Source organism: Rubripirellula lacrimiformis (assembly GCF_007741535.1).
Taxonomy (GTDB): Bacteria; Planctomycetota; Planctomycetia; order Pirellulales; family Pirellulaceae; genus Rubripirellula; species Rubripirellula lacrimiformis.
In genome coordinates, this window is record NZ_CP036525.1 from 346,029 (window position 1) to 461,371 (window position 115,343).

General features: G+C 57.2%; 84 protein-coding genes and 1 tRNA gene (2 of these 85 cut by a window edge). 47 read left to right on the top strand and 38 right to left on the bottom strand.

Annotated features, from left to right (window positions below):
* Both K227x_RS01220 and K227x_RS01225 read left to right on the top strand, forming a co-directional pair.
* Positions 1-432, top strand: the 3' portion of a protein-coding gene (locus K227x_RS01220; RefSeq protein WP_145177056.1) for a secretin N-terminal domain-containing protein. The gene continues 2,607 nt to the left of window position 1, outside the view; only the last 432 of its 3,039 coding nucleotides appear in the window; the start codon falls outside the window, past its left edge; its stop codon occupies positions 430-432.
* Positions 433-572: 140 nt separating this feature from the next.
* A complete protein-coding gene (locus tag K227x_RS01225) occupies positions 573-3,302 on the top strand; it encodes an MMPL family transporter (RefSeq protein WP_145167705.1) in 2,730 nt (909 codons plus the stop codon).
* Between the two features lie 92 nt (positions 3,303-3,394).
* Here K227x_RS01225 and K227x_RS01230 read toward each other — a convergent pair whose 3' ends face one another.
* Positions 3,395-3,901, bottom strand: a complete 507-nt coding sequence (locus K227x_RS01230; RefSeq protein ID WP_145167706.1) for a hemerythrin domain-containing protein — start codon at positions 3,899-3,901, stop codon at positions 3,395-3,397.
* A 219-nt stretch (positions 3,902-4,120) separates the two neighbouring features.
* A complete protein-coding gene (epmA, locus tag K227x_RS01235) occupies positions 4,121-5,092 on the bottom strand; it encodes an EF-P lysine aminoacylase EpmA (protein ID WP_145167707.1) in 972 nt (323 codons plus the stop codon).
* Between the two features lie 49 nt (positions 5,093-5,141).
* Between epmA and K227x_RS01240 the strand changes: the two genes are divergently transcribed.
* Entirely contained in the window at positions 5,142-6,263 is a 1,122-nt protein-coding gene (locus K227x_RS01240; RefSeq protein ID WP_246146425.1) for a ThiF family adenylyltransferase, read from the top strand.
* A 306-nt stretch (positions 6,264-6,569) separates the two neighbouring features.
* Here the strand turns inward: K227x_RS01240 and K227x_RS01245 are convergent, their stop codons facing one another.
* Together K227x_RS01245 and K227x_RS01250 are read right to left on the bottom strand one after the other, a co-directional pair.
* Complete coding sequence (locus K227x_RS01245) at positions 6,570-9,212, bottom strand: ATP-dependent Clp protease ATP-binding subunit (protein WP_145167708.1); 2,643 nt, start codon at positions 9,210-9,212, stop codon at positions 6,570-6,572.
* A 459-nt stretch (positions 9,213-9,671) separates the two neighbouring features.
* Positions 9,672-10,325, bottom strand: coding sequence for a tetratricopeptide repeat protein (locus K227x_RS01250; protein ID WP_145167709.1), 654 nt, complete (start codon positions 10,323-10,325; stop codon positions 9,672-9,674).
* 321 nt (positions 10,326-10,646) lie between these two features.
* Here K227x_RS01250 and K227x_RS01255 point away from each other — a divergent pair, with 321 nt between their 5' ends.
* On the top strand, positions 10,647-12,110 hold the full coding sequence (locus K227x_RS01255; RefSeq protein ID WP_145167710.1) for a hypothetical protein: 1,464 nt from the start codon (positions 10,647-10,649) through the stop codon (positions 12,108-12,110).
* Between the two features lie 97 nt (positions 12,111-12,207).
* Here K227x_RS01255 and K227x_RS01260 read toward each other — a convergent pair whose 3' ends face one another.
* Both K227x_RS01260 and K227x_RS01265 read right to left on the bottom strand, forming a co-directional pair.
* Positions 12,208-12,615: a hypothetical protein gene (locus K227x_RS01260; RefSeq protein ID WP_145167711.1), complete on the bottom strand. Its 408-nt coding sequence runs from the start codon at positions 12,613-12,615 to the stop codon at positions 12,208-12,210.
* A gap of 15 nt (positions 12,616-12,630) precedes the next feature.
* Positions 12,631-14,580, bottom strand: a complete 1,950-nt coding sequence (locus K227x_RS01265; RefSeq protein ID WP_246146426.1) for an AAA domain-containing protein — start codon at positions 14,578-14,580, stop codon at positions 12,631-12,633.
* A 47-nt stretch (positions 14,581-14,627) separates the two neighbouring features.
* On the opposite strand from K227x_RS01265, the gene K227x_RS01270 reads away from it, so the two are divergent.
* The 3 genes from K227x_RS01270 to K227x_RS01275 all read left to right on the top strand — a co-directional run bounded on the left by K227x_RS01270 (position 14,628) and on the right by K227x_RS01275 (position 16,447).
* The gene (locus tag K227x_RS01270) at positions 14,628-14,942 is read left to right on the top strand and encodes a DUF1294 domain-containing protein (protein WP_246146427.1); all 315 of its coding nucleotides are present in this window, start codon (positions 14,628-14,630) and stop codon (positions 14,940-14,942) included.
* Positions 14,943-15,052: 110 nt separating this feature from the next.
* Positions 15,053-15,223 carry a hypothetical protein gene (locus K227x_RS30140; RefSeq protein ID WP_218933677.1) on the top strand — a complete coding sequence of 57 codons (171 nt, stop codon included), beginning with the start codon at positions 15,053-15,055 and terminating at the stop codon, positions 15,221-15,223.
* 6 nt (positions 15,224-15,229) lie between these two features.
* Positions 15,230-16,447 (top strand): DUF1559 domain-containing protein, encoded by a 1,218-nt coding sequence (locus K227x_RS01275; RefSeq protein WP_145167714.1) that lies wholly within the window; start codon positions 15,230-15,232, stop codon positions 16,445-16,447.
* Positions 16,448-18,955: 2,508 nt separating this feature from the next.
* Here the strand turns inward: K227x_RS01275 and K227x_RS01285 are convergent.
* The 8 genes from K227x_RS01285 to mnmA form a co-directional block, all read right to left on the bottom strand.
* The gene (locus K227x_RS01285) at positions 18,956-20,170 is read right to left on the bottom strand and encodes a vWA domain-containing protein (protein WP_218933678.1); all 1,215 of its coding nucleotides are present in this window, start codon (positions 20,168-20,170) and stop codon (positions 18,956-18,958) included.
* 43 nt (positions 20,171-20,213) lie between these two features.
* On the bottom strand, positions 20,214-21,302 hold the full coding sequence (locus K227x_RS01290) for a hypothetical protein (RefSeq protein WP_145167717.1): 1,089 nt from the start codon (positions 21,300-21,302) through the stop codon (positions 20,214-20,216).
* 22 nt (positions 21,303-21,324) lie between these two features.
* On the bottom strand, positions 21,325-25,485 hold the full coding sequence (hrpA, locus tag K227x_RS01295; protein ID WP_145167718.1) for an ATP-dependent RNA helicase HrpA: 4,161 nt from the start codon (positions 25,483-25,485) through the stop codon (positions 21,325-21,327).
* Positions 25,486-25,558: 73 nt separating this feature from the next.
* Entirely contained in the window at positions 25,559-27,364 is a 1,806-nt protein-coding gene (locus K227x_RS01300) for an SLC13 family permease (RefSeq protein WP_145167719.1), read from the bottom strand.
* Positions 27,365-27,370: 6 nt separating this feature from the next.
* Positions 27,371-29,056: a sodium:solute symporter family protein gene (locus K227x_RS01305; RefSeq protein ID WP_246146428.1), complete on the bottom strand. Its 1,686-nt coding sequence runs from the start codon at positions 29,054-29,056 to the stop codon at positions 27,371-27,373.
* Positions 29,053-29,274, bottom strand: coding sequence for a DUF3311 domain-containing protein (locus K227x_RS01310; RefSeq protein ID WP_145167720.1), 222 nt, complete (start codon positions 29,272-29,274; stop codon positions 29,053-29,055). Before K227x_RS01310 ends, K227x_RS01305 begins: the two co-directional genes overlap by 4 nt.
* Before the next feature lie 346 nt (positions 29,275-29,620).
* A complete protein-coding gene (locus K227x_RS01315) occupies positions 29,621-30,406 on the bottom strand; it encodes a tetratricopeptide repeat protein (protein ID WP_145167721.1) in 786 nt (261 codons plus the stop codon).
* 349 nt (positions 30,407-30,755) lie between these two features.
* Positions 30,756-31,907 carry a tRNA 2-thiouridine(34) synthase MnmA gene (gene mnmA / locus K227x_RS01320; protein WP_145167722.1) on the bottom strand — a complete coding sequence of 384 codons (1,152 nt, stop codon included), beginning with the start codon at positions 31,905-31,907 and terminating at the stop codon, positions 30,756-30,758.
* A 69-nt stretch (positions 31,908-31,976) separates the two neighbouring features.
* Here mnmA and prfB point away from each other — a divergent pair.
* A protein-coding gene (gene prfB / locus K227x_RS01325; RefSeq protein ID WP_391540412.1) for a peptide chain release factor 2 occupies positions 31,977-33,090 on the top strand; the annotation gives its coding sequence in 2 pieces (ribosomal slippage) (positions 31,977-32,045 and positions 32,047-33,090; 1,113 coding nt in all).
* Positions 33,091-33,224: 134 nt separating this feature from the next.
* On the opposite strand, the gene K227x_RS01330 is transcribed toward prfB, so the two are convergent.
* Positions 33,225-35,870: a coiled-coil domain-containing protein gene (locus tag K227x_RS01330; protein WP_145167723.1), complete on the bottom strand. Its 2,646-nt coding sequence runs from the start codon at positions 35,868-35,870 to the stop codon at positions 33,225-33,227.
* 369 nt (positions 35,871-36,239) lie between these two features.
* Positions 36,240-38,537 (bottom strand): S8 family peptidase, encoded by a 2,298-nt coding sequence (locus tag K227x_RS01335; protein WP_145167724.1) that lies wholly within the window; start codon positions 38,535-38,537, stop codon positions 36,240-36,242.
* Between the two features lie 310 nt (positions 38,538-38,847).
* Here K227x_RS01335 and K227x_RS01340 point away from each other — a divergent pair, with 310 nt between their 5' ends.
* The 8 genes from K227x_RS01340 to hemL all read left to right on the top strand — a co-directional run bounded on the left by K227x_RS01340 (position 38,848) and on the right by hemL (position 50,775).
* Positions 38,848-39,747: a hypothetical protein gene (locus K227x_RS01340; RefSeq protein ID WP_145167725.1), complete on the top strand. Its 900-nt coding sequence runs from the start codon at positions 38,848-38,850 to the stop codon at positions 39,745-39,747.
* A gap of 454 nt (positions 39,748-40,201) precedes the next feature.
* Positions 40,202-43,060 (top strand): sialate O-acetylesterase, encoded by a 2,859-nt coding sequence (locus K227x_RS30145; RefSeq protein WP_218933679.1) that lies wholly within the window; start codon positions 40,202-40,204, stop codon positions 43,058-43,060.
* Between the two features lie 446 nt (positions 43,061-43,506).
* Positions 43,507-45,363: a glutamine--fructose-6-phosphate transaminase (isomerizing) gene (gene glmS / locus K227x_RS01365; RefSeq protein WP_145167726.1), complete on the top strand. Its 1,857-nt coding sequence runs from the start codon at positions 43,507-43,509 to the stop codon at positions 45,361-45,363.
* Positions 45,364-45,529: 166 nt separating this feature from the next.
* Positions 45,530-45,736 (top strand): hypothetical protein, encoded by a 207-nt coding sequence (locus tag K227x_RS01370; protein ID WP_145167727.1) that lies wholly within the window; start codon positions 45,530-45,532, stop codon positions 45,734-45,736.
* 113 nt (positions 45,737-45,849) lie between these two features.
* Entirely contained in the window at positions 45,850-46,860 is a 1,011-nt protein-coding gene (locus tag K227x_RS01375; protein WP_145167728.1) for an NAD-dependent epimerase, read from the top strand.
* Between the two features lie 172 nt (positions 46,861-47,032).
* Entirely contained in the window at positions 47,033-48,457 is a 1,425-nt protein-coding gene (gene leuC / locus K227x_RS01380; protein WP_145167729.1) for a 3-isopropylmalate dehydratase large subunit, read from the top strand.
* Between the two features lie 132 nt (positions 48,458-48,589).
* Positions 48,590-49,183: a 3-isopropylmalate dehydratase small subunit gene (leuD, locus tag K227x_RS01385; RefSeq protein ID WP_145167730.1), complete on the top strand. Its 594-nt coding sequence runs from the start codon at positions 48,590-48,592 to the stop codon at positions 49,181-49,183.
* A 284-nt stretch (positions 49,184-49,467) separates the two neighbouring features.
* Positions 49,468-50,775, top strand: coding sequence for a glutamate-1-semialdehyde 2,1-aminomutase (gene hemL, locus K227x_RS01390; RefSeq protein WP_261343419.1), 1,308 nt, complete (start codon positions 49,468-49,470; stop codon positions 50,773-50,775).
* A gap of 1,786 nt (positions 50,776-52,561) precedes the next feature.
* On the opposite strand, the gene K227x_RS01395 is transcribed toward hemL, so the two are convergent.
* The gene (locus K227x_RS01395) at positions 52,562-53,833 is read right to left on the bottom strand and encodes a DUF1552 domain-containing protein (protein WP_218934022.1); all 1,272 of its coding nucleotides are present in this window, start codon (positions 53,831-53,833) and stop codon (positions 52,562-52,564) included.
* A gap of 131 nt (positions 53,834-53,964) precedes the next feature.
* Positions 53,965-57,078, bottom strand: a complete 3,114-nt coding sequence (locus K227x_RS01400) for a DUF1592 domain-containing protein (protein ID WP_145167732.1) — start codon at positions 57,076-57,078, stop codon at positions 53,965-53,967.
* A gap of 264 nt (positions 57,079-57,342) precedes the next feature.
* Between K227x_RS01400 and K227x_RS01405 the strand changes: the two genes are divergently transcribed.
* Together K227x_RS01405 and K227x_RS01410 are read left to right on the top strand one after the other, a co-directional pair.
* Positions 57,343-57,426, top strand: a tRNA-Leu gene (locus K227x_RS01405).
* A gap of 1,843 nt (positions 57,427-59,269) precedes the next feature.
* Positions 59,270-60,703, top strand: coding sequence for an IS4 family transposase (locus tag K227x_RS01410; protein WP_145167733.1), 1,434 nt, complete (start codon positions 59,270-59,272; stop codon positions 60,701-60,703).
* A 1,333-nt stretch (positions 60,704-62,036) separates the two neighbouring features.
* Here the strand turns inward: K227x_RS01410 and K227x_RS01415 are convergent.
* The gene (locus K227x_RS01415) at positions 62,037-62,501 is read right to left on the bottom strand and encodes an ExbD/TolR family protein (RefSeq protein WP_218933680.1); all 465 of its coding nucleotides are present in this window, start codon (positions 62,499-62,501) and stop codon (positions 62,037-62,039) included.
* A gap of 441 nt (positions 62,502-62,942) precedes the next feature.
* On the opposite strand from K227x_RS01415, the gene K227x_RS01420 reads away from it, so the two are divergent.
* A complete protein-coding gene (locus K227x_RS01420; protein ID WP_145167735.1) occupies positions 62,943-63,812 on the top strand; it encodes a cysteine peptidase family C39 domain-containing protein in 870 nt (289 codons plus the stop codon).
* 353 nt (positions 63,813-64,165) lie between these two features.
* Here K227x_RS01420 and K227x_RS01425 read toward each other — a convergent pair whose 3' ends face one another.
* From K227x_RS01425 to K227x_RS01435, 3 genes are all read right to left on the bottom strand, one after another.
* Entirely contained in the window at positions 64,166-64,672 is a 507-nt protein-coding gene (locus K227x_RS01425) for a hypothetical protein (RefSeq protein WP_145167736.1), read from the bottom strand.
* 155 nt (positions 64,673-64,827) lie between these two features.
* The gene (locus tag K227x_RS01430) at positions 64,828-65,949 is read right to left on the bottom strand and encodes an amidohydrolase family protein (RefSeq protein ID WP_145167737.1); all 1,122 of its coding nucleotides are present in this window, start codon (positions 65,947-65,949) and stop codon (positions 64,828-64,830) included.
* A gap of 181 nt (positions 65,950-66,130) precedes the next feature.
* Positions 66,131-66,961 carry a glycerophosphodiester phosphodiesterase gene (locus K227x_RS01435; protein WP_246146429.1) on the bottom strand — a complete coding sequence of 277 codons (831 nt, stop codon included), beginning with the start codon at positions 66,959-66,961 and terminating at the stop codon, positions 66,131-66,133.
* An 885-nt stretch (positions 66,962-67,846) separates the two neighbouring features.
* On the opposite strand from K227x_RS01435, the gene K227x_RS01440 reads away from it, so the two are divergent.
* Both K227x_RS01440 and K227x_RS01445 read left to right on the top strand, forming a co-directional pair.
* Positions 67,847-68,950 carry a DUF1559 domain-containing protein gene (locus tag K227x_RS01440; protein ID WP_145167739.1) on the top strand — a complete coding sequence of 368 codons (1,104 nt, stop codon included), beginning with the start codon at positions 67,847-67,849 and terminating at the stop codon, positions 68,948-68,950.
* 245 nt (positions 68,951-69,195) lie between these two features.
* Positions 69,196-69,702 (top strand): carboxypeptidase regulatory-like domain-containing protein, encoded by a 507-nt coding sequence (locus tag K227x_RS01445; protein WP_145167740.1) that lies wholly within the window; start codon positions 69,196-69,198, stop codon positions 69,700-69,702.
* A gap of 104 nt (positions 69,703-69,806) precedes the next feature.
* On the opposite strand, the gene K227x_RS01450 is transcribed toward K227x_RS01445, so the two are convergent.
* From K227x_RS01450 to K227x_RS01460, 3 genes are all read right to left on the bottom strand, one after another.
* A complete protein-coding gene (locus K227x_RS01450) occupies positions 69,807-71,294 on the bottom strand; it encodes an OprO/OprP family phosphate-selective porin (protein ID WP_246146430.1) in 1,488 nt (495 codons plus the stop codon).
* Between the two features lie 282 nt (positions 71,295-71,576).
* The gene (locus K227x_RS01455) at positions 71,577-71,990 is read right to left on the bottom strand and encodes a hypothetical protein (protein WP_218933681.1); all 414 of its coding nucleotides are present in this window, start codon (positions 71,988-71,990) and stop codon (positions 71,577-71,579) included.
* A 57-nt stretch (positions 71,991-72,047) separates the two neighbouring features.
* Positions 72,048-72,278 (bottom strand): hypothetical protein, encoded by a 231-nt coding sequence (locus tag K227x_RS01460; protein ID WP_145167742.1) that lies wholly within the window; start codon positions 72,276-72,278, stop codon positions 72,048-72,050.
* A gap of 504 nt (positions 72,279-72,782) precedes the next feature.
* Between K227x_RS01460 and K227x_RS01465 the strand changes: the two genes are divergently transcribed.
* Positions 72,783-73,028 (top strand): hypothetical protein, encoded by a 246-nt coding sequence (locus K227x_RS01465; RefSeq protein ID WP_145167743.1) that lies wholly within the window; start codon positions 72,783-72,785, stop codon positions 73,026-73,028.
* Positions 73,029-73,187: 159 nt separating this feature from the next.
* Here the strand turns inward: K227x_RS01465 and K227x_RS01470 are convergent, their stop codons facing one another.
* From K227x_RS01470 to K227x_RS01480, 4 genes are all read right to left on the bottom strand, one after another.
* Positions 73,188-74,588, bottom strand: a complete 1,401-nt coding sequence (locus tag K227x_RS01470) for a hypothetical protein (RefSeq protein ID WP_145167744.1) — start codon at positions 74,586-74,588, stop codon at positions 73,188-73,190.
* 85 nt (positions 74,589-74,673) lie between these two features.
* Entirely contained in the window at positions 74,674-74,811 is a 138-nt protein-coding gene (locus K227x_RS30150) for a hypothetical protein (protein WP_218933682.1), read from the bottom strand.
* Between the two features lie 18 nt (positions 74,812-74,829).
* Positions 74,830-75,024 carry a hypothetical protein gene (locus K227x_RS01475; RefSeq protein ID WP_218933683.1) on the bottom strand — a complete coding sequence of 65 codons (195 nt, stop codon included), beginning with the start codon at positions 75,022-75,024 and terminating at the stop codon, positions 74,830-74,832.
* Between the two features lie 64 nt (positions 75,025-75,088).
* Positions 75,089-75,835 (bottom strand): ZIP family metal transporter, encoded by a 747-nt coding sequence (locus tag K227x_RS01480; RefSeq protein ID WP_218933684.1) that lies wholly within the window; start codon positions 75,833-75,835, stop codon positions 75,089-75,091.
* Positions 75,836-76,464: 629 nt separating this feature from the next.
* Here K227x_RS01480 and K227x_RS01485 point away from each other — a divergent pair.
* Positions 76,465-76,929, top strand: coding sequence for a CBS domain-containing protein (locus tag K227x_RS01485; protein ID WP_246146431.1), 465 nt, complete (start codon positions 76,465-76,467; stop codon positions 76,927-76,929).
* 701 nt (positions 76,930-77,630) lie between these two features.
* Here the strand turns inward: K227x_RS01485 and K227x_RS01490 are convergent.
* Positions 77,631-78,104, bottom strand: coding sequence for a CBS domain-containing protein (locus tag K227x_RS01490; protein ID WP_145167745.1), 474 nt, complete (start codon positions 78,102-78,104; stop codon positions 77,631-77,633).
* A gap of 721 nt (positions 78,105-78,825) precedes the next feature.
* Here K227x_RS01490 and K227x_RS01495 point away from each other — a divergent pair.
* The 4 genes from K227x_RS01495 to K227x_RS01505 all read left to right on the top strand — a co-directional run bounded on the left by K227x_RS01495 (position 78,826) and on the right by K227x_RS01505 (position 82,098).
* Positions 78,826-80,457, top strand: a complete 1,632-nt coding sequence (locus tag K227x_RS01495; RefSeq protein ID WP_145167746.1) for an AMP-binding protein — start codon at positions 78,826-78,828, stop codon at positions 80,455-80,457.
* A gap of 406 nt (positions 80,458-80,863) precedes the next feature.
* Positions 80,864-81,010, top strand: a complete 147-nt coding sequence (locus K227x_RS30155) for a hypothetical protein (RefSeq protein ID WP_218933685.1) — start codon at positions 80,864-80,866, stop codon at positions 81,008-81,010.
* A 147-nt stretch (positions 81,011-81,157) separates the two neighbouring features.
* A complete protein-coding gene (locus K227x_RS01500; RefSeq protein WP_145167747.1) occupies positions 81,158-81,481 on the top strand; it encodes an Hsp20/alpha crystallin family protein in 324 nt (107 codons plus the stop codon).
* A 194-nt stretch (positions 81,482-81,675) separates the two neighbouring features.
* Complete coding sequence (locus K227x_RS01505) at positions 81,676-82,098, top strand: Hsp20/alpha crystallin family protein (RefSeq protein ID WP_246146432.1); 423 nt, start codon at positions 81,676-81,678, stop codon at positions 82,096-82,098.
* 220 nt (positions 82,099-82,318) lie between these two features.
* Here K227x_RS01505 and K227x_RS01510 read toward each other — a convergent pair whose 3' ends face one another.
* Positions 82,319-82,945, bottom strand: a complete 627-nt coding sequence (locus K227x_RS01510) for a PAC2 family protein (RefSeq protein WP_218933686.1) — start codon at positions 82,943-82,945, stop codon at positions 82,319-82,321.
* A gap of 124 nt (positions 82,946-83,069) precedes the next feature.
* Here K227x_RS01510 and K227x_RS01515 point away from each other — a divergent pair, with 124 nt between their 5' ends.
* From K227x_RS01515 to K227x_RS01525, 3 genes are read left to right on the top strand one after another with little or no spacing between them, the layout of a single operon-like run.
* Positions 83,070-83,414 (top strand): DUF2267 domain-containing protein, encoded by a 345-nt coding sequence (locus K227x_RS01515; protein ID WP_145167750.1) that lies wholly within the window; start codon positions 83,070-83,072, stop codon positions 83,412-83,414.
* 42 nt (positions 83,415-83,456) lie between these two features.
* A complete protein-coding gene (locus K227x_RS01520) occupies positions 83,457-84,602 on the top strand; it encodes a PDZ domain-containing protein (protein WP_145167751.1) in 1,146 nt (381 codons plus the stop codon).
* A 5-nt stretch (positions 84,603-84,607) separates the two neighbouring features.
* Entirely contained in the window at positions 84,608-85,579 is a 972-nt protein-coding gene (locus K227x_RS01525) for a CNNM domain-containing protein (protein ID WP_145167752.1), read from the top strand.
* A 192-nt stretch (positions 85,580-85,771) separates the two neighbouring features.
* On the opposite strand, the gene K227x_RS01530 is transcribed toward K227x_RS01525, so the two are convergent.
* Together K227x_RS01530 and K227x_RS01535 are read right to left on the bottom strand one after the other, a co-directional pair.
* Entirely contained in the window at positions 85,772-86,641 is an 870-nt protein-coding gene (locus tag K227x_RS01530) for an oxidoreductase (protein ID WP_145167753.1), read from the bottom strand.
* Between the two features lie 441 nt (positions 86,642-87,082).
* Positions 87,083-87,757, bottom strand: coding sequence for a lipase family protein (locus K227x_RS01535; RefSeq protein ID WP_145167754.1), 675 nt, complete (start codon positions 87,755-87,757; stop codon positions 87,083-87,085).
* Between the two features lie 440 nt (positions 87,758-88,197).
* On the opposite strand from K227x_RS01535, the gene K227x_RS01540 reads away from it, so the two are divergent.
* From K227x_RS01540 to K227x_RS01575, 8 genes are all read left to right on the top strand, one after another.
* Entirely contained in the window at positions 88,198-89,679 is a 1,482-nt protein-coding gene (locus K227x_RS01540) for a vitamin K epoxide reductase family protein (protein WP_246146434.1), read from the top strand.
* Positions 89,680-89,998: 319 nt separating this feature from the next.
* Positions 89,999-90,412: a hypothetical protein gene (locus tag K227x_RS01545; RefSeq protein ID WP_145167756.1), complete on the top strand. Its 414-nt coding sequence runs from the start codon at positions 89,999-90,001 to the stop codon at positions 90,410-90,412.
* 227 nt (positions 90,413-90,639) lie between these two features.
* Entirely contained in the window at positions 90,640-91,782 is a 1,143-nt protein-coding gene (locus tag K227x_RS01550) for a fasciclin domain-containing protein (RefSeq protein ID WP_145167757.1), read from the top strand.
* 46 nt (positions 91,783-91,828) lie between these two features.
* Positions 91,829-92,440, top strand: coding sequence for an RNA polymerase sigma factor (locus K227x_RS01555; protein ID WP_145167758.1), 612 nt, complete (start codon positions 91,829-91,831; stop codon positions 92,438-92,440).
* Positions 92,437-93,258, top strand: a complete 822-nt coding sequence (locus tag K227x_RS01560) for an anti-sigma factor (RefSeq protein WP_145167759.1) — start codon at positions 92,437-92,439, stop codon at positions 93,256-93,258. The genes K227x_RS01555 and K227x_RS01560 overlap by 4 nt, the downstream gene beginning before the upstream one ends.
* Before the next feature lie 426 nt (positions 93,259-93,684).
* Positions 93,685-93,909: a ZIP family metal transporter gene (locus K227x_RS30160; protein WP_218933688.1), complete on the top strand. Its 225-nt coding sequence runs from the start codon at positions 93,685-93,687 to the stop codon at positions 93,907-93,909.
* Positions 93,910-94,061: 152 nt separating this feature from the next.
* The gene (locus tag K227x_RS01570) at positions 94,062-95,543 is read left to right on the top strand and encodes a sulfatase family protein (RefSeq protein WP_218933689.1); all 1,482 of its coding nucleotides are present in this window, start codon (positions 94,062-94,064) and stop codon (positions 95,541-95,543) included.
* Positions 95,544-95,799: 256 nt separating this feature from the next.
* Positions 95,800-97,221 (top strand): sulfatase family protein, encoded by a 1,422-nt coding sequence (locus tag K227x_RS01575; protein ID WP_145167761.1) that lies wholly within the window; start codon positions 95,800-95,802, stop codon positions 97,219-97,221.
* A 74-nt stretch (positions 97,222-97,295) separates the two neighbouring features.
* Here the strand turns inward: K227x_RS01575 and K227x_RS01580 are convergent, their stop codons facing one another.
* The 3 genes from K227x_RS01580 to K227x_RS01590 all read right to left on the bottom strand — a co-directional run bounded on the left by K227x_RS01580 (position 97,296) and on the right by K227x_RS01590 (position 100,637).
* Positions 97,296-98,825, bottom strand: a complete 1,530-nt coding sequence (locus K227x_RS01580; protein WP_145167762.1) for a sulfatase family protein — start codon at positions 98,823-98,825, stop codon at positions 97,296-97,298.
* A 318-nt stretch (positions 98,826-99,143) separates the two neighbouring features.
* Entirely contained in the window at positions 99,144-99,317 is a 174-nt protein-coding gene (locus tag K227x_RS01585) for a hypothetical protein (RefSeq protein ID WP_218933690.1), read from the bottom strand.
* Between the two features lie 111 nt (positions 99,318-99,428).
* Complete coding sequence (locus K227x_RS01590; protein ID WP_145167764.1) at positions 99,429-100,637, bottom strand: DUF1559 domain-containing protein; 1,209 nt, start codon at positions 100,635-100,637, stop codon at positions 99,429-99,431.
* Between the two features lie 359 nt (positions 100,638-100,996).
* Between K227x_RS01590 and K227x_RS01595 the strand changes: the two genes are divergently transcribed.
* The 6 genes from K227x_RS01595 to K227x_RS01620 all read left to right on the top strand — a co-directional run bounded on the left by K227x_RS01595 (position 100,997) and on the right by K227x_RS01620 (position 110,029).
* Positions 100,997-101,536: a sigma-70 family RNA polymerase sigma factor gene (locus K227x_RS01595; protein ID WP_145167765.1), complete on the top strand. Its 540-nt coding sequence runs from the start codon at positions 100,997-100,999 to the stop codon at positions 101,534-101,536.
* Positions 101,526-104,162, top strand: coding sequence for a FecR domain-containing protein (locus K227x_RS01600; RefSeq protein ID WP_145167766.1), 2,637 nt, complete (start codon positions 101,526-101,528; stop codon positions 104,160-104,162). The genes K227x_RS01595 and K227x_RS01600 overlap by 11 nt, the downstream gene beginning before the upstream one ends.
* 117 nt (positions 104,163-104,279) lie before the next feature.
* Positions 104,280-105,776, top strand: coding sequence for a sulfatase family protein (locus K227x_RS01605; RefSeq protein WP_145167767.1), 1,497 nt, complete (start codon positions 104,280-104,282; stop codon positions 105,774-105,776).
* A gap of 408 nt (positions 105,777-106,184) precedes the next feature.
* A complete protein-coding gene (locus K227x_RS01610) occupies positions 106,185-107,981 on the top strand; it encodes an arylsulfatase (protein WP_145167768.1) in 1,797 nt (598 codons plus the stop codon).
* A gap of 360 nt (positions 107,982-108,341) precedes the next feature.
* Positions 108,342-109,094: an SDR family oxidoreductase gene (locus tag K227x_RS01615; protein WP_246146435.1), complete on the top strand. Its 753-nt coding sequence runs from the start codon at positions 108,342-108,344 to the stop codon at positions 109,092-109,094.
* 194 nt (positions 109,095-109,288) lie between these two features.
* Positions 109,289-110,029, top strand: a complete 741-nt coding sequence (locus K227x_RS01620) for a peroxiredoxin-like family protein (RefSeq protein WP_145167769.1) — start codon at positions 109,289-109,291, stop codon at positions 110,027-110,029.
* A 7-nt stretch (positions 110,030-110,036) separates the two neighbouring features.
* Here K227x_RS01620 and K227x_RS01625 read toward each other — a convergent pair whose 3' ends face one another.
* Positions 110,037-111,302: a putative sensor domain DACNV-containing protein gene (locus K227x_RS01625; protein WP_246146436.1), complete on the bottom strand. Its 1,266-nt coding sequence runs from the start codon at positions 111,300-111,302 to the stop codon at positions 110,037-110,039.
* 359 nt (positions 111,303-111,661) lie between these two features.
* On the opposite strand from K227x_RS01625, the gene K227x_RS01630 reads away from it, so the two are divergent.
* Positions 111,662-111,970 carry a Dabb family protein gene (locus K227x_RS01630; RefSeq protein ID WP_218933691.1) on the top strand — a complete coding sequence of 103 codons (309 nt, stop codon included), beginning with the start codon at positions 111,662-111,664 and terminating at the stop codon, positions 111,968-111,970.
* A 49-nt stretch (positions 111,971-112,019) separates the two neighbouring features.
* On the opposite strand, the gene K227x_RS01635 is transcribed toward K227x_RS01630, so the two are convergent.
* Positions 112,020-113,510 carry a sulfatase family protein gene (locus K227x_RS01635; protein WP_315854334.1) on the bottom strand — a complete coding sequence of 497 codons (1,491 nt, stop codon included), beginning with the start codon at positions 113,508-113,510 and terminating at the stop codon, positions 112,020-112,022.
* Between the two features lie 564 nt (positions 113,511-114,074).
* On the opposite strand from K227x_RS01635, the gene K227x_RS01640 reads away from it, so the two are divergent.
* Positions 114,075-114,779 (top strand): PAS and helix-turn-helix domain-containing protein, encoded by a 705-nt coding sequence (locus K227x_RS01640; protein ID WP_246146437.1) that lies wholly within the window; start codon positions 114,075-114,077, stop codon positions 114,777-114,779.
* A gap of 262 nt (positions 114,780-115,041) precedes the next feature.
* Positions 115,042-115,343: the beginning of a glutamate decarboxylase gene (locus K227x_RS01645; RefSeq protein ID WP_145167773.1), read on the top strand. 1,096 nt of this gene lie beyond the right edge of the window; only the first 302 of its 1,398 coding nucleotides appear in the window; its start codon is at positions 115,042-115,044; its stop codon lies beyond the right edge, outside the window.

Sequence of the window (115,343 nt, forward strand, 5' to 3'; positions counted from 1 at the left end):
GGAGGCGGTGCAGCGGATAAGGCGGGTGTATCGAAGAGTCGAGGCGGGTCCGGCAGCGAGCTGCAGAACGCCGAAAGTGGTCGTGATGGCGGTGGCGCCGATTTTTCCTTCAAGGGAAAACTGTCGCTTGGCGTCGACACGGTTGGCAACACGATTTTGGTCAGCGCCGAAGGTGAACCGTTGTTGGAATTGGTCGCCGAGATGATCGACCAGCTTGACCAGGCTGCGATGCCCCAAGGTGAAGTCAAGGTGGTCGAGCTTTCGGGCGGGATCAACGGTGACCGGCTGAAGGCTGCGTTGCAGGCCCTGGGCACGACCTCTGGCGCGGATTCGGATATCAGTTCGCCAGCAACGGGCAGCCCGAACCAGGGTGGACGGAGCCCAGGCGGACGTGGACGCCCAAGCGGCGGCGGTGATGATTCATCGCAATGACCAGGATGCGAGAATAGTTTTGGTGTGAACTGTCATTCGGCGCCGCATCGGTCCTGACGGTCTGCCGCACAAGTGTGCTAAACTGCGTGCCGTATCCGACCGCTGTCTTGCTTCCCTTACTTTCATGGCGATTGCCATCGATGCATCATTCGCTTTCGCATCGTTGGGCTCGTCTGGTTACCCGGCATTGGTGGTTGATCCTGCTGGGTTGGGTCTTCGTCGCCATCACATTGCGTTTGGCTGCACCGCCGTGGAATGACGTCGCATACGATGGCGACTTCGACTATCTGCCGGCCCAGATGAGCAGTGTGGCGGGGGGCAAACTGCTTGACCAAGCCTTCCCAGGGGAACGGTCGCGAAGTCAGATTGTGTTGGTGCTGGCACGCCAATCGGAATCGATGCACAAGAACGACCAGATCGTTGGTCTGGATCTGTTGCGGCGTCTTTACCACCGACTTGGCGAAGTCAGTTGGCAGCGAGCCATCGAAAACGGCTACCAACAAGGGATGCCCGCCGAAGACGATCCCGCCGCCCCTTGGGTGACGTTGGCGCTGGAAGCGTTTGGGCATTCGATCGAAGCGGACAAACGATTTTATGAGTCGATCGCCGATTCGGTGCCGGACGATGCACCCACGTTAACACAGCCTCGCATGGCGATCGCGTACTGGGATCGTGGCAGGTTGCTGGAAACGATTGGGGATTCCGACGAAGCGGTCGAAAAGGACTTCGAAGCCGCGTTGGTGCTGATGCCGCGCCTGCCCACCGAAGCGGTGCCCATTGATCAGCGGCCGTTGGTCGGATGGAAGCCGATGTTGGACGTGCTGTCTTGGGACGACCGGGTGATCGGGTCACGTCTTCGCAAAGATGGTGCCCGGCTTGCTGTCATGCAACTGTCCAGCGAACTTGCAGCCACTGGAAACATCGCGACGATCGAAGCGGTGGACACACTGATCGACGATGTGTTGGCCTACAGCGGGCATTTGACCGAACCCGGGCTAGAACTGTTGATGACCGGTTCGGCCGCCATCGGTGGCGAGACCTTGATGGCTGCTCGCGATGCGATTCGCTATACCGAGTGGATCACGGTGGTCATGATCCTGTTGATTTTGGCTGCCGTTTACCGGGCACCTTTGTTGGTGGCTGTTCCGATGATTTCCATCGGTTTTGCGGTATTGGTTTCCACGTCGTTGGTCGCCTTGTTGACCGGATGGTCCATCAACCAAACGGTTCCGCGGCTGGACATGCGGATCTTTACGACCAGCCGAATCTTTATCGTTGTGATCCTGTTTGGGGCTGGGACGGACTACTGTCTGTTTCTGATCGCGCGGCTGCGTGAAGAAGCCGCCAAAGCACCTTGGGTGGTCGCTTGCCGAAACGCACTGTCCGGTGTGATGGGTGCATTGTTCGGTAGCGCCATGACGACCGTCGTGGGCTTGGGCATGCTGTGGATCGCAAGTTTCGGCAAGTTTCATTACACCGGACCGATCATCGCGATTTGTTTGTTGGTCGGTTTGTTGGTCTGCACCACGTTGACGCCCGCGTTGCTTCGGATGATCGGCCCGGTTGCCTTTTGGCCATCGAAAGTGACCACCGAAACGCCCAAAAATCTGTCGCTGTTTGGCGACCCCAAAGGCGATTCAAGCTCGGGCGGGATCTGGAGTTGGATCGCGCTGATGCTGACCCGGCGTCCGATGGCGACGCTGGTGTTGGGATTGTTGGTGTTGGGGGTACCGGCGGTCTATGGGTTCCGAAACGAAGATGCGGTGACCTACGACTTTAGCAGCCAGTTGAATCATTCGGCAAAGAGTCGTCAGGGGCTGCGAGCCCTTTCCCAGCACTTTGACATCGGCGAAATCAACCCGGTCACGGTCCTGATCGTCCAAAAGGACGAGACGCCACGAAAGGAGTTCGAGAAGCAGATCAAGTCGCTTGCCAAGTCGATCTATTCGATCGATGGCATGCTGACGGTCCGAACCTCGGATGACCCGCTGGGCGATTTTCCGCCCGATCGCGATATGGGGTTGCTGACCAGCGATGCCTGGAAGCGGCGTGCGCTGCGGAATCATCGCGTCGCCAAACGATACTTTTTCTCGTCGCGGCCGGAGCTAGAAAACCGGTTGGCTCGACTGGACGTGGTGGTCGACGGAGATCCGTTTTCGATCGAAACGGCCCAGCTTGTCAGCGGGTTGGGCGATACTCTTCACGCGATGTCTGCCGACCCGGAATCGGTCATCGGTGGCGCCGAGGTGCTGCTGGCTGGGACGACGCCGTCGATCATTGACCTGCGAAGCGTCACGCTAAGCGACAATCGCCGGATCAAAATTGCAGTCGTGTTGGCCGTGTTCGCGGTGCTGGTCTTGGTGATTCGCCGGTTGGGGCTGTGTTTGTATTTGATCGCAACGGTGTTGATCAGTTACTACGCGACGCTCGGTTTGACGCTAGTGTTTTTCAAAGCGGCCTATGGAGCGGACTTTGTCGGCTTGGATTGGAAGTTGCCACTGTTCTTGTTCGTGATTTTGGTTGCCGTTGGACAGGACTACAACGTTTACCTGGTCACCCGGATTGTCGAAGAACAGCGAAAGCTGGGTTGGTTGGCGGCGCTTCGTCGCGCGGTATCGCGTACCGGCGGGATCATCACGGCCTGCGGGCTGGTGATGGCGGCAACGTTCTTTAGCATGACCGCATCAGCATGGTTCCCACCGCTGGCGCGATTCTTCAATCCGTCGATGGTCAGCGATGGCACATCGCTGCGTGGGATTGTCGAACTGGGGTTTGCACTCGGTCTAGGCGTTCTGATCGACACGTTTTACGTGCGAACGATTTTGGTGCCAAGTTTTGTCGCCGCGATGGGCAAACGCGGCAGTCGATAAGCTTGGCTGAAACGCCAAGCCGCATCCATTTCCCGTCGTGGATTTTGCCGAAAATCCCCTCTGCTGATTTTGGCGAATCCTGCGCCGATGTTTCAGTCGCCGCCGCCGATGTCGTCGTCCATGGCTTCGACGATCAGTTTGATTTCGGCTTCTTCGTGCGTTTCGAAGGATCGTTGGAACCGATGCAGACGCGACAAGAACGTCGTTACTTTTTCGATCTGATCGGCTTCGATTTCTTGCGCCTTGTCGGCGATCGCCCGGATCTCTTCGAACAGGCGAGGATGGTCACCACGCAGTTGTACCGCAGTCATGCTCAGTTGCGGTGCCGTTTCGATCGCCTCTTCGAAATACCCGAACGCTTCTTCGAGCGAAAAGTGAAGGGCAAGCTGATCGCGTAGGTCCGCTAGCAGCGAACGTATTTCGATCCAATGGTTCGCTGCGACCTGAGGGAGTTCCGTGATCGGTTTGATCCGATCGATCAACGCCTTCAATTCGCGGTTGTCGTCTTTGATGTCGCGAAGGAAGGCTGCGTTGATAGAAAGACGCCGCGTGCCGTCCTTGGCGATCGTCTTGGCAGCACTCGATTGTGGTTGGTCCATGAGTCGATCCTTGATGCTAGTGGTGTCTCCATTGTAGCTTCAACAACCCGGCCAGGGGAAACATACAGGGGCGATCGAAACCACTTGATTTTCAAAATGGGGGGGATGGCGATGAGTGGCGATTTCGAGCGGATTCGAAATTGGGCCGCCGAGACACGTTCGCTGTGATTGGCAGCGGCGGCGATGGCGATTCGGTCCAAGTCGTGGGATTGGTCTCGGCTAGGCTTGACCGATTTTGAACGGCAAAACTCGCTGCAGCGATGTTTCGCCTGCACGAATCATCAGCAGCCGATCGACCCCCATCGCGACTCCTGCACATTTCGGCAGCCCGATTCGCATCGCTTCCACCAACGATGATTCGACTCGCAGCGGTGTCCGCCCGGATGCGATACGCAGCTGATTGGACTGCTGGGCACGCTGGACCAGCACGTCGGCGTCGGTCAGTTCGTCGTAGCCATTGGCCAGTTCGATGCCGCCGACAATCAGTTCAAAGCGTGCAGCGCACTGTGGATCATCTTTCGCTTGACGGGCGAGGGCGGCTTGTGAAATCGGATAGTTTTTGATGATCAACGGCCGGTCGAGCCCCAGTTTGGGTTGGATCAAATTCGATAGCACCACATCCAACATCATGTCGCGATCGCCCGCGATCGACGCGGCCAAGTCGGTGTCGATCGGCTGCACGTGTCTTGCAAGATCGTCTGTCGATACAAGGATCGGATCAAACCCTAGAAACTCACTAAACACGGTGCGATAGTTTTTGACGTCGTAGCCGTCGCTGCCCAGCACGGTCGACGCCAATTGGCCCAGGGTGCGGATGCAGTCGTCGATGTCAGCGCCCACTTCATACCATTCCAGCATCGAAAATTCGACGTTGTGATGGTCGCCCGATTCGCCGCCGCGAAACACTGGCACGATGGCGTAGATCGATGGGGCGCCGGCCGCCAACATGCGTTTCATCGCTAGTTCAGGCGACGTTTGCAAGAACATCTGTAGCGGCAGGTCTTCGGCGATCTGCAATTGTTCCGACGCGATCGCGATGGGGTCGATGTAGGCGTCGATCACACAGTCGCGAGACAGGCAGGGTGGTTGGACTTCCAGGAACCCACGTCCGTCAAAGAAGGACCGCAGATCGCGTAGCAGTTCGGCACGCTGACGAATCATTTCCACACAGGGCAGGGAAGGGTGGGTCATCGTTGGACTCAAACCATGATAAAACGGTGTGCGGAAGTAGGGTGTTGCGATGGTTCGTTCAACATGCCTAGAAACGCTCTGTTTGCCCATCCCCGACGGATCGCTTTTCTCCCAGCCGATCGACATGACTGATTCACCCGAAAACCGATACGCTCGCCAGATTCAGTTTGCCCCGATTGGTGCCGACGGGCATGCGGGCATCGCCGGGGCTCGTGTCGCGGTTTTGGGATGTGGTGCTTTGGGCACGGTCGCGGCCGAGATTTTAGCACGGGCCGGTGTGGGAACGCTGCGTCTGATCGATCGCGATGTGGTTGAATGGACCAACCTGCAGCGGCAAGCCCTGTACACCGAAGCCGATGCCCGGCAGGGCCGTTCCAAGTCTGCCGCTGCGACCGACCGAATCGCCGCGATCAATCAAGATGTCACCGTCGATCCGGTGGTCGCGGATGTATCGTCCAAGAACATCGCCAGCATCATCGGCAATGTGGATCTGGTGGTCGATGCTGCCGACAACTTTGCGTTGCGTTTTCTGCTGAACGACTGGTCGTTGTCGACCGAGACCCCGTGGGTGCATGGTGGTTGTGTAGGGGCGTCTGGTCAGGTGCGGTTGTTTACCGGTCAGGGACGCCCGTGTTTCCGCTGTGTGGTTCCCGAGCCGCCGCCCGCATCAGCGGTCGACACCTGTGACACCGCCGGTGTATTGGGGGCAGCGACGCATCTGATTGCCAGTCTGCAAGCGGCCGAAGCCATCAAGTGGATCTCGGGCAATCGCCAAGCTGTCCGGACGTCGATGTTGTCGATCGATTTGTGGAACAATCGAATTCGCGAAATCGAACTGACCGACGAACTATCGATCGGGTGCATCGCCTGCGACCGGCGTGACTATCAGTTTTTGGAAGGTGAACGCGGAAGCGTCGACGAATCAGCCGCTGTGTTGTGCGGCCGAGATGCGGTTCAGATCAGCCGTGCTTGGCCCGGCAACGTCGATTTCGATGCCATCGCAGCAAGATGGAACGGTCTGGGGCGAATCCAGATGACTCCGTTCTTTGCACGGTTGTTTCCTGACGATCAACACACGATCACGCTATTCGGCGACGGCCGTGTCGTGGTCGGCGGCACGGATCAAATCAGCGAAGCCCGCGGGCTGTGCGACCGTTACATCGGCGGCTAGTTCTGTAGCCCCGGCCGGAAACGCAAACCACCGAGTCTTCCCGTAGCGAACGTGGCCAAGACTTTCGGTGATGTCCCGTTGCCCGAAACCCTTGGCGGTTTGTCGATTAAGCCGTTCGTTCAGCGGCAATGGTACGCCGTTGGCCGCGAGGCCACAGGCATCGGGGGGATTCCCGGCCGCTCACGCGTCGCGGCTTACTCAATCGACAGCCCGCCGGCGAGTTTTGTTGCGGTTAATGGCGCACAAAAAAAGCCGCGACCAGGTTTCCTGGTCGCGGCTAGATTCATGAGGTGCGATGGCTAGCGATCAGGACTTTTCGCCCGATGCTTCGCCTTCGCCAGCGCCGGCGCTGACGGTTTCTTCGGACTCGGATAGTCCGCGGCTTTCGCCAGCGAAATCCAATCGAATCACCTTGCACTTGCTGCCGCTGCTGTCGATCAAACGACCCGTCTTTTCGTCGGTCGTCAGATCCTTCTCTTCGACTCGTTCACCGGCTTCGTTTTCGATGATGCCGCTGACGACGATCGTGTCCATTCCTTCGAAGGCACCGCGGAGCAGTTCTTCGCTCAACGGATCTTCGATGAACTGTTCGATCGCACGACGCAGTGGTCTTGCACCGTAGTCCAGGTTGCTGCCCTTCTTGATCAGCAGTTCCTTCGACGCATCGGTCAGTTCCAGGTTCAGGCCACGGTCGATCAAACGTTCGCGAACCTTCGACAGTTCGAAATCGATGACGCCCTTGAGGTCTTCCTTGGTCAGGTGGCGGAAGATGATCGTATCGTCCAAACGGTTCAAGAATTCCGGTCGGAAGACGCGTTCGATCTGGTCCATCACACGGGCCTTCATCGAATCGTAGCTGGCGTCGCCATCAGGTTTTTGGAAACCAAAGGACGATTCGTTCTTGATCGCTTCGGCACCGGCATTGGTGGTCATGATCAAGATCGTGTTTCGGAAGTCGATGTTCCGGCCGAACGAGTCGGTCAAACGTCCTTCTTCCATCACCTGCAACAACATGTTGAAGACGTCGGGGTGAGCCTTTTCGATTTCGTCGAACAGCACAACCGCGTAGGGACGACGACGAATCTTTTCGGTCAGCTGACCGCCTTCTTCGTATCCGACGAATCCGGGCGGTGCACCGATCAAACGGCTAACGTTGTGCTTTTCCATGTATTCGGACATGTCGATGTGCACAAGCGCATCGGCGTCACCGAACATGTATTCAGCAAGCGCTTTGGCCAGCAACGTTTTACCAACACCGGTTGGCCCAGCGAAGATGAACGATCCGGTTGGACGCTTGGGGTCCTTCAGGCCACTGCGGCTACGGCGGACGGCCTTGCTGATCGCGGTAACGGCAGCGTCTTGGCTGACCACACGTTTGTGCAGTTCTTCTTCCATCTTCATCAGACGAAGCGAATCTTCGGTCGACAATCGGGTCAACGGAATGCCGGTCATCTTGCTGACCACTTCCGCGATGATTTCTTCGTCGACGACACCATCGGTCTGTTGACTCTTTTCACGCCACTCTTGCGTGATCTGGTCTTTCTTCTTGCGAAGTTTTTCGGCCTGATCGCGAAGGTTGGCAGCCTTTTCAAAGTCTTGGTTGGCGACCGCGTCTTCCTTTTCCTTGTTCAGCTTTTCGACTTCTTCGTCGATTTCTTTCAAGTCTGGTGGACGGGTCATCGTGCGCAATCGCACCCGTGCACCGGCTTCGTCGATCACGTCGATCGCTTTATCGGGCAGGCAACGGGCGGTGATGTAACGCTCGCTCATTTCGACCGCAGCAACGACTGCGTCATCGGTGAACTGAACGCGGTGGTGTTCTTCGTAACGACCGCGTAGTCCCTTCAGGATGGCGATCGTTTCGGTCTTGCCGGTCGGTTCGACGATGATTTCTTGGAACCGCCGTGCCAGCGCGTTGTCCTTTTCGATGTACTTACGGTACTCGTCCAAGGTCGTGGCCCCGATGCACTGGATTTCACCTCGTGCCAGGGCTGGCTTCAGCACGTTGGCGGCATCGATGGCGCCTTCGGCACCACCGGCTCCCACCAAGGTATGCAGTTCGTCAATGAACAGGATCGTGTTCTTGACGCGGCGAACTTCGGTCATGACCGCTTTGATGCGTTCTTCGAATTGGCCGCGGTACTTGGTACCGGCGACCATCATCGCCAAGTCCAAAACCACGATCCGCTTTTCGGCCAAGATTTCAGGCACTTCGCCTTCGATCACCTTTTGGGCAAAGCCTTCGACGATGGCGGTCTTGCCAACACCGGCTTCACCGAGCAGGACGGGGTTGTTCTTGGTACGGCGACACAGGATCTGAATCGCGCGTTCGATTTCTCGCTCGCGTCCGATGACAGGATCCAGTTCACCCTTCTTGGCCAATTCGGTCAGGTCACGCCCGAACGAATCCAGAGCAGGAGTTTTGCTTTTGCCGCTCTTGGACGACGAACCGCTCGATTCGCCACTGTCCCCGGTGCGTCCGCCACGTTCGCCGACTTCGGCGCCCTCGAGCCCATGTCCCAATAGGTTCAAGACTTCTTCGCGGACGTCTTCCAGTTTCAGACCAAGGTTCATCAGCACCTGAGCTGCGACGCCCTCCTGTTCACGCAGCAGACCCAACAGAATGTGTTCGGTGCCGACATAGCTGTGATTCAGGTTGCGAGCCTCTTCCATCGAATACTCGATGACTTTCTTGGCACGCGGGGTCTGTGGCAGTTTGCCAACGGTCACCATTTCAGGGCCGCTTTGAACCAGCTTCTCTACCTCTAGCCGGATCTTGCGAAGATCGACTTCCAAGTTCTTCAAGACGTTCGCGGCAACGCCGCTGCCTTCCTTCACCAGTCCGAGCAAGATGTGTTCGGTGCCGATATACTCGTGGTTAAAGCGTTGAGCCTCTTGATTGGCCAACTGCATGACCTTGCGAGCTCGGTCTGTAAATCGTTCGTACATATTTATTCTCTATACCCAGGTGGTATCCCGTGCGACGTCAGAGCGGGCAACTCTAAACGCTTCACTGCTGGTATCGGTAACCCGAATTTGCCCCATTGAAATTTTGCCCCGATACTGATGATCGCGACGAATTACGCATCCATGGAAAAGCTGGTTTGGCAAACCCAGTCGGGTGCTGTCAATCTGGCGAAACTGCCCAGGAATCTTTCACGAAGCAAACCGCACGCCATTGCATTCTTAATTCAGCCGTTTCGAACTGATTTCAGTCTGTAAGCGACCGATCTTTCCGCATCCATATTGATTCTATCGGTTGACGCGAAAATCGGGGATAGGAGCTTTTCGTCAGAACGTCCCCGAATTGCAGTTTTCCAAATCAAAAATGGAAAAATTTCGACCGTTGTTGGCGACTAACGGCCACGGATCGACGTTCGCCGACCCTCATCATAGCCCCATCGCTCGTTACGCGGCCCGCCGAACGGGCTCTGTCAGATCGGCAGGCGATGGAGTTGCCGTCTCAGCCGAAGATTCTGTCTCGGCCTTTGTCTCATTCTCGGAACCCGTTTCTGGCTCTGTTTCGCTAGCATTGCTGGCTTCCATCGCCGCCGCTAACCGCTTCGCTTCGGCTCGGATTTCCAGGAACCATCGGTCGGATACTTCTAGCCGACGAATCTCGTCGAGCAGCATCTCTGCAGATTCCAAGCGTCCGGTATGACGATAGACGCCTGACAATAGCAGCAATGCCGGTGGGTCCCGTGTTTCAATGGCTAGCACTTGATTGAGCAGCGTTTCGGCTTCGCTGTAATTGGCTTGCAAGAACGCTTGGTGGGCCTCGACGAAACGATCGGGTTCGTCGGTGACACTGCGTGGTGCCACGATGGAAGGCAGTTCGCGGACGCTGCGGACAACCGTGAATCCCCAAGCGACCACGCCGATCCAGAACGCCATCGATACCAATCCGCCCGACATCCATTCAGGATAGATGTATCCGGTCACCAAGACTGCGTTCAGGGCCAGCGCAAACCCAATCGCTAGCGGCAGGGCCGATAGTCGGCCCCTCCACCACAATTCGGCCATCCCAGGCCACAGGCAGGTTAGGTAATGCTGGAATTCCATGCCCCTACATGTACCGCCGCAGTGAAACTCGAAGCAAGGGGATTGTTGACAGGGTTCGTCGTTGATTTGCTTTCATTGCCAGCATTCGGCCTCGAATTTGTTCTGGGCGACATGCAGGTGTTCACGCTGTGGGATGGCCAAAAGCACCGAATCGAAAGCAGATCCGGCTTGGCTTTCGTCCCGGTGGCGAATCTGCACCGCCATCGAACATCGAATAAAATGATGGGATATGGGCTTTCGTTTTTTTCGCCAACCGTCCGATCGTCGCGGGGATTCGCCTTGGGTCGATGCCGCGGTGACCGCCACAATTCCACAGGTCTCATGATGGTCACGATTCGGATCCTTGCAGCGGCTTGGTTGATCAGCGTCACCGGATGCGCCGAAAACGTTTATCGGGTGGAATTGAAACCGGATGGTGACCGCATTCACCGGACGCTGTCGATCGTACTGGGGGCGCAGCCGGCGACCGCGGTCGATCCCGAGATGGATCCAGACGTCCAGGCGGAGCCCAACGGTAGTCAAATCCAGACGCACACCGACGCCTCAGCGGCGATCAACCGTGCCGATGCCGTCGACCCCGAATCAGAGCCGGCCGACGAGATGCTGCGAATCGGCAAGCTGTACGCCGCGACTCGCCAGGTAGTCGACGGATCCGATCGGCCTTCTCTGCCCAAGCACGTTGACGACGCGACCGCTTTTGATGGTTGGTTCGGACGCCAGATGCCAGCTGATGTCGGCGGTGCGGGGACCTACGATCGCTTTGAAACGTCGCTCGGTTCCGTGTCGATCTATAGCGAACGGTTCCGCGGTCAGGACAATATCGATCAGTTGCTGGTCGACCGGGCCGACAGCATCAATGCGATCATCGAATTGACGATGGACTGGATCGATTTCGAGGTGCGTGATGTTGATCAGGCAAAGCGGTTGAAAGATTTCGTTGATGGTCAGCTGCGTCATGATCTTTCCAACGTGACCCACTATCTATGGCTCGCATCGACCGCCGAAGATGAGAAAACCAGCCATTCGCATCTGTTTCGCGCCGGTCAGTATCTTGCCGAACGTGACTATTTTGCGATCAGCGATTTGCCAGTGATGGTTCGGCAGGTCAGCGGTGGTCAACCAAATGTGGTCGCTCGGATGATTCGCAAATCGATCCAGCGCCGGATCCAACGAATCGATTCGTCGCCGCCGCCCGCCGCTCTATCGCGATTGGACGATCTACCGGCAGTCGAGAAATCCTTGCGAACCTTTTTGCGAGGCACGGACCATTTTCAATCGATCGTGGCACGTTACCGCAACGAAGGAAAACCAGTGACGGACGATTCGCCCGATCCGATGGAAGTGTTGTCCGAACCCGTATTCCGTATTGCCATGCCATTTCTGGCGTCATCGCCTGATCGCATCGAAGTCACGCTGCACACGCCGCAGGCTCCCTTGGCGACCAACGGAAACTGGGACGCGGAATCCAGTACGGTCCGTTGGTCGTCTCGGTTGCAATCGTTAACGCTGCCGACCTATACCTTCGCTGCGTGGTGCCAGCCCAATGACGAGGCACAGATCAAGCACTTCGGTCGTGTTTGGTTGACCGATGAATCGCTGGCCGACTATGCACGTTGGTACCACGGTTTGACCGATGACGAACGATCCGAGTGGGATGGGATGATCACGTCGCTAGAACCGGGCGATGAACTGTCGAGAACATTGGCATCCTTTGCGTTCAGCGAATCACCCAAATTGGCCGAGGAAGTCACGGCGGGATGGATCAAGTCGTTGTCGGCGCCGTGACCGAAGATTTTGTAACGGGATTCGCCAGAATTCCCTGCCGCAATGGAGTTCTGGCGAAGCCCACGACGTCAGGAAATCGACGTCCCGAAACCCGTGGTCATTCGTCCTGATCAAACATCAGTTTGACCGACGGACGCAGCAGAACGATCAGCGTCAGCACACCCAACACGGTTCCAAACGGCATGAACGCGCATTCGATGCCTGCCACCACGACACAGAAGGTATGCCGTCGACGGGCCGACAACCAGCGGCCGGCAAGCGCGATTGCGACCGCCAACGCCAGTCCGATCAGCATGATCATCGCGGGAATGACGATGAAGAACCAACCGAAAATGGCCGGTGGAGCTTGGTTTGGATTCTGGCCGTCAAATGCACCGGAAACGATCGCGATGCCAATCGCGATATGAATCATAGGGAACAACGAAATCAACGTGACAATTCCAGCGACGACGTAGTGAAAGATCGCCAGCAGATTTAGGTGTTCGGTATCTTGGTCGGTAGTCATGCGTCGCTTGCGATCTCAGGTATCAAATTCCCACACCGAACGGTAGGCACCTGCGTCATCAAAGTACTGTAGCATCGCGGCATAGAACGGGTTTTGCCCCAGCGTGGCGCTATCGCCGATGACGATTAGTTTTCGTTTGGCACGCGTCAGGGCGACATTCGTTCGGCGCGTGTCTGCCAGGAATCCGATTTCGCCGATCTGGTTGCTGCGGGTCATGCTGATCAGAACCACTTCTTTTTCACGTCCTTGGAACCCGTCCACGGTGTCGATCTCAAGCTCCGGTGCATCCAGGCGGTTGCGGATCAGGCGGACTTGCGCCGCATACGGCGCGATGACCGCAATTTGGTTCGCACACACGCCCGATTCGAACAGATCGCGGACCAGTTGGACCACTAGGTGCGCTTCCTTGGGATTGCGTTTGCTTTCACCATCGGGTTCTAGTTCTTCGTCGTATTCGGCTCCCGCGGTGTCAATGAATGCCAGCGTCGACTCGGTCATCGGCAGGGTATCGACGCCTTTTAGGTCACAGAGTCGATGGGATTTGACCGATGCATCGGCGATCAGAGTGCCGTCGTAAAACGTATCGGACGAAAACCGCATGATCGATTCGTTCATCCGGTATTGGACGGTCAGTCGGCGAAAGACGTCCTCGCCATCCCGTTGGACCATTCGCTGCATCAGCGATTCGCGCAGTCCCGCGGTGGCGGCCTCGGCGGACAGGACGGTGGGCGGCAATTGTTGGTGGTCGCCACCCAGGATCAAGCGGTCGGCACGCAGCACGGCCTGCCAGATGCTGGGCAGTGTACTTTGACAGGCTTCGTCCATCACCACGGTGTCGAACTCGCGATCCCCTAGCAGGTCATCGTCGACAGTGGTGGTCGTGCATACGACGTCGGCGCGATCCAGCACGCCGCGGATGATCGATCGTTCGAGTCCGCGGATCTGGCCACGCAATTGGCCGGCTTCGGCCATGATTTCGCGTCGGTTGCGGTGCCCATCTTTGCCACGGAAATCTTTGGACGCGGCCTTCATCAGTTGTTGCACTTCACGCCGCATGTCGCGGATGACATCGGTCGACGGATCGGCATCGACCAGTTCATCGAGGGTATGGCCACGCAGCGCTTCGAACACGCGGGCAGGGTGTCCGACACGCAGGACGTGCGGCATCATCGTGACCAAACGTTCCAGCAAATTGTCGACCGCGGTGTTGCTCGACGCACACGCCAGTACACGGTCGCCACGCGATACGGCTTGGTAAATGATCTCGGCCAACGTGGTCGTCTTTCCAGTGCCCGGCGGGCCATGGATGATCGCGACGTCGCGCGCCGACAACGCAAATCGAACCGCGTCTTGTTGGGGTGGGTTCAGTTGGGTCAGGAACTTGATCTCGCCTGGATCGTTGAACCGCAGCGGACGTGTTCCCATCAGCACGTCACGCAGATTTTTGGACCGCCCGGTCGCTGTCCTGGCGCGAGCCATCGCGGCCAGTTGGCGGCGGCGAGTGGTTTCGTCGGGTGACAGGTCAATTCGAAAGTGATCGCCCTCGGGCCACTGGTCGGTCGCGATCTGGATCAGGTGAGGTTTGCGGCGGCTGACGACACCGGGCACGCCCTTGTCGGCTGGGTTGTCGTCATCGGAAACCACGACCGGCGAACCGACTTTCAATCGATTGTTGGGCAGGGGTTGTTCGCCTGGCTTGGCGAAATCAAGGATCAAACGACCCGCCAGCCCCGTGTTGTGATCTTGCAGCGACATTCGAACCAACGTTTCGCCGGTTCGTTCGACGTGCGTTTGATTGCGAATTTGCCTGCGGCGGGCCAATCGTTCACGCTCCGCTTCGGCCTCCCGTTCCAGCCAATCGGCTAGGGTGTCAAAGTACGCATCCACCGTGGTCGCCTGATCCAACGTGGGCGGCCGTTTCTTGACGGCGCGAGACTGGCGTTCTTGGCGAGAGCCGGCGGGCATGCGACCACGACTAAAAAATGAGAATGGAACCGGGAAAGGAATCGTTGATGATCCACATCTTAGCCGTTTTGGCCGTTTGGACACTCCTAGCCAGTTTGATTGCATCGGCGCTGTATGCAAAAGACAAACGGGCCGCACGTTTGGATCAACGTCGTACCCCCGAGCAAACGTTGTTGCTGTGGTGTGTCTTGGGCGGTTGGCCAGGGGCCTGGATCACGGGACAGAAACTGCGTCACAAGACCTACAAGATGTCGTACCGTATCAAGTTTGCGGTCTGTGTCGTCGTCCACATCGCTGCAGTGGCCACCATTTTGTGGAGCTGGTATGCCGGATGGGCGGAAATGATACCGACGAATCCTTGATAGACGTCGGGGAATCACATCATTGTTGCTGAAAAATGTTTGGTGCTTCCCCCCCCGAATGTTACGATCAGGTGGCATTTTTTACACCGGGTTCGTTTTCGGGGGGCATCATGCACCGATTTCAAGACTGTGTGGCGTGGTTCAGCATCGTTTCTGCGTTGATATTCGTCGGATGTGACGATCCGGGGCCGTCCCAGGTCCAAGAGACGTCGCAGTACAGTTTCGACGACATGGCAGCGATGGCAGCCGAGGAAACGACGCTTTCTGAAGCTGAGGAGTGAGCCGTGATGGGGGCACTTCGACGAGGCTTTACGTTGGTGGAACTGTTGGTGGTGATCGCCATCATCGGGGTTCTGGTGGGATTGTTGTTGCCAGCGGTGCAGTCGGCGCGTGAAGCGGCCCGCCGGATGAAGTGCAGCAACAATGTTAAACAGATCGGTTTGGGAGTGCACAACTACCATTCGACCTACCAACAACTGCCGATCCATGGTTTTGGTCCAACCCGTGAATGGAACAATTCGGCAGGCGCCGCTGATCGTTATGACGGGACCGGATTCACACGGATCGAACTGAGTTATCTGGTGGGGCTGTTGCCGTTCATCGAACAGCAGGCGATGTGGTCGATGATCAGCAGCCCGCTGAACGAAGCCGATGGGGATGTGTGGCCAGCCTTTGGTCCGCGTGCGACTCAGGGCCGATATCCACCCTGGGCGACCGATATCCCCACCTACCGCTGTCCCAGTGATCCCGGTTTTGGCGTTCCCTCGTTAGGGAGAACCAACTTTGCAGCCTGCATCGGCGACGGTTTCTATGACGCCGAAAACGGAGTGACGATCTGGAACACGGGCCGCAATCGCTGGGAGTATCAAACTGACGTTCGCCAAATGCAACGCGCCCGGTGTGGGCTTCGTGGCGTGTTCGTGCCCCGTGCGTCGATGAAGTTTCGGGACATCATCGATGGCATGTCCCAGACGATCTGTGTCGGTGAAATCGCAACCGATTTGGGCGACCGTGACATCCGGACTCATTCGTCGACCAATAACGGCGGGACCATCACGGTGTTGGACAATCCGAAGACCTGCGCCGATGCGGGGCAGATCGATCGGCGACGACCGCGGTATTGGGATCCCGACTACACCATCGCCGGGCAACCGATCAGTCGCCGTGGTTACCGGTGGGCCATCTTTCATTCGCTGCAGTCACAGTTCAACACCATTCTGCCGCCCAACAGCGAAGTCTGTCTGGCCGGTCACGTGGACACTCGCGGCGTTGTTCCACCCAGCAGTCGGCATCCGGGCGGGTGTCACATCTTAATGTGCGATGGTGCGGTGAAGTTCATCACCGATTCCATCGAAGCGGGCAATCCAAGAACCCCCTGTGTGTATTGCCGTGCGCTGGCATCCAACACCAACAGTGCGACAGGCCCCGGATCGAAGAGTCCGTATGGATTGTGGGGAGCACTGGGAACACGGGCATCGCGCGAAGTCATTGACGCCGAGTTCTAAGCAGGTAGGCAGGAATGAAGCGGGCGAATCCTGGCTACCAGTTTATTCCTGCACCGAACTTGAACTTGAACTCGAACTTGAACTTGAACTCGAACTTGAACTTGAACTCGAACTTCTTCTCCACACCTGGAACACGCGGGGACGCACCTCCGCTAGCGTCAGCATGTGTGATGTCAATTGAACGGCCGGCTTGGGTGGGACGATGTTGTACGGGGAAGGAAGTTCGAGTTCGAGTTTAAGTTCGAGTTTAAGTTTTTGGACTCGGTATTTGGTCTGCAGGAATGAGCCATTTGTCGTTTGGATGCTAGGACCGGTCTGGTCCCGCAAAAACCGGGGCTATCGCCCGACGGCTCATGAAACGGACGAATCCTGGCTGCCAGCTTATTCCTGCACCGAACTTGAACTTGAACTTCTTCTCCACACCGACAACACGCGGGGACGCACCTCCGCTGGCGTCAGAATGTGTGATGTCAATCGAACGGTCGGCTTGGGTGGGGCGATGTTGTGCCGGGAAGGAAGTTCGAGTTCGAGTTCGAGTTCGAGTTTAAGTTCGAGTTTAAGTTTTTGGACTCGGTATTTGGTCCGCAGGAATGAGCCATTCGTCGTTTGGGTGCTAGGGCCGGTTTGGTCCCACAAAAACCGGGGCTATCGTCCGACGGCTCATGAAGTGGGCGAATCCTGGCTGCCAGCATATTCCTGCACCGAACTTGAACTCGAACTTGAACTCGAACTCGAACTTCTTCTCCACACCGACAACACGCGGGGACGCACCTCCGCTGGCGTCAGCATGTGTGATGTCAATCGAACGGGCGGCCTGGGTGGGGCGATGTTGTGCGGGGAAGAAAGTTCGAGTTTAAGTTCGAGTTTAAGTTTTTGGACTCGGTATTTGGTCCGCAGGAATGAGCCATTCGTCGTTTGGGTGCTAGGGCCGGTTTGGTCCCGCAAAAACCGGGGCTATCGCCCGACGGCTCATGAAACGGACGAATCCTGGCTACTAGTCTATTCCTGCACCGAACTTGAACTTGAACTCGAACTCGAACTCGAACTTGAACTCGAACTTCTTCTCCACACCGACAACATGCGGGGACGCACCTCCGCTAGCGTCAGCATGTGTGATGTCAATCGAACGGCCGGCTTGGGTGGGGCGATGTTGTACGGGGAAGGAAGTTCGAGTTTAAGTTCGAGTTCGAGTTTAAGTTTTTGGACTCGGTATTAGGTCTGCAGGAATGAGCCATTCGTCGTTTGGATGCTAGGACCGGTTTGGTCCCGCAAAAACCGGGGCTATCGCCCGACGGCTCATGAAGTGGGCGAATCCTGGCTACCAGCTTGTTCCTGCACCGAACTTGAACTCGAACTTGAACTCGAACTTCTTCTCCACACCTGGAACACGCGGGGACGCACCTCCGCTGGCGTCAGCATGTGTGATGTCAATCGAACGGGCGGCCTGGGTGGGGCGATGTTGTGCGGGGAAGGAAGTTCGAGTTCGAGTTTAAGTTTTTGGACTCGGTATTTGGTCCGCAGGAATGAGCCATTCGTCGTTTGGGTGCTAGGGCCGGTTTGGTCCCGCAAAAACCGGGGCTATCGTCCGACGGCTCATGAAGTGGGCGAATCCTGGCTGCCAGCTTATTCCTGCACCGAACTTGAACTCGAACTCGAACTTGAACTCGAACTTCTTCTCCACACCTGGAACACGCGGGGACGCACCTCCGCTGGCGTCAGCATGTGTGATGTCAATCGAACGGGCGGCCTGGGTGGGGCGATGTTGTGCGGGGAAGGAAGTTCGAGTTCGAGTTTAAGTTTTTGGACTCGGTATTTGGTCCGCAGGAATGAGCCATTTGTCGTTTGGATGCTAGGACCGGTTTGGTCCCGCAAGAACCGGGGCTATCGTCCGACGGCTCATGAAGTGGGCGAATCCTGGCTGCCAGCTTATTCCTGCACCGAACTTGAACTCGAACTTGAACTCGAACTCGAACTTCTTCTCCACACCGACAACATGCGGGGACGCACCTCCGCTAGCGTCAGCATGTGTGCTGTCAATCGAACGGCCGGCTTGGGTGGGTCGATGTTGTACGGGGAAGGAAGTTCGAGTTTAAGTTCGAGTTCGAGTTTAAGTTTTTGGACTCGGTATTAGGTCTGCAGGAATGAGCCATTCGTCGATTGGATGCCAGGGCCGGTTTGGTCTCGCAAGAACCGGGGCTATCGCCCGACGGCTCATGAAGTGGGCGAATCCTGGCTACCAGCTTATTCCTGCACCGAACTTGAACTCGAACTTGAACTCGAACTCGAACTTCTTCTCCACACCGACAACATGCGGGGACGCACCTCCGCTAGCGTCAGCATGCTTGCTGTCACTTGAACGGTCGGCTTGGGTGGGGCGATGTTGTGCCGGGAAGGAAGTTCGAGTTTAAGTTCGAGTTCGAGTTTAAGTTTTTGGACTCCGAAAGACTCCTGATTGGCGATCCTTCGGTTGGCGATGGTTTCACCAGAACCGACGGGATCGACAGCCCGCTATTGGTATCCGTCGGTGGGGATCGGAAAGTCTTCTAGCCGTGTGTCGCCCAGTTCGGATTCCAGGATCTGGTTGAGTGACGTAAGTCTGTTTCGATCGTATTGGCTTTGCAGTTCGTCTGCGACCAGCGGGCGGATCAGGTATTCGGCAAACGCCAGCTCGCCGTCGCGAATCAGGTTGTGCGCGAAACGAAGTCGGTCTGGCCCGGGCCGGCTGGATTGATCGACCTTGCCTAAGATCAATTTGAATCGGTCAAAGTCGATCGGTTTCAGGTCGCTGGTGGGGACGTACCGGAAAGTGCCACCGGATAGTTGCGAAATCTGTTGCACGTCTTCTTTGGAAAACGGATTTTCAAAGGCAAACGTGTGCACCGGAATCTGTTTCTCCACAAACATCATTTCGATTCCGTGTTCCATGGACGTCGAAAACCCATTGCCATGTTCGTCGACCCAACCGCTGTCGGCACGGAATTCTTGCGGTTGGTTGAAGTCGCCGTCAGTCAGCAGGAACACGGCGTCGGGATTCAGGTGGCTGGCCAGCGATAGGGCGCGTCGCGGATCGGTTCCTGGGCCAAGTGTGGCGTTGACGATCCAATCGCGTAGTTCGGCGACATGATTTCCCTCGGCAATCCGATAGCGAGCGTTGCTTGCGTAATACATCGGTGCCGTTGCCCACGAGAACAAGATCACGCTGTACCGTTGTCGCTCATCTAGCTCTTTGACCGATCGCAACAGTTCATTGCAGGCGCGACGATACCTCCCCTTGTTGCGCGCCTTCATGCTGTAGGAATTGTCCAGGATGAAAACAAAATGGTCGCCGCTGGCACGTGCCCCGAAAAATTCGATTTCATCGGCCGGCTTGGCGATGGCTCCAGTGGGTTGTGCATTGGCCGCCAGCGTGCCCATCCGTGGGTTCACTGGATCGATCTCGGGCAATGGTTCTAGCACTCGAGGTTTGATCACTGGTAATTCGACGGGGGGCGGTTCAGGCGGTGCGATCTCGACAGGCGGACCAATCGGCGCTTCGACCTGAGTGGCGATTTCGTTGGTCATCACCAGCGAGATCGACGGGCTGGAAACCGTCGTATGGATCATCAACGCCAACACGGCCAACAGGATCGAGTGAACCACAATGGACACACCGAGCGATCGCCACGAGCGACGGGAATCTCCATCGCATAGTGGTTTTTCGACAACGGGTGGCAGCGGTTGCATGGGCGGGGGTGTCAGAGGTCGATCAGGCGATCAGTCGCCATGTTCAGTGTACCGGTAATGGCGACGGTCGAGCTTGGCGGATCCATGATTGTGTCCGACTCCACTGGTCGGATTCCATGTCCTGTGATTCGATCGCGAACTGAAATTTGGAATCGACGTCGACCAAAATCTTTTCGTCATTCAGGTCCACTCGAACGAGGTCCGTCCAGAGGAAAATGGTCGAAAAATAGGGTGAATGAAATTGCCCGCCATCCGGCGTGAACCATCCCCATTGGGCAATTTGCAGGGGCATCACGGTGGTGCGATTGCGTTTGGCGGCGAAATGGGACACCACCCCCGCCGCGGTGGCGACCCCCAAGGTGATCAGCGTGAACTTGGTTGCCTGATAGAGCATGACCGCCATCGCAGCGGCGGATGCGATGTAAATGGGATGATGGAGGGGCAGTGAGACGGTTTCCATGGGGACGGTGCCGCGGAAAGTGATCGCGCCGGCGGGCATTCCGCCCCAGTCCTCCGGGACCGCGAATATCGGTGGTTGCTGGCACGCGTTTTGAAGTTGGCGGACGATGGTTTTCAGGTGGGCGGGGGCGATCGCATCCAGCGCCGATGCCGGGACCACCAGAAAGTGTTGTGGGCTGTGCTTCCAGTTCAAACGCATTCCGTGCCGACTCACATAAACAGGCAGGAATGCGGACCATGAAATTTCACGGCATTGTTCGACCGCTGGACCGATATAGTGCAGTCCAAAACCGTCCAGTCGTCCGTGAATGACGCCCACCAGTTCCGGATGGTGTTTCAGAAGTCGTTTGGTGCGTGAACGCCGTCCTAGCCAGCTGAACGCGAACCAGGCAATGGCGATAAGGAAACCCTGGAGCAGCAGCATCGGAATCAGATCGGCAAGGCTTTTGGCAGCGAAAACGATGAATGATCCGATGCCGATGAACATCGGGACGCAAACCAGCCCCACAACGTATCGCAGCACGACCACCGGAATCGGAACATGGATCAGTTTCGACACGTCGTCGATGGTCGTCTGCCCATCGATCTGGATCGTTGTGTCGTCGTCCGAATTGGAGGCGTCACTGGGATCGGTCGGCCGCGGCGGTTGATATGGATTGTTCGACAGAGGCATGCGTCGGCGTTGGCCCGGTTAGTTAAGAACGCGTTTCGAGAAGCTTTTCGCAACGTTTCGGAGACACTTTCGTGGACGTTCCTAGCGGTTGGGCAAACAGGCTGACGCGCAGTTCTTCGATCAGCCAACGAAATTCCGATTCGGTATGATCCGCCGGTTCGTAGGTCGTCAGTCCATCGAGCCAGCGTTTCCATAGCTCTTGGACCAGCTTGCGAGATTCGTCATCCCGCGGTCCCGACCCGCTGCGTAATTTGTCGATCCGGTAGGCGATGGCTTTGAAGTATCGCGGATAGTGTTTTAGCCATGCCCAGGGAACCTGACGCATGAACCCATCGAATACAAGCCATTGCACCTGAAGTTTGGCATCGCCGATCGATGGCGAGAATCGTCCGCTCTTGCCAACCGATTCGATTTCTTTGCGAGCGTCGAAGTAGGCGTCAGCAAGGTTGCCCACCCACCCGGCAATTTCGATCGTGGCTTGTGCGATCCGGCGTGAACGTTCCTTCCGTCGGGCTTCGAATTCTTCGGCCGTGCGGATCACCGACTGGCCTTCCACGAACGCGACGCGGGCTAGTAGGTCGATCATCGCGTCTTCCATATCGCCAGCCGATACGACGCCCGAGAGCTTGATCTTGGCTTGGTCTAGCCCAGGCAACCAACGCACCTGGGATCGAAGTTCTTTGCGTTCCGCGATGGAAAACAACCGCACACAGGCACCACGAATGGCCGCGTCGGCCGTGTTTGCATCGGCGAATAACGATGTTTTGACGTCTTTGCCAGTGTCGACCAGGCCGGGGTACTGAGCCACATGTACGCCGCCTCGGACGCGTACCACTTCACGTGGCAGTCGTTCCAAGTCGAACGATGTCATCCCATCGCGTGTCCACTCGTCGTCGATTTCTGCGGCAGCATTGGGTTGTGCGGACTTCGAATCACCGACACGTGCGACCAACGGTGATACTTGGCGACCTTCGGCAATCGTTTCGCCTTCGTCGTCGACCACGGTGACCAAGAACTGCAAATGCGGGTCTAGTTTTTCGTCCTGGAAATCAAACGGCGAAACCGGCACTTCGGCATGGCGTGTCATCGCCGCGCAAACGGCTGGCAAAAATGGAACCTGTCCATAGTCGTCGGCCAATTCGTCGATGATCTTGCTGGCCACGTCCGCCGCCGGGACCAGGTTGCGGCGAATCCGTTTGGGCAGTGATTTGATCATGCCGACGATCTTGGTGTGCAGCAGTCCGGGGACCAGCCAACCGAGTCGATCGTCACTGATCTGCGATAGGGCCGCCTGGTGGACTTTCAGGCTCACACCGTCGCGTTCCGATCCCGGTTCGAATCGGTAATCCAACGGCAGGCGTGAATTGCCAATCGTCAGTTCGTCGGGAAAGTCGTTTTGAGTGATCGTGTTGGTTTGCGTTTCGATCAGATCATCGGGACGCATGTACAAGGATGCCGAATCGTCGTCGGCCGGTGGGTCGGCCAACCACTGGGACACACCGGCGGAATCGCGGATCGATTTGGTCCATGCGGGTGGCTCGATCGATCGGTCCAGTTTTTCCAATCGACCGCGGTCGCAGACATCGGCTGGCAACCTAGCCTGATAGAACGCGGCCACGATGTAGTCATCGATCACCATATCGCGGCGGCGAGTTTTGGCCGCCAGGGCTGCGATCGATTCCTGAAGCGTGCGATTGTGACGAACGAATTTGGCCGTGGTCGTCAGTTCGGATTCGGCCAGTCCGCGGTCGATCAACAAATCCCGGGCCGTCGATGGATCGATCGGCGACAGCGGAACACGGCGACGGGTCACGATTGGCAAACCGAACAAGGTTTGGTTCTGGTAACAGAACGCTGCCCCAGACTTGCCGCTCCAATGCGGGTCGTGATGCGACCGTTTCATCAGGTGGGCGGCGACGGTTTCGATCCAACCGGGTTGGATCTGGGCGACGGTTCGCGCAAAGGTCTTGGCAGTTTCGACCAGTTCGCCCGATACGATCCATTTGGGTTTGGTGGCGAACACGCCGCTGCCTGGCCACAGGAACAATTTCAATCCGCCGGCGCCGGTGTATTCGTTCTTGTCGCCGGCCATCGCGACGCCAGACAACAGACCTGCCAACAGAGATTGGTGGATCGCCGCGTAATGATTGTCTGTCACCAACTTGGCGTCGTCTTCGTCAAAGCGGATCTTGCCAACGCGGTGCTTGGGTTTTCCTTTTTCGGCAAGCGTCGTTGCCGTCATCTCGCGAAGTTGGCGATACACGTCGGACCATTCACGCATCCGCGTGGGCGACAGGAATTGTTTTCGCAGGACGCGGATCAGTTTGTTCTTGCTGTGTTCTTCGCGAGCCGATTCGTAGTACCGCCACAGTCGCAGATAGGACAGGAAGTCGCTGCGGGCGTCGGTGAAGATGGCGTGCGCCTCGTCGGCAGCCTGTTGCTTCTCCGGTGGACGGTCACGCGGATCTGGTATTTCCAAAGCCGCCGCGATCGGCAGGATCTCCGCCAGCACCCCGTTTTCGTGAGCCGCCAAGATGATTCGTCCGACACGTGGGTCGACCGGCATCCGGCCCAATTTCCAACCGATGTCGGTGACTTCATGCCGGTCGTCGATCGCACCCAATTCGGTCAGCGTACGCAGCCCCTCGCGGATCGCCTCGGGGCGAGGCGGATCCAGCAGCGGGAAAGCTTCCAATTTGCCCAATCGCAGAGTCTTCATCTGCAGGATGACCGAGGCCAGATTCGTACGCCGGATTTCGGGTGTGGTATAGGATTCGCGGTTTTCGTAGTCGTCCGCCGAATACAGTCGAATGCAAACACCCGGCCCGACACGACCACAACGCCCGGCGCGTTGATCGGCGCTGGCCCGACTGACCGGTTCGATCGGCAAACGTTGGACCTTGCTGCGCACGCTGTAGCGGCTGATCCGTGCGGTGCCGGCATCGATCACGAATCGGATTCCGGGAACGGTCAGCGAGCTTTCGGCAACGTTGGTGGCAAAGATGATCCGCCGTTTGTTGCCCGACGGATTGAAGATGCGTTGTTGTTCGGATTGGGGCAGACGCGCGTACAGCGGCAGCAGGTCCACACGGCCGGTCGCGCCCATGCGTTTGTAGTGACCTGTCACGCGATGCGAGACTTCGCGGATATCACGTTCGGTCGGCAGGAAGACCAGCATGTCGCCGTGCCCATTCCGGTTGGCGACTTCGATTCCTTCGATGACATGCCGGGCGATGTCGTAACCGCGAACGTTTTCGCTGGTGACGTCATCCCATGGCAGATATTTGATCTCGACCGGATACCCACGACCTTCGACGTTGACGATCGGGGCCGGGTTGTCCTCGGTGCCAAAGTGCGTTGCGAATCGCTGGGCATCGATCGTCGCCGACGTGATGATGATCTTCAGGTCGGGCCGCTTGGTTTGCAGATTGCGAAGGTAGCCCATCAAGAAATCGATATTCAACGAACGTTCGTGCGCTTCGTCGATGATCACCACGTCATAGGCATCCAGGAACTTGTCCGACTGAGTCTCGGCCAGCAGGATCCCATCGGTCATCAGTTTGACCAGAGTTTCGGTGGTCGTATGGTCCCCGAATCGGACTTGGTAACCGACCACCTTTCCCAACGGCGTATCCAGTTCCTCGGCCAACCGTGATGCGATGCTACGCGCGGCCAGTCGTCGTGGCTGCGTATGGCCAATCATGCCCGTTCGACCCAGGCCGGCTTCGAGACAGAACTTGGGCAACTGGGTGCTTTTGCCGCTGCCGGTTTCGCCACAGACGACGATCACTTGGTTTTCACGAATCAGCGAAACCAGTTCCTCGCGATGCGCGGTGATCGGAAGTTCGGCCGGATACTCGATCCGCGGGTTGGCGGCTTGCCGGGCTGCCAGCTGATCCGCTGCCTTGGCGGCCTGTTTGGCATAGTCTTCGGGCGACAGCCGTTTCTTGGCACGGCGAAGTCGGGCCGCATCGATCCGCATGACCTGACCGGCAATCGCCGGTTGCCCGGTTGCCTGTCCCCCAACGACCGGTGCGTCTGCATCCGGTCCCCCCCCTGCGGACGCGGCCGCGGCTGCTGCATTTGCCGACGGCGCCGCGGGACCTTCTGTTTCCCGCTTTGGCTGCTGGGAAGAATCGGGGACCGGTCCGGTCAGGGAAGGTGAGGTTGGTTTGGATTTCATGAGATGCAAGTTATCAGAACGCGAGAAACATCCCTAGCGATGAAACATCGACCCGCCGACGATCGTCCGCTGGTTAGCTGAGCGGCCAGACGATTGGGATCACGGTCATCGCAACGACGAACACGATCAGGCTAAGCGGCATCCCAAATTTCAGGTAATCCGACACGCGATAGCCGCCGACGCCGTAAACCATCATGTTGGTTTGGTACCCAAACGGGGTCAGAAAGCTTGCGGACGCGGCGATCATCACCGCCATGATCATCGGGGCGGGATCGCAACCCAGTCCGGCAGCTGCGCTATTGGCGATATGGAACATCAGCATCGCCGCCGCGTTGTTGGTGATCAGTTCGGTGCAGAACATGGTCGCCAGGTAAAGCGCCGCCAATGTTAGCAGTGGGTTGCCGCCCGCCAGATTCAACAGCCCGCTCGCGATGCCGGCCGCTGCCCCGCTTTGGTGCATCGCTGAACCGATGCCGATCGCCGCACCGATGACGATCAGGATTGACCAGTCGATGCTGCGGCGGGCTTCCGAGGTCGTGCAGCAACGCAGCGCGATCATCGCGATGGCGGCGACCAGCGAAGCGGTCAAAATCTGCTGCGTCATGGCGGCGACGGCGACCATCACTAGCACCACGGCGATCGCGTGCCAGGCGCGTTCCGGACGCCGGATGGCACCCTGTTGAACGGTGCTGACCAGGAAGAAATCGCGTGACTCGCCGCGTCGGTGCAAGAACGAAGGCGAGGCTTCTAGCAGCAGGACATCGCCGGTTTCCAGACGTACATCGCCTAGTTTTCCGGTCAATCGCTTATCACCCCGTGCGACCGCGACGACGGCAGCGTTGTAGTGCGAGCGAAACTTTCCTTCGCGGATCGTTTTGCCCAGCAGACCGCAGCGAGGGCTGACGACGGCTTCGACCAGCGTCCGCTGCCAGGCGGGAATCTGTAATTTGCGGGCCTGGTCGTCGGATGTCGTCAGGCCGCGGATCTTCCGCAGGTCGACCACGCTATCCAAAGCACCCACCAAGATCAGCACGTCGTTGCCACGCAGCGTTTCGGTGGGTTTGGCCGCCGCGATCGTGCCGTCTTCGCGTTGGATTTCGGCGATGTAAAGTCCAGGCAGGTGACGCAGCCCGGCGTCTTCGATCGTTCGTCCGGCCAACGGGCCGCCGGCTTCGACCTGAACCTCGACGGTGTACTGCCTTGGGTCATCCGACACACTGATGGCCCCGCGCCGATCGGGCAACAACCAACGCGACGCCACGATCATGTAGATCAGTCCAATGACCGTTGCCGGGATACCGATCGCGGCTGGCGCAAAGAAGCTTAGCGGTGTGATGTCGGCGCCAGCGGCAATCTCCTTGGCATTCAAGTCGGCGATCAACAGGTTGGTGCTGGTGCCCATCAACGTGCACATACCACCCAGGATCGCGGCGTAACTAAGCGGCAGCAGCAACCGGCTGCTGCTGGTACCGATTCGTTTGGCCAGGTCGCTGACCACGGGCATCAGCGCCACGACCACCGGGGTGTTGTTCAGGAACCCGCTCATCAAAGCGACCGGAATCAACAATCGGCTTTGGGCACCCGTCAGGGTTTTGGCACGGTTCAGAAACCAGCCGGTGGCTAGTTCGGTGCCTCCGGTGAATTCCAGCCCCGTCACGACCGCAAACAGAAACGCGATCGTGATCAGACCTTGATTGCCAAAGCCGGCCACCGCTGCTTCCGGTGACGGAAGCAACGGGGTGCCGGTGATGCTTTGGGCAACGACAAGGATGGCAAGGCAGCCCACGGCTAACAAGTCGGTCGCGGCGACGCGCATTGCCAACGTGATCAGCAGCGTCAACGCGACCGCAATTGCAAGCCAAGGTTCCCAAGTTCCCATCAGTGTCTATTTGGCCTCGGGAAAGAACTTGGCCAAGGTTGCCTGACTCGGTTTGGGCGTCATCAACGATACAACCACGGTTGCTGCAAACGATGCAAAGAACATCGTTGCAACTGGCATCGTATGAATCTCCCGTCCACCCAGTGTGAAGTCGACTGACCAGTTGTCGATCGCTCCGAACTCGGACGCGCGGAACAATGCGAACCAAACCACCGCAGCGGTGATCACACCGGCATAGGCTCCCCATTTGGAAAGGCCTCGCCAATAGACCGCCAACAGCACCAACGGGAACAGACTGCTAAATCCGCTGAAGCACCAAATGCCCAGTTGGAACACGCGTGTCTGTGCGATGTCCGTCAGGCTAAGTGCGTAGGTCACTGCGACGACGGCGATGATAAACAATCGCGAAATCGTAATGATCTGCTTGTCGCTGAACTTATCTTTGCCCGAGTAATGGACCACGATATCGGTCGTGAACATCGTTCCGATGCAAAGAAACTGGCTGTCCAAACTGGACATGATTGCGGCCAGGATGCCTGCCAACAGGAATCCGCCTAGGACGTCACCGGACAGCGACTTGACCATGAACCCGAGCACTTTGTTGGGGTCGTTGGCGATCGGCGGCGGGATGTTGATCAAACCGCTGGTTGCCCAAACACCAATCAGCACACAGGGGACCCACACGATCAGAATGAAAATCGGGTGGGCGACCACCGGCAATTTAAACGCCGATCCACTTTTTGCGGTCAACCAGTGCTGGAACAGGTGCGGGAACATGCCGACCGAAAACGGAATCAACATGTAGGTAAAGAACATCCACGGATCCAGACCCTCGCGGGTGCGGAACTGGGCGGGTGCTTCGACCGATTCGATCTGGTCTTCCGCAGTGACTTCGGCGCGGACGCGGCGGGCTTTGGGGATTTCTTGGGACACAATGTTGAAAGAGTCCCAAAGACCGGTGGGAGGTTCGGTGCGAACGACCCGTTTTCCATCGACCATCATGTGGGCCCGACCGTCTTCGACGGCGCGCTCGGCCAATCCGGTTGCGATCAGATAGAACGCGACCACACCCAAGACCATGAATACGATCGTTTGGAATGTGTTGGCCCAAGCGGTCCCACGCATGCCGCCAAAGAAGACATAGACCAGCACGACGACACAGATCACCAGCTCGGTCAACCAAGGTGGGATCGCCCCGTTTTCGGTCAACGCCGGAAAATCGCCTCGCGTGGCGCCTTCGATCGCTTTGCCAGCCGAGATCACACCGACCAACAGGTACGGCACTACCAATCCGACCAGGATCGGGAACAGCACCAAGCCGATCTTGTCGCTGTCCAGACGGTCGCGGAAGAATCCGGCCTGTGTGGTGTAGCCGTACTTTTTACCCCAGGACCACAGTTTGACGCCCAGCACAAAGAAGCACAGCGAGTGGATGATGCCTGACGATGACGCCAACATCCCATACACGCCGACACCTTCGGCAAAGGCTTCGCCGGTCGATCCGACCAACGCAAATCCTGTCATCGTGGTGCCGAACAGCGACATCAGCAGCAGGAAGGGCCCGATCGAATGACTCGCTAGCAGATAGTCTTTCGAAGTGCCTCGGAACAGTCGCGACGAGAATACGCCCAGGCAAAGCAACAGCCCAAGGTACACGCCGATAATGGTGACTTTGATCATTCCCGGAGTCATTGGCCTGCCTCCGTAGCATCTGCGTCGTCTTCCAAATTGGTCGGCCACGCCGTCGTTGCCGCCAACAGCCAAACGGCCGATGCCGCAATCGAAATGCTGGCGTGGTAGGCCAGCGTTAGCGGAATGAACCCGAGGACCAGTCGATCATTGTCCCAATTCCAAACGTCTTGGTGCAGGACAACGAGCAACAGCACGAGTCCCCAAACAACCTTCTTCATGAAACACACTTTCGGTGGGATATTGCCGGAACTTGATTATGCCGCAAATGAGATCTTACCAGCACGGTAAGCCATCCCAGGTCGGTCATGCGATCTGTTCCAGGGGGGGATGGATGACGGCAGCGAACCGGTGAACGCGCGACAGTGTAATCCGATAACGGTTCTATGTTTAGCACATCCCCTGCGTCCACCTGGGCGGACCAATCACAGCGAACCGGTCGTCAGCCCGATTTTGGCGTCGGTCCAGGCATAAAAAAACGAGTGGCTGGGTGGATCCAGTCACTCGTTGGGGAATTTGTGGTCGCGTTTTCAGGACGACTTGGGGGGCAGGCGGATGGAAATCTGCCTAGCTGCCGAATGGATCGTCGCCAAACGGGTCTGCGCCGGCACCGCCGCCACCGAACGGGTCGCTGTCCATTGCACCACCGCCACCGAATGGGTCGGCGCCGCTGTCGCCACCGGTCGAGAAGGGGTCTGAAGCAGGTGCGCCAGCTGGTGAATCACCGGCGGCAGGTGCACCGCTGTCGATCATCGGATCGTTCATCGCGTCGGCCAATGCGTCTTCGTTTTCGACTTTGGGCGTGCCCAGGTCATCGGCAAAGGGGTCTGAATCAGCGATCGGGGGCGCCGGAGGTGGTGTGACACCGGCACGTGGTTGAGTCGCCGCAGGTGCTGGTGAAGTGACGCCTGGGGCGGCACCGATTTCGCCGTATCGTTGGCGCGATCGGGCTGCGGATTCAGCCAGATACTGCAACTTCGATTTCTGACGAATTTCTTCTAGCTTCAGTCGCCCGGCGCCCTGATAACGCGAAAGGGATCGGCCGATGTAACGGCTGCCCTTTCCGCTCGCTTCCAGATCCGCACCCAATTGCCAGTCCGATTCGGCCTCGTAAGGGCGACCGGAATTGTGGGCGACGATACCGCGAAAGTAATACGCCCGTGGATCATCGATCCCGTTATTGATCGCCAACGACAGCAGGTCGTAGGCCTCGGTCGTGCGACCGGCATAGTAGGCGTGAACGCCCTGTCCGTAGAATTCTGACAGAACGGCACTTTGTCCCTGAGCCGATGAGCCACCGATCATGCTGGTGACGAAGGCACATGCGACCAGGCTTGATAGTAAGGTTTTCATATTTATCCGCGATCCTCCCCCAAGCCTTTCGGCCTAGATGGTGCTGGTGGGCGATTACCTGAGATGCCAATACCTGAGATCTTCGGCCCGAGACGTTTGGACTGGTTCGTTTTTTAGCGAGACTTCGTCGACGGGAAGACCTTCCCGCAAACGGATCGACGTAGTCAGTCCTCCCAAACTGTAGTCGTGGGTTCGACGACCAGCAAACTTTTTTCCTTGCCAACGTCGATCCTTCTGGTCGATCGCCGGCAGTTGGGCCGATCGGAACAGCCCTGCCAAGAGGATCATTTTGGCTCAAGTCCAGTCGGGCTGGCACAGCCCCCCCCGCTGCGGCAAGGGATCCGACGAATCAGGTGATCCAGCCGCCACCTAGGACTCGGGTTTCGTCATACACCACTGCGGCTTGACCGGGGGCGACCGCCAATTCGGGTTCGTCAAAGTGGACTTCGAACCGATTGGGATCGCGGGGGACGACCGTCAGGGTGCCCGGTTTGGGCGACCCGTTGTACCGGATCTGGACGGATACCCGCTGGGGCAGTTGGTCGATGGGCACCAGCCAATTGGCTTCGTCGGCGACCAATCCCGGCTTGGAAAGGTGTTCTTTCTTGCCGATCACGACCTGTCGGGTTTTCGGTTCGATGCGAACCACAAAATACGGTTCCCCCATCGCGACCCCCAACTTCTTTCGCTGGCCGACCGTGAATGCTTCGTACCCTTGATGGGTGCCGACCACTTTTCCATCGACCGTCACGATTTCGCCACCGGTATCGGCCGATCGCTGGGGAGCACGGGCACGGACAAAATCGCTGTGGTGCCCCTGGGTGACAAAGCAGATCTCTTGGCTGTCTTTTTTTCCGGCCACGCCCATCTTCAACCCTTCGGCGATCTCGCGGATGCGAGTTTTCTCGAATCCGCCCACCGGCAACATCATGCGATCGAGCCGATCCGGGCGAATTCCGAACAGGGCGTACGATTGGTCTTTGCTGGAATCCAGGCCGCGGTGCAGCTGGTTCACGCCGTCGACGTTCTGCATCTGCGCGTAATGACCGGTGGCCACAAATTCGGCATCCACGTCGTCGGCATAGTCGAACAGGCGGCCGAATTTGATCCATTGATTGCACCGTACACAGGGATTGGGCGTCCGCCCATCCAAGTAGTCGTCGACAAAGTAGTCCACGATTCGGCGGAAATCGTCGGTCAAATCCAGTGCGTAGAATGGGATTCCCATCTTGGCCGCGACTCGGCGAGCGTCGGCGGCGTCCGAAGCGGTGCAGCAGCCCTGTTTGTGGTCCGCCCGCAGTCCGTCGCCGGCGGAGGTCGCGGCGCCGGCCAACACAGGCAGGCTGGTCGATTTTCCGGTGTCATCGACCCGACACACAGCCGCCGATTCTTCGCCATGACGCATGAAAACGCCGATGACCTCGTGGCCGGCGTCCATAAGCAGGTGCGCAGCGACGCTGGAATCAACGCCTCCACTCATCGCGAGAACGATCCGAGCCATGTATATTTCCTGTGCTTAGTCTTTGACGTGATATGTCCCTCCATCATACGTAATGAGTCCAAAACGAGAATGGATGCTGAACTGGTTCAACGCAGCAAAGAGATTCGCCAGCGTCTAAAACAGCTCGGAGACTCTCTTTGACTACTCTGCCAAAGTAGAACAAGGCAAAGCGATCGAGCTGAAAATGGGTCAGCCCGGATTCTGGGACGATAACGAATCGGCCCAGAAAACGGTCTCGCAGCTGAAGGCGTTGAAAGTCATCGTCGGACCGATGAACGAACTGACCCAGTCGGCCGAGGACCTGGCCGCGCTTTTCGAAATGGCTCAAGAAGACGATTCGATCGTCGGCGAAGTGGCCTCCGAAATCGCTCGCTTGGAACAGATTCTGGACGACCTGGAATTGAAGGCCCTGTTGAACGGTGCCAACGATTCGGCGGGGGCCATTCTGTCGATCAACGCCCGCGATGGCGGTACCGATGCGAACGATTGGGCTGATATGCTGTTGCGGATGTATTCGGCTTGGGCGGTCGGGAACGAGTTCAAGATCGAACTTTTGGATCGTCAGGACAACGACGAGGCTGGCATCAAGAACGCCACGATCGCCGTCCGCGGGCCGATGGCCTACGGCTACCTGAAAGGCGAAGAGGGCGATCATCGGTTGGTCCGAATCAGCCCCTTCAACAGCGAAGGTAAGCGGCAAACCAGTTTCGCTGCGGTCAGCGTGTCGCCCGAAATCGATGATTCGTTCGAAGTCGAAATCGACGAAAAGGACGTGCGCATCGATACCTATCGTGCGGGTGGCGCCGGTGGGCAACACGTGAACAAGACCGACAGTGCGATCCGGTTAACCCACGTGCCAACCAATACCGTCGTCCAGTGCCAGAACGAACGTAGCCAGCACCAGAATAAAGCCACAGCATGGAAAATGTTGCGGGCCAAGTTGGCGCGTATCGAAGAGGAACGTCGCGAAGCCGAGGATGCTCGGAAATACGAAACCCAGGCTAGGACGGGGTTCGGAAGCCAAATCCGAAACTACTTCTTGCACCCCGACCAACGGGTCAAGGATGCGCGAACCGGCCACTACGTCGGCAACTTCAATAGCGTCATGGACGGCAGCGAGTTGCAGGGGTTCCTGGATTCGTTCTTGCGATTGAAAGCTGGCAAGATCGACGCGGCCGATTGATCCAGCGTGCGATGAACCTGCCTGCATCGGTGGCCACTGACCCGGAATCGGGATGGCCCCCTGCAGGTGACCGTTGCATGTGGATGGCTGGCCAAACCCGCGGCCAAGACCGCCACTCGCATTCCCTGCGGCGGTTAGGCCGCGCGGCGGATTTGCGGGCCTTCGTTGGACTGATCCAGTCCGGCGATCGAACCACGCTCGCGGCGTAGGTCGCGGATCTTGGACGCATGATCGTGCAGGTCGTTTTCCAGATCTCGGATTCGGCCCAGTGCTTTTGCGTTGGCCTCCAACGAATCTTCGTGTTCGGCGCTGACACGTTTCAGGTGATCCATCAGATCGTCGATGCGTTCTTGCATCGCTTGGTTCTGTGGACGCAGCTGCTGGGCCGCTTTGACCTGAGACGCCAGTTTCGTGATGTTGGATCGTTGGGCGTCCAACGTTTGGTTCAGTTTGGCCAAGTCGGCAACGGCGGCTTCGTGCTGTTGGGTCTTGGTTTGCAATTGTTTGCGAACGTCTTCGACCGTTTCCGATTGGGACTGCATCTGCTGTTTCAGCTGAGTGAACGATAGCGTGTGCTGGGCCTTTTGGGCTGCGATCGCGGCATCGGCCTTCTGCAGTTGTTCGGCCTGCGACATCATCGTGGCATCGGCCTTTTGCAATTGCTGGTCTTGCGAAGACATCAGTTCGTCGGCCCGCTTCAACTGTTCTGCTTGGGCAGCCATCTGCGCGTCAGCTTTCTTCAGCTGATCGGCATAGGACGTCATCGTCGCCTCGGCTTTTTTCAGCTGGTCGGCGTGGGCGGTAAGTTGGGCACGCAGATCGGTGACCAAGGTTTCCAGTTCGTCCCGCGATTGAGCCAAGCTGTCGCGTTGGCTGACAATCTGGTTGACTTGTTCGGATGTCTGGGCCAGTTTCTGCTGAGCCGCAGCAAGCTGTTGCTTGGTGTCGTCTAGCAGCTGAGTATCGGTTCGCAGTTTTTCGATCTCGGCCAATTGCTGCGTCAGTTGCTGTTCAAGCTGTGCCGCTCGTTCGGATTCGGCGGAATGCTGCTGGGACATCTTGTCCAGTTCTGCACGCAGCGGACGATGCTGGTCCAGTTCCTGTTGCAGTTCGGCCATCGATTCCAGTTGGCTTCGCAGGGTTTCAAGTTCACCCCGTTGGCGATCGATTTCGTTCTTCTGGTCACCAATTTGTTCGACGCGTTGTTGGTTGACCGTTTTTTGTTCGCCCAACACGATCGCGATTTGCGAAAGTTCATCTCGCAGCGGTGACAGTTCGTCGACCTGAGCTTTCAGTTTGCCGATGAAGTCGTCTCGTTCGGCAATCGCCTTGGTCAGCGTTTCGCGTTCGCTGGAAATGTGAGACGCCTGGTCGGTAACCAAACTGTGCTGGTCTTGCAGTTCGTTGAACTGATCTTCCAGTGTGTTGAACTGAGTCTTCAGTTTGCCGATGAAATCGTCTCGTTCGGCAATCGCCTTGGTCAACGTTTCACGTTCGCTGGAAATGTGAGTCGCCTGATCGGTGATCATGCTGTGCTGATCCTGCAGTTCGTTGAACTGCGACTTCAGCCTTTCGATTTCCGCTTCACGGCTGGACAGCAGTTCTCGCTGCTGTGCCAACGTGCTGGCGGCGGCTTCCAGGTCGGTGGCCAGTTCGTCACGCTCGGCTTGGGCCGATGCGGCGATCTGCAATTGTTCGTCTAGTTCTTCGATCCGCTGGTCTCGCTCGGTCGTCTTGCGGGCGAATTCGTCTCGTTCGATACGCAGGGTGTCCAAGTCTTCGCATCGCGCGACCAGGTCGGACTGTGTTTCCTTCAGCGATTGTTCGGCGGCTTCGCTGGCCAAACGCAATGTTTCGGTCTCTTGTCGCAGTTCCGCGATCAGCTTGGCGTTTTGGCTTGCGGACTGGTCCGTCGCGGATGCTTGGGCATCCAGCGTTTCGGTCAGTTGTTCGATTTCGGCTTCGTGCGCGATCTGTGCTTGTTCGAATCGCTTGATCACGTCTTCGCGATCCAACGACTGCTGTTGCAGATCGGCAATCTGATGGTTCAGCTGTTCGATCTGTTCGTTCAAACTGGCGATCGCTTGCTGACCCGAATCGGCTTGGTCGGTGCGGGAATCCAGCAGCGATTGCAGGCGTTCCACTTCGGCTGCAGATTGCGATTTGGCCTGTTCTAGCTGCACGATGGTTTGGCCGTGTTCGCCGACCTGTCGCTTCAATGCGTCGATGGTTTGCAGGTAGTTCGACGACGACTTGTCGTTGGTTTCCAAACGCGATCGCAGACTTTCGATCTCGACTTCTAGTTCACGATGGCTGGCTTGCAGTTGAGTGAACTGGGTGTTTCGTTCCAGCGATTCGTTTTCGGCGGCCGTCTTCAGTTGCAACGCTTCTTGCAACTGGCTGACGACGGTTTCGCTGCGTTTCTGTTCGCTTTCGTACTTTTGATCCGACTGATCACGCTCGCTGCGTAGACGTGACAGTTCGTCGCCTGCTTGCAACGCCGCGCTGCGATGGTCTTCGTTCTGCTTTTGCAGTTTTTCGTACTGTTCGCGCAGAGTTTCCAATTCGGTCGATGCCGATTGGTTGTCCTTTTGTAGCTTCGTGAGCTCGCGTTTTCGTTGCCGTACCGATCCACGCGCCTTGAAATAGCGGTTTTCCAGGCCATTGATCTTCTCGTGATCCCCGGTGCGGTCGTGGAACCAAAGCAAATGGCCGATCAGGATGCCCGCAAGGACGAAGAAAATGGCGGAAACAAAAGGCAAATCAAACAGGGCAGTCATCGGTGGATCCCAGCAATAGTCTTTCCGGACCGATGCGCCTTCCATGACGCACGGGTATCGAAGCCCGGGCTATAGCACGTCCGGGGACCACGCGTCCACCTTGTTTTTTGTCGCCAACAGACGGTCCATCCGATTTTGCGATCAAACACACGGTGCAAACAGATAGGCCGCTAGCCGGTATGCGGATCCAACGCCGTGAAACACGTCTGTTTCACAAGTGAACGGGTGAATCAGAGCGAACGGCCGATCAGGGTGAACTGGCCGATCAGAGTGAACTGGCCAAATTGGCCGGCCGCCGGTCACTGGTTTCATCGATGTCGCTGGGGGGGGCAACGTTGTCGTCGCCGTGAATCCGTTGCGGGATATCGATTATTCGTCGCCCAGTGCAGCGAACACGGACCGGGCGGCTTCGGAATCGCGAGCGGCACGGATTTTCGGATCGTCCATCCAGTCGGCGATCGGCGACTGGCCGGTGGAAAGTGGGATCAGTTCGATCGGTTGGAAGTTTTCGAAGGCCTCGTTTCGTTCGAAGCCGCGAGCGATGCGAACGGCGCCATCTTGCCCTGTCCACTGGATTCGGTCAGGAGCCGTTTCCCAGTTGGAACCCTCGCCGTCGGCATAGATGTTGGCCACGTCATTGCCGCCCGCGGTAGCGTGACCGACGGTGGACTCGAATCCGCTGGCGCTGACGTGGTATCCGGGACCGGTGATGATCGATCGTCCGCTCGAAACGCTCATCGTGTCGTCGCCGAGCGAGTCGTACATTTCGGCGCTGTCGTTTCCGCCCGATGTGGCGTAGGCATAGACGCGTTCAAAGCCGTAAGCCAATTGAAACGAATCGTCGCTTCGCAAACTGGTGAACTGGGGCCGGACCGACAACGAATCATCGCCGGCACTGTCGTGCAAAAACGCAGTGTCGTTGCCGCCTGCGGTTGCATGCACGAACACGCTGGGCACGCCGATCACGTTGAACTGAAATCCGATGCCTTCCAGCGTTGCCTCGCCGGGGTGGGATTGAAGCGTGTCAGAACCGGCCGAATCGAACAGAGACGCGCGGTCCGGGCCACCGCCACCGTTGAATGTGACGTCTTCGAATCCACGTAGTTGAATCGTGAAATCGTTCGTCGATAAAGTGCTGGTGCCCATCGCCCCAGGGTGCATGATCAGCCGCTCGGCCGCACTGCTGCCCAAGATCGAAAGAGAATCGTTTCCGCCGCCGACGTCGATCACGATGTCGGATGTGGCATTGGTGGGATCGATGCGATAGGTCGCACCGCCGACTCGCAGGGTAATGCCGTCACGCAGGTCTAGCTCGATTTCTTCGTGTTCGTTGGAACCGTCGAATCGATCAATCGTCAGCGGGGTGGTGGACTCTGGGGTCTGCGATTCTCCCTCGCCGTCGGTCCCGCCGCCGGGATCCACATCCGTGATATTCACGTTGCCGACCGCCGCGGCTAGGTTCAGCGTTCGGTAAGTTTGGCCGGTAACCGCATCGGTATGTTCCACCGACGCGTTTTGCATCCGCGTCAGCACATCATTGGCCGTCGGCGTCAGCCCTTCGGCAATCATCGCTTCACGGACCAACATCGATGCACCCGCCGCTTGGGGCGATGCCATGCTGGTTCCATCCAGGCTTGCGAAGTCGTCGACTTTGCCATCCCAGCCGAACACATGATCGGGCACAGAGCTTAGAACGGATCGTCCCTGAGCCGCAAAGATGCCGGACTCTCGTTGTGCAAAATCGCTGAGGTCGCCATCCGAATCGACGGATGAAACCGGGATGACGGATGGGCTAGACGCAGGGTACAGAACGCCCTCGGATCCTTCGCCGCCGTCAAAGAAGTTTCCCGAGGCGGCAAAGACCAGGATGCCGTCCTGACGCAACAACGCAAACTCGTCTTCCAACATCCCCATCGCGATGCTTCGGTTGGCATCGGACAACGCCGCACCGACCGATAGATTGATCGTTGTGATGGGAGATTCGAACGTGTCTTGGTTTTCGTGGACCCACTGCAACGCGGATTCGATCCATTCCAGTTCGCTGGATCCGGTGTCATCAAAAACGCGAAGCGCAACGATGTCGGCGCCAGGTGCGACTCCGGTGAATCCATCTGTGCTGCCTGCCAACAAACCGGAAACATGGGTGCCGTGAAATCCAGCGGGACCGTCGTCATAGGGGTTTGAATCGTTTTCGGCAAAGTCCCATCCGCCCACCACGCGATACCCGGGGCCGTATCCGCCACCCAATGCGACGTGATCCCAGGCCACACCGCTGTCGATCACGGCAACGGTTTGGCCGGCTCCTGAAAGTCCGCGGCTGGCTTGTAAATCGGCCGCCTGGTCCAGCAATGACGATGCGGGGTCGGTTGCGGGACTGGCCCCCAATGCAATCGAGTCAGCGGACGCAACAGAGGATTGCGACTGAGTCGAAAATGCGATGCTGTTGTCACCTGCCGAAGCCGGAATCGATGCCGGGACGCAGGTCGCCATGTCGTCCGCAGCAGACGGCTGATTATCCATGTCGACGTTGCCGCCAAGAGCTTCTAGCAACAGTTCCCCAGCCAGCGAAGCAGAGAGTGCTAGGCGAGCTTCGCACGGTTCGATCTTTCCGGGAATCGCTTCCAGATCGTCGTTGATTCTTAGCTTCGTGCGTACGGGGCGTTTCATCGGGAACCGAAATTCAGGGGAACCGAGCGACAGTGGGATGCAGGCAATCTGCGTGAATCAAATCAGCCATGGACGGGGGACGCCTTGTCAGTGCGGCGGTTGGGATCCTTCGGCAGCGGGCGTTGTCCGCCACCCGGCGGCGACGCAGATCCAGAGGATCCCCTGTTGGAAGCCTAGGACGCATAGTCGCCCACGGACTGCCTAATCGGACCTATCCGAAAACCAGTCGATTTTGGTGCATGGTGAAGCCGAAAAAATAGACAAGTCGTTACATTCGCGCCTGCTCTACTGGTTTTCGAGGCCTCGTCTGATGCCGTTACTGAAACTTTGGAACACAATTCGGGGTCGATCCACACCTGATGTGGTGGCTGACGCGCAGCCACCTAGCAGCGTGGATACGGTGCCTAGCCAAGCCACATCGCCCTCAGCCTCGGTGGGGTCAGCTCCGGCGGTGCAAAATTTGGGCATTCCCGACTCGGGCGGCACTGGCAATCAGACCCCCAGTGTCGGAACGTCTGAATCTGGCAACTCGCAAACGGGAACCCGGGAAACGGGCAATCGGGCGGCTGTCGCCAAAGCGGGTCGCAAGACAAAAGCCAAGTCGGCACCGGTCGCTGTCACCCCGCAATCGCCTGTGGCAACCCAGGTTCCCGAGGCGGTCAAACCGGCCAAGCCCGCTCGGCGACCCGCGTTCGGGATCTTCGGTTCCTCGGGACCTCACGCCGCCCTGTGCAAACAGATCAAGTCGCTGCCCGCACGCACGATCCTAGAAATCAATGTCGAGGACGGGACTCGCGCAATCGCTGTGCTGGAAACCCTAGCCGCCAACCTGCCCGCACCCGCACCTGTGGCGGATTCCGAATCGGAAGCGGCGACCACTGCACCGGCAATCCGATACTTGGTCATCGACCAGTTCGAAATGGCAGGTGGCCAGACAACACTGAAACAGTTCCATCAAACGCTTCGTGAAGCCGCCATCCGGCCTCAAGTGATCCCCGAACCAATCGACCGTGGACTCGTCCGCGTGGCGCACACCTACGGGGCAGTGGACCTGATTCTGATCGCAACGCCAGTCGACCAATGGCAGAATGAAACGATAATGAAGCTGATCGACCGCGTCTCGCATTCCGGAACAACGTTGATGTTCCGAGACGGTGATGCATGGAAGTCGTATCAGCAGAACACGGCTCCTCTGCGCCGCGCCGCCTAAGCAATCTCGCAAGCGGCAAACCGACAAACGAATACGACGCGCCCGCGAGTGGATCTCACCAATCCAGTTGCGGACGCGTTTTTTCGTTTCCCACGGGAACCTGTCAAAGGAATGGAAACCGCGCTCGAGGATAAGCGGAGAAGAAGTTCAAGTACGAGTACGAGTACGAGTACGAGTACGAGTTCGAGTTCGAGTTCGAGTTCGAGTTCGAGTTCAAGTTCAAGTACAAGTACAAGTACAAGTACAAGTACAAGTACAAGTCGCGTACACCAGCACCGTTCAAAACTTAAACTCGAACTTAAACTCGAACTCGAACTGCTTTTTTCTTCTCCTCCTCTTCCTCCCAACGCATCGAAATCGTGCGTCCGATCCCCGTTTCCAGCACCGGCAACTGACTCGGGTTATATTGTGGGCCCTCCCACAACTTCCCGCCTCATCAGGTCCGAGCCCCCCCATGCTTCGAATCTCTTTCTTCCCGCGTGTCTGGATCGCGCTGGGCTTCTTGTTCGCCATTGGCTTGAATGCTCTGCCAACCGGGCTTTCCGACGACACCGAACAGTCGGCTGCTGCTGACGCCCAAGTCCAAAGCCAACTGGTGCCGCAGGATCCCGAATCATTTCACCTGTTCATTTTGGCCGGCCAGTCGAACATGGCCGGGCGAGGCAAGGTGTCCGACGCCGATCGAAAACCGAACGACCGTGTGCTTTCACTGGGCCAGGACAAACAATGGACCCCGGCCGTTGACCCTTTGCATTTCGATAAGCCCAAGATGGTTGGTGTCGGAATCGGTCGGTCGTTCGCGGCCGAATATGCCAAGCGTCACCCGGGAATCACCGTGGGGTTGATCCCTTGTGCCGTCGGCGGGTCCGCCATCGATACATGGCAACCGGGCGGATATCACGATCAGACCAAGTCGCACCCTTGGGACGACATGCAATCCCGCGTGCAGCAGGTTGCCGCACAGGGTGTGCTCAAAGGCGTGCTGTGGCATCAGGGCGAATCGGATTCAAGCCCCGAGGCATCGGCGGCGTATGAGTCCAATTTGACCGAACTGATTCAACGGTTTCGGCAAACCTTTGACGCACCGCAGTTGCCTTTCCTGATCGGGCAGCTGGGCCAATTCGCGCAGCGTCCTTGGACAGACGGTCGACGCCAGGTCGATGCGGCTCAACAACGCATCGTCCAACACGTCGCCCGCACAGCATTCGTACCCTCGGACGGTTTGAACGACAAAGGCGACTTGACGCATTTCGATTCGCCATCGCTGCGTGAATTCGGATTCCGTTACGCCGCGGCGATGCAATGGATCGAATCACTGGTTCCGGTGCAGGTCTTTGCGCCCGGTGAAGGGAACCCGCGGAACAGCGAAGGAGATTTCGTTCGACTGGCGGACGGGCAGATTCTGTTCGTCTATTCGCGATTCGAATCCGGAGTCGGCGATCACAGTTCGGCGACGTTGGTAAGTCGGGTCAGCGATGATGGCGGCGCGACCTGGACCGACGATGACGTTACCGTCGTCGAGAACGAAGGCGGTATGAACGTCATGTCGGTATCGCTATTGCGTTTGGCTGATAACCGAATTGCCCTGTTCTACCTTCGCAAAAACTCGCTGACCGATTGCCGCCCCGTTGTCCGGTTTTCGTCGGACGAGGCCAAGACTTGGAGCGAGCCAACCGAAATGATCCCAGAGGAACAGATGGGGTATTACGTGTTGAACAATGACCGCGTGATCCAGTTGACCAGCGGTCGATTGGTCGCTCCCGTTTCGCTGCACCGAACGCCCGGTCAAGAAAATACCGACTGGCTGGGGCAAGTGGGATGTTATTTCTCGGACGATGCCGGCAGCAGTTGGCAGCGATCGACGTCTCTGTTGTCCGGGACGAATGCGGACGGCGTTCGCGTTGCCGCGCAAGAACCCGGTGTCGTGGAACGACGTGATGGAAGTTTGCTGATGTGGATTCGATCCGATCAGGGCACCCAGTATCAGAGTCACTCGTTCGACCAGGGTTTGACGTGGTCCGCCATGGAACCGTTTGCGTTGGCGTCGCCCCTGTCGCCTGCATCGATCGAGCGGGTTCCGGCGACCGGCGACCTGATGGCGGTTTGGAATGACCATGAATTCCTAAGTACCGCGTCGCGAGCTCGCACGCCGCTGTCTTTGGCTGTCTCCAGCGATGATGGTGCGACATGGTCGCCTTCGATTCCCATCGCCGCGGATCCCCATGGATGGTACTGCTACACGGCGATGGATTGGGTGGACGATACGCTGTTGCTCGGGCACGTTGATGGTCGCCAAGAAAAGAACCAGGAACTGGCCACTTCGGTGATCCGAAAGTTGCCGCTTTCACAGATCTATACCCAACTGCATCAATCCAAAATCGAAAGTTTGCAGCGGATTGGCGATGCGTCCCAGCACAATGCGTTCACCGACTTGTTGCGTTTTCAAGATCGCTGGTACTGCGTCTACCGCGTCGGGTCCACTCACGTATCGGCTGACGGTGCGTTGCAGATTTTGGTTTCCGATGATGGTACCGATTGGTCATCCGCAGCCGTGATCACTCACCCCGAAGCCGATCTTCGGGACGCAAAGTTGACCGTCACGCCGGGCGGCGAATTGATGTTGTCGGGTGCCGGTGCCTTCGAACCAGGGTCAGACGTTCGGCATCAATCGATGGCTTGGTTTTCCAAAGACGGCCAACAGTGGTCGGACGTCGTCAACATTGGGCCGCCGAACTATTGGCTGTGGCGAACCACCTGGAACGGCAGCAACGCATATTCGATCGGGTATCACACCGGCAAACCAGTCGATCAACATGTCAGTTTGTTTCGCAGCCAAGACGAAGGTCGAACCTTTCTGCCATTCGTGGAACGGACGTTTGACGAGGGGTATCCCAACGAATCGTCCATTTTGTTTGGCGACGATGGGCACGCGATTTGTCTGTTGCGTCGTGACGGTGGCATCAAGACGGCACTGCTTGGCAAGTCGATGCCTCCCTATGATCAATGGACCTGGACGGATACCGGAACGCGTGCTGGTGGTCCCCACATCATCCGGTTGCCCGACGGGCGGATCGTGGCTGCGGTACGTCTGTACGATACGCGTGTTCGGACTTCGTTGTGTTGGTTGAATCCCGAAACCGGCGAACTGACCGAGTTCCAGACGCTGCCGTCCGGTGGCGATTGCAGTTACCCGGGGCTCGCCTGGCACGATGATCAGTTGTGGGTCAGCTATTACTCGGCGCACGAAGTCGGCAAGCCCGAATTCACCACGGCCGTCTACTTGGCTCGCGTGCGGATTCCCTCAGCGAACTAGCGATCCAGAGGCCGGCAACGGGCAAACGCCCCAGTGAAACGTCACGCCGGGAGATTCGCCAGAATTCGCCCCCCGCTCCTCACCCAACCCTCTTCCCCAATCCCATCCAAGTTGAACTTGGATCGAGCCGGGGGATGAGGGAGCTAAAGCGGCAGCACGCGTAGTGGGATTCACCAGAATTCCCCTTTGCCGTACGCACGCCCGTAAGGGACATCTGGCGAAGTTCGCTACACCTTTCGCCTTGCGCTGACCGTTTGACTTTTCCGCTGCGGATTTTTGCCTCTGCAGGAATCGATTCGTAACCTAGACTTTGGGAATCGTTGGTTCTCCTGATCCGTGATCGGGGGGGGAGGATCGCTTGCTAGTAGATGGCATTCGATGCCAAAATCCCGGGAAATGTCTCTCTTTTCCCTTGGCAGTGACACCCAAAGTAAATCGGAAAGACTATGTGCGGAATTGTCGGGTACGTTGGCGCAGACGAAGCTTGCCCATTTTTGATCGATGGTCTTCGCCGTCTGGAATATCGCGGATACGACAGTTCGGGCGTGGCGATTCACAGCGGTGCTTCCTTTGACATTACCCGATCAGTGGGCCGCATCGATTCGTTAGTCGGTCGCATGGGCGATTCGCCCGCCAAAGGGACGATGGGCATCGGGCATACCCGTTGGGCCACGCACGGTCCTGCAACCGAACCCAACGCACACCCGCACCAAGGCGGCGATGGCGAAGTGGTCTTGGTTCACAACGGCGTGATCGAGAATTTTCAGATTCTGAAAGACGAATTGATCGAGAAAGGGTATCAGTTCAAATCGGAGACCGACAGCGAAGTCGCCGCCCACCTGATCGCAGAAAACCTAAAGAATACACCGGAAATCGAAGGCCAGCCGAATCTTCGATTTCTAACCGCTGTACAAACCTCCGTCGCTCGGCTGCGTGGCACCTACGGGTTGGCCGTGGCGTTTCGCGATCGCCCCAATTTTATGATCGCCGCTCGATTCGGAAGCCCGTTGGTGATCGGTGTCGGCAAAGGCGAATACTTCGTCAGCAGCGATGCATCCCCGTTGGCCGGACGCACCGATCGGATCGTTTACATGGCCGACCACCAAATTGCGGTGCTGACGCCCGACGGGTTCTCGGTCCTGCATCGCGATTCGGGCAAAGTCCGTGTCGATATTCGGCCGCTGGAAGTCGACACCGGTGATGTCAGTTTGGGCGGTTACGACCACTACATGCTGAAGGAAATCTTCGAGCAGCCGGAATCGATTCGCAACGCCATGCGAGGTCGGTTGGACGATCAAGACGCGACGGCCGTGTTCGGCGGTCTGAACTTGACCCCGCAACAATTGCGCAGCGTCGAACGAATCATCCTGACCGGATGCGGCACCAGCTGGCACTCGGCCTTGGTCGGCGAATACCTGATCGAAGGGCTGGCCCGGATTCCGGTCAGTGTCGAATATGCCAGCGAACTGAGGTATCGAAATCCGCCGATCGAAAACAACACGTTGGTGTTCGGCATCACCCAAAGCGGCGAAACCGCGGATACGTTGGCGGCCCTGCGCGAAACCAAACGCAAGGGACACCGCACGCTGGCGATCTGTAATGTCGTCGCCAGCTCGATCGCACAGGCGGCCGACGGTGGTGTTTATCTGCATGCCGGACCGGAAATCGGTGTTGCCAGTACCAAGGCCTACACGTCCCAGTGCTGTGTGTTGGCGATGCTGGCCCTTTACTTTGGCCGGACCCGTCACCTCAGTTTCGAAGGCGGGCAACGCCTGATCGAAGAACTTCGCCGACTGCCGACCGCCGTTCAACAGGCCCTGACCTGTGACGAACAGGTTCGTGATGTGGCCAAAAAATATTGTGACGCCACCAACGTGCTGTACCTGGGCCGCCAATACAACTTCCCGACCGCCCTGGAAGGCGCGTTGAAGCTGAAAGAAATCAGCTACATCCATGCCGAGGGATACCCGGCAGCCGAAATGAAACACGGTCCCATCGCTCTGGTCGACGAGAAGACGCCAAGCGTGTTCATCGTCCCGCGAGGCACCACGCACGACAAAGTCATGGCCAATATGGAAGAGGTCAAAGCGCGTGGCGGGCCGATCATCGCAGTGGCCAGCCACGATGACCCCCACATCGAAGCGATCGCCGACGACGTCATCCGGGTGCCGCAAGTCCAAGAATTCCTGCAGCCGATCGTCACGGTCGTGCCCCTGCAATTGCTGTCCTATCACATCGCGCTGCTGCGTGGCTGCGATGTCGACAAGCCACGAAACTTGGCCAAAAGCGTCACGGTGGAATAGTCACGCTTGCAGTGTGGCGGATTTGAAGTAGCCTCATGTGTTCATTTGACTACCTGTTTTTTCTGTCCATTCGGACGATCCTGGACAGTCCATTGGGTTGACTCTATGCCCCCATGGCTACTCTTCTCTCGTCGCAAACTCTTCTTCTCGCGTTCAAAGTGCTCCGATGAAACAACACGGCCTAAGCTACAACTCCCGAAAAGCACTGATGGTCAATCTGGGCGATGCGGCGGGGGGCGAAGTCGCTAATTTGCTGTCTCAAATGGCCGCTGAAATCGAAGAACTACGGCGCACGAAGGTCAACGTGACCAAAATCGTCCCCGGAAACACTTTTGATTCGATGGACGACCACCTGATCGAAGAACCCGTTTGATCCACCGGGCCGCCACGATCCAACAGCCCGCCGGTTGCGCGGCCGGGCAGTTCGGCATCCCTCATTTCAGCATCCTGGAACGCAGTGGCATCGAACTGCTATAAACGGCCTTTATGAGCACCTATCTTGTTACCGGCGCGGCCGGATTCATCGGCTATCACCTCACTCGCCGTCTGCTTGATCGAGGTGTGCATGTCGTTGGATTTGACAACCTGAACGATTATTACAGCGTTTCGCTGAAGCAAGACCGGCTGGCTCAGTTGCTGTCCCATGACCACTTCACCATGGTCGAAGCCGATTTGGCGGATCAATCCGCCGTCGATGGCGTTTTTGCCAAGCATGATTTTGACCGAGTCGTGCACTTGGCCGCCCAGGCCGGCGTGCGGTACTCGTTGGAAAACCCAAGAGCCTACGCGCAGAGCAACCTGGTCGGGTTTGTCAACATTCTAGAGGCCTGTCGGCACGCCCAGACGCCTCATTTGACGTACGCCAGCAGCAGCAGCGTCTACGGCGGCGGGACTCAGATGCCCTTCGCAACCGACGCTCGCGTGGACCATCCGTACAGTCTGTACGCGGCCACCAAGAAGTCCAACGAACTGATGGCGCACTCCTACAGTCACCTGTACGGGTTGCCGACCACGGGATTGCGATTCTTTACGGTGTATGGTCCCTGGGGCCGCCCCGATATGGCTCTGTTCCTGTTCACCAAGGCGATCCTAGAAGGTCGCCCCATCGACGTTTTCAACGGCGGCAAGATGCGGCGAGATTTCACCTACATCGACGATATTGTCGAAGGTGTCGATCGAACCAGCCAACAGATTGCCAAGCCCGACCCGAATTTCGATCCGGGCAACCCCAATCCAGCCACCAGCGCCGCGCCGTACCAGTTGTACAATATCGGCAATAACGAACCGGTCGAACTGGGCCACTTTATCGAGGTGATCGAAGACGCCCTGGGGATCAAGGCCCAGAAGAACCTGCTGCCGATGCAGCCCGGCGACGTGCCGGCCACCTACGCCGATATCAATGCACTTGAATCGGCTGTCGGTTTTCGGCCAGCTACCTCGATCGAGGTAGGCGTCAAAAAGTTCGTCGATTGGTATCGCGACTACTACGCCATTTGACCTTGGGGGTGACCCGGCTGGACGTTTTGGGTGGCCTTGCCGCGGTCGGGTGGCGGCCGGATGGCTGGCGGCGTGATCCCGGCTTGGGAAGCTAGCCGTTGACAGCCTGCCGGTCACAGTTGACAGTGGCGGGTGATTGAACTGTTTTTCTTACCTTTGCAGCACTTTGCACATGACCGACGCCACTTCGTCCGCCCCGCGGACCATGCTCGACAAAATCTGGGAACAGCACCTCGTTGACGCTCCGGCATCGGGCCCGGCGATTCTGTACATCGACCTCCATCTGGTCCACGAAGTCACCAGCCCCCAAGCGTTCGAAGGGTTGCGGATCAACAACCGCCCTGTCCGACGTCCCGAACGGACGATCGCGACGCCCGACCACAACGTTCCCACCAGCGACCGAAGTCTGCCGATCGCCGACCCGATCGCCCGCATCCAGATCCAAACTTTGCGTGAAAACTGCAAAGAGTTCGGTGTCACGTTGTTCGATATCGACGACGCCCGCCAAGGGATCGTTCACGTCATCGGCCCTGAAAATGGCTATACCCAGCCCGGGATGACGATCGTTTGCGGTGACTCGCACACCGCCACCCACGGCGCCTTCGGGTCGCTGGCATTCGGAATCGGGACCAGCGAAGTCGAACACGTCTTGGCAACACAGACGCTGCTGCAGTTCAAACCCAAGACGATGGAATTGCGTGTCGATGGCAAGTTGCCTCGCGGCGTGACCGCCAAAGACATGATCCTGTACCTGATCGGCCAACTTGGCACCGCTGGCGGTACCGGATACGTGCTTGAATTCACCGGCGAATGCGTTCGTGCATTGTCGATGGAAGAACGCATGACGGTTTGCAACATGTCGATCGAAGCTGGTGCCCGCGCCGGCATGATCGCACCGGACCAAACCACGTTCGACTACCTGCGTGGCCTTCCCGAGGCGCCCAAAGATTTTGATGCTGCTGTCGAACGTTGGAAACAGTTGCCGACCGATGAAGGTGCAACCTACGACGTGTCGAAAGTCTTCCGCGGCGAAGACATCCAGCCACAAGTCACCTGGGGCACCAACCCTGGGCAAGTTCGCAGCGTCACCGACAAGGTGCCCGATCCGTCGGAGTTCAGCGACGCAACCGAAAAGAAATCGACGGCCAACGCGTTGGAATACATGGGCCTGGATGCGGGGATGCCAATCGCAGACGTCTCGCTGACTCGCGTTTTCATCGGCTCCTGCACCAACGCACGGATCGAAGATTTGCGTGCCGCCGCCGCCGTACTGAAGGGGCACCACGTGTCATCGGACGTCAGCGCTATGGTCGTGCCGGGCAGTGGTCAAGTGAAACTGCAAGCGGAAAAAGAAGGGCTGGACAAGATCTTTGTCGAAGCCGGTTTTGATTGGCGCGAAGCTGGTTGCAGCATGTGCTTGGCGATGAACCCCGACAAGTTGGAACCAGGCGAACGATGTGCCAGTACCAGCAATCGGAACTTCGAAGGACGCCAAGGCAAAGGCGGACGTACCCACCTGGTTAGCCCCGCCATGGCCGCTGCCGCCGCAGTCAAGGGTCACTTCGTTGACATCCGCGACTGGGACTACAAAGCGTAAAGGCAAGTGTTTAGGAACCGGTTTCCGGCGTCCCACCATCGGGATGCCCTGGTCGGTTCTAAACCCAACGGGGCGACTTCGTCCCGCCTTTGACTTTCGAAAATCTAAACGCCTTCTACCCATTTGATTCGCATGCAAAATTTCACCATTCATACCGGCGTCGTCGCCACGATGGACCGCGCCAACGTTGATACGGACCAGATCATCCCCAAGCAATTCCTGAAGCGAATCGAACGGACCGGTTTCGGCCAGTTCCTGTTCTTTGATTGGCGCTTCATGGATGACGGTACGACACCCAACCCCGAATTCGAACTCAATCGAATCGATGTCAAAGGGGCATCGGTGTTGGTCACCCGCAAAAACTTTGGCAACGGAAGCTCTCGCGAGCACGCCGTTTGGGCACTCGATGACTACGGTTTCCGAGTGGTTCTGGCGCCTTCGTTCGCGGACATCTTTTTCAACAATTGTTTCAAGAACGGCATTCTGCCTATCCAATTGTCCGAAGAAGATATCGAAGAAATCTTTCAGCGAACCGCCGCCAATTCGCCTTATCAGTTGACGGTCAACCTAGAAGATCAAACGATCACCGACGGACAGGGTTTCGACCGCAAGTTCGAAGTCGACGCCAGTCGTCGAAACAACATGCTGAAAGGTCTCGACGATATCGCTCAGACGCTGCAGAGCGAACAGAAGATCACCGACTACGAAAACGCTCGAACCTGGTAGTTGGGAGCGAAGCGAGCGGACAGTTGGAGTCGCTCCGAGCTGGTGCGGAAAAGAAGTTCGAGGTTAAGTTCGAGTTGGAGTCTAAGTCGCGAATCGGAATGCAGTCTGAAGACTTGAGCTTAAACTCGAACTCGAACTCGATTTTTCCTTCCTGACGGATGGCCCCGTTATCGGTTCGGTGTGGCAGTCGAAGCTGCCGCGTGGCCCCACTTGGATGAATCCCGCTTTCTGCGGACAATGGTGACGTCTTTGAGTCCCCATTCCCTCCCACCGGCGAGATTCCATTGTCCAAGGCCACCCCACACCCGATCGGCGAGAAGAGCGTCTCTGCATTCCAGCGAGCCTGCAAGCTGATGCCCGGCGGGGTCAACAGCCCGGCTCGCGCCTTCGGTGCAGTGGGCGGAACCCCGTTGTTCATCGATCGCGCCGAAGGGCCTTATCTGCATGACATCGACGGCCGCCGGTACCTGGATTACATCGGTTCCTGGGGACCGATGATCTTGGGGCATGCCAACGGCGAAGTCATTGACGCGGTCGTCCACGCGGCCAGTCGGGGGACCAGTTTCGGTGCACCGACCGAAGCCGAATCGCTGCTGGCCGAACAGATCATCGAAGCGGTCCCCAGCGTCGAAAAGGTGCGTTTGGTCAACAGTGGCACCGAAGCGACGATGAGCGCAATTCGTGTGGCACGCGGTGCCACCGGACGCAACAAGATCATCAAGTTTTCGGGCAACTACCACGGGCACGTCGATAGCCTGCTGGTGGCCGCCGGCAGTGCGGCGGCAACACTCGGCGCCCCCGATTCGCCCGGCGTCACTCCGGGCGCCGTCGGCGACACCATCGTGCTGTCGTACAACAACGTCAGCGAAGTGGAGGCCGCGTTCGCAGAGTATCCCGGCCAAATCGCGGCTGTGATTCTGGAACCCGTCGTTGGCAACATGGGATGCGTGCCGGCGACGATGGAGTTTCTGAACTGCTTGCGCAAGCAGACGACCGCAGACGGTGCGATCCTGATCTTTGACGAAGTGATGACGGGCTTTCGTTTGGCCTATGGCGGTGCACAAGAACGTTTTGGGATCACACCCGACATGACCACCCTGGGCAAGATCGTCGGTGGCGGCATGCCGCTGGGAGCCTACGGCGGACGCGCGGATATCATGAACCAGGTCTTGCCCGCCGGGAAAGTTTTCCAGGCTGGTACGCTCAGTGGCAACCCGGTTGCGGTCGCCGCCGGCAGCACCACTCTGCGGATCCTAAAGGAAAACCCACCCTACGAGTACTTGGAACAGCAGGGCGATCGCCTGGCCGCTGGGTTGGATAAAGCCGCTAACGATGCTGGTATCCCACACACCGTTGGCCACGTTGGCAGCATGATCACGTTGTTCTTCAATCCCGATCCGGTCCACTGTTGGGACGATGCGGATCGATGCGACCGCGAAGCCTACGGCAAGTATTTCTGGGGCCTGATCGGCGAAGGTGTTTACATGCCGTGCAGCCAGTTCGAGTCGCTGTTCTTCAGTCGCACGCACACCGAAGCCATGATCGACGAAACGATCGCCGCCGCCGAAAAAGTGCTCCGCGAGATGGCTTAGTCGCCCCGGAAACCGCTGTCGTCGTCAGCGAGCGCATCGTTTCACCGCGTGCCCAGCGGGCCGCGCGTGTCAGCGTATGGACGCACGGGGCGTTGCCCACGCGGTGAAACGATTGGGCCGTGAGGTGTGTTTCGTATGTTGGATAGCAGCGCGTCGTTTCACCGCGTCCCCAGCGGGCCGCGCGTGTGATTGTATGGACGCACGGGGCGTTGCCCACGCGGTGAAACGATTAGGCCGTGGGGTGTGTTTCGCATGTTGGATAGTAGCGCCTCGTTTAACCGCGTGCCCAGCGGGCCGCGCGTGTCAGGTATGGACGCACGGGGCGTTGCCCACGCGGTGAAACGATTGGGCCGTGAGGTGTGTTTCGCATGTTGGATAGTAGCGCATCGTTTCACCGCGTGCCCAGCGGGCCGCGCGTGTGATTGTATGGACGCACGGGGCGTTGCCCACGCGGTGAAACGATTAGGCCGCGTGGTGTGTTTCGCATGTTGGATAGTAGCGCATCGTTTCACCGCGTGCCCACCGGGCCGCGCGTGTCAGGTATGGACGCATGGGGCGTTGCCCACGCGGTGAAACGATTAGGCCGTGAGGTGTGTTTCGTATGTTGGATAGCAGCGCCTCGTTTAACCGCGTGCCCAGCGGGCCGCGCGTGTGATTGTATGGACGCACGGGGCGTTGCCCACGCGGTTAAACGATTGGGCCGTGAGGTGTGTTTCGCATGTTGGATAGCATCGCGTCGTTTAACCGCGTGCCCAGCGGGCCGCGCGTGTCAGGTATGGACGCACGGGGCGTTGCCCACGCGGTTAAACGATTGGGCCGTGAGGTGTGTTTCGCATGTTGGATAGCAGCGCGTCGTTTCACCGCGTGCCCAGCGGGCCGCGCGTGTGATTGTATGGACGCACGGGGCGTTGCCCACGCGGTGAAACGATTGGGCCGTGGGGTGTGTTTCGCATGTTGGATAGCAGCGCCTCGTTTAACCGCGTGCCCAGCGGGCCGCGCGTGTGATTGTATGGACGCACGGGGCGTTGCCCACGCGGTTAAACGATTGGGCCGTGGTGTGTGTTTCGCATGTTGGATAGCAGCACATCGTTTAACCGCGTGCCCAGCGGGCCGCGCGTGTCAGGTATGGACGCACGGGGCGTTGCCCACGCGGTTAAACGATTGGGCCGTGGGGCGTGTTTCGCATGTTGGATAGCAGCGCCTCGTTTAACCGCGTGCCCACCGGGCCGCGCGTGTGATTGTATGGACGCACGGGGCGTTGCCCACGCGGTGAAACGATTAGGCCGTGAGGTGTGTTTCGCATGTTGGATAGTAGCGCCTCGTTTAACCGCGTGCCCAGCGGGCCGCGCGTGTGATTGTATGGACGCACGGGGCGTTGCCCACGCGGTGAAACGATTAGGCCGTGAGGTGTGTTTCGCATGTTGGATAGTAGCGCCTCGTTTAACCGCGTGCCCAGCGGGCCGCGCGTGTGATTGTATGGACGCACGGGGCGTTGCCCACGCGGTGAAACGATTGGGCCGTGGGGTGTGTTTCGTCGTCTGCTGTCGTTTCACCGCGTGCCCAGCGGGCCGCGCGTGTCATCGCGTGGGGCGTTGCCTGCGCGGTTCTGCAATGCAGCGGGATGTTCGGTGGACCGCGTCTGCAGCGCCGAACCAAAATGCAGAAACCACGAATGACACCAATCACTCGAATGGGAAAGGAACACTGCCTTTCTTATTCGTGTCATTCGTGTGATTCGTGGTTAAAACTTCTTTACGACGTCCGCACTCGCGACCGCGGTCGGACGCTACAGACCGGCTAGGCGTGATTCCGAATCGCCAAACTCGTCCAGTCGTACATCCATGCGATCCATGATCGACAGGTACAAACTGCACAGCTTGCGATCGTCGTCGTCCTTTTCGACGTAGTCCAGCACACGGCCGGTTTCCAGCGATCCCGACAATCCACCGGTCAACAGCAGCGGGACTTTGCTGGAATCGTGAGCGTTCCCGCTCCACATGTTCGAAATGAACATCAAACAGGAATGGTCCAGGACGGTGCCGTCGCCTTCGGACATCGCATCGAGTTTCTTGGCCAGGTAGGCGTATTGGCTGCAGTAGTACCGCGAGATGCGTTCGTATTCGTCCGACTTGTCACTGTGCGACGCCGAGTGGTGCGTGCTGGCGACATCCAGGAACGGATAGAACAGTCCCGATAGGTCGCGGTTCAACAGCAGTGTGGCGACTCGTGATTTGTCGGTCTGGAACCCAATCGCCACGATGTCACACATCAATTGCATGTGATCGCGAATGTCCTCGGGAAGCCCGTCATCGGGGCGAGCCATCATTTCAATCGGGACACCATGATCCTTGGCTCGCGATTGAGCCTTGTCGCGGCTGGCGCGCATCGCTGCGGCACGTCTTTCAACTTCGCGAACACTGTTGAGGTACTCGTCTAGCTTCGCACGGTCGACCGAGCTGATCTGACGGCTTAGCGATCGAGCATCTTCGCCAACGCGGTCCAGGATGCTTTGGTTGCGGCGGCTGCCTTGGTTGTCGAACAGAGCGTCGAAGGCCAGCGATGGATAGACTTCCATCGGGACCGGCGAAGTCGCGTTCTGCCACGAAATGTGCGAACTGTAGGCCATTGAAAAGTTGGTTTCGTGATAGCCCGTGGTTGGCTGTTCACATCCCAACACCAAACTGGGGACCGCCGTCTGTTCTTGGAAATGGTTGGCCAGCATCTGGTCCATGCTGATCCCGCCACGCAGTTCCGATCCCTTCTTCAGCGAGGCACCCGACAGGATGTTTCCGGTCTGGCCGGGGTGGATGCCAACGCCAGTGGCGTTCTCATTGAACAGGCCGGTGACGAAGTTCATTTTGTGTTTGATCGAATCCATCGGTTCGAGGCTCTTGCCCAGTTCCATCGATTCGCCGCTGCCCTTGGCCCACCAATGGTCCGAGTTGATTCCGCAGCCCATGAACAGGGCTGCAAACCGTTTGGGCGCTGCGATCGGGTCGTTGCCGACGACGGTTTCGCGTCCCCACACAGGGATCGATTCCATCCACGGCAGCGCCATTGCGGCACCGGTCCCGCGCAACAGCGTGCGACGAGACAGGCGGCCATCACGGGTGTCGCGTGGGGTGCGGCGGGACGCGTCGCTATTTGGGTTGGTCGAGGTCATGGTCGTGTTCCTTTCTGCATCGCTCATTAAAGTTCGTCGTCCGCATGGCGGACGCGTTGATTCAAAAATGCTGGGCTGGTCACGATCGTTTCGATCATGCTGCCAAATCGATAGTCTTGGGACGCAAGGTTCGATTTCATTCGTTCCACTAGCTGTTCATCGGAAAGCTGGACGGTTCGGCCCAAGCCGTATGCCAAAAGTTTGCGACACAGGTTGTCGATGAAGTCGTCTTCACGTTCGGACCGAATGTACTGGCGCAGGCCGACGAGCCCGATTCCCTCGCTGGCGTCCGGAAAGACGACCGAACTGTCCACCGCCCGCCCGCCCAGATCCGTGTCACGCCATTCGCCCACTGGACCGTAGTTTTCAAACACCAACCCGAACGAATCGATCTTCTCGTGACAGGATGCACAACTTGGATGCTCGCGATGCTTCGCCAGCGCCTCTCGCAGCGTCAGTTCGCCCAATTTCGACTCATCCTCGGGCAATTCGGGAACCGTGGCGGGCGGGGCAGGGACGTGTTCGCCCAGGATCCGCTTGACCACCCAATTGCCACGTTTGACCGGGCTGGTCCGCAGCCCCGGTGACTGGTTGGTCAGGAAAACCGCCATCGGCAACAGGCCGCCGCGCTGGAACGATCCGGCATCGTCGACGCGTTTCCACTGGTCACCGTCGATGTCGGTCGCCGGCATGCCATAGTGTTTTGCCAGTTCCGTATCCACGAACGTGTGATCCGCATACAGAAAATCCAGGATCGAACCGTCACGTTGGATCACATCCTCGACAAACCGGATCGGTTCGTCGTGCATCGATTGGCGAAGCTGGTCGGTGAACGCTGGGAACCGTCCGCGGTCGACGCCGTTGTGCTGTTCGAATTGTCGAAAGTCCAGCCAGTTACCGACGAACTGGACGACAAAGCGTTGCACCCGAGCGTCCTGTAGCATCCGGTCGGTTTGGTCGATCAGGACATCGCGGTCGACCAACCGTCCCGATTCGGCTAGCTGCATCAGTTCCGCGTCCGGCATGCTGGCCCACAGAAAATAGCTCAGTCGATTCGCGATCGCGTATCCGTCCAGAGGCTGGATTTCTGGTGCCGCGGATCCGTCGTCGGAACCGCTGCTGGCCGCGGGCGACACTCGATAACAGAATTGAGGCGACATCAGGATGCGTACCACGCTGTCGCGGATCGCTTCCTCGTGGGTCAGCCCGTCATCCTGGCGAAGGCTCTGGTAGAAATCGACAATGTCAGTCTGTTGTTGGGGCGTCAATGGACGACGAAAGGCGCGTTCGGCAAGTTGGACTACCGCTTCGATTTGTTTGGGTTCCGACTGCGCACGTAAACGTTCTAGCCGTCGGAATGTTTTTGACATGTCGTCAAAGTATCGGTGGATGGCTGCCACGGATTCGTCGCTGCCACCCACTCGTTTGGCCTTCGACGTATAGGCCTCTTCCAGCCCGCGGACTTTCGATTCGTCCGAATTGCTTTTGTCTTCCGCACGGTATCGATCGAACACGCGGTCGCGCATGAACTGGCTGTCGGTTCGGTCGAACCAAATGAATCCGCTGTACTGCCGCATCGGTGCCGAGGCCACGAAATCCAGTTCCAGCCAAAGTCGATCCAATTCTTGCTGCTGGCTTTCGCTAAGCATCAAGTCGTAAAGCGGGGCATCGTCGCGAAAGTAGCCCATCTGACTGTGGAAGCCGGCGCTCAACAGTCGTCCGGAACGGCCCTGCTTGGCTTCCACGGCCGGATCCAGATAAGTCCGCGCCCGTTCGGATACAAAGAACGTATCGGGGAACACGTCACAGAACCTTTCCAGGGCACGGTCCATGGCTGTGGGGGCAGGCGAAGCTTCGTCGGCGTTCTCTGATGCCGAAGTTTCTGATGCCGAGTTTTCTGCGGTGGGATCCGGGGCATCGGCGGATTCCCGTTTCATCAGCCGGCTCGCTGGCGAATCGGGGGTCAGCCCAAAGTCGCCGTCGGGCAGTCCGCCGCCGGCATAGCGTCGACGGTTGGCGACAAACTGACGATTCTTCCAAAGCACCAGTGGCTGCGATCCTGGGTTCATCTGGGGCGACGTCAGATTCGGGACCTCGGGAACCAAGGCTTCTCGCAGTGTGGTCACCAGCGTCGCCATTTGTTGGCAGTCCGCCGCAGCCTTGGCTTGGTCATCGGGCGATGAACCGTCCGGCAGTTCGTTCCATATCGACTGCAGTGCTGCGATCGGGCCGACGGGTTCGGCTGGCGAATGCAGCAGTTGCCATAGTGTTTCGGTGTACCGCTGGCTTAGCCCCGCATCTTTCGCTCGCCCGGATCGAGCCGCCGCGTCTTCGGATTCCTGCTTGGATTTCCACAGCGTTTCAAAGTACTTGGCATAGTCGGTGCATTGTTGCCGATAGAAGTCGACGATCCGATTGACACAGAACTTGTCGCGGTCCGTGTCCGTCATGACCGGGTGCGGGGCAAACGTGATCCCCGATGGCGTCAGCACCAAGTGGTCGGAAACGTGGCGGTTGGCGGCTAGATACTTCTTCAGCAAGACCGGAGACATCGTCAGCGAGTCACCCGAGTTGTCAAAGCCGGCTTCGTTGGCCGGGTCGATCGGGAATTCTGCAGCCGGTCGGATGTCGACGCCGGTCAGGTCGGCGATCGAGTGGTCGAACTCGGCATTGTTCAGCCGCCGAGCCAGCACGATTCCCGGGTCCCCGTCGGTACGATGTGCCTCGGCCTTTTTGACCTTTGTAATCCACTCGATGATCTGCTTGCGCTCGTCATCGCTAGGCTGCGGACCGGCGTCTTCCGGGGGCATATCGCCGTCGACAAGCCGCTGCAGAACCACGTTCCAGCGGCGAAAATTCTCAGTCACCGCAGCGGCGTTTTCGTCGGCGACCAGATCCAGGTCGCCTTCGCTGGTATCCCCGTTATGGCAGTCGGCACAATACGTCTGCACAAAGGGGCGGACCGTGTCGGCGAATGAGGATTCAGCAAGCGAGGATCCCGAAAGCGGGGCGCTGTCTGTCGCCGATGGGGTTGCCGAGGATGTGGCTGAGGGGCGGCTGGTGGACGGTTCGTCCACCGGCGGCTTGGCAGCCGTGACGGTTGCGGCAAGGCAAACCGGCAGCAAAATAGCGAAACGCATCACAGGTAGGGCGGGGGGTAGCGGGGGGTGAGCGGTGGGGTGGGATCGTCGGTGGCTCCAGATCTGCAAAAAACAGATTTGCCGACGATGGCTCCAGTCTAGCCGTCGGCGCCGCTGGGTGCAGCCATTTTTGCCCGCAAATCGCACGACTTCCCGCTCCAGGACCGTCCATCAGGCCCCCGAAAACGTCTCGACTCAGACGGCTTGCAAAAACTCGCCCCAGCAAAGATACTTTTCCGATCGATCGGCCAACAGCCGGATCGAGCCGAAGTGGCGGAATTGGCAGACGCGCTGGATTCAAAATCCAGTTGGTGCAAACCAGTGTGGGTTCGAGTCCCACCTTCGGTACTGATGAATCAAAAGGACTTAGAGCGATCGCTCTGAGTCCTTTTTTTATGCGTTCTGAGAACCAGCCGTGGCAGCGTTGCTCATCCTCGTGGGCCGCTGGACGTGAGTCCACGGGCCTTTATGTACGTCGTTTCGGTTTGGGTTGAATCCTTCGGGGGAGGGATGGGCCCGGCCGCTCACGCGATCACGGCTCACGGTGTTGGCTGGCTTTTGTGAGCCGCTGGACGTGAGTCCACGGGCCTTTTTGTCCGTCGTTTCGGTTCGGGTTGAATCCTTCAGGGGAGTGCTTGGCCCGGCCGCTCACGCGATCACGGCTCACGGTGTTGGCTGGCTTCGTGAGCCGCTGGACGTGAGTCCACGGGCCTTTATGTACGTCGTTTCTTTTCGGATTGAATCCTTCAGGGGAGTGCTTGGCCCGGCCGCTCACGCGATCACGGCTCACAGTGTTGGCCGGCTTTTGTGAGCCGCTGGACGTGAGTCCACGGGCCTTTATGTACGTCGTTTCGGTTCGGGTTGAATCCTTCTGGGGAGGGCTGGGCCCGGCCGCTCACGCGATCACGGCTCACGGTGTTGGCTGGCTGCGTGAGCCGCTGGACGTGAGTCCACGGGCCTTTATGTCCGTCGATTCTTTTCGGGTCGAATCCTTCAGGGGAGTGCTTGGCCCGGCCGCTCACGCGATCACGGCTCACAGTGTTGGCTGGCTTTGTGAGCCGCTGGACGTGAGTCCATGGGCCTTTATGTACGTCGTTTCTTTTCGGGGCGAATCCTTCTGGGGAGGACTGGGCCCGGCCGCTCACGCGATCACGGCTCACAGTGTTGGCCGGCTTTTGTGAGCCGCTGGACGTGAGTCCACGGGCCTTTATGTACGTCGTTTCGGTTCGGGTTGAATCCTTCTGGGGAGGGCTGGGCCCGGCCGCTCACGCGATCACGGCTCACAGTGTTGGCCGGCTTCGTGAGCCGCTGGACGTGAGTCCACGGGCCTTTATGTACGTCGTTTCGGTTTGGGTTGAACGCTTCAGGGGAGTGCTTGGCCCGGCCGCTCACGCGATCACGGCTCACGGTGTTGGCCGGCTTTGTGAGCCGCTGGACGTGAGTCCACGGGCCTTTATGTCCGTCGTTTCGGTTTGGGTTGAACGCTTCAGGGGAGTGCTTGGCCCGGCCGCTCACGCGATCACGGCTCACAGTGTTGGCTGGCTGCGTGAGCCGCTGGACGTGAGTCCCCGGGCATTGTTGTCCGTCGTTTCGGTTTGGGTTGGACGCTTGTGGTGAGGACTAGGCCCGGCCGCTTACGCGATCACGGCTCACAGTGTTGGCCGGCTTCGTGATCCGCTGGACGTGAGTCCACGGGCATTGTTGTCCGTCGTTTCGGTTTGGGGAGAATGATTCAGGGGAGTGCTTGGCCCGGCCGCTCACGCGATCACGGCTCACAGTGTTGGCTGGCTTTTGTGGGCCGCTGGACGTGAGTCCACGGGCAATGTTGTCCGTCGATTCTTTTCGGGTCGAATCCTTCAGGGGAGTGCTGGGCCCGGCCGCTTACGCGATCACGGCTCACAGTGTTGGCCGGCTTTTGTGAGCCGCTGGACGTGAGTCCCCGGGCGTTGTTGTCCGTCGGTTTGGTTTGGGTTGAACGCTTCAGGGGAGGACTGGGCCCGGCCGCTTACGCGATCACGGCTCACGGTGTTGGCCGGCTGCGTGAGCCGCTGGACGTGAGTCCACGGGCCTTTATGTCCGTCGTTTCGGTTTGGATTGAATCCTTCAGGGGAGGGCTGGGCCCTCTTTATCCTACACATCTTTCTTGAGACACTCCGTCCCTGACATTTCTTCAAGGGACGGAGATGATTCGATGTGTCCAGGATGGATTGAGGAAGAGACTCGGACTTTGGACCTGGGTGACAAGCGTCGAAGTAAACGCTTCAGGCGAATTCTTGAGCAGTTCGATCAGGTAGCGCCCTCGACACCGGCGGCGTGCGGAGAAGTTGCAGACCTCACTGCCACTTACCGGCTTTTCAACACCCCCAGTGTGAACTGGATGGCAATTCTGCAGCCCCATAATCAAGCCACGATGGAGCGGTCAGCCAAGTACGATGTCGTCGTGCTGGCACAGGACACCACCGTTTGCGATCTCACCAAACCTTCGCGTCAAGTCGTCGGTGCCGGGCCTCTGGAGGACGTAAAAAAGCGGGGATTCTTTCTGCATCCGCTTTATGCCGTCACTCTCGATGGTCTCGTCTTGGGTTGCGTTGACCAACTTATCTGGACACGTGACTCGATTCGCCAAAACGTGGGCAAAGCTCAACGCGATCGCGAGATCAGGACCATGGCGTTTGAAGAAAAGGAAAGCGCTCGTTGGCTTGAACTGATGCAAAGCGGCGAACAGATCGCTCTGGCAAACCCTCAAACTCATTACATCGGCGTCTCGGACAGCGAATCAGACATCTACGAGTTGCTCATCCAGAACAATGATCTGGCCGAAAACTATGATTTCGTTATCCGCGGATGTCAGGATCGGCGAGTCTATCTTGGCTCTGCTGAACAACCCAAGGTGCTGAGCGAGGCGATTGCCGAAGTCCCTTTTTCGCACGAATTTGAAGTCAGTGTTTCGCCACGAAAGTCGTTAATTAGCGGTGAAAGCCGCAAACGCCGAAGCAACCGCGACGGCCGCACGGCAACGATCTCGGTTCGTGCGAAGACGGTTCAAGTGCATGGCCCGCAGCGTCCCGGCGGAAAGGTTGCTCGCGTGGAGCTTCAAGTTGTCGAAGCGGTTGAGCTTGATCCTCCGGTGGGGTGCGAGCCGATCCACTGGGTACTCTTTACTTCACTCGCGGTGACCAGCTTGGCTCAGATCGAGCTAGTTTTATCAGCATACTGCAGGCGCTGGGACATCGAGGTTTTTTTCAAGACGCTCAAGAGCGGGATGAGGATAGAGAAGCTGAAGTATCAAAGTATTGACGCATATTTGAACGCTGTGGCCGCCTTGATGATCACGGCATTCCGAGTCGAGCAACTTAAAAGCGCTTCGCGTGTCACTCCGGAGGCAAGCTGCGGGGCGATCTACGATGCGACGTTTTGGCAAGCGGTGATGACGGTCGTTGAAGGCGGTGTTTTGCACAGCGATACCCCACCGACGCTGAAAGATTTTTGTCGAGTGATTGCCAAACTAGGTGGCTACGTAGACCAACACGGGCAAGGACCTCCAGGCTCGACGACCATCTGGCGTGGTCTGCTCAAAGCCCATGCCTACCACGAAGCCTATTTGGCAATCAAAGGCTTAAAATAGATGTGTAGGATAAAGAGGGCTTGGCCCGGCCGCTCACGCGATCACGGCTCACGGTGTTGGCTGGCTGCGTGAGCCGCTGGACGTGAGTCCACGGGCATTGTTGTCCGTCGTTTCGGTTTGGGTTGAACGCTTGTGGTGAGGACTGGGCCCGGCCGCTTACGCGATCACGGCTCACGGTGTTGGCTGGCTTCGTGAGCCGCTGGACGTGAGTCCACGGGCCTTTATGTCCGTCGATTCTTTTCGGGTCGAATCCTTCAGGGGAGTGCTTGGCCCGGCCGCTCACGCGATCACGGCTCACGGTGTTGGCCGGCTTTGTGAGCCGCTGGACGTGAGTCCACGGGCAATGTTGTCCGTCGATTCTTTTCGGGTCGAATCCTTCTGGGGAGGACTGGGCCCGGCCGCTCACGCGATCACGGCTCACAGTGTGGGCCGGCTTCGTGATCCGCTGGACGTGAGTCCCCGGGCGTTGTTGTCCGTCGTTTCTTTTCGGATTGAATCCTTCAGGGGAGTGCTTGGCCCGGCCGCTCACGCGATCACGGCTCACATTCTTGCGTCTCCAACCGCTAAAATCTGTCGTTCGCTTTTCGTCACTCATTCCGTTTTTGGGCAACGACGATGCCAGATGGACCACTTGCCTACTTCCTCACTTGGACGGTTTACGGAACGTTCTTGCCAGGCGACGCACGTTGGTGGCGGCACCGAAAACAAGGCGCGGCCGTACCTTCTGCCGGCCTGCGGCAATGGTCGAAGGACCGCCTTGCTCACCCTGTCAAACTGCTCTCGCCTGATGACCGCGTCGTTTGCGAATCCGCGATCGACGAAATTTGTGCTTTTCGCGGTTGGGATCAATGGGCCCGATCTGCTCGATCCAATCACGTGCATGTTCTCGTCACGGCGACAGACAGGAAGCCGGAGTTGATACGCGATCAGCTCAAATCGAAATGTACGCTCGAGTTACGGTCGGCGAATTCAGGTTTCGCCGACCGACCTATATGGACCACGCGAGGTGACATTGAATTCATCGATACGGAGGATGAAATCAACGAATGTGTTATCTATATCAACGAGGCCCAGGACCGAATGAATCGCGAACCGTAACAAAACCCGGCCCATACTCGTGGGCCGCTGGACGTGAGTCCCCGGGCATTGTTGTCCGTCGTTTCGGTTTGGGTTGAACGCTTCAGGGGAGTGCTTGGCCCGGCCGCTCACGCGATCACGGCTCACGGTGTTGGCTGGCTGCGTCGCATCCGCGACAACTCGAACCGGTCATGCGAATCGAACGTCAGGCTAGAAAAAATCCTGTCACTTCTGCTGATTTGAAAGACGCGACTGGTCAGTTGAATTCCGCAATCTGAGTGATCTCTAGTGTTGTGTATCCGGCGATGGTTCCGGCATCGAGTGCGTCGACCAGTGCATGCAGTCTTGCGAGTTCGTGTACCTTGACGAGGAGTCGGTCGTCGGATGATTCCGTTGCAATCGAATCTTTCAACGCAGCGACCAAGCTCTGTTTCCCCATCGTTTCTCGTTGCCACTCGTGTGCCATCACCAGGAATCCGCCTGACTTGTCGATCTGTACCTCGACAGCGCGGGGTTGGTCAGGCGGCGGATCCACCTGCGACCTGCTGGGCACTTCTGTCCTCTGATGCGGCATCTCGATCGATTTTTGCATACTGAACGCAGCCGTCACCATGAAAAAGATCAGAAGCAGGAATGTGACATCCACCATCGGCGTCATGTCGACCTGTTCTTCGGATAGGTGCTTTCGAGCTGGGACGCTCCCGTATTCGTTTTTCCGCATCGATTCTCTCCTGGAAATCCATCCACGAGCAATGGACTGGCCGATTGCCGCAATCGCTGGCATCGTTCGAAACATGCGCTGGCGACGACGGTGAACTACAGATAGGACGTCGTTTGCGAAGCGATCCGAACAAAATTCAGCAAGAAACGCAGTGCAAACTCTCCGAGAGGATTTTCGATTGGCTGATCAGAGACGGCGGGCAGGGGCCATCTTCTGCGATCGGTCCCGGGTTGGTTTTTTCTGTTTCAGGCCACTTCGTCTTGTTCCCGTTTTGGACCGAGGCTGTCGGCAATGCTTTTCATCCGCAAAGATGGTGCAGCAAGTTGTTCCCCGAATTGTGGTCGCTGAATCAGTAGGGCGAAGCGTCGTGGAATGGCGGGAGATGCTAGATGTGTTCGGCAATTCCTCGAGAATGCTTTTTGACGCTAGAGGATGATCTTGATGAGTGATATCTATCTGGCCATCGCAGTGATGGCGATCCTTTCGCTTGCATGCGGATTGGGGACAGGGCTGTACGCGTACTCCACCCGCGGGCAGCGGACGATGCTGTGCCTGACGCTTGCCGTTTTGGCGGGGGTGATGTTCCTGTTCTATGGTTCGGGCCAACTTCTCTGGGCTCGATGGATTCCTTCGTCCGCCGCGATCATCTACTCGAACGTCACCTCGTTGCTTGCGGCGGCAGCAGCCGGTTGGGCCATGCGGCTCGGTGGCATGCCTCGCTGGCGAAGAATGATTTTGGCCAGCATGCTGGCAGTGATGTGCTTGGCTGCGTTGACTTGGCCCTTGCTGGCGATCGCTATTCGCCCCGCGCCACAGGGTTCCGATCAATGGAACGGAGCCGTTGCGATGCAGTCGTCGTGGGCGACGTGCAGTCCTGCGGCGGCAGCGACGCTGCTTCGGCTGAATGAAATTCCGGTATCCGAGGCGGACCTCATTCCGCTGTGCTTAACCGACCGCGATGGGACGCCGACGTTGGGCCTTTATCGTGGCCTGAAAATCATGTCGGACCGTCACGATTGCGACGTCGAAGTGGTAACGCAGACGGTGGACCAACTGCTGCAAAGTGACGATTGGCCGGTCTATCTGGCTGTTCGTTTGCCCTACGGTGTGGAGGACCGAAGATACGTTGAACAGTGGGGATGGATTCCCGGCATGGGGCATTCAGTCGTGTTGATGGGAAAGCAACAACCAGACATTTTTGTCGTCGGTGATCCCTCCGTGGGGGCCGAGCTTTGGACCGAGGCCGATCTGCGTCAACTGTGGCACGGAGACGGCCTGCGGATTCGCCGGCGTTCAGGGCCGTTGAGGTAATCGCTGGCGTCGTGGATTTCGCTAGAAATCCTTGGCGGCGAAGGAAGTCTGGCGAATCCCACGACGGAGACTGCCGCTGATTGTTCCAACGATCCTAGTACTTCGCTGCACCTTGGTTTTCGGGTAGCGGGACTCGTCAACGGTTTGTCGATTCAGTGAGCCGCGATCGCGTAAGCGGCCGGGAATCCCCCCCGCTGCCCTTGGCCTCACGGCCAGCGGCTCACCATTGTCGGTTGAAAGTTCGCCTAAATCGACGAAAGTCTTGACGACTTCCGCTACGACGTCTGCCCGAACGTCTAGCTGACATCGAATACCAGGCGACGATGTGGTTCTGAGCGAATCCTTGTGCACAACTATCGTTGTTTCTCGCGTTCTTCTTTCCGTGCAGGGAAGTCGACCACGACCAGTTCCTGTTTCGCTTCGTCCCAAGCGTATTCCTGATAGTAGGGCAGCATCGGCAATCGGATTCCGTCCATGCCACCCGGTTCGATGATCTCGTCCATGAACACTTCGTACGTCAGTGGCACGGGACGATTGATGCTGCTGGCGTCACGCAGTTGAATCTTTTTCGTGACACCGAAACCACCGACTTTGGCAACGGTCGTTCGGTAGGCTTCTGCGCTGACCATCAGTGGGTTCTTCGATTCGACGCTGGTGCTAGCCAGCACCGCGCCGTCGGCGAGCGCGGTTTCAAGCTTCAGGACATTCTGAGTCGTCTTGCCGATCGTTTCTCTTGGGGTTGCCTCTTCGGCGGTCGCCCCGGGCGTGGTCGAGGCTGCATTGTCAGTCGGGCTCGACGGGAGGCAACCGGTCGAGGCAACGCATAGCAGGAGTGCGGTGGTTCTAAGAGCGTGGTTCATCAATCTTTACCTGAAGCCGAAAATGACGTGAAGCCGGGACCTGTTCTAAGATACCGTAACTTCGCCCCTTTCGAGCAGGCATCGCGAAGAGTGACGATTTTCTTTGCCGATTCGATCGAGCCGGTTGATGACTGCTGGTTTAACCGGCTGCTGTCTTAACCGGCTGCGGGGTTCCATGACCGGTCAAAGAGACGTTCGGTATTCAGACGATACAGTTTGTCCACGACCGTCTTGGGCAAACCCAAGCCTTGCACAGGCTCGGAAAGTTCGGGCACCGTCTGGGTCTGTTCCGTATTGAAGTACCGCCAATCGCGCAGCCAGCGTTCACGTACCGATTGATACTGGTCCAGAGTGTTTTCGCGATCAACGCCCAGGTCGGTGCCGTAGACGATTCGGTCCTGGTACTTGGTGAAGAATTCAATCACCGCGTCCCGGTCTCGCTGCGATTGGTACTGCAACTGGCCCGTTCGAGCAGCCACGCCAATGGTGGCGTTGGGGAACTGATCTAGGAACGCCGCCATCCGCTGGGTGCTCCATTCCAAGCTGGCCAAGTGGCATCCGATGAACGTCACGCCGGGATTCTTAGCCAGCATCCGATCGCGAGCGGCGACTTGGTCCTCGTACGACGGCAAGTCGGGGTGCAGGTGCATGTGGTACTTGGGAAACTTCTGAAAGTAGCTCCGGTCATTCAGCGTGGTCATTTCGTCCAGAGGCAGCCAGCAGTTCTTGGGCTCGCCAAGGTGCCCTAGAAGCACCAGTCCTTGATCGGCGATGTGCTGGAAGATCGGATCGAACTTGGGGTCGTCGATCATCACCAAGTCCCCCTCTTTGTTTCGCAGCACCATGCCGATGTTCTTCCACACTTTGACCCCCACGGCGCCCTTGGCAATCTGCTGATCCAAGTACGCGATGGTCTGGGCGACGAAGTCTTTGTCGTCAAAATTTTCAACCGGGAACGAACAAACCGGTGCCGTTCGACTGGGGTCCGCCTGGTACTGCCAATACGTGGTGCGATGCTTGTCATGGTTGGATTCCGGGTCGCCGGACCAGACTGCCATGTTCACAAATCGAAAACGGTCTCGCTTGGACAGCGTCACGAACCCGGCGTCTTCGCTGTGAATGTGTGCGTGCAGATCGATCTTCTCGACTCGGTCGTAATCCTCCATCGAATAGTGATCACTCGGCGAATCGACATCATCGGCGACCGCGGATGCGATGGTCATCCAAGCGATCAAGGCGACTGGAAACACGACAGCAAGGGAATAGATGCGTTGCATGGCAATGGATGGGGGGAATCAGGGGAGGGATGATGTCAGCCTGCCGGGCCAACTTAGCAACGAACGATCAATCAGTGTTGTTTCTTTCTTCCCCCTCTCTCTCTAATTCTCTCCCCCCGCAAACCGCTGCGCGGCGGTGGCGAGATGACTTGAATCGCGACACTGATTGATCGCTCGTTTGCTACTTTTCAATCTTGGCAGACAGATTCTCTTTGGTTTGCTGAATCGCTGTGGGAATGTCCGTGCAGGCGACATCCAGCCCCAGGCCGATCGCCAGGTAGTAGTCCTTCACTTCGTGGCCGGGCCAGCCGTTGACTTTGAACCCCTGTGCCTGAGCCTTCTGGACCAAATCGCGAGACGTCCCCGAAATTTTACAAGCGATGTGTGTCGCTTGCAGTCGTTCCGCGCGCTCGATGAACTCCGTTGACAGCGGTTTGCTGGCGATGATCGCGATCGGCCAGTCCGCGTCTTGCTGCCGCATCGCCACCAATGGTCGTTCGTCAAAGGATGTGAACAGATAGTCTGAACCTGTCGGCTTGTATTGCTTGGCGGCCGCGTACAGCTTCTGGCAATACTCGGCAATCCGCGCATCGGGATACAGTGACTTGTTGCTGGTCTTCATCTCCAGTTCCAGGTACACGCCCGGTTTGTCTTGGAAGTACTTCAGGAAATCATCCAGCAACAGAAAGGATTGGCCCTGCTTCGTCCGCACGTCCTTCAGTTGATCTGCCGTCTTGTCTTCGACCGCACCACTGGCATCGTGAGTCCGATCCAACGTGTCGTCATGCAACAGAACCAACACGCCATCCTTGGTCATCCGGATGTCCGTTTCGAAGCCGCGAATGCCTCGCTCGTAACAAGTCTGAAAACCCTGCATGGTGTTCTCTTCGAATTCATAAGCACCGCCACGGTGGGCAAGGATCAGCGGCGTCGGATTCGATTCATCCGCGAAGCCATTTCCAGTCAACGTTAGCCCAGCGAATAGTTGGCACAGCAAAACAAAACGTAACATCAGCATTTCATCCTTTAGGGAATGCAGTGGGGGGGGGCAGGCGGGCAGGATGCAACTTTCACAATTGTCATCCTGGTGCCGCCGTGGTCCGACGAACCGGATGGGGGCCGTTGAAGCCGGAAGTCAGCAGGTGTGATTGTAGAGCAAACCCAATCGTGTCACCCACCACCGGACCGTCCGGCTTCTGGTTGGATCCGCTTAGATACCGAGCGACGCAGGCGGCGGATCACGGGATGCCAGAGCGTGAAGTGACCGACGGTAGGCTTCGTCGGATTTCCAACGGAAATGGCATTTCGTTGGTTGTCAGGCCGCCGGCAAATCGGGTTGTCGCTTCACAGCATGATCGGGTGTCCCGTTGGTAGGAGCGCACTTTCGGCGGATTTCGGTTTGTGTATTTCTGGTGTGGATCCAGTGTGTTTTGGCGAAAGGGGCTGCTGCGAACGCAGGATCCAACGTGGGTTGCACACCACGAGTGCATCCTCGTCCGAACAATGCATTCAACATAGGCAACGCTGATGGGCGGGCCGGTAGGTGCCGTCAGTTTCTCGGCGCAGCGCCGAACAATTCAAAAAATACCGCAGTGTTTGGAAGAAAAGTTAACGTCGCTTGCGTCAACCTTAGCCTGTCGCGTGGCGGCGATGCGGTCCCGTTGCCAGGTCTTCGAAAGCGGCGCTACCGACACCGGTCAACGGGTTTCCGCGGGTGGCTAAGTGCCCCCGCCTCGAATCGGAACAGTCATTGCATGGTACGCAGGAACGTGCCTGAAAGCGGTCGGCATTCAACTTGTCAGCACAACCTTTGTTCGGCCTTGCCGTGACTCCGCTTTCATTGCCTTTTCGATCTCTACCGTCCAATTCGGTATCCAGTCCACCTTAGGAATCAAGTGTGAAACGTTCAGATTCAAAACATGGCTTTACTCTGGTCGAGCTGTTAGTCGTGATCGCAATTATCGGCGTTCTGGTGGGGTTATTATTGCCGGCGGTTCAATCAGCTCGCGAAGCAGCTCGCCGAATGCAGTGTTCGAACAATATGAAACAACTGGGTTTGGCGCTGCACAATTACCATAGCGCGTTCAATCAATTTCCGGCCGGTGCGGTCTGGTTCGAAGGCTATACCGGTGGATCACCCAACGGGACCCGGACGGTCAGCGCGGCAATTTTTCTGATGCCGTTCATGGAGATGACCGCCCTGTACGAAGGCTTCGTCCAAGACGCGAAGCAAGCGGTTCCAGGATCGTCCCCCTGGGAAAGCGAAACACTCCGTACAGCCGGCCCGCAGTCGTCGTTTCTGTGTCCCTCGGCGGCCAGTGCAGACGCAACGGAGTACGAAAACATCTCGAAGAACACCTATGTGTTTTCTGTTGGCGACGAACTGTGGCACAACGCCCGAACGAATTCGCAAGAATCAAGCACGATTTCGCAAGGCGACTACCGAAGCATTTTCTTGCCGGCATTGCCAGACCGGTTCAACGAAACCAAGAAACGATTCAAAGACATCCAAGACGGCACGGCCAACACCATTGCGATGAGCGAAGTCGCCGCAACGCCTCGCGGATTCGCGACCATCAGGGGCGACGTGGCAGCGTTCAACGGTATCTACAGCGGAGGTTCTGGCGTGCCCGGACCCTGTTTGACCGTTCCACTGAATGTCAACAATCCCCGTGAATACGAGACGGGTGCCGACTGCTGGCGTGGTTTGATTTTGGGCGATGGTCGGACGATCAACAACAAGTTCACGACCACGTTGCCGCCCAACGCGCCGTCCTGTGCGTATGGCGGAGGCAACAACAGTTGGGGGACATATGCACCGTCCAGCGACCATACAGGCGGCGTGCAAGCTTTGATGTTTGACGGCTCGGTTCGATTCATCACGGATTCGATTGATGCCGGTGATGCGTACGCCCCGCAAGTCACGTCGGGCAACAGCCCCTACGGAATTTGGGGTGCCATGGGATCACCGCAGGGCAAGGAAGTCATTGATAGCCAGTGATCCCGTCGTCGGGAAGACGTTCCCCATGATGCTGCGTCATAGCACCACTTTCGATGGCTTGTTCTGACAAGGCCGTGGTGGATGGCGGGTCCTTCCCTAGGGAGGGACTCGCGATGCCCATCGACGGACGAAATCGGATTGTGACGCACGCGTTTCGATTCTTCTGCACACCGCCATGCCGGCTGGCCAACGCCGGTTCACCATTCAATCGCACCCTGCTTTGCTTACAAATCTGAGGCTTCAAAATGATTCAACCACTCGATTCCCCGTTCAAGCTGTTCTTCGTCGTTGGCATGTTGGCATCGATGGTTTCTGGATGTGGAGGCGTCGTCCAACCCGACGGTCTGCCCGAACTTCACCCGTTTGAATTGTCGGTTAGCCAAGGTGGCACGCCCGTTGAAGGGGTCAGCGTTCAGTTGGTGCCAGAGGATCGTGCCAACAGCCGTTGGGCGTGTGGCGGGGCCACCGATGCGGAAGGCAAAGTCGTCGTCAAGACTCTCGGGAAATTCGAGGGAGCACCTGCCGGAAACTACAAGGTCACGTTCTACAAGGCGATTGTCGAGGACATGAGTCCAGGAGTCTCTGCGGACGATCCCAGTGCGTCTAAGGTTTACGATTCCTACCTGTTGGTCGATCCGAAATTTGGATCCATCGCAACCACTCCCGTCGAAGTCAGCATTGCGGGAGGCGAGACAACGGTGCCGCCGATCGAACTAGGTTCGGCTGTACGAATCAAGCAAAAGAACATGTAGCCAGACTTGGCGATGAAACTTCGCAGCGGTCAACCAGATCGGACTCAGAGGGCGCCTTTGAAGGCGAAGGTGGCCTTTGAGACCATTCGGTGTTAACGTTTGGACTAAAAGAAAGTCCACAATTGGGACCGGAACAACGTGCCACTTTCCCCAGCAACGTAGCCGGTCCGCGATTGTTGTGCCGGCGAATCATCAATCGATGTGACGTCGAACGTGAACCGTGCCGATCGCTGGTTGAACAGGTACCAATTGAATCCGGCGGAAATCTCGTCACCGCTGCCGAACTGGCCCACCACTTGTGATCCCCTGGCGAACAGTTCTAGAGTTTGTGGGATCACGAAGGCGCCTGCTTGGACGAAGAAGCCATGGTCGAACAGCGATGGCAGCCTGGTTCCGGTGTTGCCCTCGATATTTCGCAGCCATCGTAGGAACACTTCACTGCTGAGGCTGAGCCCCTGTCGTTTGATTCCCAGATGAGCTGAATACAGCCAGATGTCAAACGCATTGACCGTCACCCCGGGGGCCAACGCATCGGGTTCGACCAGCCGCGTTCCGTCACTGATTCGAACGACTGTTTGTTCGGCTCCTGGTTGTGCGCTACTGGTGCTCAGATTGCTGGTTTGGGTCAACCCGTGTCCCAGTCGCACCGCCAGCGACGGGTGGTCTTCGATATCAGAGAAGCCACGGCCGAAATCACCCAAGGGCTCCCACCACGAGAGTGCGGAGTAGGCCAGCTGGGTGTCCAGTTCGGATGCTTGCAGCGATAGCGTGTTGAACCCGTTGCCTACCAGAGCGTGATAAGAGATATCGTCCGTTAGTTTGCCCGTCGCCCACATGCCAGCGGTAATCGATGGCCGAAAGTAGGTTGTTGCCATGGTCCGGTCGGCGCCGAGGGTATAGCGAGACGTTTCGGTCCATTCCCATGTCCCTGGCAACTTGCCGAGGCCCATGGAGACCGACAAACGATCCGAAATCCGGAACGATATCCAGCCCAACAACAGTTGAATGGGATTGGAGGTGACCGTGCTGTAGTCAATGTTCGAATAGAAACTCAGGTCTTCGTCGAACGCGTATCCAGAAAAGACTAGTCGTCCACGGTTGATGTTGAAGTCGTTCCGGTTGTTGATCTCGCGAACGTTTCCCGCGGAGTCGATCGACGTCGCCTCGTCTCGACTGAAACCCGTATAGCGAAATTGATTGTGCAGCCCGACGGTTAGCTCGAAAGGCGACTCGTCCTTGTTGGACGGACGCCAAGTCCAGCCAGAATCGTAAACGCTGTAGTGAGTTGGCGATTCCGATTTTGGGACGAGTTGAAACAGTGATGGATCAACCGTGGACGTCGTCTGCGCCGGTACAGAAGATGGTTGTGACTGCAGACTGGCAACGATTGCTTCGAGTTCGCCGATCCGCGTCATCGCGTCGGACAGGCTCGCTTCGCTGTCGGTTGCTGTCTGATCCGATAACGCCACCGCAGGCTCGGCGGGCCGCTGACCTGTTTGTGCCCAAATGTTGGGCAGGGGCCACGGCGCCACCACAGCCAACGCCACAACTGCAAAGCAGCGAACGCTTGAATGGCGAAAGTGGAAACCCATCGAGATAACTGACCTGAACAAGGGAGCGTTATCGTGGTCATCGACTCTTCGGGAAGGTCGGGTTGCCCCAATTGCGAAAGATTTGCTGAATTGATCGGGTGTCCAGGTGAAGCTCGCCGTTCATCAGAGCGAAACGTTCGCTGCGTTGAGTCTTAAGGATCGACGTGGATTCGACGATTCGCGAAATCGGAGACGATGAAACGCGTTCGATTACCGTGCGAGGCAATGGTCCAAGCATCTCGGTGGAGACCACCGAGTGAGACTTCTTTCGGTGGCTGCAAATTACCAGCTTCCACCAGATGATCCACCACGGCTTCCGCCCGATGAGCCATAGCTGCGAGCACGGTAATATACGCCATTGCTGCCGCCATAGCTGCGGTAGCCGCTGATGTATCCACCCGAGCTGTCGCCGCTACTTCCACCGGAACTGCCATGGCTTACGCGACGCGCGACGATGCGAGTGCGAACCCGCGACACGACGCCTCCCGAACTGCCGCCGCTGCTCCCGTAACGTCTGGAAACGTAACCACCGCTGCTTCCGCCCGAGCTTCCGCCGCTGCTGCCGTAACTTCTGGCTACATACCCGCCGCTACTTCCGCCCGAACTTCCGCCGCTGCTGCCCCAGCCCGCATCGGCACTGTTGCTGCACGCGAAGGTCACGAACGACAGTGCTATCGCCATTGCAATTTTCTTCATCAGATTGATTTCTTTCCTAACGTAGATCGAAAGTGAGTTTATGGAATCGGTTCAGCACTAAGGCTTGACCTCTTCAGGTTTGTCTTCCGCTGTCAACGGAGATTCGTGAGTCGCCGAGTCGGTGTTCGACGAATTGGCCGACTCTTCGATTGCCGGTTTCATTGCCTGTTGGTGATCCGCCGCGTCGGTTGCTGGCGCTTGCGCTGATGTCGGACTTGCCGTTTCGTTGCATCCGGTCAGTACGAGCGAGCCGATGCACAACACGATCGCCGCAGAGAAGTGTTTCATTCCAGTCTCCTTTCGTGCGTTTTCCGGTTGATCGCTTTCACTGGCGCCCAGCGATCGTCGAAACCTTCTCGGCGATTGGGGGCACTGCGATTCGAAGCGTCGATACCACCTGTTAGCATGTTTCGTACCGAAGGTGGCTTGAAGAAGCCGATTCCCATTGCGATCGCAACATTTACAGTCGATCGCCTTGGCAACTCGCGACGTGCTTCGGCGGTAAACTGAATTTGAAGGGACTGTCATCCGAACTCGCACCGACACACCGAAGCTGTGATGTTTGGGGATGACTTCATTCAGCCTTCGGGAGGTTTATCGCATGTCAATTGCTTCGCAGCGTTTGTCAGTGCGGCTAGTCAACGGATGATTGTTGGCTGGCTGCTTACGCAAGTCGGTCGGTGTGTGCCCGTCGCGTACGCCATGGCATGCCATTTACGCACAGGCGCGCGTTTGCTGCTTGCGTTGTTGTCGATCGAAACGGTCGAATGTTCCAACCAGTCAAGCCGCCTAATGGGATTCCGATCTCGCGTCTCTGTCGTTGCGTATTGCGGACCGGAAAATGTCCAATACGAAAACTGGGGGATGTCGTCAGAGAAGGTGATGAAAGCAATGATTCAAACGCGAACCGCGTCGTTAAGCGTCCGAGTGAATCTGTTGGTGCTCGTTATCGAAGCGATACGCAAAGGGCAAGACGGCAAGCAATCGCTTTTGAATCGAAGCTATCACGGGCAGTTGTGGATGGAACGTGGAATCTAGTTGGTTGCGAATTTGATGCATGCGGACATCGCCGGGTTTTTGCCGCTGACAGCCACCATCCCACTGCGTTCAAAGTGTGACCACCTATCGACTCGGCCAAGCCAACGATGCGGCGCAAGAGGTTTGGCGGCCAGGAAACCCGTTCCACCGTTGGCTGTCTTAAAGTCCGCCAGGAACGTCAAACGACTCGCCTGGAAACAGATCGAACGCACCGGTATCTTCTCCGGGATCCGTGACCGCTTCTGACGAATCTTCGTGCGTCAGCCCCTGCTCTGGCGCAGGCCAGGTTTTGTCGGTGGGTGCCGGAAGGGCTGCTGCGCCGCCACCGACTAGATCCAACCCCATCGCACTGCCCGCATGCCATACGAACGCTTCGCGGGCGATCGGCGAATTGCGCACCATATCGCCCGTCGCGTCGACATGGGCTGGGGGGATCAGACGCACAGCTTCCAGTGACAAGCGATCGAGTTCGTTTTTTTCACTGTCGTAAACCACGCGGCCATCGACTTCAACGATCATCCGTGACACGTGCGCCCGATCGGGAACACTGTTTGATGGTGCGGGATCGCCCAGCATACCGATGGAATGCCCTCGCAAATCTGCCGCCGTCGCTGGTCCACCAATCAAGTCGATCGGAAACACTTGTGGACGAACATCAGAATCCAGCGGTTGGGTGGGCGAAGTCAGCGAATATTTTCGGCCACCGGTTTGATAGTAAAGAAAGTTGTGCGTATTGGCGCCGGTGTGTGCCGCAGCGACCAACGTCACCGTCATCGAACTGATAGGGTGCCCGTTCCGCCACGGCGATTGGAAGTCTCCAAGCAAAAACCATGGATAGTTGCCGGCAAGTTGACGCTCGATTCGATTCTGCTCTTGCAGCATTGGAACCAGGGTTTCAGCGATGTCACGCAGTCGCTGTTCTTCGTCGTCAGTCGCCAGTCCACTGCGAACCAGTTCTTCGAGTGACTGTGCTTCTTCGATGATAGGAATCGTCCCGCTGCGTAACTCGCTCAGACGTACTTGGGCAAGTGCCTGTTCGTCCTGAATGTGCGAATTTAATCCCGTCCGCGAGACAAACGGCTTTCCGTTGATGGCAATCTTGATCGAATCCAACACCCAATCGCTACGACCATCGGCACAGAGTCCGACACGTGAGATATCCGAAAGGCGGACGTCGGCTAGCATTGCGGTGCAACTTCGCAGTGCGTCAGCGCCCGAATCGGTATCGGATGAAAACGTAAATGTCGCAGGTTCGCCCGGTGCGATGACCTCGCTGACCGAAGCGTGCGTTGGTGACGCGCCAAACGGAGCGAATTGTGCTGGGTCGCGACCCAGCGGATGCAACCACAGTGGAAAACCCAATCCCAAGTCTAACGCCACCGGTTCGGAAATCGTTTGACCATCGACTTGAGTTTGCACGAAAACCTCAATCGATTCAACCAATTCATTCGCATGGAAGTGCTGGTCGATCGGCGGATCGGCATTGGCTGTCGCCGCCGTCGCCAGCATCATCGCAATGATTGGAATTGCGATCTGTGTAGAAGACGAGAATCGGTTCATGCCAAGTGTCCGAGATGGTGACGCGATTTATACGTTCGTTTGATGTGGTGACCGCTGTGCTAGAGTCTAAAGGGATAGGTGTCCGCTAAACCGTCCCGTTCAGACGCTCTGAATCGTACGTCGGCAATGTCTTCGCTTTTGAACCGTGTATCGGTGCACCGCATAATACGAACCGTTGTTGGCTGGTGGGATCGCTGCCCTTCAGTGCCAGCGTCTCGATCATGAAAGTGACGATGGTGGGCTACGAAACGGTTTGCCCCACCGCGATCGGCAAAGGCGAGTCTCCGTAAACGAACTCTTGCATGTCCTCTGGCAAGAACCGTTCGCGAGGCACCCGCAGCATCGCATCGGGTATCCGGCGGTCATGTACGCCGAGCGCATGGAGCGGATGCTGGACCATATCGTGATGTTGAGTTTCCAAGTCGATCGTCTTCATCGTGCTGGTCCCTGATTGAGGTCTGGATGCCACGCGAAATCCCCACAGCAAAGCGTGTGCCCGTCTATTCCGCCAGCCAGCGAACCGCTAGCAGCAATCCGATCCCGAGACTGAAGGCGAGGAAGTGAATGAGGTTGCGTTTGACTTCGTTACTTTTTTTGATCTCCGGAATCAGGTCGGCCGCTGCGATATAGATGAAGTTGCCCGCGGCAAACGGCACTAAAAACACCACTTCGATATGGTCCGCGGCCAGATACGCGATCAAACCACCTAGCAAAAACGTCCATGCCGATAGGAAGTTGAAGAGCAACGCTTTACGCGAGTCCCATCCACCGTGGACCAGCACTCCGAAATCACCAAGCTCTTGGGGGACTTCGTGTGCCGCAGCAGCCAGCCACGCCGTGATGCCTAGTGGGACGCTGATCAGAAAGCTGGCGGCTACTGACATGCCACCGATGAAGTTGTGGAGAGCATCGGCAATAAGGATCATGTAGGTGAGCGGTTGTCGGTCGACTGACTTGGGGTCGCTGGAGTGGCTGTGGTGCCAGTTCAGGAACTGTTCCAACGCAAAAAAACACATGAATCCAGCAAGTAGCCAAAGGTACAGCGAAAAATCATTGTTCGTCGCCGTGACGGCTGCCGGCAGCATGTGCAATACCGCACCACCAATCAACGATCCGGCCGCAAACGCCACAAGTGGCAGCAGGATTTTGTCGAGCGCCGACTGCGTCATCAGCAGCGTGACCGCGCCGACCAAGGCAATGCAGCTCATCAAAATCCCGCTGGTGATGATCCAAGCGAGAATGGTCATAAAGGTAACTGCCGGGGCTTGACGATCGAGTCCGTTAATCTGTTTCCAGCAGTGACACGTCCCGCACCGCATTCGATCTGCTTACGCGAAGGGTTCCCGTTTTCGGTCGGTCGCCCTTTGCGCTTGCCAAGGTCACTCGATACGGTTCGACAGGTCTTGATTAACATGAAACAGCACAACCTTTGTGGCGCCAGCGACGGCGGTTCCGGGTCTGCGGCCAACACCACAGAAGAGAAACAGAAGGCGAACCCCACCTGGGCAACCGTCCATCCGTTGATCCAGTGGGTGCGTTTCGGTTTTGTGGCGATTTCGTCCTGGCTATCCATGACTGGCTTGCCACGCATTCCCCGTGCCACTGCGAGTTTTGGGAGGCAATGTCGGTCAAGCTGCTGGTCTGTAGGCTAGTGTCACGCGACGGCAGGCCGAATGGTTTCTTGCCGTTGGCGAAAAATCGAATGTGACGAAATGGAACATTTGCACCGATGGGAGCGCGCTGCTGCGAGCGCTATTGGTCAATGGCCGTCAGCGAACGCTGGCGCATCGTTTGCTGTGTGTTGGCTGATGCTTGAGATCTACTAACTTCGGAGACCGCCGTGCACACGCAGCCAATGCCGCTCGCCTCGAACATCATGACTTCCAAAGTTCAGACGATCGGGCCAAAGATGCAACTTGCTGATATCATCAGTTTCTTGCTGGAACATAAACTCGCCAGCACGCCCGTCGTCGACGACCAGGACGGTGCATGCCGCCTGCTTGGCTTCGTGTCAGAAGGGGACTGCTTGGAACATGTCGGGAACGAACTGTTTTACGGCAATCCCAGTCCGCCACAGACGGCCGAGACAATCATGCGTAGGCACCCTACCTGCGTTAGTTCGGAAACCGACCTGTTCACGCTGACCTCGATCTTCACCAGCCATCGTTTCCATCATTTGCCGGTCGTCCAGGATGGGAACTTGGTCGGTATTGTTAGTCGTAGCGACGTGCTGAAAGCCGTTGACAACTACTATCGCGATTGGATTCGTGCCCGCGACCGCGAGCGGTTCCCAGTGGATATACACCAAATCATGAATCACCGGTTCATCATGGGGCATTGAACACCGTGCGTGACACGGCTGATTCGGATTCAATCGTTCGATGGTACACGTCAGCAATGGTTCTGTTGGTAGAACCGCCCTCAGAGATCGTCCAGCTTCGCCGCGGCGCGGCGGCAGTTCTTTGCCGTGGCGGGAACCACGGTTAGCGATTGCCGAGATGGTCTTTGGGGGATGCCAAATGCTGGTGGCCGAGGCTACCGACGTGACGCTTCCGCCTCTCGGAGAGTGCCGTAAGTTGGACACTCTCTTCAGGCGGAATTGGGTGCAATCACCGCAGCTAGGCGGATAGACAGGAATGGTTGGGGGGGCCGGATTCGTCGTTTGGACTTGAGTCCCGGTTGAACGTGGGAACCATCGCTAGCAGCTTGCTGATTAAATCGAACTTTCAACGGCAATGCCCAGCCACTGACGCGTCGCGGCTCACGAAATCAGCAGGGCATTTGATCCAGAACGGCTAAGCAACGCACGGAAAATGGAATTCGTGGTGGACGAGGCAGGAGTCCGTCCTGGCAGCGATCGACCTGCGTCGTCATGGGGTTCGCCAGAATTTCTGACCGTCGGTTTGGCGGCTGAATCCGGTATTGCGAAATGATTCTGAACATCCGTCAACGGCGAACGCAACAGTCCGGTTACTCGCGCAAGTGTCTAAAGAAATGCTTTGCATCAATTGTCGTCACGTTGATGCGATCAGCTACGGCGATTCACACGGCATTCGTAGCGAGTCGGACGAAGTCGAACGATGAAATTATGCCCACCAGGTGTTCGTCGGCGTCCGTGATCGGAATGTGATGCACGTGATGATCTAGCATTAACTTGGCGACCCGCTGCAAGGGATCATTCGGTCTAGCCGTGACCGGCGATCCAGACATCGCCGTGGTGACTTCATCGTTGCCAAGTTGGTCTCGAATCAGCTCGGTAAGCCAAAAACAGTTCTCGTAGATCGTCATCCGATCCTCGAGCGATTGTTCAGCGTCTTGAACCAATCGCAGCAGATCAGAGACTGTAAGGACTCCCACGAGCTGTCCATCTACGGTGACGATGGGGATCGCCGACACATGGTTCTCGGTCAGTTTGTCCACGGCGTCCTGGATCGTATCGGACTCAAGCAGGGTGACGACATCTCGCTGCATCACGCTGCTGGCTAGAAGTGGTGATTGGGCAGTTGTGGTAGCCATGGTTGTCACTCGGCAAATGGGAAAATGATTTGTACTGGTGCTGGTAACGCATCTGGTCTAGATGGCTTGTTACCTCGTCCACTGCTTGGAAAACGTCTCAATGAACCAGTGCCGGTTTGCCGGCCGGTTTGATCTAACGATGCTGGTGGTGCTAATGCACCGTTTGTGCCAATCGTGCCCTTCGTGATCAGCTTGGCAAGAAACTCGCATCGCGTCGCTGGGCGTTGCCGTCGCAGTCCCACGAACCAACCGCCGCATCACGGGCCTTGTTGATGCCTCGAATACGGAGGCCGCTGGCGAATAGGGCTGATGCCTTCGTTGATTGCTTCTGCCAGTCGGTAGACGACATCCACCGGAACCGCCGCCCGCTTGGTCGATCGGGGATCCACTTCACCGATCACGTCAAAGCGAGATGTCAGAAGCAAACTACGTGCCTTAGCGGACTCGTGGCGATGCTGCTGATTCCCATGCCTGGGACAGGAACGGAACACAGTTTGCTTCGTACTGTTTACGTGACCCCCATTCAAATCGAGTGCCGTGTCAAAATTTGATATTTGGGTTGACGAGTGTCGGAACTGAAACAGAGGGAACGAAGTGATGCACCTGTAAGATGTGGTGGCGACGCATGAGCGAGCGTTTTTGCTACAAGGGGTGCGAGAGACTGCTGGGGTGATGAATCGAACGCGTATCACAACCGTGCCAGGCGGCACTGGAATAGGCCATGTTTCCTCTGCAAAACTTCATTCGTACTTGCCGATCGCGACTGTTTCGACGTCAGGCGGCTGATTCGACAGGAATGGACTTATCAGGGGGACGTTTGTTAACCGCGGCGTTGGTCACACGCCGGATGCTGATGCGCTCAGGTGTGGTCAACAACAACGATGCGATGATCGGCGTGCTGTTGCCGCCATCGGTAGGCGCGGTGCTAGCGAATGTCGGCATCGGTTTGTCGAACAAGGCCGTGGTCAACCTGAACTACACGTTTACCAGCGAGTGTGTCGAAACGTGCCTGCGCGCGTGCGCGATTTCGCACGTCCTAACCAGCCGAAAATTTCTCAAACGGCGACCGTTTGAACTTTCGGCGAAACTGGTCTGCATCGAAGACTTGTCTCTGCAGGCAACTTGGCGCGACAAGCTCGTTTGCGGGCTTGCCGCCTATGGGCTGCCGAGCTTTCTACTCGATCGGATGCTAGGACTCCATCGCACCCAAAAAGATGACTTGATGGCGGTCCTGTTCACTTCTGGCACAACCGCTGACCCCAAAGGTGTGATGCTATCGCACGGCAATCTGGCGGCTAGCACCGACGCCATTCGTCAGCTCTATCGCGTTCGCAAGGACGACGTCGTGCTCGGGATTCTGCCGTTCTTTCACGCCTTCGGTTACTCAGCGGCGCTGTGGTTGCCGTTCGGGTTGAACATGACGGTGGTGTACCACGTCGATCCCTTCGGAACGAAAGCGATTGGTCAGTTGGCCAAGAAATATCATGTGACCGTTCTGTTCTCGACACCGACGTTTCTGAAGCTGTATTTGCGAAGATGCCAACCGGAAGATTTTGCTGAGTTGGATCTAGCGATCGTCGGTGCCGAACGTCTCGAAGCGAGTCTGGCGAAATCGTTTTCCGAAAAGTTCGGCGCCACGCCAGTGGAGGGCTATGGAACGACGGAGCTGTCGCCGTGGGCGTCGGTGAATGTTCCGGCGCATCGTACGCTTTCACCTTTGCAAGTCAACGACAGGCCAGGATCCGTTGGACGCCCCGCGCCGGGTGTGCAAGTCCGTGTCGTTGATCCCGAATCGCGCGCCGAAGTGGGCATTGGTGAACAGGGGTTGCTGCTCGTACGCGGTGCAAACGTGATGTTGGGATATTTGAATTTGCCGGACAAAACGGATGAAGTGATTTGTGATGGATGGTATGACACCGGCGACTTTGCAAAGCTGGACGCCGATGGATTCATCACGATCACCGGACGCAAAAAACGCTTTTCAAAGATCGGGGGCGAAATGGTGCCTCATGCAACGGTGGAGAATGCGATCGAAACTTTGCTGGGCAACGATCCATCCGATCAGCAACGGCATGTCGCTGTGACGGCGATCCCCGATGCACACAAGGGTGAACGTTTGATCGTGATCCATGTGCCTTGGGGGGACACTTCAGCAACCGACATTGTTAAAAGACTTTTGGATACCAATGATTTGCCGGCGGTCTGGATTCCAAAGCCCATTGATTTCATCGAAGTCTACGAAATTCCAATGACCAACTTGGGAAAGCTTGATCTTGGAGCGTTGAACCGTATCGCCTTGCAACGGAAAGTTGACGCTGTTGCATCGCACAATCTTGAATCAGGAAACCTCTGACATCGAGGTAGGATTGTTTGCAACGGGGATCGGTTTTCAGTCGCTGGCATTTTAGGAAATCAGTCCGGCTTTCACGCGGCGTCGTGAACGGACCGATGCGTCATCAACGGAATGATGCCCCAACGACGAATGAGTTTCTACCCCATCATTCCTGCGTGCTATGAAAGACAGGCGGTCGATCACCGACTTCAGCGCGGTGACGTCCAACGCATTTGGAACCCTTTCCCCCTAGGGATGACGCAGGTCGCGATGTCGACGGTTGCGATGGAAGCAACCGAGTGAAGAACGAATTTGGTACAGGAGTTGCAAATCGTTGGCGCCATGGTGACTCATCAGCTGACGTGTCACACCTCCGCCGAAAGTCATGGTGACTTCCGCTACGAAGCAAATTCTGAAGGAGAATCAAATGGCGTTTCAATTCACATGGCCGCGTGAGCTCAACCGGTTGCAAAGCGAAATGGATCAACTGTTTGGTCGTGGCAACGGTTCGCTTGCTGGCCCACAAGCATTCCCGGCGATCAATCTGCGGCGAATCCAGGTTGCTGCAGGCTAGCAAAAAATCGCGGTCGGAATTGGACTCAAGTCCCTTCACTTCATTCAATCAACTTTCACAAGATCAAGGATCCTAATCATGGCATAAACCACACTTGCCCAGCCTGCGGCCGCGCAAGGCACGCCGGAACCCACTCGTCAAACACCGTTGTTTCAACCCCGGTTTGACATCACCGAAAGCGAGAACGAACTGACTCTCTACGGCGACTTGCCAGGCGTCATGCAAGACGATTTGGATATTCGCTACGAGAACGAGCAGCTTGTCATTGCCGGCCGAGTGGAGCCACGCAATGCAACCATGCAAGTGCTGCGGCGGGAATATGGCGTCGGTGATTTTCGACGTGCCTTCACGATCGGCGAATCGATCGACGCCGACGCGATCAATGCGGAAGTGCATAACGGTGTCTTGGTCGTGCATTTGCCCAAGGCCGAAGCCGCCAAGCCTAAGCGAATCGCCGTCAAGGCGGTTTAGTTCCAGTCGGTCTGTCGCGACAAACCAGGCAGGTAGATTCGGCGGCGCCTAGCCGCAGGTTCACTACGACGACGCACCAATGCGACACCAGCGGCGATGGCCGCCGGTTTACTTACTTCATCCTTCCAATCTTAGGAATCCAAACGATGTTCAAGAATTTGATCCCCAGGAAACAACAAAGCGACTCCGAACTGATGGGAGTCGATCCCAAGAATGAACTTGCACAGTTCCGCGCCAACTTCGACCGCATGCTGGGAAGAATATGGAGTGGCGATTTCGACGATGCCTGGAATCGCGGCTGGGGCTGCGATGTACAGGATGCGGAAAGCGAAATCGTCGTGCGCGCTGAAGCACCCGGCTTTGAGCCTGACGAAATCGACGTGCGGCTTTCAGCCGGTCGCTTGGTCATGCAGGCCGAACATAAGTCCGAGCAAGAATCAACCGGCGATAGCAACGGTCACTTCAGTAGCTATGGGAAGTTCTACCGAGCGATGAGTGTGCCGACTGGGATCGAGGCCGACAAGATCGAAGCTAGCTACAAGAACGGAGTCCTTGAAGTCCATTTGCCAAAGGGCGAAGAGGCTAAGTCGAAAAGAATTACCGTGCAAGCGAAGTAGCGAAGGGCCCTGCGATTCTGTTCGTTCGGTTCACCCGATCTTGGATTGAAAAGAGATCAACCCGACGCGTATGCGAGGATCTTTTTCCTGACTCGTTCCTTGCTTACGCATCGGGTTTGTTGGGATGTTGAGAAGTCTTTCACCATCTACGGTGTCTTGAATAGGTCCAAGAAACGGTTTTCGTACTGATCGAATACGCCCAATCGGTAGAGTTCACTCTTTAACTCAAACGCTCGGCTACGATCTTTGCTGGCGATTTGGAACAACGATTCGATGCGCTGTTCGGTTTCTGGTGAAAGCTGTGAAGCCAACTGCGAATCTTCGCCCGTCGTCTCTTCACCCTCGTCTGACTCTGGTTCCAATTGAGTCCTCCGATGTGACCATCGTCAAGGATCTGTACGTCAAAATTGGCCATGGCATCGAGTACTGGTTGCTGCGTCGCGGCAGCAAAAACGCGAGCCTCGCTGCCCGGTTGCATCTCGGTTGCCATCGCGGCGAACGTGAACAGTCGCTCGACGCCCTGATCGCGGGCAAAGTCGATCAATCGTTCACAGAACGCCAGTTTGCCGAACTGCGGCTGCGATTCACCGATGAATACGATCACGTCGCGGCCGCCCGGCGGTGCCTTCCATGCAAATAGCCGGCTGTGCGGTCGATGCGGACTTTGGATCAGACCTTCTTTCACGATGGCTGTGTCGACGTCGAAAAGTTGGCCGGGCGTCAGTTGGGCAAATTGGTTCATGCCCAGTTTAGACATCAAATAATATCCGGCACTCAAGGCAACGTGTCCCATGCCGGGCCACACTGCGATTAACCATGGGCGATCGAGTTGTGGTGAGTCTGTCATTTTGAATCCTCCGTACGTCCAGCGGTGCAAACCTCGCGCCCGTGCGGGGCGATCGCATCCATGATGGTCCGCGAATTGCATTGTCAAATCTGTCGTTTCCATCACGCTTCCGGAGAACCCGATCATGACTGGCACAATGACCTATCATGGGATGTGCGCGGTACTGCACGCCCTGCGCGACCGATTGACCATCCACGAGACTGCTGACTTCGCCGCGCAGTTGCCGATGTTGATTCGCGGCATGTTCTACGAAGGCTGGCAGCCCGACCAAATACCCGTCAAACATCGGTCCAAAGAAGCGTTCTTGGGGCATGTCTGCGAAGCGTTCCCGGACGATCAAAGCGTGGACCCAGAAAAATTGACGCGCGCCGTTCTGAAGATGGTCGCGTCTCATGTCGGCAAACGAGAAATGGACGACATCCAAGCCATCATTCCCAAGCCGCTACGTGAACTGTTTCCAAAACTGTAAAGATCTTCGTTCTCGCATCCTTCCGTTAAAGGAGCTCGACCTATGTGGACCAAATGCATTCTCGCAACGTTTTGTATTTTGCCCTGCCTTCTCACCGCGTTGTCATACGGGCAAGACGCAGTCGTTCAGCCGGTTGGCGATCACGAGTACGCTAGATTCGGGATCGAAGTCACCGACAGCCCTGGAGTTGGCGTTCACGTGGCTGTTGTTGTAATCGATGGGCCGGCCGACCATGGCGGCATTCGGCCTGGGGACTATTTGATGGCGATCAATGGTCAGCCGATCGAAAAACCGGCCGATTTGGTTGCCGCGATTCGGACGCATAAGCCGGGGACCGAGGTGCTTGCCACCGTTTGGCATGAAGGCCAAGAATCGGATAAGAAAGTTGTCTTGGCGACGGCAAGTCGTACCGCTCATCGTGCGGGTGACGCCTATTTGGGCGTGACGCTAGAGGCCAATGGAACGATCGGTGCCAAGATCAGCCAAGTGATTCCCGGCAGCCCAGCGGCTACTGCCCAGTTGAAGCCGGGTGATGTGATCGTGGCGATCAACGAAACAAAAATCGATTCAGCGAAGGATTTAGTCGATGCGATTGAGTCTCGTAAATCGGGCGATAGCATCACTTTGACCTTGGCGGGTGACACCGACAATCAGCGTGAGGTTCAACTAGGCGCTGGCGCATCGGCACCACCCATCTTCAGTTTCCGCATGCCCGTTGCTGAGCTAGATGATCGAGTGCCCGGTTCGTTCGCACCACCGCAGTCATGGCGTGCGGAAATGTCAGAACTGCGTCGCCAATTGGAAGAACTGCGAGAGGCGATCATCGATGAAGGCGAGGACATCATGGATCTGGACGAGGACACTGATTCGACGCCATCGGAATCGGCCCAGCCCCAGCCGCGTGACGCGTCACGCATGGATGCCAGCGACGCCAGTTTCCAGTTCGTTGACTACCACACGGGGCGCCGCTCCGACCATGGGCCAGTCTACCGGCATCGGCCTGCTTATCGATATTCGTATCCGTATCGCCCGAATGACGGCTACTGGTATGGCGGTCGTCCACGCCCGGCTCCCTACTCTAGCTACTACCGAGGGGCTCCGGCGTATCGCCAGTTCTATCAACGTGATGGTCAACCCGGTGTGCAAGTCTACGTTGGGCCATTTGGGTTTCAGTACTACTATCGGTAATTTGCATGATCGTGTTGATTCTGGTCGTCGTCGCGTTTTTCGCTCTGTCTGGTCTGATGGCTGCGGTCGATGCGGCAGTTCTGAGCGTAACGCGACCAGAAGTTGACGAACTGGTTCAGCAACAGCGCTACGGTGCCGAACGTTTGCGGGACATCAAGTTTCGCTTGCGGGAATCCGTGGTAGTGATTGTGATCGTAACCAATACGATCAATGTTCTTGGCCCCGTGATCGTTAGCCATCAAGCGTTTAGGCTGTTTTCGTCGACTGGCGTGGTCGTTATCACGGTCGTTTTGACATTGGGAACGATTGTCTTCTCGGAAATACTTCCCAAAGCGATCGGCAATCACTATGCACCGCTCGTTGCCCGATTCTCTGCTCCCGCCATACTGTTCGGCGAACGTGTGCTGTTTCCATTGGTCGTTCCACTGGCCTGGTTGACCAATCGGTTGACGCCCGGAAACCGAAAAATCGGTACCGAACCGCAAATTCGATCGCTGGTGCGAATCGGCCACCAAGCAGGCCACATTGAAACGGATGAACATCAATTAATCCATCGTGCATTTGCGCTCAACGATCGCACTGCGAGTGACATCATGACGCCGATCGACAAAGTCCGGGCGATCGCCGCGTCGGCTTCGGTATCGCAAGCAGCAACGGAAGTCGAGCGTAGCGAGTTTTCACGCTATCCAGTTTTTGGCGATACGATCGACGATGTCCAAGGAACTTTGCTTAGTCGCGATCTGCTCAAGGCGATCCTTCATGGCAAGTCAACGCAGAAAGTGCGGCAGCTGGCAGTGAAGCCGATGATCGTCGACGCAGCAGATCGCAGTGATGATCTATTGTTGCGATTTCGCGATCAACACATGCACCTAGCCGTCGTTCAGGACAACCAAGAGACATTGGGCGTGGTCACGTTGGAGGATGTGCTGGAAGAACTCGTCGGCGAAATCGAAGATGAGAAGGATGTTTCGTCGTAGTGGAGCCGATTCGTCGAACGCTTTGGAGACCTGGATTGTTCGGATCACGGCCATCGGATGCTTTTTTCAATTGTGGAGCCGATTGGGAGGCCGCTTCCAAGATGTCGTAGCGACCCCGTCTCGAATTGCGATCTCGGCATGATCCGATCGGGACGTAAGCGTCGGACCGTCATTTCAATCGCTTGGAAAGTTTTAGTCGCTCGATATTTCTTGCGGCGCATCCACGCTACGCGAAATCGATTCCCACTGCTGAAACTCTGCACGAAGTTCATCCAGTTTCGAGACTGCTCCGTCGTAGGCGGCATTGCCCAGCAGCAAACGATGCGGCGGATGTGCGGACTCAACCGCCTTGACGATCGCTTCGGCGGCGAGATCTGGGTCGCCTGGTTGATGTCCCGAGCTGTCTCGGATTTGCTGCTGTGTCTTTCTGACGGTAGCTTCGTAATCGTCGATCTTATTTTGGGTCTCGTTTGCCGAACGACCCGCCCAATCGGTGCGAAATCCGCTCGGTTCGACAAGCATGACTTTGATGCCCAGCGGTTCGACCTCTTGCCATAACGCTTCGGAGAAACCTTCCACGGCAAACTTTGTCGCGTTGTAATAGCCGACCGATGGAAACGAACGCAAACCGCCAATGGAGGAAACATTCACGATCGTACCGCTGCGCCGTTTTCGCATCCTTGGCAACGTAAGGTGTGTCATACGGCACAGGCCAAAAAAGTTGATATCAAACATCTGGCGGATCTGCTGTTCTTCACTTTCTTCGATCGCCCCGAAGTAGCCGACCCCGGCGTTGTTCATCAGCACGTCAATGCACCCAAAATGATGCTCCGCTTCACGAACTGCCGATTCCGCTTGCGCCCGATCGGTAACGTCAAGCCGTTGTACAAAGGCGTTACCCATTTGAGCTAAATCCTGTACATCGTCGGGGTTGCGCGCGGTTACAACGACGCGATAACCGTGCTGCAAAAGATATTTTGCGGTGGAATGTCCGAATCCTGTTGAACAACCTGTCACAATCCAAACGGGCTTGTCAAACGTTTCAGCGTGCGATCTGGTCATGATCCGTTTCCCTGTGAGTCCGGGTAAGATGAGGCTTTCGCGATGCTAAGCGTCAAACAGCGAAACAACACAGACCGCCGATAGCAACCTGTCGCGGTGGATGTTCAGCAGTTTGTCCAGTGAACCGTTCACGGCGAAACGCATTGGTTCATTGAAATCGTCAGCACCCGCTTTTCGAATCACACATCAAACGCAACTTCGATGCCATTGATGGGAAGGACCGCGAAGTTGTCCGGCGATTTCAACGAACAACAACGCAGGCTTCGGACGACTGCTGCCGATGGCGGACCTCGCTGCGTCAAACGAGCCGATGGGGATCACTCGTCCAGCAACACTCGTTTGGCACGGCCGCTTCACCTAGAACCTGTGACGCTACACCGAGTCACGCTGGTGCTAACGGCTGTTGCGGCGATAGATATCGATTCGATGGATCGATCCATTTCATGTTTCATGGAGCAAGTAGTTCTGCACAAGGTGAAGCACATTGGGTTGCCAAGGGATCGAAAAGTGCGTTGCCCAGACCCGTTGCACCTGCAGGTTGGAGATGCCATCGAGCGGAACCGAGCGCAGGCTTTCATCAAATCGTGACCAAATCACCAAACGACGAACGCGGTCGTCGCAATCAAGGTTGGCCGATGCACTATCGCGGTTCATCAGGACCTTGATCTCCGGAATCAAATTTCCCGATAACCCAAACAGCAGACTCGGGAAGAAACCAGCACGCATCGCTGGCGCCAACGAAACCATCGCGGTCACCCGATGCTGGCGAGACATTGCAATCGCGGCTCGTGCGATCCAGTCTCCGAAACTATGCGTGACGATGGCGATCGCACCTTGTTCAGCCACTTTCCCCGCGATTGCCTCCGCTAAACGATTGATGCTCGTTTCCAAATCACGAAAGACAATTCGATCGCGCCAACATTCCACATGATCCACGTGCTTGGATAGCGAAAGTTTCAAGGGCAAAAAGAGCAATCGAGGCTCAAGCAAGCCGGGGATCAGGAGAATCTTTTCTGGAATCGCTTGCATATCGGGATTGTGGGCGCGAAGTGTTGAACTGCCGTCGTGTTCGATCCTGGCATCGATCCATTCCTGGTACTTGCGCGACAATGTCACGCACGGATCACGAAAGGTATTCGAGATTGCAACCGAATGCTTGTCAAACGTGAACGGAGCCAAGGGGGAATGAAAGGACCTGAAGCAATCTTCGCAAAATCGTTGCTCCCCCCAAACTGGGTTTGCAGTGAATGGAAACTCACGGTTTTCGACAGCATTGTACCGACCCGGATTTGCAACCGGATGTGCGACTTCATTGTTCATCTATTCGTGGGCGACTGCGGCGCACCCCGCTGGACGTCTATTGATTGGTTCAAATCACTGGGGTGGTTGGTGGCAGACCATGTTGGACGTTTTGAGTCCTCGGGGACTCTTTTTGCTGGCGGTTTACGGGCTTTTGGGGGAATGCGGCCGTTTGGCATGCGAGCTGCTTTCAGGGATCGGTTGCATCTTGTTTTCGCATCCCGATCGCGGTCCCGGTTCTCGTAGGAGTTCTTCCAATGTCCAGTGTTGATATGCGTCATCCTTTCCATGACGGTTTCTTTGCTAGACCGAATACGAACCGGACCTCGCGTGTAAACGCATCTCGGGCGGAGTCGTCGTCCCTGCCCCCGGCGGTTTGGTGGACCATGTTTGTGGCCAGTGGGATCGCGTTAGCCACCAGCACCTACCTCGCATGGTCGTCCCTGACTTCGAGCCCCGTGGCTGGGTGCAGCGGTGGCAGTCTGTTTGATTGCAGCCATGTGCTGCACACCCGTTGGTCCAGCGTGTTGTCGGTTCCTGTCAGCATCCCAGCGATCGCGACTCACTTGACGTTGATCACTCTGTTGCTGATTCGCCCTGTTTCGGGCTCTCGACATCCGGCGGGACAAGACTCGAAGGGGCACCATCCTGCAAGCCTGTACCGCCGCCTGCGGATGACGGGCATTGGGTTGGCATCGCTGGCCGCCGGGGCCGCCGCAATTTGGTTCATCGGTTTGCAGATCTTTGTGATCCAACACCTGTGTCCTTATTGTTTGGTTGCGCACACCGCCGGACTAACCCTGGCAGCCGTTTTCCTATGGCAACACCCAGTCAGTAGGCAAGCGATGACGGGGATCGGTTCTGCCGCCGTTGTTTCACTCGCCGTCCTCGCCACATTGCAAATCCGTGCCGATGAACCGCAGACGTTTGAAGTGATCCAGTATCCGCAGTCGTCGGCTGTCCAGGGATCCACATCGACAGTGACGGATGCAGACAACGATGACGCCACCTTGTTCCAGCCTCCTGCGTCGGCGCAATTGCAAACATCGCTTGACAACATGAACCAGCGCTGGAATCCACAGCAGGTGATCCGGTTGTCGTCGGTGTTCATGAACCCGTCCAGCATCTTGGTATCGGAAGTTCAGGTTGATTCACCGAGCGAAAAGAGTTCCGTGGTGATTCTTGGTGGAGTCAAACTTGCGACAGATTCGTGGCCATTGGTGGGCGATCCCAATGCCGAGTTGGTGGTCGTGGAGATGTTCGACTACACCTGTCCGCATTGCCAACGGACGCACGCGTCGCTGAAAGGAGCCGAGCAAAAGTACGGTGACCGGTTGGCTGTGATCACGCTGCCCGTTCCGCTCGATGGCAAGTGCAATCCGACCGTCCGATCGACCAACCCAGCCCATGCAGATGCGTGCGATCTTGCGAAACTGTCGATCGCAGTCTGGGCGACTGACCGGGAACAGTTCGGCGAATTCCATCACTACCTGTTTGATTCCAAACCTGGGTACGCCCAGGCCCTTGGGAAGGCGAAGACGATGGTCGACAGCCAGAAGCTGGATGCCGTGCTTCGCGGTCCGCTGCCGAGTGATTATGTGCAGCGACACGTTCAGCTGTACCAAAAGGCTGGTTCAGGCCAGATCCCCAAGCTGTTGTTCCCCCGAACGACCGCGGTTGGTGCCGTCGAATCGACGGATGCGATGATCCGCTTGATTGAACAGAACTTGGTGCGTTAACGCTGCGGTGATCCAATTCCGCGGTTTTACGAGATCGTGTTCACGGGCAGCTATCGAGGGGTTCGGTCTGTCCTCATCTGGGCCTGCATTTGCGACGGGCAGGTTGCCCAGAAAAATTGCACTTTGCAGTTGGCTTCCATGGGAAACGAAGTGTCGTGATAGGCGAAATAACCGTGTTTCCAACATCGGTCATCCTGCTGGATGGGGCGGTGCAGGTGTGGCACGTGTTTTGCGATTTAGCTGCCAAAGCATCTTGGTGCTCAGTCGTTAGGCAGTCCTTCATTGCCTCGGCCCGAACCTAATTCAAGCGACCTCTCTCATGACCATTCTCGTCAAACGGTTGCCGGGTACGACCCGTGCTTGTCATTGTTGGTTCCGAGTCCAACCGGGCCAGCCCTTGGACGTCACCTTCCACTTGGTGGACACCAGTCGCAACAGCATCAACTGGGCAGGGCAGCAACCCAGGTTTCGGGTCTACAGCCAGACCATTGACCAGCTGGTCGTGCTGGAAGTCACCGATTCCCATACGTGCAACTTTCAGCCCGGCGGCCTATGGCGGCTGCAATTATCGGCGCAACAAACCAGTGCATTGCCCCGTGGTGGTATGCGATTCACCTTGGAACATCGGCACGCCGACGGCGATTTTGTCTTCGGTCTGTTGGGGGGAGTTAGTTGCAGTGACGCACCGGCGAACTGCGATCACAACCGGATCGCGAAATTGCTGCCGCACTAACCGAATCATTTTTCAGGCGGATTGGGTAGGTCTGCATAGCGTCGATTCTTGACGTGCGGTGATCGGCAATCGGTTCTTCTCTATCGGGAAATGCGTTTCTGGAAAAAGATTTCAAATTCTTGCATCCGTTGGACTCGCATCCACGAATACGTATTCGACTCGGCCAGTCCCTTCGTTCATCCGGGCGAAGGTTCGTATTTCGATTCCAACGATAGAGCACAAGAAACATGAAGACTTTCAAGCGTTATTGCCTGACCGCAGCGATCGCCGCTTTCTCTGTGGTGAACACAAATGCCGCCGACATCGTCGACACCGCGGTGGGGGCCGGTTCCTTCCAAACATTGGTCGCGGCCGCCAAAGCAGCGGGTTTGGTCGACACGTTGAAGGGAGATGGTCCGCTGACCGTCTTTGCACCCACCGATGCCGCTTTCAAAAAGTTGCCCGCAGGCACGGTCGAGTCACTGCTGAAGCCCGAGAACAAAGCGAAGCTTGCCGCAATCCTGACCTACCACGTCGTGCCAGGAAAGGTGATGGCAGCCGATGTCGTGTCTCTGACCGGAGCGAAGTCTGTCCAAGGTCAGCAGATCGACATCAAGGTCGACGGTTCCACCGTCATGGTCGATGGTGCGACCGTGGTGAAGACGGACATCGATTGTGACAATGGTGTGATCCACGTCATCGATTCTGTGATCTTGCCCGCGGACAAGAACATTGTCCAGACTGCGGTCGGGGCCGGTTCGTTCAACACACTTGTCGCTGCGGTTAAGGCAGCCGGATTGGCCGAAACACTGTCCGGCGATGGTCCGTTCACCGTGTTCGCACCGACGGACGAAGCGTTCGCCAAACTGCCAGCCGGAACGGTCGAGTCGCTGTTGAAGCCAGAAAACAAGCAGAAACTGGTCGACATCTTGACCTACCACGTCGTCGCAGGACGCGTCTATTCAGGCGATGCGGTGGCAGCCAAGACAGCCAAAACTTTGCAACGGTCGTCGATTGCAATCAAGGTGGGCGATTCCGGTGCGATGATCAACGACGCGGGGTTGGTATCGACCGACATCGACAGTTCCAATGGTGTGATCCACGTGATCGATTCGGTGCTGATGCCGCCGGCAAAGGGTGCTAGCGTGCAACAGGTGCTGCATGGTGCCATTGTGCAGGGATCCCAAATGTTCAACGCTGGGCACCACGGGGCCTGTGCAGACATCTATAGTGAGACGTTGCACGGGTTGATGAATGCCAACGTCGAACCGTCGCTTCACCACCAAATGACCAGCGTCATCCAGATGGCCGATTCGCAACAATGCCCCACGACACGTGCGTGGACTTTGCGTCGCGGAATCGATCAGATGTACGTCCAATTGGCAAAGTAGACGTTCGTGTCTTCTGAATGCTTGATCACACTCCGGAAATGACCTCGTGACTGAATCGGTTCTGATGCGTATCGCGGCAGGCGATCGCTCCGCTGTCGACGACTGTTTAGATTGCTACGGTGGTCTGATCTGGTCGTTGGCCAAGCGGTGGATCGGGAACGTTGACGACGCCGAAGACGCCGTGCAGGAAATTTTTGTGGAACTTTGGCAACAAGCCGGGCGTTTTGACCCGGCGGTTGCGGCTGAATCGACATTTGTCGCGATGATCGCTCGACGCAGGTTGATCGATCGTCGCAGGAAACAGTCGAAAGCACCTGTCATGGAATCGATCGTTGTCGACCAAGTCGACACGGCTTTGGAAAGCGGATCGGAAGAAGTGATGGTTCGCGGCGAAGAAGCGGATCAAGCCAAGCTATGCTTGGACAAGTTATCGTCGACTCAGCAGAAAGTGCTGACGATGACGGTCTATCACGGAGCATCCCATACCTTGATCGCTGGCAAGCTCTCGTTGCCCTTGGGCACGGTCAAGTCCTACGCTCGCCGAGGCCTGATCCAGTTAAGGGACTGCATGCAACGCAGCGCGGATGCTGTCGAAGCGACTCGCTTGGCGGCTGGTGGTGCGGCGGGAAGAGTTACCGCGACAGGGAGTCGATCATGAGTTCATCATCATCCTCGCCGACTCCATCGGAATGGGACGAATTGTTGGCTGGCGAAGCGCTGGGCGATCTCGATTCGGCCGAGCTGCAGCGGCTCGACAATCACTACCCCCAAGGGCGTCCCGAATCAGGTGCCGATCTCATGCGGACCGCGTCGGCGTTGCATTTGGCGTTATCGTCGAAAGATTCCGACCGGCTGCCGGATCATCTGCGACAAAAGATTGCAAGCGATGCCGCCGCGCACATACCCGCCCAACCAACCGTGACGCTTGACCCGGGGCAGCAGTGGAGTGTTCGTCCGGGCGTTTCCATGCGCGAGCAGATCGCGTGGTTGGCGGCGGCAGCGTGCTTGTTGCTCACCATCGGCGTTTGGGTCAGCCGGGGACCAGAAATCGGTGTGGGCCAAAGCGGTGGTGGTTTAGCAATGGACTTCGGAAAACAACGCCAGCAACTGCAAACGTCCGAAGATCATCTGGAGATCAGTTGGACCCCAGGCACCACGCCATTCGACAATCCGGTATCGGGCGATGTGGTGTGGAGCAATTCGCAGCAAAGTGGGTTCATGCGTTTTGTCGACATGCCCATCAACGACCCGTCCCAAGAACAGTACCAATTGTGGATCATCGATCCGGCCCGTGACGACGAACCGATCGACGGTGGCGTGTTCGACGTCACAAAGTCGGGCGAGGTGATCGTGCCAATCGACGCCAAGCTGCAAGTCATCGATCCGGCTGCGTTCGCCATCACGATCGAAAAACCCGGCGGCGTCGTCGTTTCAACCCAAGAACGTCTGCCCCTACTAGCGTCTGTGATACGGTAGTCCCCGTGCCCGCGATTGTTCGCTAAAGTGGCCGGGCGTGTCGGGTGCGTGCCAGTGACGAAAGGTTGCGACCCGGTCAACGTATCTAGCGGTGTTCTTGGGTTTGTAGTCGGCCGATGCGGTGCATCCCGCGATCTAGAATGCCACGGCGCACAATCGTCACGATGGTCGAAGCAGAGCAAACATGAATCTGGACAGTTGGCTGACGGTCGTACTGTTGACGTTGGTCGCTGGCTTGGCGATGCCGTTAGGAGCGTTCCTGGCCAGTTTGAAATGGACAAAGAACGCGCGGGTTCGAAGCGAGTTCCAGCATTTGGTTGTCGCGTTCGGCGGAGGGGCATTGTCCCGGAAGGTTTCAATTCAGCGATCGAGCTTCGCGAAAGAGCGGGCATATCATCGTCTCGAATCATTGTTGCTTTTACACTGATGGCACTGCTGGGCCCCACCGTTGGCTTGACTGGGCTGTTCTGGCTTTCTGCCTATCCGGTCGTGGTGGCGAAGGTGATGCTGTTTTCCGCTGCCGGAATTCTGTACCTGACATTCCAGGATATCGCTCCTCAATCAAAGCTCGATCGATCTTGGATTCCCGCTCTGGGGGCCGTTGCTGGGTTCCTGCTTGGGCTGGTTGGGAAAATGTTGGTTGGATCCTAATGGACTTCAGCGGCGGCAAACGTTGGCTGCGGATGCTAGTCTAATCGGAAGATCCGGTTGTCATTGGCCGATGGTTTTGGGCGTCGTTGGCAATGCGAACATGCCATCCGTTGGATCTTCTCGCCACAAAAGTTCGGGCATCAAGAGTCATCATGAATTCATCTTTATCACGGCAGTTTCCAGTTTTAGCCATCGTTGTTTTGGCGGCTTTGCTGTTGGCTTTGTGCCCCTGTGAAGTGCAGGCGGATAGGCCGAATGTTCTTTGGATCTATGTCGACGATATGAGCGACTGGATGGGGTGCTATGGTGATCCGATCGCTGAAACACCGAACATTGACCGCCTTGCCAGCGAAGGCGTTTTGTTTCAGCACGCCTACATACCGGCCCCCGTCTGTTCGGCGGCGCGCTCCGCGTTGATCACCGGTACCATGCAAACAACCCATGGTTTGCACCAGCATCGGACCATGATCAAAAAGCCTTTGCCCGATGATTTGTTGACCGTTGCGGAACTGTTTCGCACTGCTGGATACCTGACGTTCAACGAAGCGAAGGACGACTACAATTTCAAGCGAGACCGCGACCTGATGTACTCGCCTGAGTTTCAGCGTCCTACGACCCGGCAGGTCCATTCACACATGCTGGGACGCGACGTGTCCTGGTTGAAACAGTTGCAAGGCAAGACGTTCTTCGGGCAAATCCAACTGAAGGGCGGAAAGTTTGGCGGCGAAACCGGCGCGAAGTATCCGGCCGAAAGCGATGTGGAGGATGACCAAGTTGCGGTACCGCCCCAGTACCCCGATCATCCTGTGTTTCGAAACGCGATCGCCCGCCACTATCAACAGATTTCGGAAACGGACCAGCAGGTCGGAGCGATCGTGTCCGGATTGAAGGAATATGATTTGTGGGACAACACGGTCGTGTTCTTCTTTACCGATCACGGAAGTCCGTTGCCGCGGTCCAAGCAGTTCTTGTACGAAGACGGCACCAAGATTCCGCTGATCGTACGATTGCCTGAAAGTGTTGGAACCGACGTGAAGTCTGGATCCACACGATCCGATCTAGTTAGCGGCATCGACATTCCCGCCAGTTCTCTCGGATTGGCAGGGATCGACATCCCCCAGTTCATGGAAGGGCGAGACCTGTTCGCCGATCGATACCAGCCACAGCAGTTCGTGATCTCGGCGCGTGATCGGATGGGCAATGCAATCGATCGGATTCGCACCGTACGATCCAAACGGTTTCGCTACATTCGAAACTACATGGTCGACCGCCCGCTGTATCAGCCACAGTATCGTGACGGATACGCAACGTTTGTGACGATGCGAAAGATGTTAGCGGCAGGTCAGCTTAGCCCACTGCAGGCGTCCTATTATGATGCCGATGATCGTCCCGTCGAAGAGTTGTATGACCTGATCAACGACCCCCATCAGACGTTCAACTTGGCCAGCAACCCGGACTTTGAATCGGTCCTGAATCAGCATCGTGATCACCTGCAGCAGTGGGAAGAAAGCACGGACGACAAAGGACGCTATCCAGAGAGTCGCGAATCGCTGCGGTTGGTGTTCCAGTCATCCCAGGGGAAGTGTGTTTCGCCCGAGTACGACTTTTTGAAGGCCGAATCACAGGATAAGTAAGCAACGAGCGATCAATCAGTGTCGTTTCTTTCTTCCCCCTCTCTCTAACTCTCTCCCCCCCGCAAACCGCTGCGCGGCGGGGGCGAGATGAATTTGATCGCGACACTGGTTGATCGCTGGTCGCTTACCATCGATGAGAGTCCGGCTTTTCTCGCGGGACGCAGTGAAAGATGGCAACTTCATGGCTCTGGTGTTGGGTTATCATTGATCGGAATAGCTACGTCATCTCATCCCCCCCCCATCACGAGTGATCCCGATGCAGCGGATTTTCTTTCTGGCCTTGTTGGCCACTTGCTTGCTGGCGACGTGTTTGTCGCCGCTGAAAGCATTGGCAGAGACAACCCGTCCGAACATCGTCTTTATCTTTGCCGATGACTGGGGATGGGGTGACCTTGGCTGCCATGGTCATCCCTACGTGAAGACGCCGAACATCGACCGCTTGGCTCGTGAAGGTACCGACTTTCATCGCTTTACCGTTGCCAGCGGCGTGTGTTCGCCGAGTCGCACATCGGTGATGACCGGACATTATCCGGCCCGATACAACATTGACGGGCACTTTGCTTGGGTTCCAAGCAACGCCAAACGGAATATGCCCGATTGGTTGGATGCCAATGTTGTGACGCTGCCGCGGCTATTGCAAAGCGGTGGTTACGCCACGGCTCACTTTGGGAAATGGCATCTGTCCAACAACATGATCCCGGACTCGCCGTCGCCGGCTGTGTATGGCTACGACACCTACGGTGCATTCAATTGCTCGGGGGAACAGATGCCGGTTCACGAGGACGCGGATCACGCGATCGAATTCATGGAAGCGAGCCACGAAGCGGGTAAGCCGTTTTTTGTCAATCTGTGGATGCACGAACCGCATACTCCCTTTCACACCGTCCCGAAATACCGTTGGCGATTTCGCGATAGCGGACTGGATGAAACCGATCAGATTTACGCTTCGGTGTTATCGCATGCGGATGACCGGATCGGTGAGGTGCTCGATGCACTGGATCGATTGAATTTGACTGAGAACACGCTGGTGATCTTCAGCAGCGACAACGGCCCAGCCAGAGGCGGAAAAGAGTTGGAATTGATGCACGACAGCGCCACAGGTTGTGGGTATGGAATCGCGGCGTCCAAAGGAATCACTGCAGGTCGCAAGGGTTACAAAGCCGCCCTGTTCGAAGGCGGTATCAATGTTCCGTTCATCGCACGTTGGCCGGGAAAGATCTCAAAAGGCAAAATCGACAAGACATCGATGATTTCCGCAGTGGACCTTCTGCCCACGTTCTGTGAGATCGCGGAAGTCAAGTTGCCGCCAAGCTATCGTCCCGATGGCGTTGGGCAAATCGCAGCGTTGACTGGCGAAGCGACGGTGGGCCGGTCCATCCCACTGTTCTGGAAGATGTCGGGGCGAGGTTCGGCCAAAGCCAAAGGTTCGTACCATTGGGTGTCTTATGCCACGGTCGACCGCAACTGGAAACTGTTGACCGATCGCGATCAAAGCATGTCGGAACTGTACGACATCGTTGCCGATCCGTTGGAAAAGAACGATCTGGCCGGCACCAACCCGGAGATCGTCAGGGAGCTGAACGCTTCGATTTCCCAGTGGCGATCGACGCTGCCCGATGCACCCACCGGGGATGTCTTTTCGAACTTGCGAGAATCAGATTCCAAGGACGCACCGTGATGCCGGCGACGATTTTCGTCCGCTAAAGTGCAGCCGCCGAAGGACTGAGCGGACTCTTTTTTTCTCGCACGGTCCTAGGGCGAAATCTTTTGGACCTGGATCGCAACATCGTTCGTTGCCGCAGCGCCAGCCGTGCTGCGGCCGTTGTGGATGTCTGACTTTAGGTTGGCGAGAAGCTTTGCAACCAGGTCGGGGTGGACCGAGTAAAGATTGTTGGTTTCGCCAGGATCAGAGTCCATGTCATACAGTTGGCCGATCGGTAGGTCCTTGTTCTTTGCCGCTTGATTTTCGTTGGGCGACGACCACCCGCCCGATCCGCGGCACAGCAACAGTTTCCATCTTCCTTGTCGATAGGCGAAATGGCCACCAATGGAATGGTGAATCAGGCCATCGCGAGAAGCTGGGTTTTTGTCGCCCGACAATGCGTTCCGAAAGCTAACGCTGTCTTCGGCTGCGCCGTCCGGAATCTTGCTGTGCACCAGGTCGGCGCAAGTCGCCATCAAGTCAACTTGGCAAATGGTTTGGTCGCAAACGCTTCCGGGGACGATTTTTTCAGGCCAGCGGGCGAAGAACGGAACCCGATGTCCACCATCCCACAAGTCAGCCTTGGATCCGCGGAACGGGCCACTGGGGTGGTGCCCCTTGCGAATCATGTCGTGGATGCCAGCCGCTTTGGAACAACCATTGTCGCTGGTGACGATGACGATTGTGTTGTTTGCGAATCCCGACTGGTCGACGGCTGCAACGATTTCGCCAACCACTGCGTCCGTTTGCATGACGAAGTCGCCGTACGGGCCCACTTCGCTTTTGCCCTGCCAGTCCTTTGACGGCAGGATGGGGGTGTGAGGAGACGTGAAGGCGATGTACGCAAAGAACGGTTGGGTACCATCTTGTTGACGGATGAAGTCGACCGACTTTTCAGCAATCATGGGCAGGACATCAACCGCTTCGAAACTGGGATCGGCCGGCCCCTTTCGGCGAAACGCTTTCGTGACGGTTCCCTGTCCAACGAAGCGATCGTTTTCGATGTACAGGTAGGGCGGCATGTCGAGGGACGCCGAGATGCCATAGAAATAGTCGAAGCCGCGATCGACCGGGCCGTTGTTGATTCGTGCGGCCCAATCAATGTTCTGTGGGTTGTGACCTTCCAGCGGAGTGTCGTCGGTCCACGGGATATCCATGCCCAGGTGCCATTTGCCAATTGCCCCGGTCGTGTACCCGTGCTGTTGCAGGAACCCGGCGACGGTCATTCGATCGCGATCAATCAACGGTGGAGCAAAGCCGTACAAGACGCTTCTTTGCAACCTTGTCCGCCAGTTGTAACGCCCAGTCAGGATGCTGTACCGGGTCGGCGTGCAGACCGACGAGGAACTGTGGGCATCGGTGAATGTCATTCCCTGTGACGCCAACTGATCGATCTTTGGCGTGGCGATCTTGCCACCGTCGGGGTTCAAGCAATGAACGTCGCCATAGCCAAGATCATCGGCAAGGATGAACACGATGTTCGGACTGCTCTCGGCTACCTCACTCGGTTCGGCTGCTTGGATTTCAGCGAAACAGACCGCTGCCATCAGGCCGAGAAACATCGGTGAGGCTGAATTCATAGGTGTTCTCTACTTCCGAAAAAGAGGGGGGGCAGGATAACGATGGAGCGCAACGCCACCGTTACCAGAGACCGGGATCGCCCGATATTGGCTGGGATGGCAAGGAATTTGTTCGCCCGATGCTGCTTGGTCAAGCACGCTGATCCGTCAAGCATGCTGACCGGCGAAACAGGCGAAGGCTTCACACGGCGGTTGGTGCTGGTGTCGCCTGGACAGAAATCAGGGCATGGATCCCCCGCGAACCTCGCTGGCTGAACGCGATGACCGGTTTCAGTGACCGGTTCAAGTGGCTGCGGGGGGGATGTCGCATGCGAACGACTATTCTTCGGTTTCGGTAATGTCCTGGCCGGTCACTTTGGCAAGTTCGGCTTCATAGTCGGCAATCGCCTGCGCGTCGGCATCGCCGGTCACGGTTCGGTTGGAATCGTCGCCACAGCCGGCGACCAAAGCGACGAGGAACAGGAGCGTTAGAAAGGGAGTTGCTTTCATCATGTTGACTCGGTGAGTGGATGGAGGAATGAACATTCGTGCCTCGCGAAACCCAAGGTGTCATTGGCATTCAAGGCCCGACGGACATTCGCGGCGGAACGAATGAAGGCGGGACTAGATTTCTTGGTCAATGACTTCTCGCGAGGCACGCGTACCCAGTGCGCCCCACAGTCCGTAGGGGCTGGCCGATCCAGGGGTTCGGACGCCGGTGCCGTTGAGCCAGACATTGCCAACGGTAGAGTCGCCGGCTTCGATGGAATCGGTGACAAACTTGACCGCTCCATCACCCATCAGGACATGGCATCCGCCTTGGTGGCGGCTGGACATCGTTGCAACCAACGTGGTGCCCAGCGTGTTGTAAGGACCACAGACTTCGCGGTTCGGCGACAGGATCGTCATGCATCCGGAAAACAACGCGCCGTTGTCTGCCCAGCGATAACCGCGTGCGAAGAGTTTCCGCGATTGCATCACGTACTGAGGTGCCCAAAATCGGGGTCTAAGGGGATCGACCAACGGTTTGCAGACGGCGGGATTGTTTCGAATGCCGCCCAGCGAGACGCCGGGGGCACTGGAGTTCGGGGCCGATTCGGTGGCATTGGTCCGATTGTCGTTGTCGCCAAGGTCGGTGGCAATTTCGCCCATCGCGATCGTGTTGGACAGTCCATCCAGACAGTCGCGGAAGCGTGATTTTTGAAGCGGTTTGAACATGCCGCGGTGGGCCGCATTGGCTTGTCTCGATGCACCCGTGGTGATCGCCGTTCGCTGATTGTTGTACGGGCCAAAGTAGGTTCGCCAGCTGGAATCACCAAAGCAGGTTGCGTAATTGGTTCGCCCCAAAGCGGGCAGCCCAAACCCGGGATCGCTCGGACATCGGTAGCCGTTGACTTCCGTGGCCCAGGGGATGTATTGGATTTGGTCCGGCGTGGATCCCATCGGTGGCCACGGTGGATTTTGGACGGTGCCGTCTGTCCGATTCTGGTTGGGGTTCGAAATCTGCTCCCACAGCGCCTGCTGCTCGATAAACGGCAGGATGGGAACAAGCATGCTTAATCGATAGCGATTGCCGAGGTTGGAAGGTCGAAACCAGGCGTCGGGGGTTCCCGGTTGAGTTCCGGTCCCGTGGGTTGGCAACTGGTTGAATGCCGAATGGTAATTGTGGATGGCCAACCCCAGTTGCTTGAAGTTGTTGCTGCAGCTCATCCGCCGAGCGGCTTCGCGAGCGGATTGCACAGCGGGCAGCAGCAGCCCCACCAGTACTCCAATGATTGCAATGACGACGAGCAGTTCCACTAGGGTGAAACCTCGCTTTTGAGCGATTTTCATAGTCTTCCTCGAGAATAGAGATGACTCAAAATGAAGCAGATGGATCACGGCAAGCGGGAATAGTCCATCCGAAAATCAGATTCAGTGGTCGTTTGCCGGACCTAAAGGCTATATGAGGGATCCTAATGGATTCTTAACATGGAAAGTAAGAAAAAAGTCACTTTATGCTGGACGCCGGCAAATCTTCTATTCTAAGCGTTGGGCAGTCGGCTGCCGGCGACGGGATCTTGGTGGTCCCGGCCGCGTGCTCACCTTTTCCCTGCTTCTTTCCGTTTTCTTTGTTCAGGTTCTTCGAACCTCTCTCATATCCATGGGGCCACTGACGACAAATTGGAAATGAACAACGATGGGTGGATGACATGACCGATAGCCTCCATTCGCACCAAGACCACGTGAACGGATTGTTCGTAAAACACTCGCCACGGATCCGCGGATTTGTGCTCAGTATCCTTCCCAACATGAGTCGGGCCGATGATGTGATGCAGGAAACGTTCCTGACGATCGCAGCAAAGTCGGACGAGTTTGTGCGCGGGACGAACTTCGTCGCGTGGGCCTGCCGAGTCGCCCAGCTAAAGGTGCTGGAGGACTGCAGACGACAGGGAAAGAACGCTTGCTGTCTATCGCCCGAGGTGATCGAGGCGGTTTGTTTGGTCCATTCGCCAGAGCCGCAGGACGTTCGCGACGAACAGCTTGTCGCGTTGCAGAAATGTTTGGACTCGCTTGCACCACATACGCGTCGTGCAATCGATCTTCGCTATGTTCGCGCTCATAAGGCTGGCGAGATTGCGAGATTGCTGGGCTGGACGACCGAGTCGGTGTACGTGGTCCTGTCCCGAGCCCGCGACGTGCTTCAGGATTGTATCGACACTCGTTTAGCGGGCCAAAACGATGGACATTGAACGACTGCATGTGTTGATCCATTTGTATCTTGACGAAGGGCTTTGTCAGGAAACAAAACGCGAATTGGAACAGATGCTTTTGGCTTCGCCGCGTGCGCGTGATGAATTCTGGGCGCGGGCGAACATGAATTCGATGCTACGCCAATGGGGGCAAGAGAGTTGGGGGGCCGGCGTCAATTTGGGGGATTCGCCCGATACGTCGCTGCCGCAGCCGAAGGCTGGTCGGGCGATGCTGTTGATGCTCGCTGCGATCGCAGCATCGGTAGCGCTGACGTTTGCAGGCTATCGAATGCTAAAGAAAACTCGGGGCGGGCCGACCGCTCGCCCACAGACGGTGTTGGCCAAGGAACCCGCCCCTTTGGCCCAGTCGATGCCGGTCGGCGCCGCCCAGGACGCCCCAGACGGGACAGCCGTTTGGGCGGCGATGTTGCGCAGTGTCATGGATGTCCAGTGGGTCGAAGGCACCCGACCGCTAAGCGTTGGCGAGGTGATGGTGTCGCATCGAATTCAGATCGAAAGCGGTTTGATCGAACTGCAAACCAATCGCGGGGCGATTGTCCGCCTGGAAGGACCAGGCGACCTGGAAGTGATCAACGGGATGGAAGTTCGCTGCCTTGCCGGCCGATTGCGAGTGGATGTTCCGCCACCCGCCCACGGGTTCGTCGTGCGGACGCCGATGGTCAATGTGGTTGACCGAGGTACCAGTTTTGCAATGGATGTTGGCGGGGAAACGGCAACCGAAGTGCACGTGATCGAGGGGATGGTTGAACTGGTTTCCACGTCAACCGACCAGGTCACGCGTGAACTTCAAGAGGGCCAGTCCGTGGGCGTTAGCCAAGGAGGATATCGGGATATCCCGTCGCGAAAGAATGAGTTTCTTGCCGCCGGCACACTGTCGTCTCGCCAGCAGGTCATCGTGAAGCAAGTGGTCGAGGCTTGGGATCGGCGGCGGCAAGTGTTGGTCCAAGATCCCGATTGCTTCCTGTATTTTGATTTCCAAACGCGGAAAGATGCCGATACGGTGCTGACGAACAAGGCGGTCGGCGCTAGTCGGTCGACCGATGGAACGATCGTGGGATGTGATCACGCGGTCGGGCGATGGCCAGGGAAGCACGCGCTCGAATTCAAGAACCCCTTCGACCGTCTGCTCGTTCCGCTGTCACCGAATCACCGTTCGGGCAATCGCAGGTCCCTTAGTTGTTTCCTGTCCCTGCGGCTGGATGCCTTGAACTTGACCCCCAGTTCGCTGTGGACGATCCGGGGTCACGGGGCAGAGGAGGTGCGATGGCAGATCGTCCCGATGGCGGACCATCCGGCACTTGGGCGATTGGAGTTGTTGCAGCGTTCAGCCAATGGAGATGTCGCAAAATACGTTAGCGAATTCCGTTTCCGTCCCGAGCAGCTTGGGACCTGGGTGCATCTTGCGTTGGTGTGGGATGACGAACAAGACGAGTGTCGGCAATACATCGATGGCACATGTGTGTCGGCGCATCGAATCGAAGTGGTTGCCGACGAAATGCGGTTGGATGGTCAGTTGGAAATTGGGAACGGCGGTCTTAGTGGACCGCAGTGGCCTAGAACGCAGTGGCCTAGAACGCAGAGGCCTGATCCGCAGTGGCCTGATCCGCAGTCACACGAAATCCGCGGCCGACTGTGTGGTCGTATCGATGAACTGGCAATGTTCGATCGTGCGATCACTGACCGCGAGGTCCGCGCGTACCAGAATCTGCGAGTGATCGAATGGGAATCCGACCATGGCGACAATCGATGGGACGTGAATAAGAATTGGGCAGCGGGAATTGTGCCATCGAGTCACGACGTCGTCCTGATCGATGGCGCGGGTGAACGGCATGCTCATTATTCACAGGGTCAGTCGCCGAATCTGAATGCCATTCGAGTCGGTTCGGGGGAAGGTCGCATCGGCGCGTTGAAGATCTCGGGCGGTTCGTTGAAAACGACTGGCAACGCCGAGAGCAGAACACGCATCGGCGTAGCCGGTGGGGATGGAGTTGTGACGCAGGATGCGGGCGATGTCGTGATGAATGCCTTGCAAATGGGCTTGGATATGGGATCCGTCGGAACCTATCACCTGAACGGCGGAACGTTGCTTGTCATTCGGGGCGCTGGCCGAACCGTGGGCAGCCTCGATATCGGTGCGAATCAAGGGCATGGACTTCTGGAAATCTCTGGCGGTTCGCTCACGACGCGAAGCGGAGTGACGCTTGGTCGATTGGGTGGGGTTGGAACATTCGCTGTCCATGGTTCGGACATCGAACGAATCGCGATCGGTTCCCAGGGCAGTCGTGATGGGTTCTGGGTTCAGAAAAGCGGCAGCACGTTGATCGCTGCGATGGATGCCGGCGGCGTTACCCCCATTGATATCGATGAAACGGGGGACGATGGCGGTGGGGACGTAACGTTTGATTCGGGATCGCTGCTGGATGTTCGTTTCGCCGACGAAACGCTCACCGGTTCATGGGATTTGATGACCTGGGAAGGTAAGCTTGAAGACAACGGATTGCAGTTTTCAGACTCCGTTGATCCGAATCGTTGGTCGTTTCAGTTTGTCGATACCGATGATTCGGGGTCACCCGACACTTTGCGGGTCACGGCCGGCAATCCGTAACGTGGTGGTGGTGAGCAGGGTTAGCAGTTCGAACGTCGATGCCGCACGGAGGTATGATCATCGACGGTTCGCGGGATCTGTCCGGCACTTTACGAAAACGATTGAGTGAGAATCTGAATGCAAATTCCCAAATCATTGCTGTTGATCGCTGCTTGTCTGTGGATTCATGCGACGCAGGTTCGGCCGTTGGACGCCGCCGATGCCGAGATTTCGCGTCCTAATATCGTGTTTCTGTTTGCGGATGATCAATGCACCTATTCGGTTGGGTGCTACGGGAACCAGGACGCGATCACTCCCAACATGGACCAGCTAGCCCACGACGGCTTGGCATTTGACCGGCACTACAACACGACAGCCATCTGCATGGCCAGTCGCGCCAATGTGTTCACCGGGATGTACGAATACAAAACCGGATGCAACTTTACCCACGGTGACATGCACGCCGACGTGTGGGCAAAGTCGTATCCTGTTCTGCTTCGCCAAGCGGGTTACCTGACGGGATTCGCTGGTAAGTTTGGAATCGTCGTCGCGGGCAAAGGGCTGTGCGAAGAAGACTTTGATTTTTGGGGTGGAGGTCCTGGGCAAACGAATTATTCGACGGCCAAGAACGGTTCGATGCAGAAGTACGCCAAGGACTACCCACACTCGACTTTGTCCTACGGCGCGTTTGGCCAAGACGTCATTCGTGAATCGGTCAAACAGGACAAACCGTTCTGCTTGTCGATCAGTTTCAAGGCACCGCACAAACCGGCGACCCCCGACCCTCGATTCAATGACGTTTACGCTGGCAAAAAGTTTACGAAACCAGCAAACTTTGGTCGCGAATTTGGGGAACACCTGTCGCCGCAAAGCAAGACGGGACGTCAGTACCCTCGCTTCATCGAGTGGAATTATGACAGCGACTATGACGGCGAAATGGCAAAATATCATCAACAGGTTCATGGCATCGATGTGGCCGTCGGCATGATTCGCGATGAACTGACGGCACAGGGCGTCGCGGACAATACCGTGGTGATCTACACCAGTGACAACGGCTACATCTGTGGGTCGCATGGATACGGATCGAAGGTTCTGCCGATGGAGGAATCGTCGCGAGTTCCCCTGATGATCTACGATCCCCGCAGCCCTGTCAGTGGCAAGCGTCTCCGCTGTGATCGTCTAACCGGCAATATCGACTTTGCACCGACGTTCTTAGAGTTGGCCGGTTTGCCGGTACCTAGCAACATGGATGGCAAAAGCTTGTTGGGATTGTTGCAGGATCCCGACCAGGGGGGCCATGACCAAATGGCGTTCATGAACCTGTTTGGGCCTGAATCAAATTCCAGCCTGACCTGTCTGACCCCGCAGTTGAAGTACACGTATTGGTGGTACGGCGACGATCAGATGGATCCAGTCGAGGAACTGTTTGATCTTCAAAATGATCCGCTCGAACTGACCAATCTTGCTAGCCGTTCGGGAAGCAAAACGATGCTTGACCAGATGCGGCGGCGATACGATCAAGAAGTGGCCAGGTGGAACGATCAAGCGGTCGGCTACAACGATTACCGTCGATACGGAGTCCATTTTGATCGGAACATTCCGATCTCTGAAAAGAGCGACGCGATGGCGAGGTAAGCAACGAGCGATCAATCAGTGTCGCGATGAAAGTCCTCTCGCCCCCGCCGCGCAGCGGTTTGCGGGGGAGAAAGTTAGAGAGAGGGGGAAGAAAGAAACAACACATATTGATCGCTCGTTGCTAACGAGGATTTCGTCACCCCAGAACCAGAACCAGAACCAGCGGCCTGCTGATCGAGTCAGCCGTGATCGCGTCAGCGGCCGGGCATTCTCCGTTGCCCTTTACCTTGCGGCAACAGCGGATCACTGTTGCCCGTGAGCTTTTGATTCGATCGGCTCGCCGCATCGCAAATGATTTACTCCCTTGGCGAAGCCCGATAGGCTTTCCGGGTTGTTCGACTTGTCGGGCCTGGACGGGCCCGGATACGAACCCCATCCCCTCTCACTTTTCAAGGTGTGCCGTCAACCATGATTTTGAATTTGCGTGTCCCGCTTGTCGCGGTCGGTCTATTCGTTTCCGCGACTGTTTTGGCAGGTCGTCCCAATGTGGTGTTTGTGATTTCCGATGACCAGGGTTACGGCGACCTTGGATGCACTGGCAATCCAATCATCAAGACTCCGAACATTGATCGGTTGGCGTCCCAGAGTTCGGGGCTGAGCGACTATCACGTGGCCCCGACTTGTTCGCCCACGCGATGTTCGTTGTTGACCGGACACTGGACGAACCGCACGGGAGTCTGGCACACGATCATGGGTCGGTCGATGTTGCGAGAGAACGAGGTCACGGTCGGGCAGATGTTCACCGACGCGGGCTATGAAACCGGAATGTTCGGGAAATGGCACCTGGGCGACAACTATCCCTATCGTCCCGAGGACCGCGGATTCACTGAGGTCTATCGGCACGGTGGAGGCGGTATCGGTCAGACACCGGACCTATGGGACAACGCCTACTTTGACGGATCATATTTTCACAACGGCGAGATCGTTGCGGCGAAAGGTTTCTGCACCGATGTCTTTTTTGATCAAGCCAACGAATTCATTCGCAACTGTGCCAAGGCTGACAAGCCATTCTTTGCTTACATTTCGACGAACGCACCGCACAAACCGCTGCACTGTCCGCCGGAGTATATGGACATGTACCCCGATCAATCGGACAACATCGCCGCTTTTTACGGCATGATTACCAACGTCGACGATAACGTTGGCAAGACGCGGAAGTTGATCGAGGAACTTGGTGTGGCCGACGACACGATCTTTGTATTCACGACTGACAATGGGACCGCCAGCGGCGCGAAGGTCTACAACGCGGGGATGAAGGCAGGGAAGGGGAGTCCCTACGAAGGAGGCCACCGTGTTCCCTTCTTTCTGCATTGGCCGGCCGGTGGGATCACAAAGCAGCATGATGTTCCGCAGCTTACGCACGCCGTCGACATCGTTCCAACCTTGCTGGAAATGACGGGCGTCAAGAAACCCGAACAGGTGAAGTTTGATGGCGTATCCATCGCCGCGTTGCTGGATCCCACCCAAGATGTGGATTGGCCGCTGCGTTTGGTCATCAGTGATTCCCAGCGTGTGCGCGATCCGATCAAGTGGCGAAGTTCCGCGGTGATGATGCAGAAGTACAGACTCGTGAACCGCAAAGAGCTTTATGATGTCGCCGCCGACCCGGGGCAGAAACGCAACATCGCCAGCGATCATCCCGAAATAGTTGCGAAGATGCGGCAGTTCTATGAACAGTGGTGGGCCGAGTTGAAGCCGACCTTTTCGCAGACCACTGAAATCTATCTGGGGCACCCCGATCATCCGGTGGTCCGTCTGACCGCCCACGACTGGATTCAGAACGTCTATCCGCCTTGGCACCAAGGATCGATCCGCGCTGCCGATCGCAAACGCCCCGATTCGGGCAGGCTTGTCCACGAAGGTCACTGGGCGGTGAAGGTGATTCGCGATGGCAAGTACCAAGTCTCGCTGCGCCGCTGGCCAGCCGAATCGGGAGCCGCCATCAATGCTGCCCTTCCCGCCGGTGACGATGTTCCGGGCGCCACCACGCCCTTCCGTGCCACGCCCGGCCAGGCGATCACCGCCACCCAGGCGGTCCTTCGCATCGACGCAGAAGACTTGCAACGAAAGCCGGTTGCCCAGGATGCAGCCGAGGTCAGTTTTGTGACGAACCTGAAAAAGGGTTCCCATCAATTGGCTCCCGTTTTCGAGATCAGCGAAGGGGAACTGGGGGCGTACTACGTTGTCGTCACCTTCTTGGAGTGAACCCAGTGTGTCCGTCTTGAAGTTGCGCCTTTTGTATTTGTGGTCAAGTTGTAGGCCGGATCCAGGGCGCAATTCATGCCGGATCAGCGCAAACGGTGGCATGATCAACCTAGCTTTGGTCGGAGATGAAATTTTCGTTTGCGTCCGCCGATCCGGAATTTACGCCGTTTGCTTGATCCGGCCTGCGTAAAATCGCAACTTCCAAAGGTCCCCGCGACGGGGCGGAATGGAGTTCGCACCACGGGATTCGTCGATCCCGGTGGCGGATGGAAAGTGGTGTTGCCCATTCATCATGGGGATGTCAGCAATCCGGGTGCGACCAGCACCGGCAATTTCAAATGATGGGTAGATCACACAAACATGCCAATGGACGAAGCACCATCGACCAAGAAAACCGCGATCGTCACAGGCGGTTCCGGTGGAATCGGTAGTGGCATTTGCAGACGGCTTGCGAAAGACGGTTTCAACGTGGTTGTCCATTATCATTCGGACAGCGAAGGTGCGGCCGGCTTGGTGGAATCGCTGTGTGAAGTCGGCGGTCGTGCCGTTGCAGTTCAAGCCGACGTGACCGATCAGCAGCAGATGTCCAAGCTGTTCGAAGAGGCCGAGTCTCGTTTTGGACCCGTCGACGTGGTCGTGGCAAACGCAGGGATTTCGATCGGTGGGCCCGTCGCCGATTGTTCGCTGGATGATTTCCAAAAGCTGATTTCGGTCAACCTATTGGGTGCGTTTTTGACCATTCGCGAAGCGGCCCGGCGTGTTCGCGACGGCGGCCGGATCATCTTCATTTCGTCGCAGCTGGCGGAGCGTCCACGACCGGGCATGGGAGTTTACTCCGCAACCAAAGCCGCCATCGATGCGATGTTGGTGTCGATGTCTCACGAACTTGGACCACGCGGGCTGACCGTCAATAGCGTCCGTCCCGGCGCGACCGTGCCGGGGGTGTTCGACGAAAGCGGTGAAGACCGTCAAGAGGTGTTTCGTCAGCTTTCCGTGTTCAAGCGTCTGGGAACTCCGGACGATGTCGCGGGCGTCGTTTCGTTTCTTGCCAGCCACGATGCCGATTGGATCACTGGCCAACACATTCGTGCCGATGGTGGCATGTCAAACTAGTACCTTCTCGCCAGCGCAAATTCGCCCGTCACCGCGTCCCATCAACCCGTAGCGAAAGTCGCCAAGACTTTCGGCAACTTCTCGCGAATGCAAATTCGCCCGTCACTGCGTCCCATCAACCCGTAGCGAAAGTCGCCAAGACTTTCGGCAACTCTTTTCTCCTTCTGATCATGACCATGAAATCGAGCCTTCGAATGAAACCTTCTCTCCATCTAGCGATCGCTGCTTTTTCGGCTTCGACGTTCTTGTCCAATGTTGCGATGTCTCAGGAATCCAAGCCCGCCATGACGATGTCGCAGCAGTTGGCCGAAAAAGCGGCTCAGTCGATCAACCGTATGCCAGCGGACCGATTGGCAGCCGCCAAAAAGGGTGTCGAAATGGTGCGTGCAACAGGGATCGAGGAATCAGCCAAGCAAGTTGGGGATGCGGCGGTCGACGGTCAATTGAAAGACTGGAAAGGGAACACGATCACGCTAAGTGAACTTTGGAACGAAGGCCCAATCGTTCTGATGTGGTATCGCGGCGGTTGGTGCCCGTACTGCAACATTCAGCTTCGGGCGATGCAGCAAAACTTGGACAAGATCGAAAACGCAGGCGCGAAGCTGGTCATCCTGACCCCCGAGCTTCCCGAAAAGGCCAAACAAACGGCCGAAGCGAACGATCTGAATATCGTTGCGTTGCACGACAAAAATAACGAACTGGCTAAAAAGTACGGCATCGTGTTTGACCTGCCATCGACGATCGCACCGATGTATCGCGACAGTGGCAGGTTGAAGACGTACAACGGCAACGACGATTTGCAGTTGCCGTTGTCGGCGACATACGTCGTCGACAAGTCCGGCAAAATCACCTACGCCTTCTTGGACGCAGACTACAAAAAGCGTGCAGAACCAGCCGAAGTGATTGCCGCCGTGAAAGCGATCGCAGCCGATTGATCTCCCGCTAAGGCAGATACGGCCAGTACGTCAGTTTCTGGTTCAAACAGGCGACGAAACGGACGTCGCCGTCTTGCGATACCACCACGGCAATCGCGTCGTTGATTCCGTTGACCAAACGATAGGCCGAACGATGCCGGGTCCCAGACGAATCGGCACGTTCAGAGATCGTCTTCGCCGCCTCCAGATCAAGGGCGCGGTGGATGCTTGATACATGCGAATTGCCGAGGATCTCGCCCCCGAATCCGATCAGGCGAAAACTACGGTCCAGCACCAACGATCCATCGACGTTCATCAAATCGGCCAGCAGATGGCTGAACTCGATCAGTGCTTCGTCGATGCTGGCCAGATCGGCATCCAACATTTGCAGATAGTCGTTCAGGGTGACGACGGCCAGACCGCGGACCCGGCCGATCTCTGCCGCCCGTTTCATCAGCTTCAGCATTAGCCGACGGAATCGAAAGGTGGAATCGTCTGGCTGAAAACGAACGCGAAATCGAAACCATTCATCCGGAATGCCTTGGTCGCAGGCATTCTCGGGCAAATACACCAGCATTCCACCGTGGCCGCGCATGCGGACCAAACGAAGCACGCGGCGCACCAATCGCTGCGCGAGATCTTTGACAAAGTCGTCACAAACTTGGCATCCCGTGCCTTGGGCGGCGTGATCGCCCATTTCGTCCAGCAACGATTCCCGAATCGCTACGAATCGTTGGGGCAGCCATTTCGAAAGGAACGGGTCGAACCCGTCCTTCAGCAACTGTCCCGTGTTGGATTCCAGGATCCGTGTATAGCCACAGGTCGCGACGATGTGTCCGGGGGAAAGTGCTTGGATTACCAATTTGTCCGGCAGCGGAGCAGCGGGCAAGCGACCGCCTTCCAAGTGGTTGACCCATTCGGTGCCGGTTACGATCATTCCCCAAACGCTCAATTGACCCGACGGGTCTCGGTACACGGCAAGGAGGGCGCGGTAGTAGCCAGCAGCCGCAGCCAGTTTCCTTAGGTTATGAGCCGTGTAGGGCGCCGGTTCGTCGAATCGAAGCACATGCAGCGGGCTGGATCCGTCCGCTGCTTCACGCTGGAAAACGTCCTGGGACACGAAGACGATGCGGCACTGGACCGCGGATTTTTCCTCACGCAACAAACTCGCTTGGTACATCGTGTCCAGCAGAGTGACGACGACGTTGTGATCGGGAAGCGCGTCAAGCGGATGGTCTCGCGATATCCACCGCTCGCGAAGAGCGGTCGCAATGTCGATTGGGTAGGCAGACACTTTATGAAGATCCATCGTCGAAATCATCGCTTCCGTTGAAATGAGTCGCTACGTTGCTGATCGCTGTTCGAAGCTGCACCGGTTGGTGGCTTGATCCTGTGCCCGATCGGGCCCGTGCTTGTTCGGACCCGTGCTTGTTCGGACCTGTGCTTGTTCGGACCTGTGCTTGTTCCGGTCCTGTGCTTGTTCGGCCCTCTGCTTGTTCCGGTCCTGTGCACCACTGGGCCCCGCATCCGCTGGCGCCATGTCCGCTGTGGCACCGTATCCACTGATACTGGGCCACCTGTCGTTTGGTCTCTACAATGCCGCGGTCGCCGCAGCAGGCGATCGTCCCATTCTTTCACTCCGGAGTCATCACCATGTTTTATCACAGTGTTCATTTTTGGTTGCGCGACGGGGTCGGCGAAGCAGAGCGTCAGCAAGTGATCGAAGGGGTCAAGAGCCTGGGCAACAGCCCCAACATGGAATCGGCACGCGTTGGAGTGCCCGCAATGACCGATCGAGCGGTGGTTGACAATTCGTATAGCATCCAGCTGATCGCCGTGTTTGCCGACAAAGCGGCACATGATCGATACCAAAGCACCGACGACGAAGTGCATCAAGCGTTCATCGCCAACTTCAAGCCCTACTGGACCAAGGTCGTCATTTACGACTCGTTGGACGCTTAAAGGCCCGTGCCGCCGATGCGTTCGGCTGCCGCCCGCCGATGCAATCGTATCAATACTTTCCGTTGGTGCCGAACATGTCTTTCTTCGATGGACGCGGTCGAATTCGGACGCTGTGATCGGGTTCGCCAGTCACGCGGTCGAATTCGTCGGGGGTTCGGCGAGACGGTACATAATCGTTCGTTTCGTCGGTCCACTTTGCCAACGCTTGGGTCAAACGCTGCTTGACCGACGCGTATGCCGGGTCATTGATTCGGTTGTTCAGTTCGCCCGGGTCGCGTTCCAGGTCAAACAGTTCCCACTGTGGCCGCGGTGATCGAAAACACGCTTGTTGTTCGGGCGACAGAGTTCCCGCTTTTTGCATCTGCAACATGTTCTGCCAACTGAGTCCGCGTCCGGCATCCGCGGATGGCGTCGGTGGCAGGTCGACATAATCGTTGCGGATCAACTTGAATCGCTGGGTCGTGATGCATCGGGCGTGATCTTCGTAGTCGTGCCAGTGATCTTCGGCAAACGCGAACTGGCGGTGCGGTTGTTCAGGGTTCCACAACACCTTGGCAAAGCTCTGGCCTTCATTGGCCATCGCATTGGCGCCGGCAAGTTCCAGGAAGGTTGCGGCGATATCGACGCTGCTGACCAAGGCTTCGGTGGTTCCACCCGCTTTGACCTTCGCAGGCCAGCGAACGATCCAAGGGGTTCGGATTCCCCCGTCGTAGAGCGTCGTCTTGTCGCGTGGGAACGGGCGTCCATTGTCGCTGATGAACAGGATCAGTGTTTCGTCATCGACGTTCTGCTGCTTCAGTTTGGCGACCACCTTGCCCACGTAGGTATCCAGTCGCCCGATTTCGTCATAGTAAAGCCGCAGGTCTTCACGCACATCGGCCGTGTCGGGCAAGTGCGCCGGTACGATGACATCATCACGGCTGTGGGGTGGGTCCAGTGATCCTTCGGTGTACTCGCGATGGGGGTCCAGTGCGGCTAGCCATAGAAAGAAGGGTTGGTCACGAGGACGTTCTTCAATCGCTCTTTCCCAATCTTTACATCCGCTGGGTTGGGATGCGACCATCTTGGCGGGTTCACCATCCTTGCTAGACGGTAGCACGAATCCGGCCGCGTCCGCCTCGTAGATGCGGTCAAAGTGGTCGCGAACCGCGTCGCCCAAGTGCCACTTCCCGGCCGCCGCTGTGTAGTAGCCGCTGTGCTGGAGCCGCTTGGAAAATGTTTCGGAATCTTTCGGCAGCGGCCAATGCAACTGTTCGGCCCCTGTGTTGTGAGGATACTTTCCGGTCAGGATGCTTGAACGCGATGGGCTGCACGAATTGGTGGTCAGATAGGCGTGTTCGAACTGCAACCCATCGGTTGCCAAACGATCAATGTTCGGAGTCCGGATCGCAGGGTGCCCGTAGGCTCCGCAATCATTCCAGTTCATGTCGTCGGCGATGATCAGCACAAGGTTGGGGCGATCTTCATTGGCCATGACACTTGGAACGCCCAGGCCAATCAAAAGAAGTGCAATTGGTAGGTTCAGGCCGCGGTTGTGCATGGATGATCCTTGTGGAAAAGCAGTGGGGCCAGCGGTACGCCAGCCAGTAGGCAGGGCAGGGCAGGGCAGAGAAGCGTGGGGGCATGATTTTGTTCCACCCCATCGACTGCTCAAGCCCGCGATCGAATCAATGATAGTCGCCGATGGCGATCGGCAGCAGAGGTTGCCGTAGGATCCCAGCAATCCGGCGGCTTCCGTCACTAGAGTCGGCCCCACCACCTGGCGATGGAATTCGGCCGGTTCGGATCGCTCGCCGCTGCCACAGAAACAGTGGTCCGCAAGGGTGGCTGCGATAGCCGGCCAGGCCGTTTCGGGGGCGCGCAAGCGAGGTTGAATGGGATTTGAACGCAAAGGCGAGCGATCGGGGCCGTGCCCCGTGACCCAGATCGCTGCGCCTCTACCCGTGCGTCCTTGCAAGGGAGTGCGTGTCGCACATCTCTTTCCTCGGTCAGGCCCGATCCAATGGTTCCCGGACCCTATTTAGTAGTATCGGGACCATGCTTGGGTTAATCTATGCGGCGATCGCCCCATCTTTCCCCCCCGAATCGGTCTTCAGTTTCCACCGTGCCATCCCGCGACCAATCTTCGGACACTCCGCCATCGGCTGAAGCCGATCTCCCGCCGCTGGATGCCGCTTCGCTGTGGGCTGCTTTCTCGCAGACCAAAGGTGTCGGCGTCAGCATCACCGACGCCCAGGGGCGATTGTTGTTCGTCAACGATACCGCGATGGTGTTGTTTTCGAAAACGGCAGAGATCGCGTACCAGGGAAAATGCATCAGCGATTTTCATTCGCCCGAATACGTTGCCGAGCGATTGGCGATGATTGGCCGTGTGTTGCACGAGGGCCGGCCTTTGTCGATGCAGCATATCTATCACGGAAAGAAAATCTGTTCGACAGTCTGGCCGATTCGCGATTCGCAGCCGCCCTATGACCGGGTGGTGGTGATCAGCCGAACCGATTCCGGCGACGGCATGATGATTCCCGAAGTGGCCGAACAGGTCAGTACCGAGTTCATTGACTTGGGCCCGCTAAGCGTCTTGACTCGCCGCGAGGTCGAAGTCGCAGTGCTGCTGGGCCATGGGATGAGCGTCCCCAGGGTTGCCCAGTTGCTGCACCGTAGCCCGAAAACGATCCAGCGTCACAAGGCGGCGATCAGCACCAAGCTGGGTGTGCATGGACAGGCCGAATTGGTCGCCATCATTACCGAAATGGGGCTGGAACTTGACGATGCAAATCGAAAACGGTTTCCTTGTCATCCGGATTCGTAACCGGACTGAATGACGCTGCGTGGCTTGTGCCGCTGCGGCGATCAAGTCGGGGCTTCCTCGGGCGGGGCCAATCATTTGCATGATTGGGAGCCATGGAAATGGCCGCGACTGCGGGCGCTATCGCTATTGCGGTGCCGTGGGACAATCGTGGAATGCGCAGAACAGCAGAATCGGTGGTGCTGAAAACCTGTTCAATGTCGCTGCGTTCGATTCTATTAGTCACGCAATGTTCCCTCTGATTATCGACCAATAGAAGTGACCTATGAGTTCGCAGAACCGAGACACGATACGCGACATGATGGACGACGAAGTCTATGCTTCGTCAGACCTTTCGTCGGCCATGCCCAAGGATCAGATGCCACAGCAGGAACGGTCGTCACGGCATGTCTATTCGGCGATCCATGACGAGTTGATGCTGGACGGTAATTCGCGACAGAATTTGGCGACTTTCTGCCAAACTTGGGCGGAACCAGAAGTGCACCAGTTGATGGACGAGTGCATGGACAAAAACATGGTCGACAAGGACGAGTATCCACAGACGGCCGAGATCGAACGCCGCTGTGT

What these genes read in the sequence shown, in the direction of transcription:
- K227x_RS01465 (WP_145167743.1), top strand. Translation starts at nt 72,783, where the DNA reads ATGGGATTCCGATCTCGCGTCTCTGTCGTTGCGTATTGCGGACCGGAA.
- K227x_RS01330 (WP_145167723.1), bottom strand. Translation starts at nt 35,870, where the DNA reads ATGACTGCCCTGTTTGATTTGCCTTTTGTTTCCGCCATTTTCTTCGTC.
- K227x_RS01545 (WP_145167756.1), top strand. Translation starts at nt 89,999, where the DNA reads ATGACCATTCTCGTCAAACGGTTGCCGGGTACGACCCGTGCTTGTCAT.
- K227x_RS01255 (WP_145167710.1), top strand. Translation starts at nt 10,647, where the DNA reads ATGATGGTCACGATTCGGATCCTTGCAGCGGCTTGGTTGATCAGCGTC.
- K227x_RS01520 (WP_145167751.1), top strand. Translation starts at nt 83,457, where the DNA reads ATGTGGACCAAATGCATTCTCGCAACGTTTTGTATTTTGCCCTGCCTT.
- K227x_RS01395 (WP_218934022.1), bottom strand. Translation starts at nt 53,833, where the DNA reads ATGGCGCTGCCGTGGATGGAATCGATCCCTGTGTGGGGACGCGAAACC.
- K227x_RS01595 (WP_145167765.1), top strand. Translation starts at nt 100,997, where the DNA reads ATGACCGATAGCCTCCATTCGCACCAAGACCACGTGAACGGATTGTTC.
- K227x_RS30160 (WP_218933688.1), top strand. Translation starts at nt 93,685, where the DNA reads ATGGCACTGCTGGGCCCCACCGTTGGCTTGACTGGGCTGTTCTGGCTT.
- K227x_RS01240 (WP_246146425.1), top strand. Translation starts at nt 5,142, where the DNA reads ATGGTTCGTTCAACATGCCTAGAAACGCTCTGTTTGCCCATCCCCGAC.
- K227x_RS30140 (WP_218933677.1), top strand. Translation starts at nt 15,053, where the DNA reads ATGCACCGATTTCAAGACTGTGTGGCGTGGTTCAGCATCGTTTCTGCG.
- K227x_RS01580 (WP_145167762.1), bottom strand. Translation starts at nt 98,825, where the DNA reads ATGAATTCAGCCTCACCGATGTTTCTCGGCCTGATGGCAGCGGTCTGT.
- epmA (WP_145167707.1), bottom strand. Translation starts at nt 5,092, where the DNA reads ATGACCCACCCTTCCCTGCCCTGTGTGGAAATGATTCGTCAGCGTGCC.
- K227x_RS01505 (WP_246146432.1), top strand. Translation starts at nt 81,676, where the DNA reads ATGGGAGTCGATCCCAAGAATGAACTTGCACAGTTCCGCGCCAACTTC.
- K227x_RS30145 (WP_218933679.1), top strand. Translation starts at nt 40,202, where the DNA reads ATGCTTCGAATCTCTTTCTTCCCGCGTGTCTGGATCGCGCTGGGCTTC.
- K227x_RS01425 (WP_145167736.1), bottom strand. Translation starts at nt 64,672, where the DNA reads ATGAACCACGCTCTTAGAACCACCGCACTCCTGCTATGCGTTGCCTCG.
- K227x_RS01600 (WP_145167766.1), top strand. Translation starts at nt 101,526, where the DNA reads ATGGACATTGAACGACTGCATGTGTTGATCCATTTGTATCTTGACGAA.
- K227x_RS01575 (WP_145167761.1), top strand. Translation starts at nt 95,800, where the DNA reads ATGCAGCGGATTTTCTTTCTGGCCTTGTTGGCCACTTGCTTGCTGGCG.
- K227x_RS01430 (WP_145167737.1), bottom strand. Translation starts at nt 65,949, where the DNA reads ATGCAACGCATCTATTCCCTTGCTGTCGTGTTTCCAGTCGCCTTGATC.
- K227x_RS01245 (WP_145167708.1), bottom strand. Translation starts at nt 9,212, where the DNA reads ATGTACGAACGATTTACAGACCGAGCTCGCAAGGTCATGCAGTTGGCC.
- K227x_RS01400 (WP_145167732.1), bottom strand. Translation starts at nt 57,078, where the DNA reads ATGCGTTTCGCTATTTTGCTGCCGGTTTGCCTTGCCGCAACCGTCACG.
- K227x_RS01530 (WP_145167753.1), bottom strand. Translation starts at nt 86,641, where the DNA reads ATGACCAGATCGCACGCTGAAACGTTTGACAAGCCCGTTTGGATTGTG.
- K227x_RS01605 (WP_145167767.1), top strand. Translation starts at nt 104,280, where the DNA reads ATGCAAATTCCCAAATCATTGCTGTTGATCGCTGCTTGTCTGTGGATT.
- K227x_RS01570 (WP_218933689.1), top strand. Translation starts at nt 94,062, where the DNA reads ATGAATTCATCTTTATCACGGCAGTTTCCAGTTTTAGCCATCGTTGTT.
- hrpA (WP_145167718.1), bottom strand. Translation starts at nt 25,485, where the DNA reads ATGAAATCCAAACCAACCTCACCTTCCCTGACCGGACCGGTCCCCGAT.
- K227x_RS01620 (WP_145167769.1), top strand. Translation starts at nt 109,289, where the DNA reads ATGAAACCTTCTCTCCATCTAGCGATCGCTGCTTTTTCGGCTTCGACG.
- K227x_RS01615 (WP_246146435.1), top strand. Translation starts at nt 108,342, where the DNA reads ATGCCAATGGACGAAGCACCATCGACCAAGAAAACCGCGATCGTCACA.
- K227x_RS01495 (WP_145167746.1), top strand. Translation starts at nt 78,826, where the DNA reads ATGTTTCCTCTGCAAAACTTCATTCGTACTTGCCGATCGCGACTGTTT.
- K227x_RS01335 (WP_145167724.1), bottom strand. Translation starts at nt 38,537, where the DNA reads ATGAAACGCCCCGTACGCACGAAGCTAAGAATCAACGACGATCTGGAA.
- K227x_RS01340 (WP_145167725.1), top strand. Translation starts at nt 38,848, where the DNA reads ATGCCGTTACTGAAACTTTGGAACACAATTCGGGGTCGATCCACACCT.
- K227x_RS01285 (WP_218933678.1), bottom strand. Translation starts at nt 20,170, where the DNA reads ATGCAACCGCTGCCACCCGTTGTCGAAAAACCACTATGCGATGGAGAT.
- K227x_RS01420 (WP_145167735.1), top strand. Translation starts at nt 62,943, where the DNA reads ATGAGTGATATCTATCTGGCCATCGCAGTGATGGCGATCCTTTCGCTT.
- K227x_RS01450 (WP_246146430.1), bottom strand. Translation starts at nt 71,294, where the DNA reads ATGGGTTTCCACTTTCGCCATTCAAGCGTTCGCTGCTTTGCAGTTGTG.
- mnmA (WP_145167722.1), bottom strand. Translation starts at nt 31,907, where the DNA reads ATGGCTCGGATCGTTCTCGCGATGAGTGGAGGCGTTGATTCCAGCGTC.
- K227x_RS01315 (WP_145167721.1), bottom strand. Translation starts at nt 30,406, where the DNA reads ATGAAAACCTTACTATCAAGCCTGGTCGCATGTGCCTTCGTCACCAGC.
- K227x_RS01305 (WP_246146428.1), bottom strand. Translation starts at nt 29,056, where the DNA reads ATGACTCCGGGAATGATCAAAGTCACCATTATCGGCGTGTACCTTGGG.
- K227x_RS01585 (WP_218933690.1), bottom strand. Translation starts at nt 99,317, where the DNA reads ATGATGAAAGCAACTCCCTTTCTAACGCTCCTGTTCCTCGTCGCTTTG.
- leuC (WP_145167729.1), top strand. Translation starts at nt 47,033, where the DNA reads ATGACCGACGCCACTTCGTCCGCCCCGCGGACCATGCTCGACAAAATC.
- K227x_RS01560 (WP_145167759.1), top strand. Translation starts at nt 92,437, where the DNA reads ATGAGTTCATCATCATCCTCGCCGACTCCATCGGAATGGGACGAATTG.
- K227x_RS01310 (WP_145167720.1), bottom strand. Translation starts at nt 29,274, where the DNA reads ATGAAGAAGGTTGTTTGGGGACTCGTGCTGTTGCTCGTTGTCCTGCAC.
- K227x_RS01630 (WP_218933691.1), top strand. Translation starts at nt 111,662, where the DNA reads ATGTTTTATCACAGTGTTCATTTTTGGTTGCGCGACGGGGTCGGCGAA.
- K227x_RS30155 (WP_218933685.1), top strand. Translation starts at nt 80,864, where the DNA reads ATGGCGTTTCAATTCACATGGCCGCGTGAGCTCAACCGGTTGCAAAGC.
- K227x_RS01415 (WP_218933680.1), bottom strand. Translation starts at nt 62,501, where the DNA reads ATGCGGAAAAACGAATACGGGAGCGTCCCAGCTCGAAAGCACCTATCC.
- K227x_RS01375 (WP_145167728.1), top strand. Translation starts at nt 45,850, where the DNA reads ATGAGCACCTATCTTGTTACCGGCGCGGCCGGATTCATCGGCTATCAC.
- K227x_RS01225 (WP_145167705.1), top strand. Translation starts at nt 573, where the DNA reads ATGCATCATTCGCTTTCGCATCGTTGGGCTCGTCTGGTTACCCGGCAT.
- K227x_RS01485 (WP_246146431.1), top strand. Translation starts at nt 76,465, where the DNA reads ATGACTTCCAAAGTTCAGACGATCGGGCCAAAGATGCAACTTGCTGAT.
- K227x_RS01490 (WP_145167745.1), bottom strand. Translation starts at nt 78,104, where the DNA reads ATGGCTACCACAACTGCCCAATCACCACTTCTAGCCAGCAGCGTGATG.
- leuD (WP_145167730.1), top strand. Translation starts at nt 48,590, where the DNA reads ATGCAAAATTTCACCATTCATACCGGCGTCGTCGCCACGATGGACCGC.
- K227x_RS01470 (WP_145167744.1), bottom strand. Translation starts at nt 74,588, where the DNA reads ATGAACCGATTCTCGTCTTCTACACAGATCGCAATTCCAATCATTGCG.
- K227x_RS01410 (WP_145167733.1), top strand. Translation starts at nt 59,270, where the DNA reads ATGTGTCCAGGATGGATTGAGGAAGAGACTCGGACTTTGGACCTGGGT.
- K227x_RS01510 (WP_218933686.1), bottom strand. Translation starts at nt 82,945, where the DNA reads ATGACAGACTCACCACAACTCGATCGCCCATGGTTAATCGCAGTGTGG.
- K227x_RS01540 (WP_246146434.1), top strand. Translation starts at nt 88,198, where the DNA reads ATGTCCAGTGTTGATATGCGTCATCCTTTCCATGACGGTTTCTTTGCT.
- K227x_RS01515 (WP_145167750.1), top strand. Translation starts at nt 83,070, where the DNA reads ATGACTGGCACAATGACCTATCATGGGATGTGCGCGGTACTGCACGCC.
- K227x_RS01525 (WP_145167752.1), top strand. Translation starts at nt 84,608, where the DNA reads ATGATCGTGTTGATTCTGGTCGTCGTCGCGTTTTTCGCTCTGTCTGGT.
- K227x_RS01275 (WP_145167714.1), top strand. Translation starts at nt 15,230, where the DNA reads ATGGGGGCACTTCGACGAGGCTTTACGTTGGTGGAACTGTTGGTGGTG.
- K227x_RS01610 (WP_145167768.1), top strand. Translation starts at nt 106,185, where the DNA reads ATGATTTTGAATTTGCGTGTCCCGCTTGTCGCGGTCGGTCTATTCGTT.
- K227x_RS01370 (WP_145167727.1), top strand. Translation starts at nt 45,530, where the DNA reads ATGAAACAACACGGCCTAAGCTACAACTCCCGAAAAGCACTGATGGTC.
- K227x_RS01480 (WP_218933684.1), bottom strand. Translation starts at nt 75,835, where the DNA reads ATGACCATTCTCGCTTGGATCATCACCAGCGGGATTTTGATGAGCTGC.
- glmS (WP_145167726.1), top strand. Translation starts at nt 43,507, where the DNA reads ATGTGCGGAATTGTCGGGTACGTTGGCGCAGACGAAGCTTGCCCATTT.
- K227x_RS01455 (WP_218933681.1), bottom strand. Translation starts at nt 71,990, where the DNA reads ATGAAGAAAATTGCAATGGCGATAGCACTGTCGTTCGTGACCTTCGCG.
- K227x_RS01550 (WP_145167757.1), top strand. Translation starts at nt 90,640, where the DNA reads ATGAAGACTTTCAAGCGTTATTGCCTGACCGCAGCGATCGCCGCTTTC.
- K227x_RS01300 (WP_145167719.1), bottom strand. Translation starts at nt 27,364, where the DNA reads ATGGGAACTTGGGAACCTTGGCTTGCAATTGCGGTCGCGTTGACGCTG.
- K227x_RS01265 (WP_246146426.1), bottom strand. Translation starts at nt 14,580, where the DNA reads ATGCCCGCCGGCTCTCGCCAAGAACGCCAGTCTCGCGCCGTCAAGAAA.
- K227x_RS01270 (WP_246146427.1), top strand. Translation starts at nt 14,628, where the DNA reads ATGATCCACATCTTAGCCGTTTTGGCCGTTTGGACACTCCTAGCCAGT.
- K227x_RS01290 (WP_145167717.1), bottom strand. Translation starts at nt 21,302, where the DNA reads ATGCCTCTGTCGAACAATCCATATCAACCGCCGCGGCCGACCGATCCC.
- K227x_RS01445 (WP_145167740.1), top strand. Translation starts at nt 69,196, where the DNA reads ATGATTCAACCACTCGATTCCCCGTTCAAGCTGTTCTTCGTCGTTGGC.
- K227x_RS01250 (WP_145167709.1), bottom strand. Translation starts at nt 10,325, where the DNA reads ATGGAATTCCAGCATTACCTAACCTGCCTGTGGCCTGGGATGGCCGAA.
- K227x_RS01590 (WP_145167764.1), bottom strand. Translation starts at nt 100,637, where the DNA reads ATGAAAATCGCTCAAAAGCGAGGTTTCACCCTAGTGGAACTGCTCGTC.
- K227x_RS01475 (WP_218933683.1), bottom strand. Translation starts at nt 75,024, where the DNA reads ATGAAGACGATCGACTTGGAAACTCAACATCACGATATGGTCCAGCAT.
- K227x_RS01460 (WP_145167742.1), bottom strand. Translation starts at nt 72,278, where the DNA reads ATGAAACACTTCTCTGCGGCGATCGTGTTGTGCATCGGCTCGCTCGTA.
- K227x_RS30150 (WP_218933682.1), bottom strand. Translation starts at nt 74,811, where the DNA reads ATGATCGAGACGCTGGCACTGAAGGGCAGCGATCCCACCAGCCAACAA.
- K227x_RS01635 (WP_315854334.1), bottom strand. Translation starts at nt 113,510, where the DNA reads ATGCACAACCGCGGCCTGAACCTACCAATTGCACTTCTTTTGATTGGC.
- K227x_RS01260 (WP_145167711.1), bottom strand. Translation starts at nt 12,615, where the DNA reads ATGACTACCGACCAAGATACCGAACACCTAAATCTGCTGGCGATCTTT.
- K227x_RS01230 (WP_145167706.1), bottom strand. Translation starts at nt 3,901, where the DNA reads ATGGACCAACCACAATCGAGTGCTGCCAAGACGATCGCCAAGGACGGC.
- K227x_RS01435 (WP_246146429.1), bottom strand. Translation starts at nt 66,961, where the DNA reads ATGTTACGTTTTGTTTTGCTGTGCCAACTATTCGCTGGGCTAACGTTG.